Annotated in this window: 92 protein-coding genes and 2 pseudogenes (2 of these 94 cut by a window edge); 48 read left to right on the forward strand and 46 right to left on the reverse strand. The window is 72.7% G+C overall.

The genetic code is table 11. From position 1 onward, the window contains the following. Both CK485_RS10795 and CK485_RS10800 read right to left on the reverse strand, forming a co-directional pair. A protein-coding gene (locus tag CK485_RS10795) for an iron chelate uptake ABC transporter family permease subunit (RefSeq protein WP_241968274.1) crosses the window boundary here: on the reverse strand, window positions 1-1,002 show its 5' portion. The gene continues 105 nt to the left of window position 1, outside the view; the window shows 1,002 of its 1,107 coding nt (coding positions 1-1,002); its start codon is at window positions 1,000-1,002; the stop codon falls past the left edge of the window. Beyond that, entirely contained in the window at window positions 999-2,006 is a 1,008-nt protein-coding gene (locus CK485_RS10800; protein WP_241968436.1) for an iron chelate uptake ABC transporter family permease subunit, read from the reverse strand. The genes CK485_RS10795 and CK485_RS10800 overlap by 4 nt, the downstream gene beginning before the upstream one ends. Before the next feature lie 340 nt (window positions 2,007-2,346). Between CK485_RS10800 and CK485_RS10805 the strand changes: the two genes are divergently transcribed. The 5 genes from CK485_RS10805 (at window position 2,347) to CK485_RS10825 (ending at window position 13,439) form a co-directional block, all read left to right on the forward strand. Then, on the forward strand, window positions 2,347-3,243 hold the full coding sequence (locus CK485_RS10805) for an iron-siderophore ABC transporter substrate-binding protein (protein WP_158288201.1): 897 nt from the start codon (window positions 2,347-2,349) through the stop codon (window positions 3,241-3,243). Between the two features lie 282 nt (window positions 3,244-3,525). Further along, a complete protein-coding gene (locus tag CK485_RS10810; protein ID WP_109449429.1) occupies window positions 3,526-4,935 on the forward strand; it encodes a peptide synthetase in 1,410 nt (469 codons plus the stop codon). A 199-nt stretch (window positions 4,936-5,134) separates the two neighbouring features. Next, the gene (locus CK485_RS10815; protein ID WP_241968275.1) at window positions 5,135-5,947 is read left to right on the forward strand and encodes a YqcI/YcgG family protein; all 813 of its coding nucleotides are present in this window, start codon (window positions 5,135-5,137) and stop codon (window positions 5,945-5,947) included. Continuing rightward, the gene (locus tag CK485_RS10820; RefSeq protein ID WP_109449431.1) at window positions 5,944-6,219 is read left to right on the forward strand and encodes an MbtH family NRPS accessory protein; all 276 of its coding nucleotides are present in this window, start codon (window positions 5,944-5,946) and stop codon (window positions 6,217-6,219) included. Before CK485_RS10815 ends, CK485_RS10820 begins: the two co-directional genes overlap by 4 nt. Then, complete coding sequence (locus CK485_RS10825; protein WP_199239311.1) at window positions 6,216-13,439, forward strand: non-ribosomal peptide synthetase; 7,224 nt, start codon at window positions 6,216-6,218, stop codon at window positions 13,437-13,439. Before CK485_RS10820 ends, CK485_RS10825 begins: the two co-directional genes overlap by 4 nt. On the opposite strand, the gene CK485_RS10830 is transcribed toward CK485_RS10825, so the two are convergent. From CK485_RS10830 to CK485_RS10840, 3 genes are all read right to left on the reverse strand, one after another. Beyond that, on the reverse strand, window positions 13,440-13,976 hold the full coding sequence (locus CK485_RS10830; protein WP_109449433.1) for a hypothetical protein: 537 nt from the start codon (window positions 13,974-13,976) through the stop codon (window positions 13,440-13,442). A gap of 161 nt (window positions 13,977-14,137) precedes the next feature. Next, window positions 14,138-15,775, reverse strand: coding sequence for an APC family permease (locus CK485_RS10835; RefSeq protein ID WP_109449435.1), 1,638 nt, complete (start codon window positions 15,773-15,775; stop codon window positions 14,138-14,140). A 300-nt stretch (window positions 15,776-16,075) separates the two neighbouring features. Then, entirely contained in the window at window positions 16,076-17,014 is a 939-nt protein-coding gene (locus tag CK485_RS10840; RefSeq protein WP_109449437.1) for a hypothetical protein, read from the reverse strand. A 191-nt stretch (window positions 17,015-17,205) separates the two neighbouring features. Between CK485_RS10840 and CK485_RS10845 the strand changes: the two genes are divergently transcribed. After that, the gene (locus CK485_RS10845) at window positions 17,206-18,759 is read left to right on the forward strand and encodes an APC family permease (RefSeq protein WP_109449439.1); all 1,554 of its coding nucleotides are present in this window, start codon (window positions 17,206-17,208) and stop codon (window positions 18,757-18,759) included. Window positions 18,760-18,870: 111 nt separating this feature from the next. Then, entirely contained in the window at window positions 18,871-21,039 is a 2,169-nt protein-coding gene (locus CK485_RS10850) for a SpoIIE family protein phosphatase (RefSeq protein ID WP_241968276.1), read from the forward strand. Between the two features lie 24 nt (window positions 21,040-21,063). Here the strand turns inward: CK485_RS10850 and CK485_RS10855 are convergent, their stop codons facing one another. Then, a complete protein-coding gene (locus CK485_RS10855; RefSeq protein WP_241968277.1) occupies window positions 21,064-21,606 on the reverse strand; it encodes an Lrp/AsnC family transcriptional regulator in 543 nt (180 codons plus the stop codon). A gap of 96 nt (window positions 21,607-21,702) precedes the next feature. Between CK485_RS10855 and CK485_RS10860 the strand changes: the two genes are divergently transcribed. Beyond that, complete coding sequence (locus tag CK485_RS10860) at window positions 21,703-22,887, forward strand: aminotransferase class I/II-fold pyridoxal phosphate-dependent enzyme (protein ID WP_109449443.1); 1,185 nt, start codon at window positions 21,703-21,705, stop codon at window positions 22,885-22,887. On the opposite strand, the gene CK485_RS10865 is transcribed toward CK485_RS10860, so the two are convergent. Next, complete coding sequence (locus tag CK485_RS10865; RefSeq protein ID WP_109452774.1) at window positions 22,868-25,102, reverse strand: MMPL family transporter; 2,235 nt, start codon at window positions 25,100-25,102, stop codon at window positions 22,868-22,870. The genes CK485_RS10860 and CK485_RS10865 overlap by 20 nt on opposite strands. A 157-nt stretch (window positions 25,103-25,259) precedes the next feature. Beyond that, a complete protein-coding gene (locus tag CK485_RS10870) occupies window positions 25,260-25,772 on the reverse strand; it encodes a metallophosphoesterase (RefSeq protein ID WP_109449444.1) in 513 nt (170 codons plus the stop codon). A gap of 337 nt (window positions 25,773-26,109) precedes the next feature. Here CK485_RS10870 and CK485_RS10875 point away from each other — a divergent pair, with 337 nt between their 5' ends. Beyond that, complete coding sequence (locus tag CK485_RS10875) at window positions 26,110-28,308, forward strand: alpha-galactosidase (RefSeq protein ID WP_109449446.1); 2,199 nt, start codon at window positions 26,110-26,112, stop codon at window positions 28,306-28,308. Between the two features lie 12 nt (window positions 28,309-28,320). Here CK485_RS10875 and CK485_RS10880 read toward each other — a convergent pair whose 3' ends face one another. Beyond that, window positions 28,321-29,385, reverse strand: coding sequence for an alpha/beta hydrolase family protein (locus tag CK485_RS10880; protein ID WP_109449448.1), 1,065 nt, complete (start codon window positions 29,383-29,385; stop codon window positions 28,321-28,323). 284 nt (window positions 29,386-29,669) lie between these two features. Between CK485_RS10880 and CK485_RS10885 the strand changes: the two genes are divergently transcribed. The 4 genes from CK485_RS10885 (at window position 29,670) to CK485_RS10900 (ending at window position 34,471) form a co-directional block, all read left to right on the forward strand. Continuing rightward, entirely contained in the window at window positions 29,670-30,977 is a 1,308-nt protein-coding gene (locus tag CK485_RS10885) for a DUF1343 domain-containing protein (RefSeq protein ID WP_109449450.1), read from the forward strand. 98 nt (window positions 30,978-31,075) lie between these two features. Next, window positions 31,076-32,899 (forward strand): serine hydrolase, encoded by a 1,824-nt coding sequence (locus CK485_RS10890; RefSeq protein WP_109449452.1) that lies wholly within the window; start codon window positions 31,076-31,078, stop codon window positions 32,897-32,899. Window positions 32,900-33,107: 208 nt separating this feature from the next. Continuing rightward, window positions 33,108-33,707: an XRE family transcriptional regulator gene (locus tag CK485_RS10895; RefSeq protein WP_109449454.1), complete on the forward strand. Its 600-nt coding sequence runs from the start codon at window positions 33,108-33,110 to the stop codon at window positions 33,705-33,707. A 29-nt stretch (window positions 33,708-33,736) separates the two neighbouring features. Beyond that, entirely contained in the window at window positions 33,737-34,471 is a 735-nt protein-coding gene (locus tag CK485_RS10900) for a rhomboid-like protein (protein ID WP_199239312.1), read from the forward strand. Window positions 34,472-34,497: 26 nt separating this feature from the next. Here CK485_RS10900 and hypE read toward each other — a convergent pair whose 3' ends face one another. The 13 genes from hypE to CK485_RS10965 form a co-directional block, all read right to left on the reverse strand. Next, window positions 34,498-35,583, reverse strand: coding sequence for a hydrogenase expression/formation protein HypE (hypE, locus tag CK485_RS10905; protein WP_109449456.1), 1,086 nt, complete (start codon window positions 35,581-35,583; stop codon window positions 34,498-34,500). Further along, on the reverse strand, window positions 35,576-36,700 hold the full coding sequence (gene hypD / locus CK485_RS10910; RefSeq protein ID WP_109449458.1) for a hydrogenase formation protein HypD: 1,125 nt from the start codon (window positions 36,698-36,700) through the stop codon (window positions 35,576-35,578). Before hypD ends, hypE begins: the two co-directional genes overlap by 8 nt. Continuing rightward, a complete protein-coding gene (locus tag CK485_RS10915) occupies window positions 36,697-36,978 on the reverse strand; it encodes a HypC/HybG/HupF family hydrogenase formation chaperone (protein ID WP_109449460.1) in 282 nt (93 codons plus the stop codon). The genes hypD and CK485_RS10915 overlap by 4 nt, the downstream gene beginning before the upstream one ends. A gap of 41 nt (window positions 36,979-37,019) precedes the next feature. Next, window positions 37,020-39,377: a carbamoyltransferase HypF gene (gene hypF / locus CK485_RS10920; protein ID WP_109449462.1), complete on the reverse strand. Its 2,358-nt coding sequence runs from the start codon at window positions 39,375-39,377 to the stop codon at window positions 37,020-37,022. Next, window positions 39,374-40,204, reverse strand: a complete 831-nt coding sequence (gene hypB / locus CK485_RS10925) for a hydrogenase nickel incorporation protein HypB (RefSeq protein ID WP_109449464.1) — start codon at window positions 40,202-40,204, stop codon at window positions 39,374-39,376. Before hypB ends, hypF begins: the two co-directional genes overlap by 4 nt. Before the next feature lie 4 nt (window positions 40,205-40,208). Beyond that, window positions 40,209-40,592: a hydrogenase maturation nickel metallochaperone HypA gene (hypA, locus tag CK485_RS10930; RefSeq protein ID WP_109449466.1), complete on the reverse strand. Its 384-nt coding sequence runs from the start codon at window positions 40,590-40,592 to the stop codon at window positions 40,209-40,211. A gap of 334 nt (window positions 40,593-40,926) precedes the next feature. Then, on the reverse strand, window positions 40,927-41,499 hold the full coding sequence (locus tag CK485_RS10935; protein ID WP_199239313.1) for a hydrogenase maturation protease: 573 nt from the start codon (window positions 41,497-41,499) through the stop codon (window positions 40,927-40,929). Then, a complete protein-coding gene (locus tag CK485_RS10940) occupies window positions 41,496-42,941 on the reverse strand; it encodes a hypothetical protein (RefSeq protein ID WP_109449468.1) in 1,446 nt (481 codons plus the stop codon). Before CK485_RS10940 ends, CK485_RS10935 begins: the two co-directional genes overlap by 4 nt. Further along, entirely contained in the window at window positions 42,938-43,624 is a 687-nt protein-coding gene (locus tag CK485_RS10945) for a DUF6084 family protein (protein WP_241968278.1), read from the reverse strand. The genes CK485_RS10940 and CK485_RS10945 overlap by 4 nt, the downstream gene beginning before the upstream one ends. Beyond that, complete coding sequence (locus CK485_RS10950; protein WP_109449470.1) at window positions 43,621-44,265, reverse strand: DUF5947 family protein; 645 nt, start codon at window positions 44,263-44,265, stop codon at window positions 43,621-43,623. The genes CK485_RS10945 and CK485_RS10950 overlap by 4 nt, the downstream gene beginning before the upstream one ends. After that, window positions 44,262-44,795: a hypothetical protein gene (locus CK485_RS10955; RefSeq protein ID WP_109449472.1), complete on the reverse strand. Its 534-nt coding sequence runs from the start codon at window positions 44,793-44,795 to the stop codon at window positions 44,262-44,264. The genes CK485_RS10950 and CK485_RS10955 overlap by 4 nt, the downstream gene beginning before the upstream one ends. After that, on the reverse strand, window positions 44,792-46,573 hold the full coding sequence (locus CK485_RS10960) for a nickel-dependent hydrogenase large subunit (RefSeq protein WP_109449474.1): 1,782 nt from the start codon (window positions 46,571-46,573) through the stop codon (window positions 44,792-44,794). The genes CK485_RS10955 and CK485_RS10960 overlap by 4 nt, the downstream gene beginning before the upstream one ends. Before the next feature lie 70 nt (window positions 46,574-46,643). Then, a complete protein-coding gene (locus CK485_RS10965; RefSeq protein WP_109449476.1) occupies window positions 46,644-47,738 on the reverse strand; it encodes a hydrogenase expression protein HypE in 1,095 nt (364 codons plus the stop codon). A gap of 496 nt (window positions 47,739-48,234) precedes the next feature. Between CK485_RS10965 and CK485_RS10970 the strand changes: the two genes are divergently transcribed. Together CK485_RS10970 and CK485_RS10975 are read left to right on the forward strand one after the other, a co-directional pair. Then, a complete protein-coding gene (locus CK485_RS10970; protein ID WP_109449478.1) occupies window positions 48,235-49,005 on the forward strand; it encodes a G1 family glutamic endopeptidase in 771 nt (256 codons plus the stop codon). Window positions 49,006-49,284: 279 nt separating this feature from the next. Continuing rightward, window positions 49,285-50,355, forward strand: a complete 1,071-nt coding sequence (locus tag CK485_RS10975) for a glycoside hydrolase family 6 protein (protein ID WP_241968279.1) — start codon at window positions 49,285-49,287, stop codon at window positions 50,353-50,355. Here the strand turns inward: CK485_RS10975 and CK485_RS10980 are convergent. Both CK485_RS10980 and CK485_RS10985 read right to left on the reverse strand, forming a co-directional pair. Then, window positions 50,303-52,237, reverse strand: coding sequence for a galactose oxidase early set domain-containing protein (locus CK485_RS10980; RefSeq protein WP_109449479.1), 1,935 nt, complete (start codon window positions 52,235-52,237; stop codon window positions 50,303-50,305). The genes CK485_RS10975 and CK485_RS10980 overlap by 53 nt on opposite strands. Further along, window positions 52,206-54,125 (reverse strand): cellulose synthase catalytic subunit, encoded by a 1,920-nt coding sequence (locus CK485_RS10985; protein ID WP_241968280.1) that lies wholly within the window; start codon window positions 54,123-54,125, stop codon window positions 52,206-52,208. Before CK485_RS10985 ends, CK485_RS10980 begins: the two co-directional genes overlap by 32 nt. A 737-nt stretch (window positions 54,126-54,862) precedes the next feature. Between CK485_RS10985 and CK485_RS10990 the strand changes: the two genes are divergently transcribed. The 7 genes from CK485_RS10990 (at window position 54,863) to CK485_RS11020 (ending at window position 63,666) form a co-directional block, all read left to right on the forward strand. Next, window positions 54,863-57,046 (forward strand): hypothetical protein, encoded by a 2,184-nt coding sequence (locus CK485_RS10990; RefSeq protein WP_109449482.1) that lies wholly within the window; start codon window positions 54,863-54,865, stop codon window positions 57,044-57,046. Window positions 57,047-57,152: 106 nt separating this feature from the next. Continuing rightward, on the forward strand, window positions 57,153-58,694 hold the full coding sequence (pelF, locus tag CK485_RS10995) for a GT4 family glycosyltransferase PelF (RefSeq protein WP_241968281.1): 1,542 nt from the start codon (window positions 57,153-57,155) through the stop codon (window positions 58,692-58,694). After that, window positions 58,691-60,154 (forward strand): hypothetical protein, encoded by a 1,464-nt coding sequence (locus tag CK485_RS11000; RefSeq protein WP_109452780.1) that lies wholly within the window; start codon window positions 58,691-58,693, stop codon window positions 60,152-60,154. Before pelF ends, CK485_RS11000 begins: the two co-directional genes overlap by 4 nt. 120 nt (window positions 60,155-60,274) lie before the next feature. Next, a complete protein-coding gene (locus CK485_RS11005; protein ID WP_109449483.1) occupies window positions 60,275-61,276 on the forward strand; it encodes an SDR family NAD(P)-dependent oxidoreductase in 1,002 nt (333 codons plus the stop codon). Window positions 61,277-61,289: 13 nt separating this feature from the next. Next, on the forward strand, window positions 61,290-62,003 hold the full coding sequence (locus CK485_RS11010) for a nucleotidyltransferase family protein (RefSeq protein WP_109449484.1): 714 nt from the start codon (window positions 61,290-61,292) through the stop codon (window positions 62,001-62,003). Between the two features lie 9 nt (window positions 62,004-62,012). Then, the gene (locus CK485_RS11015) at window positions 62,013-62,978 is read left to right on the forward strand and encodes an NAD(P)-dependent oxidoreductase (RefSeq protein WP_109449486.1); all 966 of its coding nucleotides are present in this window, start codon (window positions 62,013-62,015) and stop codon (window positions 62,976-62,978) included. A gap of 10 nt (window positions 62,979-62,988) precedes the next feature. Continuing rightward, the gene (locus CK485_RS11020) at window positions 62,989-63,666 is read left to right on the forward strand and encodes a spherulation-specific family 4 protein (protein ID WP_109452781.1); all 678 of its coding nucleotides are present in this window, start codon (window positions 62,989-62,991) and stop codon (window positions 63,664-63,666) included. 99 nt (window positions 63,667-63,765) lie between these two features. Here CK485_RS11020 and CK485_RS11025 read toward each other — a convergent pair whose 3' ends face one another. Further along, window positions 63,766-65,055, reverse strand: coding sequence for a glycoside hydrolase family 16 protein (locus CK485_RS11025; RefSeq protein WP_241968437.1), 1,290 nt, complete (start codon window positions 65,053-65,055; stop codon window positions 63,766-63,768). A gap of 335 nt (window positions 65,056-65,390) precedes the next feature. Further along, window positions 65,391-67,439 carry a phospholipase C, phosphocholine-specific gene (locus CK485_RS11030; RefSeq protein ID WP_109452783.1) on the reverse strand — a complete coding sequence of 683 codons (2,049 nt, stop codon included), beginning with the start codon at window positions 67,437-67,439 and terminating at the stop codon, window positions 65,391-65,393. Between the two features lie 426 nt (window positions 67,440-67,865). Between CK485_RS11030 and CK485_RS11035 the strand changes: the two genes are divergently transcribed. Continuing rightward, on the forward strand, window positions 67,866-68,942 hold the full coding sequence (locus CK485_RS11035) for a hypothetical protein (RefSeq protein ID WP_241968438.1): 1,077 nt from the start codon (window positions 67,866-67,868) through the stop codon (window positions 68,940-68,942). A gap of 6 nt (window positions 68,943-68,948) precedes the next feature. Here the strand turns inward: CK485_RS11035 and CK485_RS11040 are convergent, their stop codons facing one another. Next, complete coding sequence (locus CK485_RS11040) at window positions 68,949-70,256, reverse strand: protein kinase (RefSeq protein WP_109449491.1); 1,308 nt, start codon at window positions 70,254-70,256, stop codon at window positions 68,949-68,951. 198 nt (window positions 70,257-70,454) lie between these two features. On the opposite strand from CK485_RS11040, the gene CK485_RS11045 reads away from it, so the two are divergent. Next, on the forward strand, window positions 70,455-71,300 hold the full coding sequence (locus tag CK485_RS11045; RefSeq protein WP_241968282.1) for a YhjD/YihY/BrkB family envelope integrity protein: 846 nt from the start codon (window positions 70,455-70,457) through the stop codon (window positions 71,298-71,300). 38 nt (window positions 71,301-71,338) lie between these two features. Here CK485_RS11045 and CK485_RS11050 read toward each other — a convergent pair whose 3' ends face one another. Together CK485_RS11050 and CK485_RS11055 are read right to left on the reverse strand one after the other, a co-directional pair. After that, window positions 71,339-71,707 (reverse strand): arsenate reductase family protein, encoded by a 369-nt coding sequence (locus tag CK485_RS11050; protein WP_109449493.1) that lies wholly within the window; start codon window positions 71,705-71,707, stop codon window positions 71,339-71,341. Between the two features lie 59 nt (window positions 71,708-71,766). Next, complete coding sequence (locus tag CK485_RS11055; RefSeq protein ID WP_109449495.1) at window positions 71,767-72,207, reverse strand: YchJ family metal-binding protein; 441 nt, start codon at window positions 72,205-72,207, stop codon at window positions 71,767-71,769. A gap of 212 nt (window positions 72,208-72,419) precedes the next feature. Between CK485_RS11055 and CK485_RS11060 the strand changes: the two genes are divergently transcribed. Next, on the forward strand, window positions 72,420-73,214 hold the full coding sequence (locus CK485_RS11060) for a hypothetical protein (protein ID WP_109449497.1): 795 nt from the start codon (window positions 72,420-72,422) through the stop codon (window positions 73,212-73,214). A gap of 51 nt (window positions 73,215-73,265) precedes the next feature. Here the strand turns inward: CK485_RS11060 and CK485_RS11065 are convergent, their stop codons facing one another. The 3 genes from CK485_RS11065 to CK485_RS11075 form a co-directional block, all read right to left on the reverse strand. Next, complete coding sequence (locus CK485_RS11065; RefSeq protein WP_109449498.1) at window positions 73,266-74,876, reverse strand: metallophosphoesterase family protein; 1,611 nt, start codon at window positions 74,874-74,876, stop codon at window positions 73,266-73,268. A gap of 141 nt (window positions 74,877-75,017) precedes the next feature. Then, window positions 75,018-76,682 (reverse strand): penicillin-binding transpeptidase domain-containing protein, encoded by a 1,665-nt coding sequence (locus CK485_RS11070; RefSeq protein WP_109449500.1) that lies wholly within the window; start codon window positions 76,680-76,682, stop codon window positions 75,018-75,020. A 158-nt stretch (window positions 76,683-76,840) separates the two neighbouring features. Continuing rightward, window positions 76,841-77,347 carry a DUF664 domain-containing protein gene (locus CK485_RS11075; protein WP_109449502.1) on the reverse strand — a complete coding sequence of 169 codons (507 nt, stop codon included), beginning with the start codon at window positions 77,345-77,347 and terminating at the stop codon, window positions 76,841-76,843. Between the two features lie 185 nt (window positions 77,348-77,532). Between CK485_RS11075 and CK485_RS11080 the strand changes: the two genes are divergently transcribed. Continuing rightward, window positions 77,533-78,408: a DMT family transporter gene (locus CK485_RS11080; RefSeq protein WP_109449504.1), complete on the forward strand. Its 876-nt coding sequence runs from the start codon at window positions 77,533-77,535 to the stop codon at window positions 78,406-78,408. A gap of 57 nt (window positions 78,409-78,465) precedes the next feature. Here the strand turns inward: CK485_RS11080 and CK485_RS11085 are convergent, their stop codons facing one another. Continuing rightward, window positions 78,466-78,741 (reverse strand): hypothetical protein, encoded by a 276-nt coding sequence (locus tag CK485_RS11085; protein WP_109449506.1) that lies wholly within the window; start codon window positions 78,739-78,741, stop codon window positions 78,466-78,468. Window positions 78,742-78,842: 101 nt separating this feature from the next. On the opposite strand from CK485_RS11085, the gene CK485_RS11090 reads away from it, so the two are divergent. Further along, window positions 78,843-79,403, forward strand: a complete 561-nt coding sequence (locus CK485_RS11090) for a sugar O-acetyltransferase (RefSeq protein ID WP_109449508.1) — start codon at window positions 78,843-78,845, stop codon at window positions 79,401-79,403. A gap of 89 nt (window positions 79,404-79,492) precedes the next feature. Here CK485_RS11090 and CK485_RS11095 read toward each other — a convergent pair whose 3' ends face one another. Beyond that, window positions 79,493-79,936, reverse strand: coding sequence for a VOC family protein (locus CK485_RS11095; protein ID WP_241968283.1), 444 nt, complete (start codon window positions 79,934-79,936; stop codon window positions 79,493-79,495). 299 nt (window positions 79,937-80,235) lie between these two features. On the opposite strand from CK485_RS11095, the gene CK485_RS11100 reads away from it, so the two are divergent. The 6 genes from CK485_RS11100 to CK485_RS11125 all read left to right on the forward strand — a co-directional run bounded on the left by CK485_RS11100 (window position 80,236) and on the right by CK485_RS11125 (window position 86,761). Then, window positions 80,236-80,979 (forward strand): beta-phosphoglucomutase family hydrolase, encoded by a 744-nt coding sequence (locus CK485_RS11100; protein ID WP_109449510.1) that lies wholly within the window; start codon window positions 80,236-80,238, stop codon window positions 80,977-80,979. After that, window positions 80,976-83,321, forward strand: a complete 2,346-nt coding sequence (locus CK485_RS11105; RefSeq protein WP_109449512.1) for a glycoside hydrolase family 65 protein — start codon at window positions 80,976-80,978, stop codon at window positions 83,319-83,321. Before CK485_RS11100 ends, CK485_RS11105 begins: the two co-directional genes overlap by 4 nt. A 533-nt stretch (window positions 83,322-83,854) precedes the next feature. Then, window positions 83,855-84,253, forward strand: a complete 399-nt coding sequence (locus CK485_RS11110) for a recombinase family protein (protein ID WP_146214520.1) — start codon at window positions 83,855-83,857, stop codon at window positions 84,251-84,253. A gap of 81 nt (window positions 84,254-84,334) precedes the next feature. After that, window positions 84,335-84,520, forward strand: coding sequence for a putative ATP-grasp-modified RiPP (gene tgmA / locus CK485_RS11115; RefSeq protein WP_109449516.1), 186 nt, complete (start codon window positions 84,335-84,337; stop codon window positions 84,518-84,520). Window positions 84,521-84,539: 19 nt separating this feature from the next. Next, entirely contained in the window at window positions 84,540-85,493 is a 954-nt protein-coding gene (locus CK485_RS11120) for an MvdC/MvdD family ATP grasp protein (RefSeq protein WP_109449517.1), read from the forward strand. Between the two features lie 59 nt (window positions 85,494-85,552). Continuing rightward, the gene (locus tag CK485_RS11125; protein WP_109449519.1) at window positions 85,553-86,761 is read left to right on the forward strand and encodes a saccharopine dehydrogenase NADP-binding domain-containing protein; all 1,209 of its coding nucleotides are present in this window, start codon (window positions 85,553-85,555) and stop codon (window positions 86,759-86,761) included. A 38-nt stretch (window positions 86,762-86,799) separates the two neighbouring features. Here the strand turns inward: CK485_RS11125 and CK485_RS11130 are convergent, their stop codons facing one another. From CK485_RS11130 to CK485_RS11150, 5 genes are all read right to left on the reverse strand, one after another. Beyond that, entirely contained in the window at window positions 86,800-88,329 is a 1,530-nt protein-coding gene (locus CK485_RS11130) for a glutamate synthase subunit beta (protein WP_109449521.1), read from the reverse strand. A 117-nt stretch (window positions 88,330-88,446) separates the two neighbouring features. Then, the gene (locus CK485_RS11135; protein WP_109449523.1) at window positions 88,447-89,220 is read right to left on the reverse strand and encodes a metalloregulator ArsR/SmtB family transcription factor; all 774 of its coding nucleotides are present in this window, start codon (window positions 89,218-89,220) and stop codon (window positions 88,447-88,449) included. Window positions 89,221-89,333: 113 nt separating this feature from the next. Next, entirely contained in the window at window positions 89,334-89,759 is a 426-nt protein-coding gene (locus CK485_RS11140; RefSeq protein WP_199239314.1) for a TIGR03668 family PPOX class F420-dependent oxidoreductase, read from the reverse strand. Window positions 89,760-89,810: 51 nt separating this feature from the next. Next, window positions 89,811-90,635, reverse strand: a complete 825-nt coding sequence (locus tag CK485_RS11145; protein ID WP_109449525.1) for an LLM class F420-dependent oxidoreductase — start codon at window positions 90,633-90,635, stop codon at window positions 89,811-89,813. Window positions 90,636-90,699: 64 nt separating this feature from the next. After that, window positions 90,700-91,251, reverse strand: a complete 552-nt coding sequence (locus CK485_RS11150; protein WP_109452791.1) for a type 1 glutamine amidotransferase domain-containing protein — start codon at window positions 91,249-91,251, stop codon at window positions 90,700-90,702. A 215-nt stretch (window positions 91,252-91,466) separates the two neighbouring features. On the opposite strand from CK485_RS11150, the gene CK485_RS11155 reads away from it, so the two are divergent. After that, complete coding sequence (locus CK485_RS11155; RefSeq protein ID WP_109449527.1) at window positions 91,467-93,269, forward strand: thiamine pyrophosphate-requiring protein; 1,803 nt, start codon at window positions 91,467-91,469, stop codon at window positions 93,267-93,269. Window positions 93,270-93,279: 10 nt separating this feature from the next. Beyond that, a complete protein-coding gene (locus CK485_RS11160) occupies window positions 93,280-94,239 on the forward strand; it encodes an LLM class F420-dependent oxidoreductase (protein ID WP_109449529.1) in 960 nt (319 codons plus the stop codon). An 87-nt stretch (window positions 94,240-94,326) separates the two neighbouring features. Here CK485_RS11160 and CK485_RS11165 read toward each other — a convergent pair whose 3' ends face one another. Beyond that, window positions 94,327-95,802, reverse strand: coding sequence for an ornithine decarboxylase (locus CK485_RS11165; protein WP_109449531.1), 1,476 nt, complete (start codon window positions 95,800-95,802; stop codon window positions 94,327-94,329). A gap of 150 nt (window positions 95,803-95,952) precedes the next feature. Between CK485_RS11165 and fdh the strand changes: the two are divergent. From fdh to CK485_RS11185, 4 genes and pseudogenes are all read left to right on the forward strand, one after another. Next, window positions 95,953-99,221, forward strand: a pseudogene (fdh, locus tag CK485_RS11170) (formate dehydrogenase). Between the two features lie 86 nt (window positions 99,222-99,307). Beyond that, window positions 99,308-100,150: a 4Fe-4S dicluster domain-containing protein gene (locus tag CK485_RS11175; RefSeq protein WP_241968439.1), complete on the forward strand. Its 843-nt coding sequence runs from the start codon at window positions 99,308-99,310 to the stop codon at window positions 100,148-100,150. After that, on the forward strand, window positions 100,147-101,118 hold the full coding sequence (nrfD, locus tag CK485_RS11180) for an NrfD/PsrC family molybdoenzyme membrane anchor subunit (protein WP_109449535.1): 972 nt from the start codon (window positions 100,147-100,149) through the stop codon (window positions 101,116-101,118). The genes CK485_RS11175 and nrfD overlap by 4 nt, the downstream gene beginning before the upstream one ends. Before the next feature lie 104 nt (window positions 101,119-101,222). Then, window positions 101,223-101,444 carry a hypothetical protein gene (locus CK485_RS11185; RefSeq protein ID WP_109449537.1) on the forward strand — a complete coding sequence of 74 codons (222 nt, stop codon included), beginning with the start codon at window positions 101,223-101,225 and terminating at the stop codon, window positions 101,442-101,444. A gap of 51 nt (window positions 101,445-101,495) precedes the next feature. On the opposite strand, the gene CK485_RS11190 is transcribed toward CK485_RS11185, so the two are convergent. The 3 genes from CK485_RS11190 to CK485_RS28750 all read right to left on the reverse strand — a co-directional run bounded on the left by CK485_RS11190 (window position 101,496) and on the right by CK485_RS28750 (window position 104,034). Then, complete coding sequence (locus CK485_RS11190; RefSeq protein WP_275124607.1) at window positions 101,496-103,034, reverse strand: MFS transporter; 1,539 nt, start codon at window positions 103,032-103,034, stop codon at window positions 101,496-101,498. A 121-nt stretch (window positions 103,035-103,155) separates the two neighbouring features. Beyond that, complete coding sequence (locus CK485_RS11195; RefSeq protein ID WP_109449539.1) at window positions 103,156-103,785, reverse strand: alpha-ketoglutarate-dependent dioxygenase AlkB; 630 nt, start codon at window positions 103,783-103,785, stop codon at window positions 103,156-103,158. Window positions 103,786-103,872: 87 nt separating this feature from the next. Continuing rightward, a complete protein-coding gene (locus tag CK485_RS28750; protein WP_158288202.1) occupies window positions 103,873-104,034 on the reverse strand; it encodes a hypothetical protein in 162 nt (53 codons plus the stop codon). Between the two features lie 258 nt (window positions 104,035-104,292). Here CK485_RS28750 and CK485_RS11200 point away from each other — a divergent pair, with 258 nt between their 5' ends. After that, window positions 104,293-105,276: an SDR family NAD(P)-dependent oxidoreductase gene (locus CK485_RS11200; protein ID WP_109449541.1), complete on the forward strand. Its 984-nt coding sequence runs from the start codon at window positions 104,293-104,295 to the stop codon at window positions 105,274-105,276. Window positions 105,277-105,314: 38 nt separating this feature from the next. Here CK485_RS11200 and CK485_RS11205 read toward each other — a convergent pair whose 3' ends face one another. After that, window positions 105,315-106,325: an SDR family oxidoreductase gene (locus tag CK485_RS11205; protein WP_109452801.1), complete on the reverse strand. Its 1,011-nt coding sequence runs from the start codon at window positions 106,323-106,325 to the stop codon at window positions 105,315-105,317. A gap of 152 nt (window positions 106,326-106,477) precedes the next feature. Here CK485_RS11205 and CK485_RS11210 point away from each other — a divergent pair, with 152 nt between their 5' ends. The 4 genes from CK485_RS11210 to CK485_RS11225 all read left to right on the forward strand — a co-directional run bounded on the left by CK485_RS11210 (window position 106,478) and on the right by CK485_RS11225 (window position 111,779). After that, window positions 106,478-109,573: an FAD-binding and (Fe-S)-binding domain-containing protein gene (locus CK485_RS11210; protein ID WP_109449543.1), complete on the forward strand. Its 3,096-nt coding sequence runs from the start codon at window positions 106,478-106,480 to the stop codon at window positions 109,571-109,573. Continuing rightward, on the forward strand, window positions 109,574-110,683 hold the full coding sequence (locus tag CK485_RS11215; RefSeq protein ID WP_109449545.1) for an enolase C-terminal domain-like protein: 1,110 nt from the start codon (window positions 109,574-109,576) through the stop codon (window positions 110,681-110,683). It abuts the gene before it with no gap. Between the two features lie 74 nt (window positions 110,684-110,757). Then, entirely contained in the window at window positions 110,758-111,117 is a 360-nt protein-coding gene (locus CK485_RS11220; RefSeq protein ID WP_109449547.1) for a DUF3140 domain-containing protein, read from the forward strand. Between the two features lie 2 nt (window positions 111,118-111,119). After that, window positions 111,120-111,779: an endonuclease gene (locus CK485_RS11225; protein WP_109449549.1), complete on the forward strand. Its 660-nt coding sequence runs from the start codon at window positions 111,120-111,122 to the stop codon at window positions 111,777-111,779. Between the two features lie 71 nt (window positions 111,780-111,850). Here CK485_RS11225 and CK485_RS11230 read toward each other — a convergent pair whose 3' ends face one another. After that, window positions 111,851-112,249 carry an STAS domain-containing protein gene (locus tag CK485_RS11230; RefSeq protein WP_109449550.1) on the reverse strand — a complete coding sequence of 133 codons (399 nt, stop codon included), beginning with the start codon at window positions 112,247-112,249 and terminating at the stop codon, window positions 111,851-111,853. 244 nt (window positions 112,250-112,493) lie between these two features. Continuing rightward, window positions 112,494-113,675: a zinc-dependent alcohol dehydrogenase gene (locus CK485_RS11235; RefSeq protein WP_109449552.1), complete on the reverse strand. Its 1,182-nt coding sequence runs from the start codon at window positions 113,673-113,675 to the stop codon at window positions 112,494-112,496. Window positions 113,676-113,814: 139 nt separating this feature from the next. Here CK485_RS11235 and CK485_RS11240 point away from each other — a divergent pair, with 139 nt between their 5' ends. From CK485_RS11240 to CK485_RS11255, 4 genes and pseudogenes are all read left to right on the forward strand, one after another. Continuing rightward, window positions 113,815-114,138, forward strand: coding sequence for a plasmid stabilization protein (locus tag CK485_RS11240; RefSeq protein WP_109452803.1), 324 nt, complete (start codon window positions 113,815-113,817; stop codon window positions 114,136-114,138). A gap of 206 nt (window positions 114,139-114,344) precedes the next feature. Next, window positions 114,345-114,827, forward strand: a complete 483-nt coding sequence (locus CK485_RS11245; RefSeq protein WP_109449554.1) for a Na+/H+ antiporter subunit E — start codon at window positions 114,345-114,347, stop codon at window positions 114,825-114,827. A 41-nt stretch (window positions 114,828-114,868) separates the two neighbouring features. Further along, window positions 114,869-115,063 (forward strand): annotated as a pseudogene (locus tag CK485_RS30065) (MrpF/PhaF family protein); the annotation flags it as partial. Between the two features lie 50 nt (window positions 115,064-115,113). Beyond that, window positions 115,114-115,343, forward strand: the 5' portion of a protein-coding gene (locus tag CK485_RS11255; protein WP_109449556.1) for a monovalent cation/H(+) antiporter subunit G. 79 nt of this gene lie beyond the right edge of the window; only the first 230 of its 309 coding nucleotides appear in the window; its start codon is at window positions 115,114-115,116; its stop codon lies beyond the right edge, outside the window.

The raw sequence follows: 115,343 nt of genomic DNA on the forward strand, positions 1-115,343 counted from the left end.
CGCCGCCAGGTCGCTCACCGGGACCACCAGCGCGCCCGTCGCCGCCGCCGGACCCACGCCCACCCCAGGGGTCTTCGTCAGCCGCCGGGCGATCTGCGGCACCGCCAGCGCCACGAAGGTCACCGGCCCGGCCGCCGCGGTCGCCACCGCGACCAGCGCCACCGCCGACACCACCAGCGTCAGCCGGCCGCGCTCCACCCGCAGACCCAGGGCCCGCGCGGCGTCATCCCCCATCTCCAGCAGGTCCGCCTGCCGGCTGAGCAGCGCGGTGAGCGGCAACAGCACGGCCACCGCGATCGCGAGCGGCACCGCCTGCGCCCAGCCGCGCCCGTTCAGGCTTCCGGTGAGCCAGATCTGCGCGGTCACCGCGTCGTTGATCGAGGCCCGGGTCAGCATCCACTGGTCGAACGCGGTCAGCATGCCGGTGACGCCGATGCCGACCAGGATCAGCCGGAAGCCCCGCACCGCGCCGCCCCGCAGTGCCAGCAGGTACACCGCCGCGGCGGTGGCGAGACCGCCCGCCAGCGCGCCGGCGGAGACCGCGGGCGCGTCGCCGTGCGCCAGCACGATGACGGCCACCGCGCCGCACGCCGACCCGGTGCCAAAGCCGATGACGTCGGGACTGCCCAGCGGATTGCGGGTGACGCTCTGGAAGACCGCGCCCGAGGCGCCCAGCGCGGCGCCCACCAGGACGCCGGTCACCAGACGGGGGGCGCGCAGCGAGTCCACGACGAAGTGGGTGGCCTGGTCGCCGCCGCCCAGCAGGGCGCGTACCACGTCGGGAACGGGAATCGAGTAGTCGCCGGTGGCCAGGGTGTACAGGCCGACCGCGACCACGCCCGCCAGCAGCGCGGCGCACACGACGGCGCTGCGCACCCTGACCCGGACCGAGACCGCGTCGCCGATCCGCACTACCCGGAACGGCCTGAGCGCGACGGACGCGTCGCCTTCGCCCGCGGCACGCGAAGGGGCCGGATCCCGCACGGTGGAGGTGGAGTTCACAGCTGGGAGATCCTTCCGCCACGGGCCAGCGCGATGAAGACGGGGGCGCCGAGGAAGGCCGTGACGATGCCCACCTCCACCTCGCCCGGCCGGGCCACCACCCTCCCCAGCACGTCGGAGCCCACCAGCAACGCCGGGGCCAGCACCGCCGAGTACGGCAGCACCCAGCGCTGGTCCGGGCCGGTGAGGAAGCGCGCGAGGTGCGGGACGACCAGACCGACGAAGCCGATCGGCCCGACCGCGGCGGTCGCCGCCCCGCACAGCAGCGTGACCGCCAGCGCACCCAGCGCCCGGGTGCGACCGGGGCGCACGCCCAGCGCGCGGCCCGAATCCTCGCCCAGCGCCAGCGCGTTGAGCGATCGGCCCAGCCCCAGCGCCAACACCGCACCCACCGTGACGAACGGCATGACCTGCCAGATCACCGAGGCGTCGCGGCCCACCACCGAGCCCACGTTCCAGTAGCGGAACTGGTCGAAGGCGTCCGGCTTCAGCAGCAGCACCGCCGAGGTGAACGCGGTCAGCGCGGCGGTCACCGCTGTCCCGGCCAGCGCGAGCCGGACCGGCGTCGCGGCCGTGCGCCCCGCCGAGCCGAGCGCGTAGACCACGACCGAGACCAGCGCGGCCCCCGCGAAGGCGAACCAGACATACGACAGCGTGCCGTTCAGGCCGAGGAAGCCGACGGCCACCGCGACCGCCGCCGAGGCGCCGGAGTTGACGCCGAGGATGCCGGGGTCGGCCAGGGGGTTGCGGGTCAGCGCCTGCATCAGCGCGCCGGCCAGCCCCAGCGCCACGCCGACCTCCAGTCCCAACGCCGTTCTGGGAAAGCGCTGCTGACGTACCACCAGCTCTTCGTCGCTGCCGTCGAAGTGGAAGAGCGCGTCGAAGGCGCTGTGCGGCGGGATCGACTTGGCACCGATCGCCAGGCTCAGCAGCAGGACCACGGCGAGCACCCCGAGGCAGGCGATCAGGCCGAGCGCCCGGCCGGTGGTGGAACGGCGCCACACCGGGCCGGCCGGTGCGCCGGGGGACGCAACGGGGCGGGTCTCGGATGCGGTGGACCGACGTATCTCGGATGCGGTGGACTGGGGCACGGGAAGTGAGGTTAGCCTAACCTTTGTCGTGCCAGCAATGAGCGGTCGCGCCGGCAATGAGCGCGGCGCTCTTCGTGCTGCCCGCAGTACCCCCGAAAGGATCACCACCGTCATGAACGCACCCTCGCGACCACGCCGCCGTCACGCGCCGGCCATGGGCGCCTGCCTGCTGGCCGCCGCCCTGACGCTCACCGCCTGCGGGGGCGGCGCATCGGACAGGTCGTCGGACGCTTCGCGCGGTGGCGGGCCGTCTATGAAGACCGACCCTGGCGCGTTCCCGGTGACGGTGAAGACCGCCTTCGGTTCGGCCACCGTCACGTCCGCCCCCAAGCGGGTCGTCGCCCTCGGCTGGAGCGACCAGGACGCGGCGCTCGCGCTCGGCGTCAAGCCGGTGGCGATCGTCAAGACCGAGGAGGGCTTCAAGAACGGCGTCGGGCCGTGGGCCGAGAGCGCGCTCGGCGGTTCCCGGCCGGAGGTGCTGGACACCACGGACGGCTACCCGGTCGAGAAGATCGCCGCTCTCCACCCGGACCTCATCCTCGCCGTGCAGTCCGGCATCACCGCATCCGACTACGCCAAGCTCTCGCAGATAGCCCCGACCGTGGCCTACCTGTCCGGGCGTAAGCCGTACGGCACCCCGTGGCAGGAGCAGACCGACCTGATCGGCAAGGTGCTCGGCCGCCGGAAGGAGGCCGACCAGGCCGTCGCGAACGTGGAGAAGGGGCTCAAGCGGGACGCCGCCAAGTACCCCTCGCTGAACGGCAAGAGCTTCGTCTACGCCTTCCCGCAGCCCGCCAACGGCCGCGTCGTGCTCTACACCGACGACCGCACGAAGGTGCTGGAGAAGGTCGGCCTCACGATCGACCCGGTGGTGGCCAAGGCCGCGAAGATGAACAGCTTCGCCAACTCACTCAGCATGGAACACCTCGACGAGCTGACCTCCGACGCGCTGCTGGTCTGGTACAACACCCCGCAGGACCAGAAGCGGTTGGAGTCCGACGCGGTCTTCAAGAAGCTGCCCGCGGTGCGGAGGAAGGCCTACGTGGCGGTGGACCGCACGCTCGCCCAGGCGTCCGGCGCGCCGAGCGTGCTGAGCGTCCCGTGGGAGATGGACAAGCTCCTGCCGCCGCTGGCGCAGGCGCTGAAGTAGCCCGCGCGGCCCGCCCCGCCTCCTGACGCGAGGGGATTCCGTCCGGGCCCCCCGAAGGACCGCACGCCATGCCGTGGTGACGGCGTGCGGTCCTTCGGCATGCCCGATCGCCGCCGCACGGACCGCCGTTGAAGGCCGTGCGACCGGTTTCGCGTCATTGCGAGCGCACTTGACTCAAGCTGTTAAGTAAGGGAAGGCTTACCTAACTAAGATTTTGCTACGGACCCGCGGGCGTTCCACCCGTCCATGCCCCGCGGGCCGCACCCGATTCGGAGGAACGCCATGCCGCTCGACCACGCGGAGACACTCGCCGGGCTGGACCACGAGGACGCCAACAGCATCGTCAAGGCGTTCGCCGCCAACACCGCGTTCCGGGCCGCCGAGTGGGAGGAACTCACCACCGAGGAGAACCCGTTCCGCCGCCCGGTGCGCCCCGACGACCTCGCGTGGCTCGACTACGGCAAGCCGATGCCGTCCGCCAAGGCCCTCAAGCTCAGTGCCCTGCTCGGACACCGGATGCTCCGCAACGTCTACGACAGCGGCCTGCTCTACCTGCCGCCGACCGCGGGCGACGCCGCGGCCTCGGACGGCGCCGCGTTCTACAACGACCGCAACCGCATACTGAGCGCGCTCGCCCAGCCGATCCTGGAACAGCACCTGTTCACTCTCCTCGACGGCGAGCGCAAGCCGCTCGGCAGCGCCGACCCCGAGGCGCTCAAGCGCGAGGTGCGCGAACACCACCGCCGGCGCCAGGCCGAGCCCGGCAAGGCCTTCACCACCGCGCTGTCCACCAAGGACCGCAAGGCGTCCGCCACCTTCGTCATGCTTCAGCTCAGCGCCTACCTGCCGGCCGCGAAGGCCGCCGCGGGCCGCGCCGCACTCGGCGAGTACGACGTCACCCACCCCGGGGGCCGCACCTACCTGCTGGACGAGTACCGCACCTGGGCCGGACTGCACGACAGCTACCGCTCGCTGCTGGACGGCGCGGGCCTGAAGCCCACCGCCGCCGCCTACTGGCAGCTGTACCTCGGCACCTCGCTGGCGCGCGGCAACCACCTGCACTGGCTGTCGCACCACCGCGAGAAGTACCCGGAGTTCCTCGGCGCGCTGGTGCACCACAAGATCGACGAGGCCGCGACCTCGGCGCGCTACGCCGAGGTCTTCGAGGACGGACTCGGCCTGCGCAGCGGTCTGTTCGGCCACTTCCACATCGACTCCGAGGACCATCTCGACGCACTCGTCGACCGGCTGATCGCGCCCCTGCACCGCACCTTCGGCGCCGAGGTCGTCGAGCGCTTCCACAACGGCTTCGCCGACGCCCGCTGGTTCGCGGCGCTGTGGGACGACGACCTCGCGCAGCAGCTCGCCTGGGCCGACGACATCCCGGCGCACCAGGCCAAGGCCGAGCGCATCAACACCTACATCCAGGACAACGGCGTCACCGTGGACCTGGACACCTTCGTGGAGAGTCACGAGGAGACCTCCACCACGCACGTGCACAACGAGCACCGGCTGGTGATGGTCGAGCGCGGCCAGATGCACTTCTGGAACAACGTGACCCACAAGATCGACCTCGAAGAGGGCGACAAGGTGCTGATCCCGGTCTCCCGCCTGCACGGCTCCACGGTGCTGTCCGGCGAGTGCACCTACCACCAGCCGATCATCCCCGAGGAGATGTACCAGCGGTTCTGAGCACCGCCCCGGCACCGGCCGGGCCGCCCCCGCGCGAGCGGCGCCCGGCCGGTCAGCCGTGAGACCGCCACGGCGGGCCGATACCTGCTCGTCACATGACGTCACGTCATCACCCCTGTGCAGCAGACCAGTTGAGTCACTGAGGACCGCGGGGCGCACGCCATCGCCCCGCGGCCTTCTCCGGGACGGAGTTCCAGCAGTGCCCACCCCCCAAGACCGCACCGAGCCCGACGGCAGCCCGCTGTCCGACGAGGCCCTGACCTCCTGCACCATCGGCGCGCTGCCCTCCTGGGGCCCGCCGGTGGCCCGGGACCTGATCACCACCCTGCTCAGCGGGGACAGACCCTTCCCGTGCACCTTCGCCGTGGCCGCCGCGAAGAAGCACGCGCTGCGCTTCGGCTTCGTGGACAGTCCGCACGACGACGGCGCCTGGGGTCCGCTCGTCGACATCCTCGACGGCTACCTCGACTGCTACCAGCAGCTGGGCCGGGACACCTCCCTCGTGGTGTTCTTCCCGCCCGAGGAGCAACTCCTCACGCTGGAGCAGTACTTCGCCCGCTTCTGGTCGGTGCTGCGGTTCCTGCACGAGAAGGACCCCCAGCCCTGGCCCGCCCACGTGCCCACCGATCCGAACGAACTCATGTGGGAGTTCAGCTTCGGCGGCACCGAGATCTTCGTGGTGTGCAACACCCCGGCGCACACCACCCGGCACAGCCGCAACAGCCCGGGCTTCATGATCACCTTTCAGCCGCGCTGGGTCTTCGAGGGCCTGGAACCCCGGTCCCCGCGCGGTGCCAAGGCCCGGCAGGTGATCCGCAACCGCATCCGCCGCTTCGACCGCATGGAACCGGCCGCCGAGCTGGGCGACCACGGCGAGCCGGGCAACCGCGAGTGGCGGCAGTACTTCCTGCCCGACACCAACGGCGGGAGCCTGCCCGCCTGCCCCTTCCACGCCTCCCGCGACCGGGCGACGGCGCAGGACGGCACGACGACTTCCGAGGACCCGCGATGACCAGCCCCGAGCAAGCCCCCGGCGCGGGTGCCGCGCACGCCCTCTGCGCCGAAGCCGCCCCCGCGGTCGAGCCGCCGTACGCCGCCGTCGTCAACGACGAGGGCCAGTACTCGCTATGGCCCGTCTGGCGCCCGCTGCCCGCGGGATGGCGGGACACCGGTGTGCACGGCGAGCGCGAGGAGTGCCTGGCGCACATCGAACGGGTGTGGACCGACATGCGTCCGCTCAGCGTCGTCCGCGCCACCGGAACCGGGGGAGGGCCTGCCGCGTGACCCCGCCGACCGACCCCGCACCCGCGCAGCCCACCACGAAATCGGAAGTGGCCCGCATGACCGACCGCGCCCACGCCCGGCCCCTGACCAGGCCCCAGGCCGGCATCTGGTACGCACAGCAGCGTGACCCCGGCAGCCCGGCGTACAACTGCGCCGAGTACGTCGAACTCGAAGGCCCCCTCGACGCCGACCGCTTCGAGACGGCACTGCGGCAGGCGGTCGCCGAGACGGCCGCGCTGCGGCTGCGCTGCGTGGAGCCGGACGACGCGCCGGAACCGGTCATGGTGCCGGCCGGCGCCGACGACTGGCCGCTGCACCGGGTGGACACCTCGGCGCACCTGGACCCGTACGCCTCCGCGGTGGCGTGGATGCGCGAGGACCTGCGCCGGCCGGTCGACCTGTCCGCCGGGACGCTGTTCGGGCACGCCCTGTTCAGCCTCGGCGGCGAACGGCACCTGTGGTATTTCCGGGCACATCACATCGCGCTGGACGGCTACGGCTTCACGCTGGTCCAGCAGCGCGTGGCCGAGCTGTACACCGCGGCGGCGCGCGGGGAGACGGCACCCCCGCGCTTCGGCTCGCTCGACGAACTGCGGGCGGAGGAAGCCGAGTACGGCGCGTCCGGCCGACGCTCCCGCGACCGCGAGCACTGGCTCGCCCTGCTGTCGGGGCTGCCGGAACCGGTCACCCCGGCCGCGGCCTCCGGCAGCGCGCCGCCCTCGGCGGACTGCCTGCGGTCGGCCGCCCCGCTGCCGGACACCGCCCGCACCGCGATGGCGGAGGCAGTCCGCCGGCTCGGCACCACCGCGCCGGAGTTCCAGCTCGCCGCCGTCGCCGCCTACCTGCACCGCGCCACCGGCAGACAGGACGTCGTACTCGGGCTGCCCTACGCGGGCCGCCTCGGCTCCGCGGCCGCCCGGGTCCCGGCCCACACCGTCAACGTCCTGCCGCTCGTGCTCGATCTCCGGCCTGACATGACGCCGGATCAGGTCGTACGTCAAGTGAGCGAGCGTCTGAGGGTCTTGCGGCGGCACGCCCGCTACCGAGGCGAGGACATCCGCCGCGATCTGCGGCTGCCCGCCACCGGGCGGCGGTTGACCGGCCCGCTGGTCAACGTCGGCCTGACCAGCCCCGACCTGCGTCTCGACGGGGTCACGGGCGCGGTCCGCCCGCTGTCGGCCGGAGCGGTGGACGACCTGACCGTCAGCTTCCGCGACGACGCGCGCGACGGCAGCACGACGCTCCAGGTGGACGCCAACCCCGCCCTCTACGACGAGGACGCCCCGGCTGTCCACCGCCGCCGCCTGGCGACCTTTCTGACCGCCTTCGCGTGGTCGTACGACGACCCGATAGGCATGCTCACCGTCATCGCTGACGACGAACGCGCTCGGGTGCCCGAACTGGCGTCCCGAGTAAAGGACGTGAGGGGCGATCACCCCGATGTCCCGACCATCTGCGACCTCTTCCGCGAGCAGGTACGGGCCCGCCCCGACGCCGTCGCGCTGGTCGCGGAGGAGGAGCGGGTCACCTACCGCGAGCTGGAGACACGCTCCAACCGCCTCGCGCACGAACTCCTCGCCCGCGGCGTCGGCCGTGAGGACCTCGTGGCGCTCGCGCTGCCGCGCTCGGTGGAGCTGGTCGTCGCGGTGCTCGCGGTGCTCAAGGCGGGCGGCGGGTACCTGCCGCTCGACCCCGACCAGCCCGCCGCCCGCACTGCCGCCGTGCTGCGCGCCGCACGCCCCGTGCTGCTGATCGGCGACACCACCGAGCACGACGGCCTCGTGCCCCGGCTCGGCCCCGGCGACCCGGCGCTCGACGCGCGGCCCGCCACCGCACCCGCGACCGGCCCCGTGAGCGACGGCGACGCCGCCTACGTCATCCACACCTCCGGCTCCACCGGCGAGCCCAAGGGCGTGGTGGTCCCGCACCGCAACGTCGTGCGCCTGCTGACCGCCACCGACGACTGGTTCGGCTTCGGCCCGCACGACACCTGGACGCTCTTCCACTCCCACGCCTTCGACTTCTCCGTGTGGGAGCTGTTCGGGGCACTGCTGCGCGGCGGCCGCCTCGTCGTCGTGAGTTACGAGGTCAGCCGCGAACCGGCCGCGTTCCTGCGCCTGCTGGCGGACGAGCGGGTCACCGTGCTCAACCAGACCCCGTCCGCGTTCGGACAACTCGTGCTCGCCGACCGCGACGATCCGGAGACGAGCGCCCGACTGATGTTGCGTCACCTCATTCTGGGTGGCGAACCGTTGCGGGCCGCCGTCCTCGCCGACTGGTACCGGCGGCACCCCGAGGACGCCCCGCGCGTCGTCAACATGTACGGCATCACCGAGACCACCGTGCACGTCACCCACCGCGCCCTCGGCGCCACCGACGCGCTGCCGGACGCCACCGGGCTGATCGGCGTGCCCATCCCGGACCTGCGGGTGCGGCTGCTGGACGAGGCGCTCTGCCCGGTGCCGCCCGGCGCCACCGGCGAGACGTACGTCGCGGGACCCGGCCTGGCCCGCGGCTACCTCGGCCGTCCGGGTCTGACCGCCGAGCGCTTCCTGCCCGACCCGTACGGACCGCCCGGCGCCCGCATGTACCGCAGCGGCGACCTGGCACGGCGGGACGCGGACGGACGCCTGGACCACCTCGGGCGCGCCGACGAGCAGGTCAAGGTCCGCGGCTTCCGCGTCGAGCCCGGCGAGGTCGAGGCCGCGCTGCTCACCCATCCCGCCGTCGACCGGGCCGCCGTCGTGGCCCGCGACGACGACGGCACCGGCCGCGCGCTGGCCGCCTACGTGGTGCCGCGTGCGGGAGCCGACGCCGACCCCCGGGAACTGCGCCGGCACGCCGCCGCGCTGCTGCCCGCCCACATGGTCCCGGCGGACGTCGTCCCGCTGGCCGCCCTGCCGCTGACCGTCAACGGCAAGCTGGACCGGGCCGCGCTGCCGGACCCCGGCCCGCGCGGCGCCGCGACCCCGCCGGAGGGGCGCGAGCCCACCGGTGCGCGCGAGGAAGTGCTCCGCGGGATCTTCGCCGACCTGCTGGGCGCGGAACGTGTCGGCGCGCACGACGACTTCTTCGAGCTGGGCGGCCACTCGCTGCTGGCCACCCGCCTGGTCGGCCGGGTCCGCGACGCCCTCGACGCCAGGATCGGGGTGCGCGACCTGTTCGAGGCGCCCACCCCCGCCGGACTCGCCGCCCGCCTCGACACCTCCGCGGAACTGCGGCCCCGCCTCACGAGCGCCGTGCGGCCGGAGCGGATCCCGCTGTCGTACGCCCAGCGCAGGCTGTGGTTCCTGCACCGCATGGAGGGCCCCAGCCCCACCTACAACATCCCGCTGGCGCTGCGGCTGACCGGCCCGCTGGACGTGGACGCGCTGCGCGGCGCGCTGGACGACCTGCTCGCCCGGCACGAGAGCCTGCGCACCCTCTTCCCACCGGGCGGCGACGAGCCGTACCAGCACGTGCTGCCCGCCGACGAGGCGAGCGTCGAGCTGGACGTCGTGGACGTGGCGGCCGACCGCCTGGACGCCGAGCTGGGCGCCGCCGCCCGCCACGCCTTCGACCTGTCCGCCGATCTCCCGCTGCACGCCCGCCTGTTGCGGACCGGGGCGCGCGACCACGTCCTGCTGCTGTTGCTGCACCACGCCGCGGGTGACGACTGGTCGCTGGCACCGCTGGCCGACGACCTCGCCGACGCCTACGCCGCCCGCCTCGAGGGCTCCGCCCCCACCCGGCCGCCGCTGCCCGTCCAGTACCCGGACTACGCGCTGTGGCAACGTGAACTCCTCGGCAAGAACAATGAATTGACGCAGCGTCAACTCGCGTTCTGGACCGAGCGGCTGGCCGGTCTGCCGGAGCAGCTGGACCTGCCCACCGACCGCCGCAGGCCCGCCGTCGCAGGCCACCGCGGCGCGGTCGTGCCGGTGTGCGTCGACGCCGCGCTCCACCGCGAGCTGCGCGCACTGGCCCGCCGCCACGGCGCCACCGTCTTCATGGCCCTCCAGGCCGGACTGGCCGCGGTGCTGACCCGGCTGGGCGCGGGCACCGACATCCCCCTGGGCACACCGGTGGCCGGGCGCGCCGACCGGGCGCTCGACGACCTCGTGGGCTTCTTCGCCAACACCCTCGTGCTGCGCACCGACACCTCGGGCGACCCCGGCTTCGCCACCCTGCTGGAGCGGGTGCGCGAGAGCGACCTGACCGCCTTCGACCACCACGACCTGCCGTTCGAGCGGCTGGTGGAACACCTGCGGCCGGTGCGCTCGCCCGCCCGTCACCCGTTGTTCCAGGTGATGCTCTCCTACGGCGCCGCGCGGCCGGCCCCCCGGCTGCCGGGCCTGGCGGCGCGCCCGGTGCGGGTGCACAACGGCTCGGCCAAGTTCGACCTGACGTTCTCGCTCGGCGACGCGCCCGACGGCGACGGCATCGAGGGCTTCCTCGAGTACGCCGTCGAGCTGTTCGACGCGGACAGCGCGCGGGCGCTCGCCGACCGGCTGGTGCGGCTGCTGCGCCAGGCGGTGGCCGACCCGGACGCACCCATCAGCCGCCTGGAGCTGCTGTCGCGGGCGGAGCGGCGGCGCGTCGTCGAGGAGTGGAACGACACCGCCGCTCCGGTTGACCCGCGCTCCTTCCCCGAGATGTTCGAGGACCGGGTCCGCGCGCATGGCGACCGCGAGGCGCTGATCGCGGGCCCCCATCGGCTGACGTACCGTCAACTCAACTGCCTGGCGAACCGCCTGGCACACCGGCTGATCGAACTGGGCGTCGGCGCCGAGCGCACCGTGGGCGTCCACCTGCCACGCGGTGCCGAGACGATCGTGGGCCTGCTCGCCGTCCAGAAGGCCGCGGGTGCCTTCGTCCCGCTGGAGCCGACCTGGCCGGCCCCGCGCATCGCCGGCATCGTGGCGGACGCCGCGCCTACCGTCGTGCTGACCACACCCGGCGGAGCCGGCGCCCTGCCCGGGGACGTCACCACCGTCGAACTCGACCTGTGCGCCGACTGGTTCGGCGACCAGCCGGACCACGATCCCGGGGTGGCCATCGACCCCGAGGGCCTGAGCTACGTCATCTACACCTCCGGATCGACCGGCACGCCCAAGGGCGCGATGATCCGGCACCAGGCCGTCAGCAACCGGCTGCCCTGGCAGATCGGGCTGCTGGGCCTGACCCCCGACGACCCCGTGCTGCACAAGGCCCCGCTGACGTTCGACATCTCCGTCAACGAGATCTTCCTGCCGCTCGCCGCCGGCGCGCCCCTGGTGGTCGCGGACGCCGGACGCGAGGGCGACGTCGGCCACCTGCTGGACCTCGTCGCCCGCGAACGGATCGCGTTCGTCTACCTGGTGTCCTCGATCCTCGACATCATGCTGGAACGCGACGACGTCGCCGAGGCGGCCGGGTCGCTCAGGCACGTGTGGTGCGGCGGCGAGGTGCTCACCCCCGAGTTGTTCCGGCGGTTCCGCTCGCGGTTGCCGGGCGCCACGATGTACCACGGCTACGGACCGGCCGAGGCCACCATCGGTGTGACCTGCCAGGTCTACCGGGGCGACGCGGACGGCGGCATCACCATCGGCCGGCCCAACCCCAACGCCCGGGTGCACGTGCTGGACCCGGGCATGAACCCGGTGCCGGTGGGCGTCCCCGGCGAGCTGTACCTCGGCGGGGTCCCGCTCGGCCGTGGCTACCTCGGCGACCCGGCCCGTACCGCCGCCGCCTTCGTGCCCGACCCGTTCTCCGGTGAACCGGGCGCCCGCCTGTACCGCAGCGGCGACCTGGCCCGGTACCGGGCCGACGGCCGCATCGAGTTCCTCGGCCGGATCGACAACCAGGTCAAGGTGCGCGGCATCCGCGTGGAGCTGGAAGAGATCGAATCGGTCCTGTCCGGCCACCCCGGCGTCCGCCAGGCCGTCGTGCTGGTGCGCCGCGGCGTGCCCGGCGGTGAACACCTCGTCGCCTGGTGCGTCCCCGACCCCGTGCACGGCGACGCGGACGGCGACGCGCTGCTGGAGTGGCTACGCGGACGGCTGCCCGACTATATGGTGCCCGGACGCTGCCACATCGTGCCGTCCTTCCCCCTGATGACCTCCGGCAAGGTGGACCGCAAGGCGCTCGCCACGCGGGACGAGCGGCAGCCCGCGCCCCGCGACCGCCGCGGCCACGTCGTGCCCGCCGAGGGAACACAGCGACTGGTCGCCGACGCGTGGGAGCAGGCGCTCGGCGTCGAGGGCGTCGGCGCGCACGACAACTTCTTCGATCTGGGCGGCCATTCACTGCTGCTGGCCCGGGTGCAGACCGCGCTGCGCGCACGGCTGGGCTGGGACGTTCCGGTGCTCGACCTGTTCACCCGGCCCACGGTGGCCGCGCTCGCCGCGTACCTCGAAAGCCGTGACGGCCACGCCCCCGCCTCCGCCGCGGCGCCCGGTGCCCGCGAGGCGCTCGGGGTACTGCTGCCGCTGCGCACGTCAGGGTCCAGGCCTCCGCTGTTCTGCGTGCATCCGGCGTCCGGGCTGAGCTGGCCGTTCGCCGGCCTGCGCCGGCACATCGACGCCGACCGGCCGCTGTACGGCATCCAGAGCCGCGCCCTGGGCGGTGAACTGCCCGTCCCCGGCACGCTGGAGGAGATGGCCGCCGAGTACGTCGAGCACATCCGGCGCGTGCGGCCGCACGGCCCGTACCACCTGGTGGGCTGGTCGTTCGGCGGCGTTGTCGCCCACACCATGGCGACCCGGCTGCGGGCCGCGGGGGAGCGGGTCGGGCTGCTCGGCATGCTCGACTCGTATCCCCGCTACCCGTGGGAGAAGCTCGCCGACGACCACGAACAGCAGGCGCTGCGCTCGCTGTTGTACATGTCGCACTACGACCTGTCGCAGCTTGACGGCACCCCGCTGACCCGGGACCGGGTGATGGCGGTGATCGCAGAACGCGGCGGTGTGCTGTCGGAGCTGTCACCGTCCGCGATCCAGGGCGTGATGGACACCTTCGTCTCCTCGACGGTGCTCCAGCAGGGCCTGACCCACCGGGTGTTCGACGGCGACGTGCTGTTCTTCACCGCGACCGCCAATCAGGTCGATCCCACGCTGTCGCACCGCGACTGGAAGCCGTACGTGGACGGCACCATCGAGAACCACAACGTGGCGTGCGAGCACAAGGACATGACCCGCAACGGCCCGCTCGCCGAGATCGGCCGCCACATCGAGCGCAAGCTGGGCGACTTCGACGGCTGACTAGGCGACCTCGACGACCGACTCCGCCTGTTCGCCCTGCGCCAGCAGGTCGTACAACGCCATCGGCGTCACGTAGCCGGGCCACCGGTTGTCATCGAAGAGGTGGACACCGGCGTCCTGGTAGCACTGGTCGACGAGTTGGGAGCAGATCATGTGCCGGGTGCTTGCCACGTAGCGGCGCAGGCCCGGCAGCCGGAGCCGGAAGCGGTGGGCGGCGATCGCCAGGTAGTCGAGGAAGCTGTAGGGCACGCCGGTGTACCGGCCGCAGTCCTGGACGATCGCCGTGCGCTGCTGGTCGGTGAGGTCATCCGGGCAGACGTACAGCACGCGCGCACCGTCGTACTCCGACAGCGCGCGCACCCGGGCCCCGCCGGGTTCCGCCTCCAGCAACCGCCCCTCGGGCAGCACCAGGAAGGCGTGCTCCCAGTCGGCGAAGCCGTTGCCGTTGATCCACTGGCCGAACCTGATGAACAGTCCGGCGGCGCCGGGGATCCGGGTGAGTCCGATGTCTCCTGGCAAGGGCTGGGAATGGATCACGCGTTGCCTCCCTCGCTCAGAGGGTGACCGAATTGGTTCCCTCTATCGGGAAATAGCGGCCCTTGGCGTGTCCGTCAAGCACGAACGAGCCCGACCGGGTGAATCGGTCGGGCTCGTTCGTTCAGGGGTTTGACAGGTTGTCACTCAGGTGACGCGAGAGGTCAGTGACCGCCCTCGTCGACCACCGCGACCTGCTCGATGTTGCGCTCGATCTCCTCGGCCGGGACCGAGGTGGCGCGCGCCCAGTAGTAGATGCCGAGCGAGAACACCGCGATGATCACGATGTCCCACCACAGCGGGATGTTGCCCTTGCCGCCGAAGCCGCCCTGCCACGAGATGATGCCCATGCCGATGAGGTAGACCGGCAGCCACTGCGCGGCCTTCCAGTCCAGGCGCGGGGCGTTCGGCAGGTTCTTCTTGGTGGCGTACGCGGCGTAGGCGCCGAGCAGGACGTAGCCGATGATGATCGCCCAGCCCAGGCGCTCCAGGGTGGTCCAGCCCGACCAGTAGATGATGAGGCTGGCGATCACGAAGGAGATCGGGGCGATGATCTTGCCGCCGGGGAGGCGGTACGGACGCTCGTGGTTCGGCAGCTTGTTGGTGAACACGCCGTACGCCAGCGGGGCACCGGCGTACATCAGCACGCTCGCCGAGGTGATGAAGGAGACCAGCTGCTGCCAGCTCGGGAAGGGCAGGAAGCAGATGACACCGGTCGCGAACGAGATGAGCAGGCCGAACCACGGGACGCTGCGGGCGTCGGTGCGCTCGAACAGCCGCGGCGCGTAACCGTTCTTGCTCAGGCCGTAGGAGATGCGCGAGGTGGAGGTGACGTAGATCAGGCCGGTCCCGCCGGGGGAGACGATGGCGTCGACGTACAGCACCCAGCCCAGCCAGCCCAGGCCCACCACGGTGGCCAGGCCGGCCCACGGGCCGCTGATGCCGGTGTAGTTGAGCTTGGCCCAGCCGTGCAGGATCGAGGCACCCGGCAGCGCGCCGATGTACACCACCTGGAGGAGGGTGTAGATCACCGCGCCGATCAGGACGGAGCCGATGGTGGCCCGCGGCAGGTCGCGCTTGGGGTTGCGGCTCTCACCGGCCAGCTGGATCGCCTGCTCGAAGCCGAGCAGCGCGAAGATGATGCCGCTGGTGCTGATCGCGCTCAGCACACCCTTGGCACCGAACGGCGCGAAGCCCTGCGAGGTGAAGTTGTGCCCGTGGAAGTGGGTGGCCGCGATGATGAAGATCGTGGCGAGCGGGATCGCGACCTTCCACCAGGTGGCCGCGCTGTTGGTGTGCGCGAGCACCTTGACGCCGAGGAAGTTGACGGCCACGAAGACCGCCATCAGGAACACGGCGACTATGAAGCCGCTCGTGGTCAGGGTGCCGTTGGCGTGCTGGAAGCCCTGCGCCCAGTGCCAGTGACCGGCGTAGCCGATCATGGCCTCGACCTCGATGGGGGCGACGGTCGCGGCCTGGAGCCAGGAGAACCAGCCGAAGGACATGCCCGCGAGGCCGCCGAAGGCGTAGTGCGGGTAGCGGGCGGTGCCACCCGCGACCGGGAACATGCCGCCCAGCTCGGCGTGGACCAGAGCCAGCAGCACGACGGCGACGGCGCCGATCGCCCAGGAGATGATGGCGGCCGGTCCGGCTGCCACGACGGCCTTCTCCGCTCCGTAGAGCCAGCCGGAGCCGATGATGGAGCCCACCGACGCCCACATCAGGCCGATCAGTCCGACGTCCCGGCGCAGTGTGCTGGAGCCGCGGGAGGTGTCGGGCGCCAGCTTGTCAACGCTAACCATAAGGGGCCTCTCGAATGAGGACAGGGCTTGCTGAAAGTTGCCTCAGATTAGGGAGCATTCTCAGCTCTGCAAAGAGTCGTTGTCTGAATAGTTACCTTCCGGCGGTGGTTTCTCAGATCGATCTCAGCTGGCCGCGCGGGTTTCCGACAGGTAGTCCCGACCCAGCGGTTTCCGCAGGTCGTACGGGGACCCGAACGGTTCGGTGCACACGGTATCCACTTGACCTTCACTTGACTTCCACTTGAACCCGGCTTGGGGTACTTGAGTCCAATTTGAGGTTCCGGCCCTGCCCGAGGTATTTCAGCGCTGCGTTCTGCCCTGCCAGTACGTGAATTGCCGTACCGGGTCGCCGTCCAGCCCCCACGGCCACGGAGTCACCAGCCCGCCGATCGCCTGGAAAACCTGCGCCGCGTCCAGTCCCCGGTTGGCCTGGACCAGCGCGTACGCCAGCAGGTTGAGGTCGGCGATCGCGGCGGCGTGGGTGAGGAAACCCGGCTTGAGCCAGTCGGTCAGCGCCTGGTCGAGCGCCGCCGCCACCTGCGGCTGCGCCCACTGCCGGGTCGCCATCAACGCGTTCAGGCCGCCCGAGGAGACCGTCCGCAGGTGCCGCTCCACCAGCGCGATCAGCTCGACGCCCGCGGTCGGCGCGTCCGGCGGCACCGCCGAGCGCACCGAGTCCACGAAGTCCAGCACCTGCACGTGGGACCCGCACTCCTCGGGAGAGAGGTACCCCAGCATCTGAAGGTGCGCCTCACGGTTCCACGGGTCCCGGGCGGTCGCCTCGCGCCAGATCGGCAACACCTCGTTCAGCGGCCGCGCCATGGTGCGCAGCGCCCCCAGCAGCGCCACCCACGGCCCCGGGTCGTCCGGCGCAAGGTCGGCGGCCCGGTAGCAGTCGTCGATCAGCGCCCGCGGATCGGCCAGTGCGCCCTGCCACCGCCCGCGCACCAGGTCCACCCACGCGCCGAACATCACGGGGTCCGGCTGCTGCGGATGGCGACGGCGCCAGGACTGGGCGACCGCTGGGTCGGCGGCCCTGGCCAGGACGACGAGCCGGTGCATGCGCCGGTCCCAGTCGGTGCCCGCGTCGCGCAGCACCTGCTCCACCTGGTCGACGCGGATGCTCAGCGCTCCGGGCGAGGAGGCGGCCTCCAGTTGTTTGCGGACCCGGCCCAGCGCGGCGTCGTCGAGCTCCGGAGCCAGGCGCGGGGTCCCCCTGCGGGGTCCAAATATCGGCATGCCCCCGGAGCTTAGGGCTGGCCGGGAAGGTCCGACAGATCGTGACCTGGATCGTTATCGCGGTAGTCGTTTCGCAACGCGCAGTCGTCGCCGACCTGCGCGTACAGCGGACGCCGCGTACCGGTTGTCGGGCATCCGAGGCGGGCGGATGCTGTAGCCATACCTGCCGCCGCGCGGGATCGGAGGACGTCATGAGCGACCGGAGTTCCCCCGGGCCGCCCCCGGCCACCGCGGCGCACGGCGAACCGGTGGACAAGGGGCTCAAGGGCGGCGCGCTCGGCCTGCTGTCCAGCGTCGTCATCGGCATCGCCTCGACCGCCCCCGCCTACAGCCTGGCCGCCACCCTCGGCGTCATCGTGGCCGTGGTGGGCCTGCAGTCGCCGATCGTCATCATCCTGGCGTTCATCCCGATGCTGCTGATCGCCTACGGCTACAAGGAGCTGAACGAGGCCGACCCCGACTGCGGCACCACCTTCACCTGGGCCGCCCGCGCCTTCGGTCCGCGCACCGGCTGGATGGGCGGCTGGGCCATCGTCGCCGCCGACGTGATCGTCATGGCGAACCTCGCGCAGATCGCCGGGCAGTACGGCTTCGACCTGGTCGGCGCGTACGGGGTGGCCAGCAGCACGCTGTGGACCACCGTCGCCGGAGTGGTGTGGATCGCGCTGATGACGCTGATCTGCTACATCGGCATCGAGGTGTCCGCCAACAGCCAGAAGATCCTGCTCACCGTCGAAGTGGTGATGCTGGCGGTGCTCGGTGTCGCCGCACTGGTCAAGGCCTACGGATCGAGCGCGCCCAGCGTCTCGCACCCCGTGGCCTGGTCCTGGTTCGACCCCACGAACGTCGGCTCGCTCGACGCCTTCACCAAGGGTATCCTGGCCGCCGTCTTCATCTACTGGGGCTGGGACACGGCGGTGTCGGTCAACGAGGAGACCGCCGACCGCAACCGCACCCCCGGGCGCGCCGCCGTGATCTCCACCGTCCTGCTGCTGCTGATCTACGTGCTGGTCACCACGTCCGCGGAGGCCTTCGCAGGGATCGGCACCAAGGGCATCGGCCTGGGCAACCCCGACAACTCCGACGACGTCCTGTCCAGCCTCGGCGGCGAGGTCTTCGGCAGCCACGGCTTCGGATGGTTCCTGTCCAAACTGCTGGTGCTCATGGTCCTGACCTCGGCCGCCGCCTCCACCCAGACCACCATCCTGCCGACCGCGCGCACCACCTTGTCGATGGCCGCCCACCGCGCCATCCCCAGCCACTTCGCCCGCATCCACCCGCGCTTCCTCACGCCCACCTGGTCCACGGTCGGCATGGGCCTCGCCTCGGTCGCCTTCTACGTGGTGATGGTCAAGGTCAGCAACAACCTGCTCGCCGACTCCATCGGCTCCATCGGGCTGATGATCGCGTTCTACTACGGCATGACCGGCTTCGCCTGCGTCTGGTACTACCGCAAGGTCCTCACCCGCAGTCCGCGTGACCTGTGGGTCAAGGGCGTCATGCCGGGACTCGGGGGCGTGCTGCTCCTCTACTTCTTCATCGACGCCTGCTTCGTGTACGCCAACCCCGCCTACGGCTACACCTCCTGGACCGTGCCGGGCGTCCACTGGCACCTGGGCGGCGTCTTCATCACGGGTATCGGCGCGCTGATCCTCGGCGCGATCCTCATGGTCGTATGCCGGTACACCGCCCCCGCCTTCTTCCGCCGCGAGGTGGTGCCGGTGTCCGCCGCCCGCCGTGACTAGCCGGCCGGAGCGTCCCGGTCCCGGCACGAGGAGGGGAAAAACGGGCCTGCCGGGCGTACCGTCCCTATAGAGCCCAACGTGGGTACCCGCCCATGATTGAGGGTGATCACGGTGCGCGACGCACAGGCGGCCTTCCGCGCCCTGCAGCGGCCCGGCGCCGAGCCGGCGGCCGACCCCGACCTCGGCGCGCTCCTGCGGCTGCTGCGGCGCTCGTTCGGCACCCTCGGCGTGCACGGCGCCGCGCTCTACACCTTCACCGGCGGCGACCAGGTCCTGGAACTCGTGACCGTGCTCGGGCTGCCGCTGGAGTTCGTCGCGCCCTGGGAGAGGGTGAGCGTGACGACCCCCGCCCCGGTCACCGACGCGGTGCGCCGCGCCGAACTGGTCTGGGTAAGCGGTGAGGACGAGATGGTCCGCCGCTACCCGCGGATCGCCATGACCGTCCCCTACCCCTTCTCGCTGGCCGCGCTGCCGCTGACGGCCGACGGGACCACGTACGGCGCCGTCTTCCTCACCTGGCCGGCCGCCCGCGCGCCCCTGCTGTCCCCGGTCGAGCGCGAGCGGCTGTGGAGCCTCGCCGGGCGGCTCGCCTCCGTACTGCGCCGCGCCGCCCGCGCGGGCACCCCGGTCCACGCCGGCACGCGGCCGCTCGGTGTGCTCCCCGACGGCGGCGCGGTGGGCGGCGAGGAGGCGCTGACCGCCATGGTCGCCCGGCTGCCGGAAGGCATGTGCGGCCTGGACCTGGGCGGCCGCCTGAACTACGTGACACCCGGCGCCGCCGAGCTGCTCGGCGTCCCGGCCCGGCGGCTGCTCGGCGCCCAGCCGTGGACGGTGCTGCCCTGGCTGCGCGATCCGGTCTACGAGGACCGCTACCGCGCCGCGCTGATCAGCCGGGAGCCCACCTCGTTCGTGGCCCTGCGGCCCCCGGACCACTGGCTCTCCTTCCACCTGTACCCGGACGGTACCGGGCTGACGGTCCGGATCAACGAGGCCGAGGTCACCCAGGACGACCAGGACCCCCTGCCCCGCGTCGAGCCGGCTCAGGCACCCGTCGAACCCACTCGCACCGGGGTCCTCTACCACCTGCTCCACCTCGCCAGCGCCCTGACCGAGGCCGCGGGCGTGCAGGACGTGGTCGACCTCGTCGCCGACCAGATCGTGCCCGCCTTCGGCGGCGACGGCGTGGCGATCCTGACCGCCGAGGGCGGGCGGCTGCACACCGTCGGCCACCGGGGCTACGCGCCCGGCGTCGTCGAGAGCTTCGACAACACACCGCTGGGCGCGTCCACCCCCGGCGCCCGCGCGCTCCAGACCGGCGCCCCCTCGTTCTTCGAGTCCCGCGGGGAACTGGAACGCCTCTACCCCGCCCGCTTCGAACTGCGCGACGGCATGTCGGCATGGGCGTACCTGCCGCTGGTGGCCTCGGGGCGGCTGGTCGGCACCTGCGTGCTGGCGTACGCCGAACCCCACGTCTTCGCCTTCGACGAACGCGCCATCCTCACCTCGCTCGGCGGCCTGATCGCCCAGGCGCTGGACCGGGCGCGGCTGTACGACACCAAGATGGAGCTGGCCCAGGGCCTCCAGGAGAGCCTGCTGCCGCACGCGCTGCCGCTGCTGCCGGGCCTGGAGGCGGCCGCCCGCTATCTGCCGAGCACCGAGGGCCTGGAGATCGGCGGCGACTTCTACGACCTGATCCGCACCGACCGCGACACCGCCACCGCCGTCATCGGCGATGTCGAGGGACACAACGTCGCCGCCGCCGCCCTGATGGGGCAGATCCGCACCGCCGTGCACGCCTACGCGCGCGCCGACGCCCAGCCGGACGCGGTCCTCGTCCAGATCAACCGGCTGATGGCCGACCTCGACAGCACCCTGCTCGCCAGTGCCGCCTGCCTGCGCGTCGACCTGGCCCGCGGCGAGGCGCTGCTCGCCAACGCGGGCCATCCGCCGCCGCTGCTGCGCACCCCGGAAGGGCAGGTCAGGACGCTGGACCTGCCGGGCGGCCCCGGGATGGTGCTGGGCGTCGACCCGGGCGCGCAGTACCGCACCGTACGGGTGCCGATGCCGCCCGGAACGGTGCTGGCGATGTACACCGACGGTCTGGTGGACCGCCCCGGCGTCGACATGGCCGCCGCACAGGCCGCGCTCGCCGACCGCCTCGCCCGGTTCGACGACGGCCCGCTGGACGACCAGGCCGACCCGTTCATGAGCCAGGCGCTGCCGGCCGAGGGGCGCACCGACGACGTGGCCCTGTTGCTGCTGCGGTCGACGCCGCGGTGAACGCCCGCCGCGGGCGGCGACGTGTCAGCCGCGGCGGCCCGGACGGGCCGGGCCCGCGCGCTCCGGCAGCGGGCCCCTGCCGGGGATGACCTCGAAGACCAGGTGCGTCTCGGTCTGCCGCACCGCCGGATGGACGTTGACGTGCTCCAGCACCAGGTCGCGCAGAGCCTGCGGTGACTCGACCGCGACGTGCACCAGGTAGTCGTCGGCACCGGCGATGTGGAACGCGGTGATCATGCCAGGGATGCCGGTCAGCGCCGCGTGGAAGCTGTGCACGTGGGCGCGGTTGTGACTGCCCAGCCTGACCCGGATCACAGCCTGGAGCGGCAGGCCGAGGGCGCCCAGGTCCAGCTCCGCGTGGAAGCCGCGCACCACCCCCGACTCGCGCAGCGCCCGCACCCGGTGGATGCAGGTGGACTCGGCGACGCCCACCCGGGCCGCGAGCGCGGTGTTCGTCAGCCGGCCGTCCGCCGCCAGCTCCGCCAGGATCGCCAGATCGGTGGCGTCCAGCGCCGCGGCGGGCCGCGCACCGGGCGGCGGAATCCTCGGTTCAGCGCCACTCGGCACGACGGAGACCTCCAGAAAACTCACGGCGACGGCTGGTCGGCCGAGGAATCCTCGGCGTCCATTGCCGTCACCCGATGATCCTTGCACCATCATCGCATGACTGAGCGGGTTCTTTCCCTGGATTCCCTGGCCGTCCACGCGGGCCGGGAGGATTTCGCCGAACTGGGCGTCCACGCACCCCCGTTGGACCTCTCCTCCACCAGCCCGCTGCCCGACATCGAGGCGGGCGGGCTGTCCTACGAGTCGATGGCCACCGGCGGCCACCCCGCCGAGGGCGGCGGTTTCGTCTACGCCCGGCTGTGGAACCCCACCGTGGCCCGCTTCGAGGCAGCGCTGGCACGGCTGGAACACACCGCGGAGGCCGTCGCCTACTCCTCCGGCATGGCCGCCATGGCCGCCGCCGTGCTCGCCGCCAAGCAGCGCAGCGGCGGACGCCACGTGGTCGCCGTCCGCCCGCTGTACGGCGGCACCGACCACCTGCTCGGCTCGGGCCTGCTGGACGTGGAGGTCACCTACTGCACCGCGGGCGAGGTCGCCGCGGCGGTACGCGAAGACACCTGCCTGGTCGTCGTGGAGACCCCGGCCAACCCCACGCTCGACCTGGTCGACATCCGCGCCGTCGCCGACGCCGCGGGGGACCGGCCGCTGCTGGTCGACAACACCTTCGCGACCCCCGTACTGCAGAACCCCGCCGACCATGGCGCCGCCCTCGTGCTGCACAGCGCGACCAAGTACCTCGGCGGCCACGGCGACGTGATCGCCGGAGTCATCGCCACCGACGCCGAGTGGGCCGCCGCGCTGCGCCGGGTGCGCGCGGTGACCGGCGGCCTGCTGCACCCCCTCGCCGGATACCTGCTCCACCGGGGACTGACCACGCTCCCGGTGCGGGTACGCACCCAGCAGGCGTCCGCCGAGAAGCTGGCCGGATGGCTGGCGACGCACCCCGCCGTGCGCGAGGTCTTCTTCCCCGGCACCCCGCAGGGCGACCCGGCGGGCCTGATCGGCCGTCAGATGCGGGGCCCGGGCGCCATGGTGGCCGTGCGCCTGCGCGGCGGGTACGAGCAGGCGCTGCGCGTGACGGGCGGGGTGCGGCTGTTCACCCACGCGGTCTCGCTGGGCGGGGTGGACTCCCTCATCCAGCACCCCGCCGCGCTCACCCACCGCCCCGTCCCGGCGGACGCCCGCCCGGACGCGGACATCGTGCGGCTGTCGGTGGGCCTGGAGGACCCCGACGACCTGTGCGCGGACCTGGACGCGGCGCTCACCGGGGCGCACGGCTGACGTCGGTGCCCTCCGCGTCGATGGTGGGCAGCACACGCTCCAGCCAACGCGGCGTCCACCAGGCGTGCCTGCCCAGCAGCGTCATCACCGCGGGCACCAGCAGCAGCCGCACGATGGTGGCGTCGATCAGCACGCTGACCGCCAGGCCCAGACCCAGCATCTTCACCACGATGTTGTCGCTGAGCAGGAAGGCGGCGAAGACGCTCACCATGATCAGCGCGGCGCAGGTGATCACCCGCGCGGTGATCTCCAGCGCGTGGGCCACGCTGTCCTTGGCGTCCCGGGTCCGCAGCCACGCCTCGTGGACCCGGGACAGCAGGAAGATCTCGTAGTCCATGCTCAGTCCGAAGACGATGGCGAACATCATCATCGGCACGTAACTCTCGATCGGCACCTTGCCGTTGACCCCGAGGCCCGGGCCGCCCCAGCCCCACTGGAAGACGGCGACCACCACGCCGTAGGACGCGCCGATCGACAGCAGGTTGAGCACCGCCGCCTTGAGCGCCACCAGCAGGCCGTGGAAGACCGCCAGGATGATCAGGAAGGCGAGCGCCACCACGACGCCGATGATCAGCGGCAGCCGTGCGGCGACGATGTCGATGAAGTCCACCTGCGCCGCGGTCGTACCGGTGACGTAGCCGGTGGCCGGATAGCCCTTCACCGCCTTGGGCAGCGTCTGGTCCTCGAGGTGGTTGACCAGGTCGGTGGTGTTCTTGTCCTGCGGCGCGGTGCTGGAGACCACGGTGCCCACCAGTACCTGGCCGTTGGACGTGGGCTTCAGCGGGCTGACGCTGGCCGCGCCGGGCAGCCCGGTCAGCGCCTTGGCCGCCTGGCTCGCCAGCGCGGGACGGTCGGCGGAGGCCACCTTGGTCTGGTCGATCACCACGGTCAGCGGGCCGTTGGAGCCCGGGCCGAAACCGGCCGACAGCAGGTCGAACGCCTGACGGTCGGTGAAACTCGTGGGGTCGGCGCCGTCGTCGATGTGCCCCAGCTGGATCGACAGCAACGGGATCGCCAGCACCACCACGATCACCACACCGGCCGCCAGGAACCCCCACGGCCCGCGCTCCACCCGTTTGGCGTACCGGTGCCAGGTGCCCTGTGCCATCTCGCCGGGTTCCGCGTCGGTCTCGGCGATGGGCTTGCGCACGTGGAAGCGGTCGATGTTGCGGCCGATCAGGCCCACCAGCGCGGGCACCAGGGTGAGTGCCCCGAGCACCGCCGTGATCACGGTGACCGCCGCCGCCACCCCGAGCTTGCCGATGAAGCTCACCCGCGAGACGTACAGCCCGGCCAGCGCCACGATGACCGTGCACCCGGAGACCAGCACGGCACGCCCGCTGGTGGCGACGGCCCGGCCCGCGCTCGCCACCGGGTCCACCCGGTCGATGACCTGCTGGCGGTGGCGGGTGATCAGGAAGAGCGAGTAGTCGATGCCGACGCCGAGACCGATCATCGTGGCGAGAGTGGGGGAGACGCTGGCGAAGGTGAAGGCGGCGGCCAGCAGGCTCAGGCAGGCAAGGCCCACGATCACACTGACCAGCGCGGTCACCAGGGGCAGACCAGCCGCCAGTACGCTGCCGAAACCGATCAGCAGCACCACGATGGCCACGCCGAAGCCGATCCCCTCACTGGTGAGGTCCGCGGCCTTCGGGCGGGCCAACTCGCCCAGTGGGCCGCCGTACTGCACCTCGAGACCCGCCGAACGCATCGGTTGCACCGCCGAGTCGACACCGGTGAGGTAGGCGCTGCCCAGGGAGTTGGGGTTCTCGTCGAACCGCATCGTGATGTAGGCGATCCTGCCGTCCTTGGAGACCGCGCCGGTGGTCTGTCCCGCCGAGGGCAGCGGGTTCACCGCGGACAGCACGTGCGGCAGGGTGCTCAGCGACGCGACCGACTGGTCGATCTGCGAGGTGTACGAGGTCAGCGGCTTGTCCGGACTGTGCAGCACCACCGTGGCGCTCAGGCCGCCCGCCTTGGGGTCGTTGGCCTTGAGTACGTTGATGCCGTCGGTGGACTGCGTGCCGGAGATGGTGAAGTTGTCGGAGTACGACCCGCCGATGCTGCTCTGCGCGGCGTGCAGGGCGCCGAGGGCGACCAGCCACAGCACGATGACCACGAAGTGGTGGTGTCCGCACCACCGGCCCAGGCGTTGCAGCGCGCCGCCACCCGTCTCGGGTGGGGCGGGCGGCGTCTGGTGGATGTGCGCGGGCATGCGGTCTCCCTGCCGGCAGCGGCTGCTGTGCGGGCGGGCGTGCTCGGACATGGTCCCGCTTGTGGCTTTTGTACCGTGCGCTCTCTCGTCCCGCATCCGCGCGTCACCCGCCCGGCCCGCGCCGCGTCGGTCATGGGGGAGCGGGGCGCGGTGGGCGTCAGCGGCGACCGGTGGGCGGCGGGAGGCGGCGCAGGGCCACGTCCGTCAGCGTGCCGTCCGCGACCCGGGCGGTCATGTACGTGTGATGCGGCTGGCGGCGGCGGTCGGTGGGTGATCCCGGGTTGAGCAGCCGCAGGCCGCCGGGGGCCACCGAGTCCCACGGGATGTGGCTGTGCCCGAAGACCAGCACGTCCAGATCGGGGAAGCGCTCGGCGCAGCGCTTCTCCCGGCCCGCCGAGGGGCCCGTCTCGTGCACCACGCCGAGCCGCACGCCGTCCAGCTCGACCCGCGCCACCTCCGGCAGCCTGGCCCGCAGCGCAGGGCCGTCGTTGTTGCCGTACACACCGACCAGCCGGGCCGAGCGCTCCAGCAGCAGGTCGAGGGTGGCCACGTCCACCCAGTCCCCGGCGTGCACCACCACGTCGGCGCGGGCCACCTCGTCCAGCAGCGCCGCGGGCAGCGCCTTGGCGCGCTTGGGCAGATGGGTGTCGGACATCAGAAGCAACCGCACAATGGCGAACCTACCGCCCCGGACCGATCGCGGGGGGTCGTGCCTCGGTTGAGGTGGCGGCGTGCCGGGGTGATCACGGTGTCGGCCCTGGGGGGGCGCCCGGGCGGGAGCGTGACAGCGCGTGGCCCGGAGGGGTGGCCGTGGCCGGTGGGGAATCGTTGCGGCGGACGGCCGGGGCGGCCCACGCGAGGGTGTTGTGTCCATGACCTTGACAGGCTGATGCCGCAGCGCTGTGATGTGTGGGCTCGTTTGATCTCGTTCGGTTATGCGCGACTGTGTCGAATCCACGGTGACTCATGGGCCGTTCACCGCGGCGGTCCGTCTGGAGGTCCGGCGTATGGCGTCGATCAGATCCGTCCTCACCCGCTGGCTGCTGACGTTGGGCATGGCGGCCGCCGTGCTCCCGGCGGCCGTGGGATCGGCCACCCCCGCCTCGGCCGAGGCCAACGGCGTGGCCGCCACGCCTCCGATGGGGTGGAGCAGTTGGAGCTACATCCGCTCGAACCCCACCGAGGCCGATATCGAGGCGCAGGCGAAGGCGATGTCCACCAGCGGCCTCGTGGCGCACGGCTACCGTTACGTCAACATCGACGACTTCTGGTACCTCGACCCGAAGACCACGGTGGACGCGTACGGCCGCTGGGAGACCGACCTGGCGCGCTTCCCCGACGGCATGGCGGCCGTGGCCGACTACGTGCACGGTCTGGGCGAAAAGTTCGGCATGTACCTCACCCCCGGCATCCCTGTGGCCGCCTACCAGGCCGACACGCCCATCGAGGGAACGAGCTTCCACGCCCGGGACATCGTTTCCGACACCTCCCGCTTCGAGACCAACTACAACTTCGGCAGTGGCCGGATGTACTACATCGACTACACGAAGAACCCTGCCGCCGCCCAGGCGTATCTCGACTCCTGGGCCGACCAGTTGGCGTCCTTCGGCGTGGACTACCTGAAGATGGACGGCGTCGGCGACGGGGACATGGCCGACGTCGAGCACTGGTCGCAGGCGCTGCGCCAGACCGGCCGCCCGATCCACTTCGAGCTGTCCAACAGCCTCGACGTCGCCAACGCGGCGACCTGGCGGACCTACGCCAACGGCTGGCGGGTCTCGGGCGACGTCGAGTGCTACTGCGGCAGTGGCGGCTCGTCCTTCCCGCTCACGGACTGGTCCAACGTCGCCGCACGCTTCTCCATCGCCCCGAAGTGGACCCCGTACGTGGGACCGGGCGGCTGGATGGACCTGGACTCCGTCGAGGTCGGCAACGGCGGCGACGACGGGCTGACCCCGGACGAACGCCAGTCCCAGCTGACGCTGTGGGCGATCGAGGACGCCCCGCTGCTGCTCGGCACCGACCTGACGCACCTCGACGCCGGCGACCTGAAGCTGCTGACCAACGACGAGGTGATCGGCGTCGACCAGGCCGGTCATCCGGCGCGTCCTGTCGACCAGTTGACGTCGAGTCAGGTGTGGGCGGCGCCGAACGGCGACGGGAGCTACACCGTGGCGCTGTTCAACCTCGGCTCGTCCACCGCGACGGTGACCGCGAACTGGTCCGACATCGGGTTCACCGGCTCGGCGGCCGTGCGCGACCTGTGGAGCCACACCGACCTGGGCTCCGCCAACGGCTCGTTCGGCGCCGCGCTCGCCCCGCACGCCTCCCGCCTGCTGCGCGTCACCCCCGCCACCGGATCCCACCCCGCCGCCCTGTCCTACGCGCTGGTCAACGACGCCACGGGCGAGTACCTGGACGTCGCCGGTGCGTCCGCCGCCGACGGCGCCGGGATCGTGCAGAGCGCCCCGAACGGCGCCGCCGACCAGCGGTGGCTGCTCCTGCCGGCCGGTGACGGCACGTACACCGTCGAGAACGTGGCCAGCGGCAAGGTGCTCCATGTGCCCGCGAGGGGCGGCAGCGGTGCCCAGCTGATCCAGTCCGCCGACGACCACGCGGCCGGATCCCACTGGAACGCCGTGCGCGGCGCCGACGGCACCTACCAGCTCACCGCGGGCTCCGACGGCCTGGCCGCCGACACGCAAGGCGGCGCGGTGGTCCAGGCCCCCACCTCCTCCGCGACCACCCAGCGCTGGACGCTGGTGCCGGAGCCTGATCCCGGCACCGCGTACGAACTGGTCAACGGCGCCAGCGGTGGGCGCATGGACGTCGACGGCGACTCCACCGCGGACGGTGCCAAGGTGCTCCAGTGGCAGGAGAACGGCCAGGCCGACCAGCGCTGGACGTTCGCCTCCGCGGGCGGTGGCGCGTACACCGTGACCAACGCGAACAGCGGCAAGCTGCTCAACGTCCCCGGCCCGACCACCGCCGAGGGCACCCAGCTGATCCAGTACCACGACGACGGGAACAGCAACTCCCGCTGGACACTGGTGGACGCGGGACCCGACGCGGTGCAACTGCGCAGTGTCTACGACGGTGACCTGGTCGACCTCGACAACAGCTCACTGTCCGACGGCGCGGCGGTGCTCCAGTGGCCCGCCGACTCCGGAACCAATCAGACCTGGACGCTGGTCCCGGCGAGCTGACGCAGCGTCACTTCAGTGGTCCGGTACGCCCATGGCCTTCAGCAGCATCGGCAGCGCGCGGTGCAACTCCCGCTGCCAGTAAGGCCAGGTGTGCGTACCGGGCCCGTAGAAGTCGGTGACCAGACGGTGGTCGCCCAACGCCCCCAGCCGGGAGGCGAGATGGCGGTTCTCCGCCAGGAACAGCGTCTCGTACGGACTCGTCACGCCGGGCTTGTCGTACGGCCCGGCGGTTCCGTCGCCGCAGGAGAGGAAGACCGGGACGCGCAGCAGTGCACGCGCCAGGTCATAGGGGTCGTGGGCGGCCCACACCGCCCGGTCGGCCACCGGGTCGCCCCACAGCGCGTACGGATCGGCGCCCTGGCCACGGGCGATGTCGAGCACATTGTCCGTGCCGCCCGGTGTGTGCAGCGGGTCGGCCACCCCGCTGAACGACGCCGCGGCGCGGAACATCCCCGGGTGCCGACCCGCGTACGACAGCGCTCCGAAGCCGCCCATCGACAGCCCCGCGACCGTGCGGTCCGCGCCCGCGCCGTACGAGGCCTCAAGGATCCGGCGCACCTCGGTGAGGTGGAAGGTCTCCCACCGGGGCGGCCCGGACGCCCCCGCGTTGAACCAGTCGCTGTAGAAGCCGGTGTCCCCGGCCTCCGGCATGACCACCAGCACCCGGCGCAGCGGCGCCAGCTTCGCCACGTCGGTCATCGCCGTCCAGCTCGTGTAGTCCCCGCAACAACCGTGCAGCAGCCACAACGTCGGCCAGTGGCGCCGCGTGTGCTCGCTCCAGCCGTCCGGCGTGAGCAACCGGACCTTCGCCGTCGCGCCGAGGGCGGGCGACTGGATGGTCAGGTCGAGCCGGCGCGGCGCGACCTGCTGCTCGGCCACCACCCGCGCGCCGTCGCCCGCGACACCGCGCCCGGCCGCCTGCGCCCGTGCGGGTGCCGCCGCCAGGCCCAGCAGGGCGGCGAGGGCGAGCAGGAGGGTGAGCGTGAGGCCCTGGCGCAGGCGTCTTCGCCCGGTCGCGGCGGCGGCGGCCGTCCCGGTTCCGGAAGGGGCGGGGGACGGAGCCGGGCGAGCGCGCATCTGCTGCCTCCGGAGGCGTCGGAAGGAGAGCGGGGTGCCAAGGATTGGACCGCCGGCCCGACGCCCTGTCAACGATCGCGGCGATCCGGCGCGAGGCGGTGTCACCGATCCGGCCGACAACGCTGTCCGCGCCAGGCGTCCGCGTCATTGACCCGGCGTCACCACGCGCGTAGCGTGCCGACACCGTACGGGTGGGGGAAGCGCTTACCCCCTTGTCCGGCCGGAGCACCGGTCCCGCGCGGCGACCGGTCGGCGCCTCGGCCAGAAACGGGAGGACGGCAGTGATGGCACGGCTCAGCCGACGCGGCTTCATCGCGGCCTCCGCGATCGCGGGACCCGCCTTCGCCGCCCCCACCGCGGCCGCCGCGGCTCCTCGTACGGCGGTCGCCACCTCCCCCGGGACGCCCGGCGCCTCAGGACCGCTCGCGGACGACGTGGTCCCCGCCGCCGACGTGCTGGCCGCACAGGGCTGGCGGGCGCTGGCCGGACGGAAGGCCGGGGTGCTGACCAACCCCACCGGCGTGCTGCGCGACCTCACCCACATCGTGGACTCCATGACCGCCGCCGGGGCCCGCCCGGTGGCCGCGTTCGGCCCCGAGCACGGCTTCCGCGGCACCTCCCAGGCGGGCGGCTCGGAGGGCGACTACACCGACCCCCGCACCGGCATCCCGGTCTACGACGCCTACGGCGCCTCGGCGTCGGACCTGGCCGGGATGTACCGCAAGGCGGGCGTGGACACGGTGGTCTTCGACATCGCGGGGGTGGGCGCCCGCTTCTACACCTACACCTGGACGATGTACGTGGCGATGTGGGCGGCCGTGCTCACCGGCGCGTCGTTCGTCGTGCTCGACCGGCCGAACCCCATCGGCGGCCAGGCCTGCGGGCCGGTGCTCGACCCGGCGTTCGCCACCGGCGTGGGACTCAAGCCGATCGCCCAGCAGCCCGGCATGACGGCGGGCGAACTGGCCCGGATGTTCGACGCGTTGTACCTGCCGGACGACACCGGTGGCCGCCGGCTCGCCGAACTGCGGGTGGAGCCGGTGCGCGGATACCGGCGCGACGCGCTCTACACCGACACCGGGCTGCCGTGGGTGCCGCCAAGCCCCAACATGCCCACCGGGGACACCGCGTTGCTCTACCCCGGCACCTGCATGTTCGAAGGGACCCTGCTGTCCGAGGGGCGCGGCACCACCCGCCCGTTCGAGATGATCGGCGCGCCGGGCATCGACTGGCGCTGGGCCGAGGAACTGGACTCCTGCGGCCTGCCCGGCGTCCGCTTCCGCGAGAACTACACCGTGCCGACCTTCGACAAGTTCACCGGCACCACCTGCGGCGGCGTGCAGGTCCACCTGACCGACCGGCGCCGCGTCGACGCCATCCGCACCGTCGTCGCCATGATCGTGACCGCGCGCAGGCTCTACCCGTCCGTCTTCGGCTGGCGGCCCGACCACTGGATCGACGATCTGACCGGATCCAGCCGTCTGCGCACCATGGTCGACGCGGGCGCGGACACCGACGACGTGGTCGGCGCGTGGGAGGACGAACTCGCCCGCTTCCGCGCCGCGCGCGAGCCGTTCCTGCTGTACGGCTGACCCGGTCGCGCCCACCCGCTCCGTTTTCCCCGCCCCCGCACCAGCGTCCCGCGACACGCACCGCCCCGCACCTTCCGTGAGCGAAGGAGAGCCCGCCGATGCTGAACCGCCGATCCGTCCTCGCCGCCGTGCCGTTGACCCTCACCGCCGCCATCGGCGCGGCGGCGGGCACCGCGCGGGCCGCCACCCCACGCACCCAGCGGGCCCCGGGGGCCGGCGTCCCGGCGGGCGTCCCCCGCTCGGCCCGCTTCGACCTGCCGTGGCACGACTTCGCGCCGCCCGGGACCGTGCTGCGGCACGGCTCACCGCAGGAGGCCGGCCTGGACCCGGCCCCGATCGCAGCGGCACTGGACCAGGTCGCCGCATGGACCGAGCCCGATCCCACGACCGGGCACCCGATGTACTCCGGTCAGGTCTCGCTGCTGGTCCACGACGGCGTCGTGGTGGCCCAGAACGCCGCGGGCTACGCGTTGCGCTACGCCGACCAGCAGGGCGACCTGCTGCCGGCCGCGCAGTGGATCCCGATGCGCACCGACACCATCTTCGACCTGGCCTCCCTGTCGAAGCTGTTCACCTCGATCGTCGCGGTGCGCGAGATCCAGGACGGCGGCCTCGGGCTGGACGACACGGTCGCCGGGTACCTGCCCGAGTTCGCGAGCAACGGCAAGGCGGGCATCACCATCCGCCAACTCCTCACCCATACCTCGGGGTTGCCCGCCGATCCCTCCCCCGCGCTGTGGCAGTACCCGGACATGCCGTCGCGGGTGAAGGCCATCCTGGACACCGTTCCGCAGAACCCGCCCGACACCGTCTACCTCTACTCCGACCTCAACATGCTCTCGCTCCAGCTGGTCCTGGAACACCTGACCGGCAAGGGCCTCGACGCACTGGTGCGCGAGCGGGTCACCGCGCCGCTGGGCCTGCGCGACACCCTGTACAACCCGCCCGCCTCGCTGAAGCACCGCATCGCCGCCGAGGAGTACGAGGTCGGGCCGGGCGAGCCGCAACGCGGTCTGGTGTGGGGGCAGGTGCACGACGAGAACGCCTGGGCGATGGGCGGTGTCGCCGGGCACGCGGGCGTCTTCTCCACGGTCGCCGACATCGCCGTGCTCTCCCAGGCGCTCCTGAACGGCGGCACGTACCGGGGCCACCGGATCCTCAGCGAGGAGTCGGTGCGGCAGATGATGACGAACTACAACCAGAAGTACCCCGACGACTCGCACGGCCTCGGCTTCGAGCTGGACCAGCGCTGGTACATGGGCCGCCTGGACAGCGGTGCCACCGCCGGACACACCGGCTTCACCGGGACCACCATCGTCATCGACCCCCTGTCGCGCTCCATCGCGTTGCAGTTCAGCAACCGCGTCCATCCCACCCGCAACTGGGGCTCGACCAACCCGGCCCGCCGTGCGGTGGCCGACGGCCTGGCCGACGCCATGGCGGTCCGCGCCCCCGCGGGGGGACGCAGCTGGTACTCGGGCATCACAGACGCGAGCACCGCCACCCTCGCCACCACCGTCACCCCGCGCGGCGGGCCGGTGGACGTGACCTGGACGGCCTTCGTGGACACCGAGCAGGACTGCGACCTGCTGGTCCTCGAGTGCAGCACCGACGCCGGATCGACCTGGCAGGCCGTGCCGATGACCGCCACCGGCAACGGCGCCCCCACCGCGGCGGTCGCCTCGCTCTCCGGCGGCACGCGGTCGTGGTGGCGGGTGTCGGCACGATTGGCGGGGGCTCAACTCCCCTCGCGCGGAGAGCCATTGACGATCCGGTGGCGGTACACGACCGACCCCGAGTACACCGGTCGCGGCGTCGACGTGGCCGCCGTGCGGATCACCGACGCGCGAGGAACGCTCCTGGACGGCGACCGCGCCCCCGGCGCCTTCACCCCGAACGGCTGGACGCTGACGAGGCGTTAGCGGAGGGCGGCACAGCGGGCGGACGCCAACCGAGCGGTGTCCGGGCGGTGTGCACCGGGGAGGCGTACAGGCAGAGGGCGTACGGGCGGCCAAGCATGCCGTGCTCGTCGCCTCGGGTCGGCCCCCCGCGCGCGCACCGCCCGGTCGTCGTCGGCGTTCCGGGCGTCCCGCGCTTGACAAACCGAGTTGCCGATTCTGGGATGGGCGTATGGAGACCCCGGCCGTTCGCCCCGATCCCTCCACCGACGCCGTGCTGGCCGAGGTCGGGCCGCGACTGCGCCGGATCCGTCAGCGCCGGGGCGCCACGCTGGCCGCGCTCTCCGAGGCGACCGGCATCTCCAAGAGCACCCTGTCCCGCCTGGAGGCCGGCCGGCGGCGTCCCAGCCTGGAACTGCTGCTGCCGATCGCCCGGGCCCACCAGATCCCGCTGGACGAGCTGATCGGCACCGGCGGGGTCGGCGACCCCCGCATACGCCCGGTCGCCCGGACCGTCGAAGGGATGACGATCGCGCCGCTGACCCGGCGCCCCGGAGCGCCGCAGGCCTACAAGATGGTGATCCCGCCCCAGGGCGGTCCGCCGGAGCCGCGCACCCACGAGGGCTACGAGTGGGTGTACGTGCTCTCCGGCCGCCTGCGTCTGGTGCTGGCCGAACACGACCTGGTGCTCAGGCCGGGGGAGGCGGCCGAGTTCGACACCCGGGTTCCGCACGCGTTCACCTCGGCGGGCGAAGGGCCGGTCGAGGTGTTGTCGATCTTCGGCAGCCAGGGCGAGCGGATCCACTTCCGCGCCCGGCCGAAGACGTCGTGAGCGACGGGTCGCAACTGATGGCTCATCAAATGCAACCTGAAACGGACGAGTCGACGCCGCGTCACGACAGCGACGGCCGGGTGCGCCGGGGTGCGCGGCGGGTGCGCGGCTGGGTCTGTGCTGCACCCGGCACCTATGTGTGGCTGCTCGTGCTCACGGTCTCGGCGTTGCAGTTCCAGCAGGTGCCGCCGCGCATCCGCCACGTCATCCTGCACGTCGACAGCACCAACCTCTTCCAGCTCGCCCACCACCCCCTGCACGTGCTGGTGCTCAGTGCCGTGTGGACGCAGGCGTCGACTCTGCTGACGTACGTGGTGCTCTTCCACCTCTTCCACGTGCCCGTCGAGCGCTGGCTGGGCTCGGCGCGCTGGCTCGCGGTGGTGGTGACGGCGCACGTCGGGGCCACCTTCATCAGCGAGGGCACGGTGTGGCTGGCGATCCGCTACGGCGTCGACCCGGCCCGCATGCAGTACACCCTCGACATCGGCGTCTCCTACGGCCTGGCGGGGGCGGCCGGTGTGCTCGCCTACCGCCTGGTGCCTCCCTGGCGCGAGGCGTACGTGATCGTGGCGTTGTGCTACCTGGGCACGCGGGTGGTCGTGCTGCACACCTTCACCGACATCGGCCATCTGTCCGCGTACCTCATCGGCCTGTGCTGCCACCCGCTGACCCGGGGCCGCCCTCGATGGGATCCGCGCGCGGCGCTCAAGGAGGTACGGCCGCGCACGGGCAAGGGTGCGGAGGCGGGGAAGCGCCCGCGCTAGGCGCTCCCCCTGTCCGCGTACCCCGATCAGCAGATGCGCGGCAGCTGCTCGCCCAGCGGCAGGTCGACCACCCGGGTTCCGCCCAGGCCGGTGCGGGCCACCACCATGCCGGGGTGCTCCGCCACGCACTCGCCGATCACCGCTGCCCGCGCCCCCAGCGGATGCGCCCGCATGGCGTCCAGCACGGCGTCCGCGTGCTCGGGCGGGACGAAGGCGACGAGCTTGCCCTCGTTGGCGACGTACATCGGGTCGAGGCCCAGCACCGCGCAGGCGTTGGCCACCTCGTCCGGCACCGGCACCGCGCTCTCGGTCACGGCGACACCGACGCCTGCGGCCGCCGCGATCTCACCGAGCGCCGCCGCCAGGCCGCCGCGCGTGGGGTCGCGCAGGACGTGCACGTCGGGCGTGACCGCGAGCATCGTGGCGACCAGCCCCCCCAGGGCCGCGCAGTCGCTCTCGATCCGCACGCCGAACTCCAGGCCCTCGCGGACGCTCAACACGGCCACGCCGTGCACCCCGATGTCACCGCTGACGATGACCACGTCGCCCGGGCGGGCGCGCTGCGGGCGGATGTCGACGCCCTCGGGGATCAGGCCGATGCCCGCCGTGTTGATGTAGACGCCGTCCCCGTGGCCCGCCTCCACGACCTTGGTGTCACCGGTGGCGACCTGCACCCCGGCCGTCCGCGCCGCCGCGCCCAGCGCCTCGGCGACCCGTGCGACACAGGAGACCTCGACGCCCTCCTCCAGGATGAAGGCGCACGAAAGGAACGCGGCGGCCGCCCCGCTCATCGCCAGGTCGTTGACCGTGCCGTTCACCGCCAGGTCGCCGATCGACCCGCCGGGGAAGAACAACGGCCGCACCACGAAGGAGTCGGTGGAGAACGCCAGCCGCGCTCCGCCCAGCGTGACCGCCGCCGAGTCGGCCAGATCGGCCAGCACCTCGCCGCCGAACGCGGGCGCGAAGACGTGCTGGACGAGTTCCGCCGACAACTGGCCGCCGCCCCCGTGACCCATGACGATCCGCGGGTGGTCGCGCAGCGGCGCCGGACAGGTCCAGCCGGAGAAGTCGGGGGCGGGCGGCGCCCCGGGCAGGTCGGTGATGTCAGCCAACGGGGGTCGCCTCCCGGGACGTGGTGCCGCCGCCGAGCCGGCGGTAGAGGAAGTAGGCGGCGCAGGCCCCCTCGGAGGAGACCATGGTGGCGCCCAGCGGATTGCGCGGCGTGCACGTCGTGCCGAACGCCTCGCACTCGTGCGGTTTGATCAGCCCTTGCAGCACCTCGCCGCTGCGGCACTCGGCGGGCTCACGGGTGGTGAGGTCGCTGACCGAGAAGCGGTACTCCGCGTCGTACTCCCGGTAGCGCGACGACAGGCGCCAGCCGCTGTCCGGGATCACCCCGATACCGCGCCAGGCACGGTCGGCGACCTCGAAGACATCCGCCAGCATGGCCTGCGCGGCCGGGTTGCCCTCGGGGCGCACGGCGCGCGCGTAGGCGTTGTCCACGGTGTGCTCGCCGCGCTCCAACTGCCGTACCGTGCGCCGGATTCCCTCCAGGATGTCCAGCGGCTCGAAGCCGGTCACCACGATGGGGACGCGGTGACGGTCGGCCAACTGCGGGTACTCGCCGATCCCCATCACACTGCACACGTGGCCGGCGGCCAGGAACGCCTGCACCCGGCAGTCGGGGGACCGCATGATGGCCTCGATGGCGGGTGGTACCCGCACATGGCTGACCAGCAGGCTGAAGTTGCGGATGCCCAGCCTGCGGGCCTGGTACACCGTCATGGCGTTCGGCGGGGCGGTGGTCTCGAAGCCGATGCCGAAGAACACCACCTCCTTGTCCGGGTTGTCCTGGGCGACGCGCAGCGCGTCGAGCGGCGAGTACACCACCCGCACGTCACCCCCCTCGCTGCGCACCCGGAACAGGTCCCGGTCCGAACCCGGCACCCGCAGCATGTCGCCGAACGAACAGAAGATCACGTCGGGCCGAGCGGCGATCGCCAGCGCCTTGTCGATGACCTCCAGCGGTGTCACGCACACCGGACAGCCCGGTCCGTGGATCAACTCCAGTTCATCGGGCAGCAGTTGGTCGATGCCGTGCCGGATGATGCTGTGCGTCTGCCCGCCGCAGACCTCCATCAGCGCCCACGGCCGGGTCACCGTCGCCCGGATGTCGTCCAGCAGGCGCCCGGCCAGCTGCGGGTCGCGGAACTCCTCGACGTACTTCACCGCTCCTCACCCACCTTCGCCGCCTGCTCCCAGGCGTCGCCGAACTCCTCCTCCAGCAACCCCAGGTCACCGAAGAGGTCCAGCGTGCGGCGCGCCGACTCCTCGTCCAGCCGCTGCAACGCGAATCCCACGTGCACGATGGCGTACTCGCCGACCCTGAGGTCGGGCAGGTACTCCAGGCAGACGTCCTTGACCACGCCGCCGAAGTCGACGGTCGCCATACGCGTGCCGTCCCGTTCCTCGATCTCCAACACCCTGCCGGGCACGGCCAGGCACATGGGCACCGCTCCTTGTCTCGGATCGCTCTCGTGTACGGATGTCACCCGGTCACGGCCGTGGCCTCGCGGGCCGCGACCACCAACTGGCCGAGCGCCAGCCCCCCGTCGTTGGGCGGGACGAGCCGGTGGCGCAGCACCGTGAACCCGTCGTCCCGCAGCCCTTGCGCGCAGCCCTCGGTCAGCAGCGCGTTGCAGAACACTCCGCCGCCGAGGGCCACCGTCTCCAGTCGGTGTCGCTCCCGCGCCGCCGCGCACACCGACCGCACCGCGTCGACCACGGCGGTGTGGAAGCGCGCCGCGATCACCTCCGGCGCCACTCCGCCGGCCACGTCGGCGGCCACCGCCGCGAGCACCGGCCCCGGATCGACGGCGACCGGACCGGCCCCCGCCCCCGGCAGACCGAAGCGGTAGCCGTCGACCGGCCCGTCACATCGCCGTGCGGCAGCCTCAAGCGCCACCGCGGCCTGCGCCTCGAAACCGGCGAGCTGGCAGACGCCCGCGAGCGAGGAGACCGCGTCGAACAGGCGCCCCATGCTGGAGGTCGGTACGCAGTGCAGACCCCGCTCCAACTGCCGTGCCAGCAGCGCCCGTTCGTCCGGCGGGCAGGCCGCGACGCAGGGCAGCGCCCGATCCCACGGCAGACCCGCCGCGTACAGGTGGGCCAGCGCCATCCGGTACGGGCGCCGCACGCTCACGTCGCCGCCCGGCAGCGGGACGTAGGCCAGGTGCGCGAAGCGGTCGAAGCCGTCGTAGTCGGCGAGCAGGAACTCCCCGCCCCACACCGCGCCGTCGGTGCCGTAACCGGTCCCGTCCATGGCGACACCGATGACCCGTTCGCCGCCGTCCAGCCCGTGTTCCGCCATGACGGCCGCGACGTGCGCGTGATGGTGCTGGACCCGGAGCACCGGCCGGTCGGACGCCTCCCGCTCCGCCCAGCGCGCCGAACGGTAACCGGGGTGCCGGTCGGCGACCAGCACGTCGGGCCGCACCCCGGTGATGTCCTCCAACTGCCTGGTTGCGGCGGCGAACGCGGTCAGCGTGGCCAGGTCGTCCATGTCGCCGACGTGCGCCGACAGCCAGGCGCGCCGCCCCGCTCCCACGCAGAAGACGTTCTTCAGGTCGCCCCCGACCGCCAGCGCCGGGGCCACCGGGACCGGCAACGCCACCGGCAGCGGCGCGTACCCGCGCGAGCGGCGCACCAGCAGCTCCCGGCCGTCGCAGACCCGCACCACCGAGTCGTCGCACGGCACGTGGATCGGCCGGTCGTGGGTCAGCCAGGCGTCGGCCAGCCCGGCCAGCCGCGTCAGCGCCTCGGCGTCGTCGGTCACGATCGGCTCGCCGCCGAGGTTGCCACTCGTCATCACCAGCACCTCAGGTCCCGGCGGGTCACCGGGAAGCCCGAACAGCAGGTGGTGCACGGGCGTGTACGGCAGCATCACGCCGAGATCGGGGCACCCTGGAGCCACTTCGCCGGCCACCGCGCCCGGTGCGAGGTCCTCCCGGCGGCGCATCAGCACGATCGGGCGGCGGCTGCCGGTGAGCAGTTCGCGTTCCCGCCCGCCGACGTGCGTCAGCGCCTCGGCCACCGCCAGATCCCGGGCCATCACCGCGAACGGCTTGTCACCGCGGTCCTTGCGGCGCCGCAGCGACCGCACCGCCTCGGGGTTGGCCGCGTCGCACGCCAGGTGGTAGCCGCCGAGCCCCTTGACGGCCACGACCGCGCCGTCCGCCAGCAGCCGCCGCGCCCGGGTCAGCGGCTCGGGCCGCGACCGCGTCCCCGGCACGCCGCCACCGAGCGGCACCAGCAACTCCAGCCGGGGACCGCAGTCGTGGCACGCGACGGGTTGCGCGTGGAACCTGCGGTCCGACGGGTCCTCGTACTCACGCGCGCACCGCGGACACATGGGGAACCGGGCCATCGTGGTGTTGGCGCGGTCGTACGGCAGCGCGCGCACGATGGTGAAGCGCGGCCCGCAGTGCGTGCACGTGATGAACGGATGGCGGTGACGCCGGTCGCCGGGGTCGCGCAACTCGGCGAGGCAGGCGTCACACGTGGCGGTGTCCGGAGAGACCAGCGTGCGGTCGCCGGCGCCCGGCCGGGACGGTGTGATGCTGAACCCGGTCTCACCCAGTGGCGGCAGCGGCTCGTGGCTGACGGACTCCACGACCGCGAGCGGCGGCGCCTCGCGCCCGATCCGCTCCAGGAAGTCCGCGATCCGCGCGGGATCGCCCTCGATCTCGGCCACCACGCCCTCGGTGGTGTTGGTGACGTGACCGCTGACCCCCAGCGCGGTGGCGAGCGCGTGGACGAAGGGCCGGAACCCCACGCCCTGCACCACGCCCCGTACGACGACCCGCCGCCGCTGGAGGGCGCGGGCGGTGTCCTGCTCCACGGTCATGAGGCGGCGGGGGAGGGCGCGTGCGAGTGTGGGTGGTCGGCGGGGCCGTGGGTGTGGTCGCCGAGTGTGTGCGGGTCCCCGGGGCCGTGTGAATGCCCAGGGCTGGGTGCGTGCGCGTGCGTGTGACTGTGCTGCGCCGCCTGACGGGCCATCACCGGCTGGTGCGCCGGGTCGCCGTCGCGCACCGCCAGGGCGCGGTCCAGCAGCAGGCCGACGCCTTCGCCCCGGCGTGCGGAGGTGTGCAGCACCTCGACGCCCGGGTTGACCTGGCGGACGTTGGCGAGGAAGGCGGCCTCGTCGAACCCCACGGCCTCGGCGATGTCCTGCTTGGTGACGATCACCAGCTGGGCGAGGCCGAACGCGGTCGGATACTTGAGCGGCTTGTCCTCACCCTCGGTGACCGACGCCAGCACCACCCGCAGCGACTCGCCGAGGTCGTAGGAGGCGGGGCAGACGAGGTTGCCGACGTTCTCCACGAACAGCAGCCGGGTACCGTCCGGCAGCCACGCGTCGACGTGCGAGCGGAGCATGTCCGCCTCCAGGTGGCACAGCCCGTCGGTGAGGACCTGCCGCACCGGCGCGCCGGAGCGGGCGAGCCGCCGGGCGTCGTTCTCGGTGGCCAGGTCGGCGGTGAGCGCGGCCACCGCGACCGCGCGGCGACGCGCCTCGGTCAGCTCCGCCTCCAGCAGCGCGGTCTTGCCGCTGCCCGGGCTGGAGAGCAGGTTGACCACGACCGTCCCGCGGGCGAGCAGGTCCTCGCGCAGGGCCGTCGCGCTGTCCTGGTTCTTGGCCAGCACGGCCTGCTGGAGATCGACGACGCGGCACATGGCCTCAGTCCTCCTCGTGGGCAGTCACGGAAACCGGGTGATCGGAGCAGCAGCGCACGCTCTCGATCCGCAACTCGCGCCCGGACAGCAGCTCGGCGGTGGCGGCGTCGCAGCGCGGACAGCACAGGTGCGGCGGTACGCCGGTGTCCCAGATGTGCGCGCAGGAACCACAGCGGGCGCGCGCCGCGACCGGCTCCACCACCAGATCGGCGCCGTCGAGGACGGTGCCCTGGCAGGCCAGCCCGAAGCAGAAGCGCAGCGCTTCGGGGACGACACCGGCGAGTTCGCCCACCGCCAGCCGCACCGAGTCGACCGAGCGGGTGCCGTCGCGGCGCGCCGCCTCCTCGACCTGGCCCACCACGGCCAGTGCGATGGACATCTCGTGCATCGGTCACTTCCTGACGGGTGCGGCTCCCGGCGGGGAACGCGTGCGTGCCATTACAGGGCCGGGTGCGGCGGCGGAGGCTCCGCCACGCCGCCGCACCCGGCCGCTGTACGCCGTTCGGTCCCAGCCGTCCGGCGGGCCCTCGCTTCACATGGAGTGGATGCGCAGGTAGCGCTTGAGGTCGGGCAGGTTGGCGGCCACCACGCAGCCGATGCCCGCCGCGGCAGCCGCCGCGAAGAGGTACTTCCACATCGTCGGATCCTCCCTCCGGTATGTCGTCTCGGGTGCTCGGTCCAGGGTTGTGGTGCGGCGTGCCGTGTTCGGTCGGCGAGGCGCCTCAGGGGCTGGGTGCCGCCGCGCCGGCCGGAGTGCCAATGGCCCCCCGCTCCTCGCGCAGCAGGCGCAGCACCAGCCGTACGGCCTCGTCCACGGCGGCCTCCACCGGCGCGCTCAGGCCCATCTCCTCCGCCACGCGCTCCGGTTCGCAGCCCACCACCAGCACCCGGTGCGGTCTGCTGCCGCCCGCGCTCGCCGTCAGGGTGTCGAGCAGGGCGAGGACGGCGTCCGGCGACATGTGGTGTCCGTCGACCTGGACGCCCCCCGCCCCCCTGCCCGGGGCCGTGTCGGGCTCGATGAGGTAGACGGTGCCGGGCCGGCCGCCGCGCGCGGTGGCGTCGAGGAGCACCACGGTGTCGTAGCCGTCGAGGAGCTGGTACGCCAGGTGTACGCCGCGCACCCCCACGTCGACCACCTCGACGCCCTCCGGCAGCGGCTGTCCGGCGAGCCTTCGGGCGGTCTCGACGCCGAAGCCGTCGTCGGCGAGGAAGACGTTGCCGATCCCGGCGACCAGGACGCGTCCGCGCCGCGCCGCGTCCCCCGCACCCGCCGGGTCCTGAGCGGAGGCCGTCACGACGGCTCTCCCGGCGGCGTGGTGCCGTCGAGCGGGGCCACCTCGTCGGGCTGGAAGTACAGGAACCGGCCCTGGTCGCGCCGCAGTTGCGCGCCGGGGTCGCCGTCCACGGTCACCGCGAGGTGCACCAGGCCGTCCACGTCGTGCAGGACGGCTTCCACGGTCGCCTCCCGGCCGCGCAGGAAGAGGTCCTGGGCGTCGGTGCGCCGTGCGCCCGGCCGCAGCTCCACACGGGAGCCGGCCGCGACGCGTACGCCGTCGACGACCACGTGGTCGCTGTCCGGGTCGAACCCCGCGTCGGACGCCGGATCCCACCACGGCAGGTCGGTGCCGACCGGGGCGGGGCCGAAGCCCTCCGGGGCCTCACCGGTCACCTCGCGCAGTCCGCGTACGGCACCGTGCAGCCGTTCCATCACCTCGGCCGGGAGGGACTCGGCCAGGTCGACCGCCGCGGCGGCGCGCTCGTCGGTGCCGCGGGCCTCGCGTTTCTCCTCCTCCGTCAGCGTCGCCGTGCGCAGTGCCAGGATCTCGTCGATCTCGGTGGCGTCGTAGAGCGCGCCGGGGCTCTCCGGGGCGATGTGCGGATGGTCCTCCAGGATGATCGGGGAGGAGAGCACCACGTCGTCGCGGCCGTCGTCCCCGGCCAGCACCGGCCAGGTGTGCTCGTTGCGGCACTCGGCGACCGCCGCGGCGGCCCACTGCGGCGGGTCGGTCATCGACACGAACGTGCCGGCGGTCAGCCCCAGCATCACGTGCGTGGAGATCAGCGCGTGCGGCAGCGCCGCGTCGCGGTCCGACGGGCCTTCCGGCTCCGGCGCCCAGCCGCTGGTGTTGACGACCTCCGCGGTGAGCCGCACCACGCTGTACGGGCCGGGCAACTCGACTGCGGTGAGCCGAAGTTCGCCGTCCAGCCGCTCACGTCGGCGCAACAGCCGTCCGACCTCGCGGCCCGCGTCATCGGTCAGCGACTCGGTCCCGGTCTGCGCGGCCCGGGAGAACGGCAGCGCCGCACCGCCGTCCAGCAGTTCGGCGACGTCCACACTGAGCGGCACGCGCTCCTCGACCCCCTCGTCCCAGGGCACCAGCACCCGCCGCGGCAGTTCCAGCCGCTCCACCGTCTCGAACTCCCCGTCGTCTCGCGCCTGTTGGACACTGCGGCGCTGCGCGTGCAGGAAACGCAGCTCGACGTGGAGGGTGGCGCCGCGCCGCGGCTCCATCAGGCACTCGGTGCGCTGCACGCTGTACTCGCCACTGCCGTGGTCCCACTCGGGCGGCACCAGCACGCCGAACTGCCAGCGCATCCGGTTCTTCGCGGCGGAAGCGCGGTACGGATACAGCACGTACCCCTCGAAGAGCACGGCGTCCGCCACCTTGCGGGCGGTGCCGAACCTGTCCTTCGGCGACTGCTCGGCCCCGGAGGCGGAAGGAGTGGTCGTGGTCACGGTGTCCTCTCCCTGGCGAGTGGGCGGGATGAGCCGAACAGGGTTCCGACCGGCGGCGGTTCGTGCTCCGCGAGCAACGCCTCGACCGTGGCCTCCCAGGACGGCAGCGCGTGCCGCGAGCGGTAGGCCAGCAGCGCCTCCATCGTCCGGCGCGGCAGCCGCAGCCAGCCGCAGCCGGGGAAGTGCTGCTCGACCATCTCCCGCCATACGGTGACCGGCATCCGGTACGCGGCCTCCTTGTCCCACGGCACCGGCTCCACCTGGAAGCCGCCGGGCCCGCGGAACGCGGTGCCGGAGAAGAGCAGCAGCAGCGGCACTTTGCCGTCCGCCAGCGCGTCGAAGTAACGCGTCGAGGCGATGTCCATGTCGTACGTGCACGGCACCGGCAGCTCGACCTCGGTGGCACCGGTGAAGCCCGGCACCACCACGGACGCCTGCGCGAACCGCATCGGGTGCAGTGTCGAACCCCACCGGGAGCGTTCGCCGAACAGGTCGCCGAGGCGGTCCGCCTCGGCCGGTTCGTATTCGCGCAGCGCGGGCTCGATCCGGATCTGGCAGCGCAACGCGACGGCGTGCACCCGCTCGTCCCCGGTGGCGGTGATCCGCAGCCGGAAGACCAGGGTGGGCCCGGCCGCGTACGGATCGGCTCGCACGCCCGCGCAGGAGAAGGACAGTTCGCTCACCCGGCCACGTCCTGTCCCGCCACGTCGGTCGCCCGAGCCGCCAACTCGGCGAAGAAGGCGTCCAGTTCGGCATGCGCGCGCGATCCGCCGTCGAAGCCCTGCCAGTGCAACCGCATCCGGCCCACCAGTTCGTAGGCGGTGTCGACGGGTACCAGATAGCACTCACCGCGTTCGCCGTCACGGCGCACCAGCAGCGCCTCGACGTCCGGCAGGAGCATCCCGGCGAGCGGGCTGCCGCCCAGCACGGCGTCGAGGGCGGTCGGCTCGTGGTCGCTCTCGGTGGCGCCCGCCGGACTCGGGTAGAGCACCACGAGGCGGTCCAGCCGCGAGTTGCGCAGGAAGAACGCCATGCCCACCGGGACCCGCAGCGCCTCCCAGGCGGCGGCGTCGAGCGCCACCGACGAGTCGGTGAGCCGGCGGTCGGGCACCACGCGGAACCGGCCGCCGCCCGCGCCCGGCCGGTCGAAGAGCATCGTGCAGGCGGTGCAGGAACACGCCAGCGTCCGCTGCTCGACGTCCACCATGTGCCGGTGCTCCTGCGGGAGTCGCACGGCGCACAGCTCGCAGCGCTCGACACGCGGCGGCCGGGGCCCGGTGAAGCGGCGCAGGCCCCGGCGCGCGGTGGACGGCGGCGCGCTCACCGCACCCCCGCGGAAGCGGTTCCGGCCGGGCGGGTGCCGATCTGGAGCAGCACCGGCTCCGCGTCCGCCGCCTCCGCCTCGGCCAGTTCGACGGTGACCACCTCGGGCGCGAAGCACGACAGCGCCGCCTCGACACGTTCCCGTGTGCCGTCCGCGGTGCTCCGGCAGCCGCAGCCGCCGCCCGCGGGGGCGGACAGCCGCAGGGTGCCGGTCGTCTGGTCGAACTCCTCGACCACCAGCGCTCCGGCGTCCGCCGCGTTCAGCGCGCGGTCGACGCGGGCGGCGGTGTCCTCCGGGTGCAGGTCGTGCAGGACCAGCAGCCCGGCCGCCACCTCGTCGCCCAGCAGCGGGTCCAGGCTGCCGCCGGGGGCCGACGACAGCAGCGCCACGATGCGGGCCAGCCCCGCGCCGTAGAACTCCATCAGGACCCGGACCAGTTCCTCGGCCGCCTCGCTCGCCTCCGGCCGGCCGAGCGCCGCGAGCCGGTCGAGGACCTCCTCGACGCGGCGTCCGGTCTCCTGGGCGCTCATCCGGCCATCCCGCTCAGGCCGGTGGGCACGTGCAGCTTCTCCAGCGTCTTGCCGCCGCCGACGTACATGTGCACACCGCACGGCAGACAGGGGTCGAAGCTGCGCACGGCGCGCATGATGTCGATGCCCTTGAAGTTCTCCGGGGAGTTCTCCTCGAAGATCGGGGTGTTCTGCACGGCGTCCTCGTACGGCCCCGGGGTGCCGTAGGAGTCGCGCACGCTCGCGTTCCACGGGGTGGGCGGGTACGGGTGGTAGTTGGCGATCTTGCCGTCGCGGATCACCATGTGGTGGGAGAGCACACCGCGCACCGCCTCGGTGAAACCGCAGCCGATGGACTCGTCCGGGACCTCGAACCTCTCCCAGGTCTGGGTACGGCCGGCGCGCACCTCCTCCAGCGCCTTCTCGGCGAAGTGCAGGGCGACCGCGGCGGCGTACGCCTGGAAGTAGGTGCGGGCCCGGTTGCGCTCCAGCGCGTTGCTCCACTGCGGGATCTTCCACTCGAAGGTGGTCTCCGGCTTGGTGAGCGAACGTGGCAGATTGATCACGACACTGTGCCCGGTGGCCTTGACGTAGCCGCAGTCCACCAGGCCGGACAGGGCGGTGGACCACAGCCGGGCGATCGGGCCGCCGCCGGTGTCGAGCGCGAGGTGGTCGGTGCCGTCGAACCAGCGCGGCGACATCACCCAGCTGTACTTGTCGTCGAAGTCCCGCTTCTGCGGCTGCGGGATGGTGTGCTGGTTCCACGGGTGGCGCGCGTCGACCGGGTTGCCGAGCGGGTCGTGGGTGACGAACTGCTCCTGGCCCTCCCAGTCCTGGTAGTACGAGCTGCCCAGCAGGATGCGGATGCCCAGGTTGATGCGCGTCAGGTCGTTGGTGACCAGCTTGCCGTCCACGATGACGCCCGGGGTGACGAACATCTTCCGTCCCCAGTCGGTCATGTTGCGGTACGTGAAGTCGCACGCGTCCGGGTCGTTGAGGGCGCCCCAGCAGCCCAGCAGGACGCGGCGGCGGCCGACCTCCTCGTACCCGGGCAGCGCTTCGTAGAAGAAGTCGAACAGGTCGTCGTGGAGCGGCACGACGCGCTTCATGAACTCCACGTAGCGCATCAGGCGGCTGAGGTAGTCGGTGAACAACTGCACCGACGCGACGGTGCCGACGCCGCCCGCGTAGAGCGTGGAGGGGTGCACGTGGCGGCCCTCCATCAGGCAGAACATCTCCCGGGTGTAGCGGCTGACCTGCAGCGCCTCCCGGTAGAACTCGCCCTCCAGCGGGTTGAGCGAGCGCATGATGTCGGCGATGGTGCGGTAGCCGTGGTCGCCCGCGTGCGGCGCCTCGGTGCGCTCGGCGAGCTCCAGCACCCCCGGGTTGGTCTCGCGGACCATCTTCTCGCAGTAGTCGACCCCGACCAGGTTCTCCTGGAAGATGTTGTGGTCGAACATGTACTCGGCCGACTCGCCGAGGTTGATGATCCACTCGCCGAGGTGCGGCGGCTTGACGCCGTACGCCATGTTCTGCGCGTACACCGAGCAGGTGGCGTGGTTGTCGCCGCAGATGCCGCAGATGCGGCTGGTGATGAAGTGCGCGTCGCGCGGGTCCTTGCCCCGCATGAACACGCTGTAGCCGCGGAAGACGGAGGAGGTGCTGTAGCACTCCGCGACCCGCTTCTGCTTGAAATCGATCTTCGTGTGGATGCCCAGGCTGCCCACGATCCGGGTGATCGGGTCCCAGGACATCTCCATCAGGCCGCTGCCGTCGCCGGCCTTCGTCGCGGGTGCCATCGTGTGTGCCGTTGCCCTTCGTCGTCCGTCGGGGAGGGGTCGGTCCGGCGGGTGCCGGGCCGGCCGTTGGTCACCAGGGCCTGCTGTAGCCCGTGGTCAGTTCGCGGCCGGTGTGGCGCCACTTGGGCTCCTTGTCGACCGTCTTCGCGGTGATGGAACGCAGCCTGCGCACGGCCGCGCCGTACACCCCGCTGGCGGTGCTGGAGACCCTGCCGCCGGGCGGCTCGTCCATGAACGGCATGAACTTGTCGGGGAAGCCGGGCATCGTGCACGCGATGCAGATGCCGCCGACGTTCGGGCAGCCGCCGATGCCGTCCATCCAGCCGCGCTTGGGCACGTTGCACTTGACCACCGGGCCCCAGCAGCCCAGCTTCACCAGGCACTTGGGGGAGTCGTAGGTGGTGGCGAACTGGCCCTGCTCGTAGTAGCCGGCCCGGTCGCAGCCCTCGTGGACGGTGGCGCCGAACAGCCAGGTCGGCCGTAGCTTGTCGTCCAGCGGGATCATCGGCGCCGATCCGGCCGCCTGGTAGAGCAGGTAGGTCAGCGTCTCGGCGAAGTTGTCGGGCTGGATGGGACAGCCGGGGACGCACACGATGGGAATGCCCGCCTTGGACTTCCACTCCCAGCCGAGGTAGTCCGGCACGCCCATGGCGCCGGTGGGATTGCCCTCCATCGCGTGGATGCCGCCGTACGTGGCGCAGGTGCCGATCGCCACCACGGCCAGCGCCTTGGGGGCCAGCCGGTCGATCCACTCGCTGGTGGTGATGGGCTGGCCGGTCTCCGGGTTGTCACCGAAGCCGCACCAGTAGCCCTCCGGCTTGATGGACTCGTTGGGGATCGAGCCCTCGACGACCAGGACGAACGGTTCGAGTTCGCCGCGGTCGGCCTTGAAGAACCACTCGACGAAGTTGTCCGCCCCCTGCACCGGGCCGCACTCGAAGTCGATCAGCGGCCAGTGCACGGCGATCTTGGGCAGGCCCGGGAGGGCGCTCAGGGCGATCTCCTCGATGCTGGGCTGGGTCGCCGCGGTCAGGGACACCGAGTCGCCGTCGCAGCTGAGGCCGGCGTTGATCCAGAGGATGTGGATCGGGGACTCGGCGGCGTCGCCGGGGTCCGCCGCGCCGGACGTGGACGCCGCCGTGGCGGCGGAAGGGTCAGCACCCATCGGACGTCTCCTTGGTCGGACATGCGACTTGGGTCGGACATGCGACGAAAGCCACATAACGGGCTGTCCCTGTCTTCCTACCCGGGGGCGCGCCGGAGTGTGGTGCCAGATACCGCCAATGCGGTGGATTCCGGTCGCCCGGCCGGACCCGTGCTCACGCTGCGTGATGGCATCCGGGGGGCCGACGGGCCGCTTTCGGGCCGTGGCCGGATCGCGTCCCGGTGTCCGGATCGGTGCCCTTGCGCTCGGGCGTCACTTCCGGTCCGAGTGCCCGATATCCGGATGTGTGTCACCTGTGAGGGGTCGCCAACCGACTGAAAGCCACACAACTTCCCATGTGCACAGGGGATTTGACGGATGCTTTGCTCTTCGGGCGAGGCGGTCGCGACGGTGGATGTGATTGTCTGCACGCTGTCAAAAACTGGGAGGGTTCGGCGCCGAACGCGCTCGAACCGGCCTACCTGTTCCGCGCACTACCCCGCGACGAAGGAGCAGCATGTCGGCAACGTCCCGCATCACCGTCCTGACCGCCGCTACGGCCGCCGTGGCGGCCGCCATGGGATCGGCTTTCGCGGTCGCCCCCACCGCGGTGACGGCATCGGCCCACGCCTTCCGGCTGGCCCCCATCAGTGCCCACCGGATCGTCGCCCCCGACGGCAGAATCACCCACAGCACCAGCTCCAACTGGGCCGGGTACTCGGCGACCGGCCAGAAGTTCACCAGCGTCTCCGCCAGCTGGGTCCAGCCCACGGTCAAGTGCTCCAGCCAGACCACGTACTCGTCGTTCTGGATCGGCATCGACGGCGACGGCAGCGACTCGGTCGAGCAGACCGGCACCGAGGCCGACTGCTCGGGCGGGCAGCCGCAGTACTACTCCTGGTACGAGATGTACCCGGCCTACCCGGTGAACTACAGCAACACCGTTCGCCCGGGCGACCACTTCACCTCCACGGTGAGCGTCAGCGGCTCCACCTTCACCCTCAAGCTCAGCGACACCACCGAGGGCTGGACCAAGACCACCACCAAGTCGTCGTCCACCGCCGAGGACGCCTCCGCCGAGGTCATCGCCGAGGCTCCGTCCAGTTCCAGCGTGCTGCCGCTGGCGAACTTCGGTACCGCCAACTTCACCGGCGCCACCGCCAACGGCCAGCCGATCGGCAACTTCAACCCCGACCAGATCAACATGGGTTCCGGCAGCACCACCAAGGCCTCCACCTCCGCCCTGTCCGGCGGGGAGAACTTCTCGGTCACCTGGAAGCACAGCTGACCTGACCCCACCGAATCCTCAGGCGATCCCCCCAGCGCCCCCTGAACGGCGCAGTCGCCGCCGGTCGCCCGTCCGTGTCATCGACGCGGGCGGCCGACCGGCGGCTTCGTGCCGTGCGGGGGTCCCCGTTACCGCCGACCGGCCGACCCGTACGGCGCAACGAGGCGTGTCTGATGGCCCGTCACATGTGACAGTGGGAAGCGGATCCGGGCCGCCGCAGGCCGCCGTCGCGCAGGGAGTGGTGGGTGAGTGCTCGTGTCGGTGACGAGCCGTCGGCACATGCTGTCCGCCTGTATCGCCGCCGGAATGCTGGCGGCGCAGGTGTTCCTGACCCCGGGGGCGATGGCCGCCTCCGGGCCGTTGGCGGGGCCGCCCGGCCTGAGCGACCCCGGGGACGGCTGGCCGTTCTGGGTCGACCCCGGCAACCGGGCCGAGGCACAGGCCTCGCTGTGGCAGGAACGCGGCCAGGACCAGCAGGCCGACCTGGTGCGCGACATCGCCGACGAGCCGTCCGCGACCTGGCTGACCGAGTCCGACCCGGAACCCAGAGCGCGCCAGGTCACCCTGGAGGCCCGGCTGACCGGCCGCATCCCGGTGCTGGTCGCCTACAACATCCCGCAGCGCGACTGCGGCCAGTACTCCGCGGGCGGCGCCGCGGACGCCGCCGCCTACCGGGCCTGGACCGCCCGGCTCGCCGCCGGCATCGAGGACCGCCCCGCCTGGGTGGTGCTGGAGCCCGACGCGGTCGCCCACCTGGTTACCTGCCCTCAGGTACGCGGCGACGGCGACCGCCTCGCGCTGCTGTCCGACGCGGTGCGCACCCTCAAGGCGCTGCCGCACACCTCGGTCTACGTCGACGCGGGCAACGCGGGCTGGGTGACCGACCTGCCCCGGCTGGCCGGCGCGCTGCGGCAGGCGGGGGTGGGGCGGGCCGACGGATTCGCGCTCAACGTCTCCAACTTCCAGACCACACAGGCCTCCGAGACCTACGGCGACCGGCTCTCGAAGCTGCTGGGCGGCGCCCACTTCGTCATCGACACCAGCCGCAACGGCACCGGGCCGCTGCGCGCCGCGGGGCCCGAGGCGGCGATGGGATGGTGTAACCCGCCCGACCGCGCCCTCGGCCACCCGCCCACCGTGGACACCGGAGAACGGGAGGTGGACGCCTACCTGTGGGTGAAGCGCCCCGGCGAGTCCGACGGATCGTGCCGGGGCGGTCCACCCGCGGGCCGGTGGTGGCCCGACTACGCCCTGCGTCTGGCCCGCGACGCGCGGGACTGGACCGGGTTCACGCCGCTCACGCCACGTGCACCCAGCGTGCCTGCGACGGCGTCCCTCGGGAGTCCGTGAGGAAGAGCATGTACCACCCGGACGGCACCAGGGAGGCGTCGTCGGGGATGCTCAGCCGAAGCGAACCGCCGTGCCGGGTCAGCCCCAGCGCGATCGAGCGCTGCTCCACGTCGGTGACGTGGGTGACGGCGCTCGGACGCATCAGCCGGGCGGTCTTCACCGTTCCGGCGGACGACGAGGCGAACGTCACCGTCTCGCCCCGTTCGACGTTCACCGGGCCCTCGCCCAGCTTCGGGCGCACGCGGTCGCCGTACAGGTAGGGCGGGGTGTAGATCTCGATGCGCTTCTCGAAGACCCCGTCCATGGTGTCGGCCTTGTCCGCGAACAGCGGGTTGGAACCGAACACCGCGATCCGCCCGTCCGGCAGCAGCAGCGCCTCCGAGTGGTAGTCGCGTCCCACCGTCGGTGCCGCCGCGCTCTCGAAGGTGCCGGTGGAGGGCTGGTAGAACTGCGCCTTCAGGACGTCGGAGTCGTGCTTGCCCCGGTAGTCGCGCGAGCCGCCGGTGGTGAAGACCGAGTCGTCCGGGGTGATGACCGCGTTGAGGTAGCGGGTGCCCTGCGGCAGGTCCGGGCCCGGCATGTAGTGCGGGTGCGCCTCGTCGAGGTCCACGGTGGCGGTGCGCGCGGTGGAGTCGGCCGACTCGCCGACCCCGCCGCCACCCATGATCATCACGGACTGCTTCTGCGCCGGGGGCAGCAGGACCGACGCCGAGGTCTCGGTCTCGTTCGCGTCGCGCAGTCCCGGCACCGCGGTGAAGACGTCGGTGCGCGGGTTCCAGATGCCCGGGGTGCGGCCCTGGTTCGCGGGCCCGTACCCGGCGTTGGAGCCGGAGTAGAAGAGGTCGCCGCCCTTGGTGAGGAACAGCGCCGGGTAGGTGGGGAAGTAGTGGGTCGGCCCGGGCGACCACTTGAGCGTCTTGGGGTCGAAGATCTCGTTCTTGCCGGGGATGATCTCGCCCATGTCGTCCAGGCCGGACACCGCCATCACCCGGTTGTCCGCCAGCTGCACCAGCGTGGGGTACCAGCGGGCCAGCGCCATCGAGTCGACCTGCTCGTACCGCTCGGTCCTCGGGTCGAACAGGTAGGCCTGGCGGTAGCCCTGGAAGTCCTTCTTGTCCAGGCCGAGTTTGGTGGCCATGCCGTAGAGGTTGTGCTCGTCCGCGCCCTTGAGGCCGAGGATGCGGTACTGGTCGGCGGTGTTGGTGACGCCGGAGACGCCGTCGTGCAGCGACTCGACGTAGACCCGGGCGGCGCTCGCGGTCACCGTGACCTTCTCGCCGTCCCCGCTGCCGGTGACGGTCTTGGTCGCCGCGGGGACGGTCACCGGGAACTGGGAGGCGTACTCCTTGCCGTTGGAGCCGCGGAAGATCGTGCCCTTGGGGAAGGTGCGCGGGCGGTCGGGGTCCTCGTTCTTCACCACCATCGCGCCGCCGGCCCGTTTGACGTTGCCCTTGAGCACCTCGTAGCGCGCGGTGCCGCCGGCCACCAGGAGCCTGCCGTCCGGCAGTTGGGCGTGGCCGCCGCAGAACATGTCCTTGGGCGTGTCGATCATCTTGAAGGTGTTGCGGACCGGGTCCCACAGCACGCTCTGGAAGGTGCCCGCCCGGAAGTTGCGCTCGTCGTTGCCGGAACCCGCGATCAGCAGCACCTTGCCGGTGTACAGCAGCGCCGCGTGGATGGAGTTGATGCGGTACTGCTTGGGGACGTCCACCAGGTCCCAGTGCCCGTAACGTGCTTTGTAGGCAGGCTGGTTGATCTGGTACTCATGGTACGAGTGCTTCGCGAATCCCACCGCGGCCGGGCCGTTCATCGCGGCCAGCGCGACCAGCGCGGTGGCGCCGAGCGCGGTTCTACGCGTCTGTGGGCTGGGACGGTACTTCACAGGTTGCCTGCCTTTCCGTGCCGGGTTCGGTGGGGCGTGCGGCGGCTCGGGCGAAGCCGCCGCACAGTGCGTTCCAGCGCCGCCGCAGGGCCGGGGCCTGCCAGACGGCGACCGGGGCGAGGGCGATGAGCGTGGCCATCGACGCCCAAAGGCGCATGGTGAGCGTGGTGTTGTCCAGGAAGGCCGAGGCGAGCAGCGATCCGCCGAAGACCGCGGCCCAGCCCAGGTGGGTGGTGAAGGTCGCCAGCCGGTCGGGGCTGGCGGAGTCCCCCTTGGGGGTGACGACGAATCCCGCCCTGCGCCGCAGCAGGGCGCCGACGAACGACCGCGCGTACAGCGGTGCGGACAGCGCCGACATCACCATGCCCGCCACACCGGAGGAGCCCTCCGGCTCGTGCGGGCTGACGTTGTGCCGCCGGTTCCACAGGTACAGCCCGATCTGGAGCGCGGCGGCGTCGCTGTAGAGCATCATCCAGATCTGCGACGGCACCTGGACGCCGGAGGCGCCCAGGCCCAGGAACAGGGCGCAGGAGACGCCGCCGAGGATCCAGTTGAGGGCCGACATCGGGTAGAAGGTCACCAGCAGCGAGTAGTTGAGCAGCCGTCCCGGGGAGAGGGAGAACGGCTTGCGCCAGAACTGCCGCAGCAGCGTCTCGTACGTGCCCCGGCTCCAGCGCAGCTGCTGGTTGAAGAAGTCGGTCCAGGACGAGGGACCCTCGCCGACCGCGAGCACGTCGGGGGTGTAGACCGAGCGCCACAGGTTGCCGGTCGCCGGGTTGCGGCTGCTGTGCAGTTCGAGCCCGGTCGCCATGTCCTCGGTGATCGAGTCGTACAACCCGCCGACCTGGCGCAGCGCGTCGACGCGCACGCAGTTGTTGGTGCCGACGAACATCGGTGCCCGGTAGGCGTTGCCGGCCCGCTGGATGAGCGCGTGGAAGAGGAACTGCTGGCTCTCCGAGGCCTTGGTGACGGGGCTGTCGCAGTTGCCGTAGACCTGGGGGCCGACGACGAACGCCACGTCGGGGTCGCGGAAGTAGCCGAGCATGCGCTCCAGGAACTGCGGCAGCGGCACGTGGTCGGTGTCGACGCAGGCCATGAACTCGTAGTCGTCGCCGTGCGCGTCGAGCCAGGCGTTGTAGTTGCCGTGCTTGGTCCTGGCCCGGAAGGCGCCGGTGGGCTGGTTCCACTTCTCGACGCCCTTGCGGGAGAAGTGGCGAACGCCCAGCCGTTCGCACAGTTCCCTGACCTCGTCGGCGTCGCCCTCGTCCAGCAGCCACACGTCCAGCGGCCCGTCGTGCCGCAGCCGCACGGCGCCCTGGAGGGTGGCGCGCAGCATCTCCAGGGGTTCCTTGCCGGGGACGAAGCTGGTCAGGAACGCCACCCGCGAGCCGGTCCGCGGTACCACGGGTACCGGGTCGCGGGCCACCAGCGTGGCATGGGCGTTGGAGGTGACCGTCACCAGCCGGAAGGTCTCGATGAGCCCGACGCACACCAGCATCACGACGTCCGCCGTGGTCTGCCACCACGGCACATATCGCTGGTGCGTCCAGTGCTCCGGCAGCAGCAGCCACACCAGCAGCACCAGCGAGACCACCGGCGCCGCCGCCAGCAGCAACGCGGTGCGCTTGCGGTGCGGTCCGGTCGCCAGCAGGCTGCGGTAGCGCACCCGGTGGACCCCGTCGGGACCGGGCTCGGGCTCGGTGAGCGGCCCGGCGAGGCGACTGAAGCGCTCGTAGTCGTACGGCCCCGTGACGGGCCGGGAGCCCGGTTCGGCACGGGGGGCGCGCTGGGGCGCCCGTGGCCCCGGGGTCGCGGGGCGGACCGCGGTCCGGTCGGCCGCGGTGCCGACCGCGGTGGTCTCCACGTCATTGCCCTGGGAAATCGTCACGGCGTCTCCGGGCCGATCATGGGGCCGGATGCCCGAAAAGTCGTAAAGATCATGATCGCATAGTGACAAATTCTGTGCGCTCCACCGGGCAGCGCCGTTCTTCGGCGTGGCGTGAATCGGGAGGTGTGTCATCGGATCATCGCACTATCGGATAGGTGTCACCCGGGCGAGCGGACCGTGCGGATCACCGGCGCCCCCCATTCGCCCTTCTCTCGACTTCTCCGCCGCGCCGTGGCCCACCCGGCACTCCGGGCACTCGCGCCCCGCGGGGAAAGCGGTGCGGAAAAGCTCGGAACTTCCTGTGGAATTGCTGTGCGCCGAATTCCGGTCCGCGGTTGACCGAATACGGACACCGCAAGATCGAAATGAGAAAGCGCATTCCCTCGAAGTGGCCCGCGATCCGCGCACGTCATGGCCCGAGGCCCTTCCGGGCCACCGTCCTGACCACCGGTTTCCGAACGGCAAGTGACGGAGAGTTCGCGCCAGATCCATGGTTCGGCGCCGTAAAGCACGCCGCTGCCCCCAGAATGTGACCTGCGAGTGCGGGGGAGGCCCCCGTTCGTGCCGCTCACGCCGACGTCGAATATCGCGCTATCCGGCGGGACGGGAGTACCGGACGCGAAGTCCGCGAACACCACACGGCAACACCATCCACGGGCGGCCCATACCACTGGAGTGTGGCCGCCCGCATAACTGACCGGAACGGTAGGGGAAATGCCGTTCCAGGGGGGACGCCCATGGGCTGGATAACGCGTGCCACCGCATTGTCCGCCGCCGCGGCGTTACTCGCGCTCGGCGGACCGGTGGCGGGAGCGAGCGCCGACTCGCCGGCACCGAGAATCGATCTGAACGTCCTCGTGGTGAACGACGGAGGTCCGGCCGTCGCGGCCATCACCTCCGAACTCGCCAGTGAGGGAACCCCGTACACCAAGGTCGACCTGACCAGCAGCACCAGACCCACCATCGACGCCGCCTACCTCAGCGACACCGTGGGCGGGGTGGCGCGCGCGAAGTTCCAGGCGGTCGTGCTGCCGGACGACAACCCGTTCGGCGCCAACTCGCCCGAGATGGAGGCCATCGCCACGTACGAGAAGGACTTCGGCATCCGCCAGGTCGACGCGTACAACTACGCGGACCCGGACGTCGGCCTCAACTACCCGCAGAGCGGCGGCTACATCGGCTCTCTCGACGGGGACACCGGACAGGTCACCGCCGAGGGGGAGGCCGGGCCGTTCGGCTACCTCAAGGGCAGCGTGCCGTTCGAGGACAACTCGCCGAGCGTGACCGAGAGTTACGGATACCTGTCGACGCCGCTGACCGCGATGGCGGCCGGCGACAGCTTCACGCCGCTGGTCGACATGGCGATCCCCGGCGCCGACGCGCGCGGCTCGCTGGTCGGCGAGTACGACCACGACGGCCGCAGCGAACTCGTCGTCACCTTCGCGTACAACCAGTACCAGGAGCAGTACCGGCTGCTCGCCCGCGGCATGGTCGAGTGGATGACGCAGGGCGTGCACCTGGGGACCGACCGCAACTACTTCTCCGTCAACGTCGACGACGTCTTCCTCGCCGACGACCGGTGGAACACCACCCTCAAGTGCACCCCCGGTGACGTCGACTGCCCGGTCGGCACGGACGGCAACGACCCGGACCCGATCCGGATGAGCGTCGCCGACGCGCAGTACGCCCAGCAGTGGGAGCAGAGCAACGGCCTCACCTTCGACCTGGTCTTCAACGGCGGCGGCAGCGACGACTACAAGTCGGACAACGGCGGCACCGACCCGATGGCGCAGCAGCTGATCTCCGAGAAGGACTCCTTCCGCTGGGTCGACCACACCTACGACCACGAGTTCCTCGGTTGCGTCCAGAACGTCACCGTGGTGCCGTGGACCTGCACCACCGACGCCTCCGGCAACACCGTGTGGACGCCGCAGTCCACCATCGAGTCGGAGATCACCCGGAACGAGGCGTGGGCCGCCGCGAACGGACTGACCCTCAACCCCGCGGAACTGGTCACCGGTGAGCACTCCGGGCTGGAGATCCAGCCGCAGCAGCCGCAGGACAACCCCAACCTGGCCCCCGCGCTGGCCAGGACCGGTGTCCAGTGGGTCGCCAGCGACTCCTCCCGTGAACCGGCGCAGCGCGCCGTGGGATCGGCGCTGACCGTGCCGCGCACGCCGATGAACATCTACTACAACGCCGGTCACGCCAACGAGGAGACCGACGAGTACAACTGGATCTACACCAGCAAGGCCCAGGGCGGCAGCGGCCTGTGCGACAGCGCGGGCAACTCCACCTGCCTGTCCGCGCCCCTGGACGAGACCACCGGCTACACGTCGTACATCGTGCCGACCGAGGCCAAGATCGACCTCGGGCACATCCTGAGCAACGATCCCGACCCGTTCTTCATCCACCAGTCGAACCTGTCGGAGGACCGCATCGCCTACCCGGCGCTGGACGCCATCCTCGGCCAGTACCACTCGCTCTTCGCCGACAACACCCCGTTCGTCAACCAGCGGATGGCGGACATCGGCACCGAACTGAAGCAGCAGGCCGCCTGGAACACCGCCGTGAGCGACGGCTCGGTGACCGCCTACCGGGTCGGCGACACCGTCACCGTGGACGCGCCCAGCGGGGTTGAAGTACCGCTGACCGTGCCGGCCGGCAGCCGGCAGGTCCAGGGCGACGGGACCACCACCGCCTTCGGCGGCGCCTACGCCGGAACGCTCACCGGCTGGGCGTCCCCTGCCGCCTCGCAGACCGCGGTGACGGTGAACCTGCCGGACTCCGCGACGCCTGCCGCGACGGCCCACCACCACACCACCCCGGCCGCCGCCGTCCCGGCGCTCAAGGTCCGGCCGACCGTGCCGGGCGGCGTGCGCAAGGCGGTTCCGGCGGGCCCGGGCGACATCCGCGAGTAGCAGACCGCACCACGGACGGGTCAGGACCGACGGACCCGGGCCGGGGCACCGGACGCGATCCGGTGCCCCGGCACCGCACGAGGCAAATCGGGGGAACCGAATCACCATGCGCCAGTCCGCCATGTGCCGAACCGGCGGCGCCGAAACGGGCGCCACCCGCGTGACCCTGCTCACCGAGGGCACCTATCCGCACAGCCACGGCGGCGTCAGCGTGTGGTGCGACCAACTGGTGCAGGGCATGCCTGATGTGGACTTCCGTATCGTCGCGGTGACCGGCACCGGCCAGGAGCCGGTGGCCTGGGAACTGCCGCCCCACGTGCACGAGGTGACCGCCGTGCCGCTGTGGGGTCCGCCGCCCGCCGGACGCGGCCCCCGCGGCCGACGGCGCCGCGCCTTCCTCGAGGACTACGAGCGCTTCCTGCTCGCGCTGCTCGACCCCGGCCACGAGGCGGAGTTCGGGCCGCGGTTGTACGGGCTCGCCGCCGCGGCCCAGGCCGGTACGCTCGGCGCCGCCCTGCGATCCGAGGCCGCGGTGCGCGTGCTGACCGCCGTCTGGCGCCGCCCCGGCCTGCCGACCGCGGCGGCCCGGCCCACCGTCCACGACGCGCTGACCGCCACCGACCTGCTGGAGCACGCCCTGCGCCCGCTCGCCGCGCCCGCGCCCCGGGACGGGGTGACCCACGCGGTCAGCGGGGGTCTGGCGGCGCTGCCGGGGCTGGTCGCCCGGCACCTGCACGGCACCCCGTTCCTCCTCACCGAACACGGCGTCTACCTGCGCGAGCGCTACCTCGGCTACCGCACCGGCCCCTACGCCTGGCCGGTGAAGGCGCTGGTGCTCGGGTTCTTCCGGATGCTGGCCGGGGAGAGCTACCTGCGCGCCGCGCTGGTCACCCCCGGCAACCGCTACAACCGCCGCTGGGAGGAGCACGGCGGCGCCGCCGCCGAACGCATCCGCACCGTCTACAACGGAGTGGACCCGGGAGCCTTCCCGCCCGCGGGACCCGAGCCGGACACCCCGACGCTCAGCTGGGCCGGCCGGGTCGATCCCATCAAGGACCTGGAGACCCTCATCCGCGCCTTCGCCCTGGTCCACGCCGAACTCCCGGCCGCCAGGCTGCGGTTGTTCGGCGGCACACCCCGGGGCGGCGAAGCCTACCGCGAACGCTGCCAGGCGCTCGCCGCCGAACTCGGCGTCGCCGCGTCCGTCAGCTTCGAGGGCCGGGTGGACGACATCCGCGACGCCTACGCGGCCGGGAACGTGGTGATGCTCTCCAGCATCAGCGAAGGCTTCCCCTTCACCCTCATCGAGGCGATGTCCTGCGGCCGGGCCACCGTCTCCACCGACGTCGGGGGCGTCCGCGAGGCGGTCGGCGACACCGGGCTGGTCGTCCCGCCGCGCGAGCCCGAACCGATGGCCCGCGCCGCCCTGGACCTGCTCCAGGACCCGGGCCGCAGGGCCCGCATGGGCGAGGGCGCGCGTGGGCGCGTCGTGGAACGCTTCACCCTGCGCCAGACCATCGACACCTTCCGCGCCATCTACCTCGAACTGGCCCAGTGCGAAGGCCCGTTGGTGGGCCGCGAGACGTTGTCCGGGTGGCCGCCGCCGGTGGCCGCCGCCCGTCAGGTCGCCGCCGCGGGGGCGCGATGAGTGCCCCGCTGCGGCTGCTGCCGGGCGGCGCGGACGGCTCGGTGGAGAGCGCAGACCCGCTGCCGACGCTGCCGAGGCCGCGCCGAAGACCGAAGTGGGCCGCCCCCGACCCGCTGGACGAACTGGCCGAGCGCCTCGCGCAGGTGTGCGCCGGAGCCGTCCACCCGTACGAGATCGCCGCCGTGCTGGAGTCCGACGGGATCTCCGACGAGCAGATCACCGGGGTCTACGGACGCCGTGACCTGTTCGCGATCGCCGAGGAGTTGTACGCCCGCGTCCCGCGCCGCTACCCCCAGCCGCCGCCCGCGGACGACCCGTGGCGCGCGGACGTCGTGCGGTGCCTGCTGCGCGGCCTGGTCTTCGCCCTGCCCGGCGTGGCCTACGTCCTGGCGGGACACCTGCTGTCCGGACCGCCGGACGGCTACGGTCTGCCCTCCGCTACCGTGGCGCTGGCCGCCGCCGCGCTCACCGGCTGGGCGTGGAACCAGGCGCTCGCACACCGCGCCTACCTTTGGCTCGCCGCCGAGGGCCGCCGGGGAGCCGCCCGCTGCCTGCTCGCCGGCGCACCGCCGGGCGCGGCCCTCGCCTGCGGTGCCGCCCTCGCGCTGCCGGGTGGTGCCGGGACCGCGGCGTTCGTCGCCGGACAGGCGGTCTACCTCGCGGCGGCCACCGCGCTGCTCGTGCTCGGCAGTGAACGCGATCTGCTCGCCGCCCTCGCCCCGGCCGTGGCGGATGCGATCGTCCTTCCCCTCGCACACGCGCCGCAATGGGCCCGCACCGCCGCCCTGCTCACCTCCCTCACCCTGGCCGTGGCCGCCTCGGCTCGACGCCTCACCACCGCCGCCCGCATCCCGGCCGAGTCCTGCGCTCGTCCTCGATCCCCCCTGCACTCCGTGCCGTTCGGGCTCTTCGGGCTCGCGGGCGGCGCGCTCACGCTGCTCGCCGTCTTCGGCGATGTCCTCGGTCGGGCCCCCGGCGCCTCGGTGCACGGACCGCTCGCCGTCGCCCTCACCCTCAGCATGGGACCGGCCGAATGGTCGCTGTACCGCTACCGCTCCCGTGCGCTGGCCGCCCAGCGGAGCACATCGACACCGGGCGCGTTCCGGCGCCGTGCCGCCCTCGTCCTGCTGGGTTGCCTCGGCGGCTACCTCGCGGTGCTCGCCGCCTTGCTGCTCGCCGCCGCACTGCTGTGGCCCCCGGCCGCACCGCGTGACGTGGCGTCGGCCCTCGCGCTGCCCGCGCTCGGGGCGGTGCTGTGGCTGGCCCTGCTGCTCCAGGCGTTCGGCGTCGCGTGGTGGCCCGCGTCGCTGTGCTGCTTCGCCGCCTGCGCCGAACTCGCGCTCACCGTGAGCCGGTCGGCGCCGCCCGACGCCGTTCGCGCCGTCACCGGGTGGTGTACGGCCGGGGTGCTCGCGCTGTTCGCCTGCGCCCTCCTGGGCCGCGTCACCGCCCACCGCTGAACCCGCTCCCGTACCGCCCGCACCGAGACCGGCGCGCGGCCGATCACCGCAACCCACCGTCGCGACCAGCGTCACGCGACGGCCGAGTCCGCACCCCGCCAACCACCAGGAGGCCCCGTCGTGGGACAACCAACCGCCGTCGCCGTCACCGGAGCAGAGGGATTCATCGGCTCGCACCTCGTCCACACCCTGGTCGCCACGGGACACCGGGTGCGCGCCATGGTGCAGTACAACTCCTTCTCCTCCTACGGCTGGCTGGAACTGCTGCCGCCCCCCGTGCTGGACCACGTGGAGGTCGTGCTCGGCGACGTGCGCGACGCGGCGTCCGTGGGCGACCTGGTCGCGGGCGCCGACACCGTCTACCACCTGGCCGCGCTGATCGCGATCCCGTACTCCTACCGGGCACCGCACTCGTACGTCGAGACCAACGTCACCGGCACCCTCAACGTCCTGGAAGCCGTCCGCAGGCAGGAGATCCCGCGCCTGGTGCACACCTCCACCAGCGAGACGTACGGCACCGCGCGCACGGTGCCGATCAGCGAGGACCACCCCATCCACGCGCAGTCCCCGTACGCCGCGTCCAAGGCGGGCGCCGACCGGCTCGCGGAGAGCTACCACGCGAGCTTCGGCACCCCCGTCGTGACGCTGCGGCCCTTCAACACCTACGGACCGCGGCAGTCGATGCGCGCGGTCATCCCGACCGTCATCGGCCAACTCGCCGCGGGCGAACGCACGGTGACCCTCGGCGACCTGCGCCCCACCCGGGACTTCACCTACGTCGCCGACACCGCCGCCGCGTTCGTCGCGGTCGGCACCGCGCCGCACGCGGCCATCGTGGGACGCACCTTCAACGCGGGCACCGGAGGCGAGACATCCGTCGGTGACCTGGTGGCCCTCATCGGCAAGGTGATGGACACCGAGGTGGAGGTGCGCGAGGACCACGACCGGGTCAGACCCACCGGCTCCGAGGTGATGCGGCTGGTCTGCGACGCCTCACTGCTGCGCGAGACCACCGGCTGGGCCCCCGCGCACACGCTGGAGGAGGGACTCGCCGCCACCGCGGAGTTCTTCCGCGACCCGGCCAACCTGGCCCGCTACAAGACGACCATCTACAACGTCTGACCTGGGGGAGACCGTGCACGCAGTGATCCTGGCCGGAGGCAAGGGCATCCGGCTGCGTCCCTACACCACCGCCCTGCCCAAGCCGCTGGTGCCCATCGGCGACCAGCATCCCATCCTGGAGATCGTCCTACGGCAGCTCGCCGGCGCCGGATTCACCTCCTGCACCCTGGCGATCGGCCATCTCGGGCACATCATCCGCGCCTACGTGGGCGACGGTTCGCAGTGGGGGCTGCACGTCGACTACGCCACCGAGGAGAGCCCGCTGGGCACCATGGGTCCGCTGCTGACCATGCTGGACCGGCTCCCCGAGCACTTCCTGGTGATGAACGGCGACGTGCTGACCGACCTCGACTACGGCGACGTGCTGCGCCGCCACCGCCGCACCGGGCCGCCGCTGACCATCGCCACCTACCAGCGCCAGGTCTCCATCGACTTCGGCGTGCTGACCACCGAGGGCGACCAGGTCGTGGGATTCCACGAGAAACCCAGCATGGCCTACCGCGTCTCGATGGGCGTCTACGGGCTGTCGCGCTCGGCGCTGACCCGCTACGCCCCCGGCCTGCCGCTGGGCTTCGACGACCTGGTGCTCGACCTGCTGGCGGCCGGAACCCCGCCCGCCTCCTACGACTTCGACGGATACTGGCTGGACATCGGGCGCCCCGATGACTACGACCGGGCCAACGCGGAGTTCACCACCCGCCGCGGACTGCTGCTCAAGGGAGCGTGAACCCACACGTTGCGCATTCTCGTTCTCGGCGCCTCGGGCTTCCTGGGCGGCCACGTCGCCGGGTACCTCGCCACCCTCCCCGGGGTGCGGGTGCTCGGCGGCGGCCGCGGCCCCGGCGCCGACCTGACAGCGGACCTCGCCACCGTGCGGCCGGACGACCTGACGCGGCTGCTGGCCGACGCGGATGTGGGTGCCGTGGTCAACTGCGCCGGTGCGGTGGGCGGTGACGCGGTCCGGCTCGCCGAGGTCAACGCCCGCGGCCCCGCCGTCCTGGCCGACGCCCTGCACCGCGCCGCGCCCACCGCCCGCCTGGTCCACCTCGGCTCGGCCGCCGAGTACGGGGCGGGTCCCGAAGGCGTGGCGGTGCGCGAGACCACGCCCGCCGCGCCGCTCGGCCCGTACGGCGCGACCAAGCTCGCCGGCACCCTCGCGGTGACCGGCTCGCCGCTGGACGCGGTCGTACTGCGGCTCTTCAACGTCCTGGGCCCCGGCGCGCCCGACTCGGGCCTGCCCGGGCGGCTCGCGGGGCAACTGCGCCGTCTCGCGCCTGGCGGGGTGGACGAGGGGGCCGGCGCGGTGCGGGTCGGGGACCTGTCCGCCCACCGGGACTTCGTGGACGCCCGCGACGTGGCCAGGGCGGCGGCGCTCGCCGTCACCGTGCCCGGGCCGCTGCCCCGGGTCGTCAACGTCGGCTCCGGGCGCGCGGTGCGCATGCGCGAGGTCGCGCACGGGCTGGTGGCGGCGGCCGGATTCCGCGGGAGCGTCGAGGAGACGGCTGCGCACGGGTCCGCCCGTTCGGCCGCCGTCCCCTGGCAGTGCGCGGACGTGCGGACCGCGCGCCGTGCGCTGGGCTGGACGCCGCGGATCACGCTGGCCGACTCGCTGCGCGACATGTGGGCCCACGTCGCCTCAACGCCCTTGCCGGACACCGGCGTTGCCGACACGAGTGCGCGTGCGGTCCCCGGCGCGGGCTGAGCCGACGACGGTGACCGCCCGTCCCCGGCTGCTGGTCCCGCTCTACGTCCATCCCGCGGCGGACCCCAGGGCCTGGCGGGCGGTCACCCGGCACGCGGCGCTGGTCCACGCCGTCGTGCTCAACGTCGCCGACGGTCCCGGTGAGCACGCCGACCCGGTCTTCGCCGACGCCGCCGCGGGGCTGCGGGCCGCGGGGGTGCGGCTGCTCGGCTACGCCGACATCGGGTACGGGCGCCGTGCGCTGCGCGAGGTGCTGCGCGACGTCCTGCGGCACCGCGCCTGGTACGGGGTGGACGGTGTCTTCCTCGACCAGGCCCCGGCGGGCGCCGCGGGGCTGAGGGGGGTGCGCTTGCTGGCGAGGGCGGCGCGGCTGCTGGGCGCGCAGTGCGTCGTGCTCAACCACGGCACCCATCCGGACCCCCGGTACGCGCGCCTGGCCGATCTGCTCGTCACCTTCGAGGGCGGCTGGGACGCCTATCGCGAGGCCGTGGTGCCGGAGTGGACGGCGCTTCATCCGCCGGACCGCTTCTGCCACTTGGTGTACGACGTGCCGCCCGCCGCCCGGGACAGCGCGGCACGGATCGCCCTGGCGCGGGGCGCCGCCGTGCACTGCGCGGTGCCGGGACGCGGGCCCAATCCGTGGAGTTCGCTGCCGGTGCTGTTCGACGACCCGGCGGGAGGGGACTGAGAGCCGCGCCAAAGGGGTTCGCACCGGCAGCGCTTGGAGCCGGATGCCCGGCGGCGTCCCCGTTGGGGGGCGCCGTCAGGCACCGGACGTCCCGGCCGGTCAGGAGGTGAAGGTGAACCAGTTGACGTTCACGAAGTCGGCGCTCTGCCCGCTGGAGAAGGTGAGGTAGACGTTGTGGGTGCCGGTCACCCGCGAGATGTTCGCCGGGATCGTCCTCCAGTTCTGCCAACCGCCGGTGCTGCCGACCGAGAAGCTGCCGACCGGTGTGGCCGTGGGACTGTCGAGTCTGACCTGGACCAGGCCGCTCACCCCCGCCGCGGCCCCGGACGCCACTCTGGCGTCGAACTGCGTGGCGCCACCGGAGCCGAAGTCCACCCCGTTGTACTCCAGCCAGTCGCCGTTCGCGATCCAGCCCACGTCCTGGCCGCCACCGGAGTCGGAGCAGGCCTCGTCCTGCGTGCCCGACTGGGAGTTGTAGCTCTCCGCCTGGATCGTGCTGTACGCGCTCGGGCCGCCGGAGGGCGGCGGTGAACTGCCGCCGCCACCGCTGCTGAGCACCGACACGTAGTCGATCAGCATCGGGGAGCCGGACTGCGTACCGGAGTTGGGCGTCGTGGTGCCCGCGACGCCGTTCGGGAAGCCGCCGCCCATCGCCAGGTCGTAGATGATGAAGACGCCGTGGGCGGTGGCGTTCGCCCAGGTGGCCGGGTCGACCTGGTTGGCGTTGACCGACCAGTACGGCTGGCCGTCCACGGACCAGGTGAGGGTCTCGGGGCTGACGCTGCGGTCCCAGTCGAGGGAGTAGGTGTGCCAGTTGCCGGGGCACGGGCTGCCGGGGCAGGTGGTCTTGCCGCCCAGACCGCTGGTCTCGTTGCACGGGCCGCCCGGGTCCACACCGCAGTGCAGGGTGCCGTACGCGAGGTTCTGCCCGTTGACGTCCTCCAGGATGTCGAACTCGCCGACGCTCGGCCACGTACCGCCGTTGCGCAGCGGCGTGCCCAGGGTCCAGAACGCCGGCCAGTACCCGGCCGCGGCGGCGCCGGTCACGCTGGGCAGCTCGATGCGGCTCTCGATGCGCAGCTTGCCGCCGGCCGGGGGCTGGAAGTCGTCGCGCAGCGACTCGATGCGGCCCGAGGTCCAGTTGCCGTTGGCGTCGCGGACGGGGGTGATCTTCAGGTCGCCGTTGCCGTCGAGGGCCACGTTGCTGGTGCTGTTGGTCATCGTCTCTATCTCGCCGGTCCCGAAGTTCGAACCGGGTCCGGTGTCGAACTTCCAGTTGGCGGACGACGGCGAGGTGCCCGCGGCGCCGTTGAAGTCGTCCGACCAGACCTGCGTCCAGCCCGAGGGCGGTGGCGGGACGTCCGCCTGGGCGGAACCGGGAGCGGTCATGAAGGCGCCGACGAGCGCGGCGGCACCGGCGAGGGCCGCGACCGCCACGCGGCGGGGACGTCTGCTGCGGGCGCGGTGCCGGGTCGCGGGTCCGGGCGCGGGGGAGTGCGGCGCGGGCGGTGACGCCATGGGTGAGGGAGGCATGCGGTTCCTCCAGTCGTGGTGGGGGATCGACCGCTCGCACCATCTGCCATGTACCTGCCAGCGTCAAGAGGTTACGCGAGAGAGCGCTCCATTTCTTTCGTTCCTTCGGGAGTTGAACGAGAGCGTTCCGGAGGCAGCGGCCGAACCGCTGCCTCCGGAACGGAGGTTGACGCCTCGTCAGGACACAGGCCTCAGGAGGTGTGGATCGCCGGGTCGCTGGTACCGGCGCGGCCGGTCTCCACGTGCCCGGCCAGCCGCCGCACGAACGCGGGGTCCTGGTCACTGGCCACCGACAGGTCGTACCACCCGTTGCTGCGGCGCGGGCGCGCGGTGTGTGTGACGTGGGCGCCGGGACGCAGGTGGTAGTGGGCAGGGTGCTCGTGGCCGTAGGCGTCGGTCACCGTCAGGCGCACCGCCTTCGTGCCCCCGTTGGACAGGGTGAGCCGCACCTCCTGCGGACCGGCCTCGTGCCGCGCGGCGACCTCGGGGCCCGGGGCGGCGGACCCGGCGGCGAACGTGCGCAGGAAGCCGTTGGGGCCGTGCACCGTCAGGTCGTAGGCGCCGGACGGGTCCCACTCGCCGGTCAACTCCCGCCCCGCGCCCACCGTGTAGGTCCACGGGCCGCCCGGCACCGCCGCCGACGTCACCAGGAACTGCGCGCCGACCCGGCCGTGGCTGGCGAACCGCACCGACAGCCTGCCGCCGCGCAGCGAGGCGTCGGCGGCCAGATCGTACGGCAGCGGCCTGGCGTGCCGCAGCCCCGGCTCCTGCACCGGCAGCGCGGGATCGGCCGGAAGCGTCGGCACGTAGTCGCCGTGGCGGTCGTGGTCCGGCGGCACGTAGGCCGCGGTCGAGGGGAGCGCGGGCACCTTCGTGTCGCTGCCGGAGAAGTCGAACGCGGTGGTCAGATCGCCGCAGATCGCCCTGCGCCAGGGCGAGATGTTGGGCTCGCGGACACCGAACCTGCGCTCGATGAACCGGATGATCGAGGTGTGGTCGAACACCTCCGAGCAGACCCAGCCACCCTTGCTCCACGGCGAGACCACCAGCATCGGCACGCGCTGGCCGAGCCCGTAGGGACCGGAGACGTACCCGTTGCCGTTCGCCGAGTACAGGTCGGCGCTCACGTCCACCGTCGAGGCGCCCTGCGCGGCCGAGGAGGGCGGGAAGGGCGGCACCACGTGGTCGAAGAAGCCGTCGTTCTCGTCGTAGGTGATCAGCAGCGCGGTCCTGCTCCACACGTCCGGATCGGCCGTGAGCGCGTCCAGCACCTGCGAGACGTACCAGGCGCCGTAGTTCGCGGGCCAGTTGGGGTGCTCGGTGAACGCCTCGGGCGCGACCACCCACGAGACCTGCGGCAGCTTCCCGCCCAGCACGTCCGCCCTGAGCTGGTCGAAGAACCCGTCGCCCGCCTTGGCGTCGGTGCCGGTGCGCGCCTTGTCGTAGAGCGGGTCGCCGGGGGAGGCGTTGCGGTACTGGTCGAAGTAGAGCAGGGAGTTGTCGCCGTAGTTGCCGCGATACGCGTCGTTGATCCAGCCCCAGCCGCCGGCCGCGTCGAGTCCGTCGCCGACGTCCTGGTAGATCTTCCAGGACACCCCGGCCTGCTCCAGCCGCTCCGGGTAGGTGGTCCAGGAGTAGCCCGCCTCGGCGTTGTCGATGACCGGGCCGCCGCCCTTGCCGTCGTTGCCGACGTAACCCGTCCACATGTAGTAGCGGTTGGGGTCGGTCGGGCCGAGCAGCGAGCAGTGGTAGGAGTCGCAGATGGTGAAGGCGTCGGCCAGCGCGTAGTGGAACGGGATGTCGTCGCGGGTCAGGTGGGCCATCGTCGTCGCCGTCTTGGCCGGAACCCAGCTGTCGTACTTCCCCTGATCGAACGCGGCGTGCCCGCTGTTCCAGTCGTGGTCGAGGTCCTGGAGGAACTGCAGGCCCAGCTCCTTCGCGTCCGGGTGGAACGGCAGCACGTCCTTCGTGCCGTCCGACTGGTACCACACCGGCTTGCCGCTCGGCTGCGTCACGGGGCGCGGGTCACCGAAGCCGCGCACGCCGCGCAGCGTGCCGAAATAGTGGTCGAAGGAACGGTTCTCCTGCATCAGGACCACGATGTGCTCGACGTCCTTGAGGGAACCGGTCCGGCGGTTCGCCGGGATCTCGGCCGCCCGGGCGATGCTGGTGGACAGGGCGGAGGCGGCCACGGTGCCTCCGGTCAGCTGCATGAAGCGGCGGCGGTTGATGGCGGTCATGAACGGCATGTCTCCTGGCTGGTCCGGGGGCGTCCCGGGAGTCTCGTCGGACCGGGGGGAACACCCCGTGCTGGGTGGATGAATGCGCCGGGAAGCCTGGGTTAACCTCCTTGCCCACTGACCCGAATCGGCCTGAAATCGCCCACCGCGCAGGCCGGTTGCGCCCGGGACGACGACCGTCCACGGACCGCGTCCCGGGCGCGGGGTGGGCAGATCGTACGACGGACGCCTGGCACCGGGGACCGGCGTGCCGGTACCTGATCCACTTCGGGCGCCGCCAACGACGACATCCGGCCACCCGCGCACGCAAGGTCGCGCCGGGTGCGGGATGATCGACGCGAGCGGGGCCCGCCGGACGCGGCCCCGCCACCGCCCGCACGCAGGAGGGCGGGGACCGCGCGGGAAGGGAGCGTTCGATTGCGTGCCGTGCTCGGCCTGCTGGGCGCCGTGGTGGTGCTCGGCGTCCTGTCCTCCGTGGTGCGCACCCTGGTGCTGCCGCGCCCGGCCAGGTCCGGCTTCACCCGGGCCGTGCGCGCCACCCTCTACCTTCCCTTCCAGGCGGTCGCCGACCGCTGCCGCACCGCCGCCGCCAAGGACCGCGTGCTGGCCCCTGTCGCGCCGATGTCGCTGCTCGTCACCCTGGTGCTGTGGCTGGCCAGCTTCATGGTCGGCTACGCGCTGCTGGAGGCGGCCGTCAGCGACCTGGGCCCCAAGGCCGCGCTGATGGAGGCAGGCTCCTCACTGTTCACCCTCGGCTTCGCCAGCAGCAGCCGCAGCGCCTTGACCGCCGTCGACTTCTGCGCGGCGGCCACGGGACCGATCGTGATCGCGCTGCAGATCGGCTACCTGCCAGCGCTCTACGGCGCCTACGCGCGCCGCGAGACCGCGGTCACTCTGCTCCAGTCCCGGGCCGGCAGCCCGCCCTGGGGTCCGGAGATCCTCGCCCGGCACGCGCAGGCCGACCTGCTCGACTCGCTCCAGGAACTCTTCGGCGACTGGGAGCGCTGGAGCGCCGAGGTGGCCGAGAGCCACACCACCTACCCGGTGCTCATCCACTTCCGCTCGGCCCGCGACACCCGCAACTGGCTCGTCTCCCTGCTGGCCGTGATGGACGCCGCCGCACTCCACCTGGCCTTCAACCCGACCCTGCCGCAGACCCAGGTGCGGCTGGCGCTGCGCGCGGGCTTCGTCTGCCTGCGCGACCTCGCGGACGTACGCGGCATCCCCTACGACCCCGACCCGTCGCCGGGCGACGCCATCGAGCTGGACCAGGCCACCTTCCTCCAGGGCGTCGAGCGGATGCGGGAGCAGGGCTTCCCGATGGAACGCACGCCCGAGCGGGCCTGGCCGCACTTCAAGGGCTGGCGGGTCAACTACGAGGCGCTGGCCTACCGGCTCGCCCGCGACATCGACGCGGTGCCCGCGCCCTGGTCGGGACCGCGCCGGACGACCTCCGCCATCATGGCGCCGGTCACCCCGGTGGACCGGCGGCCGGTGGGCTGACGCCGGTCAGCCGCGCCGGGGCAGCAGTGGCGATACCTGGAGGCTGACGGCCGTGCCAGGGGTCACCCTGCTTCCCGGGGCGGGCTGTTGTGCGCAGACGGTGCGCTGCGTGGTGCCGCCCGCGCACGCCCCGGCCCGTACGCCGCCGACCCGCAGGCGGTCCGCCCGGGCGCTGCGGCGGGCCTGCGCCAGGCTCTGCCCGCGCAGATCGGGCGCGACGACGGTGCCGGCCGCCGCGCCCGTACCGCTCGCGTCGGCCGACCCGTCACCGGAGGCGCCGCGCATGGCGTGCGCCCCGATCGCACCGGCCACCGCGACGGCCGCCACGACCACGGCGGACGAGACCAGCAGGGCGCGCCGGGCACCGCCGCGCCGGGGAGAGGACGGGGCGAGCGGCACCGGGGCGACCGGCGCCGAGGCCGTCGCCACCGGGATCATCGCCGTCGGCGCGTGGTGCGGCTCCGCGAGCGCCTCCAGCACCGCCCGCCGCATCGTCGCCGCGTCCGGGAAGCGTTCCTCGCGGTCCTTGCGCAGCGCCCGCAGCACCAGCGCGTCGCACGCCGGAGTGATCCCCGGCGCGTACCGCGACGGCGGGACCGGCTCCTCCTCGACGTGCTTCCACGCCACCGCCAGCGGCGAGTCACCGGTGAACGGCGGCCTGCCGGTGAGCAGTTCGAACAGCAGGCACCCCGTGGAGTACAGGTCGGTCCGCGCGTCCAGCTCCGCGCCCCTGGCCTGCTCGGGCGAGAGGTACTCGGCGGTCCCCACCACCATCGACGCGGCCGTGATCGTCACCCCCCGGGCGCCCAGCGGCCGGGCGATGCCGAAGTCCATCACCTTGACCACGTCGGGGGCCGTGCCGTCCACCACCATCACGTTGGCCGGTTTGACGTCGCGGTGCACGATGCCGGCCTCGTGCGCGTGCTCCAGCGCGTCCAGCACCGAGGCCGTCAGCCGCAGAGCCCGCTCCGGCGACGGACGTGACCCGTCCGGCCCACCCCGCGCCAGCCGGTCCAGCGTGCTGCCCCGGACGTACTCCATCACGATGAACGGCACCAGCTCGCCGTCCACCTCGGCCTCGCCGGCGTCGAAGACCGACACCACCGCCGGGTGGTTGAGCGCGGCGGCCGACAGCGCCTCTCTGCGGAACCGGGCCCGGAACGCACCGTCGGCCGCGAGCCCGGTCCGCAGTACCTTGACCGCGACGTCACGACCGAGCCGCAGGTCCCGGGCGCGCAGCACCTCCGCCATCCCCCCGCGGCCCAGGTGCCCGCACACCTCGTACCGCTCCGCCAGCACCAGCCGCTGGTCCATCGTCCGGGCTCCCCTCTCGCCGATCCCACCGGCCCTGGGGACCCACCGGATCCGCCGACGCCGTGGCGCCCGGCACCGTAACGGCGAATCGTGTGGAAACCTTGTGAGCCCCGGTGCGGGACGGTTCCACGACGTCGACCCCGCGCGGCGGCGCGCCGCGGCACCGGATAAGCGGACACCACTGGGTAGGAGACCGCCATGGAGTCGGTGCCGGCCCCCGGACCCCCCGGCCCGGGGCACGACGACCACGGCGCGCCGGACGAGCCGCCGCGCGAGCGCACGTGGGTCGTGTGGATGACGCTGCGGCTGTGGCGGGTGGGCAGGGACATCGAGTTGATGCACCGGGCCCTGGGGTTCTCCGCGCTCGGGCTGGTGACGCTCGTTCCGCTGCTCATCGTGGTCGCCGCCGCCTCGGCGCGCGGACGGCAGGGGTTCGTGGCCTGGCTCAGGGCCGGGCTCGGCGTCTCCGGCCGTTCCGCGCAGGCGGTCGACCAGCTCTTCAGCGCGCCGAGCACCGTGCTGAGCACCGCCACCGTCCTGGGCCTGGCCGCCCTCGCGGTCTTCGGCGTGACCTTCGTCGGCTCCATCCAGGTGGGCTACGAGCGCATCTGGGGCGTGAAGTCGGCGCCCTGGCACGCCACCTGGCGGCAGGCCATCGCGCTCGGCGTGCTGATCGGCTACGTGCTGGTCGCGGCCAACAGCCGCCACCTGTTCGCCGGGACGATCATCGAGCCGGGGCTGCACATCTCGGTCACCGTCGTCGGCGGGGTGGCGTTCTTCTGGTGGTTCCAGTACTTCCTGCTGTGCGAACGGGTGCCCGCGTCCCGGCTGCTGCCCGGCGCGCTGGCCACCGTCGCCGGTCTGGTGGGCCTGCGCTTCTTCTCCACCTGGTTCTTCGCCCCGTGGATCGTCTCCAGCGCGGTCTCCTACGGGCAGATCGGCACCGTGCTCGTGGTGCAGTCCTGGCTGATCGGCACCGGCTTCGTCATCTACGCGGGCGCGCTGTTCGGCTGGGCGCTGCGCGAGCGGGAGGCCTCACGCTGACCCGGACGGCGGTACGCGCCCGCCGTCCGCCCGTGCCCCTACCCTTGGCCGCGGCCCAGTGCCTCGCGGACCGCCTCGTCGGTGCGGCCGACCACCGCCGTGCCGTCGTCCGCCGTGATGATCGGGCGCTGGATGAGCCGGGGGTGCGCGGCGAGCGCGTCGATCCAGCGGTCGCGGTGCGCGCTGCCGCGCGGCCACTCCTTCAGGCCCAGCTCCCTGGCCTCGGGTTCCGCGGTGCGGGTGATGTCCCACGGCTCCAGCGACAACCGCTCCAGGACCGCCCGCAGTTCGGCGGCGGTCGGCGGGTCGTCGAGGTAGCGGCGGACGGTGTAGTTCGCGCCTTCCCCGTCCAGCAGCTTCGTCGCCGCCCGGCACTTGGAGCACGCGGGGTTGATCCAGATCTCCATGACCCCACCCTAGTGAGACGGGCCCCGGCCGGTGCGCGCGCGTGCGGCCTGCCCGGCCGTCAGCAGTCGATCACACCGTCCACGTAGACCCACGCGCCGTCCTGGCGGGTGAAGCGGCTGGTCTCGTGCAGCGCGCCCGCGTGTCCGGCGTCGGTGTAGTGGGCCCGGAACTCCACCGTGCCCTCGGTGTGGAAGGCGGTACCGTCCTTCGTGGCCAGGATCTCCAGCCGTTCCCAGCGGATGCCGGGGTCGAACGACACGGACGGCGGCCGGGTGCCCGGATGCCAGCTGCGCAGCAGGTACGCCTCGTCGCGCCGGGCGAACGCCGCGAAGCGCGACCGCATCAGCTGCTCGGCGGTGGCCGCCGCGGCCTCGCCCCGGTGCAGCCGCCCGCAGCAGTCGTCGTAGGCGGCCGGCAGACCGCAGGGGCAGCCCGGGGCGGCGGGGCGGCTCGTGGCGGGCCTGGCGGTGTGCGAGCGGCGTGTGGTGCGTCGTGCCATGCCCCCATTGTGACGGCGGTCGGCAGCGGCGAGGGCGCGGGCCCCGCCCCCGCCCCCGCCCCCGCGGTTCCGTCGGCAGCCTCCTTTGAGCCAATCCCCGCCGAACCCGCGGAAGTCGGGGCGCGCCCCCGGGGGCGCCCGGCAGGATGTGGCTGCCCGTTCCGCCGTCCGGCCTCCACTCCACCGAGGCATCCTCACCGAGGGGCGATCCCATGCGTACGAGCACCAGGCGCGCCGTGCTGTCGGCCGCCGTCACCGTGTCACTCGCCGCCGTCACCGCTCTCGTCCCGTCCACCGCGCGGGCCGCCGCACCGCGACCGCCGCACCCGGCCGCGAGCTCGCCCGGCACCCAGGTCGAATCGGTGTCCGTGGCCAGACGCGACGGCGGCACCGCGCAGTTCGGCGTCTTCACCGACACCACCGGCGCCGACCACCTGTGGTATCGCACCCAGATCGCGCCGGGCGGCGCCTACCGCTCCTGGCGGCAGGTCGGCACGGCCCGCCTCAACAGCCAGTACCCGGTCCTTTCGGCCGCCGAGGACGCGGACGGCAGGCTGGAGGCGTTCACCATGGAGTACCAGAGCACCGACATCGTGCGCGTCGCGCAGACCAGGCCCGGCGGCCCCTGGTCGGCCCCGGCCGCCTTCGGCCCGTCCTCGGGCGCGTCGGTGCCGTTCTACTTCGGCTACCCGTATCTCTACCGCATGGCGGACGGACGGCTGGCGTACTTCGCGGTCTACAGCGACGCCACCGACAACGAACTGTTCGCCACGGTCCAGGACGCCCACGGCGCCTGGGGTCCGTGGACCGACCTGGGCACGGGACCCGAGCCGGAGCCGGTCGGCACGCCGACCTCGGTGACCGAGAGCCCGGACGGCAGGCTCACGGTCGTCGCCCACCTGTGGGACGCCTCGTCCGGCTACTACTGCGAGATCACCCAGCTCGCCGCGGGCGGCCCCTGGGGGCCTTGGCGGACCTGCGCGACCGACGGCTGCACCGGCGCCTAGCGTCGCGGTGCGGCGATCCGGCGGTGCCGCGCGGGTCCGCCTGCCCGCGGGTCAGCGCGGTCCGTCGGTGCGCTTGCGGTGCAGCGTGAACTGCTCGAAGACCGACAGCTCGCCGTGCGGCTTGTTCACGTTGTAGTACGTCACGTGCATCCGCGTGGTGTCGCCGGGGAACCGGCCGGGGTCCACGGTGAACGCGGCGAAGCCGTACGGGTGCTCCAGGTCCCGCACGCCGGTCCACACCGCCTGCTCCTTGACGTAGGTCGGCGTGCGCTTGCCGTTCGCGCCCGCGGTCGGGGAGACGGCGGTGAGCACCTTGGCGGAGCCGTCCTTGAAGAAGTTCTGGTTGGTGGTGCCGGAAACCCCACCGCCGCCCAGGATCATGTGCACGGTGCCGAGCGAGGTGTCGATGGAGTCGGTGGCCGTCGAGACCGGGTTGGGCGTCAGCGTCTCGCTGCCGGATATCGTGCCGCGCACCGCGAGCGACCGCTCGTAGTTGTGCTCGTGGCCGCAGACCACCAGGTCCACACCGTACTTGTCGAAGAGCGGACCGTACTTCAGGCGCAGGCCAAGGTCGGCACCGTTGGCGTCGGAGGAGCTGATCATCACCTGGTGCATGGCGACCACCACCCAGTCGATCGCCCGCGAGGACCTTGCCGCCTTCAACTCCCGCTCCAGGAAGGCCAGCTGGCGCCCACCGGAGTAGCCGCTGATGTAGAGGTCGCCGCCGTCCTGGAGGCAGTTGTCGTCGTTCTGCAGCACGATGACCCGCACCGAGCCGGCGGTGAACGCGTACCACAGGCCGCGCAGTTCCGGGTCGGTCTCGGTGGAGGGCAGGTCGAAGTAGGTCTGGTAGGCGTCCAGGCCGATGGCGCCGTTGGACTTCTCGATCTCGTGGTTGCCCGCGGCGGGCATCCACGGCCGGAAGCGGGCGGAGCGGGTGTTGTTGGTGAAGAAGTTGTTCCAGGTGCGCACCCGGTCGACGTCCAGGTTGGCGTAGCACAGGTCGCCGTTGAGCAGGTGGAACAGCGGCGCGACCTGCTCGACACCGGTCACGATGTCCTTGGTGGCGGGCGTGGAGTTGGCGTCCATGCCCGGGGTGCCGTCGGCGTTCCAGGTCACCTGCGGCGCCGACTGGTCGCCGAAGCTGGTGAAGGTGAACGGCGCCCGCCCGCGCGGCGCGGTGCGGAAACTGCCGCCGTCCGGCGTGGCGCCGTCGTGCCACGCGGTGTAGACGTACGCGGTGTCCGGCGCGAGCCGCCGCAGCGCCGCGTGGTGCACGTACACCGTGCGCCCCGAGGTGCCGTCGACGTAGGTGCGGGAGACGGCCGGGGCCGTCGAGCCGAAGCCGTGCTCCAGCGTGCCGTAGCGCACCCGGGGCGCGCTGACCGGCGAGTCGGTGAGCCAGGAGACGGTGACCTCGGCGGACGGGTCGGTCCCGAAGGTCAGGTGCAGCCCCTGCACCGGGGACGCGCCGACCGAGCCGGGCCTGGCGCTGAACGCGGGAGCGGCACCGGCCGCCGGGGAGGCGGCGGGAGCCGCCGCGTCCGCCTGCCCCGCGCCCAGCAGCGGGGCCGCCACCGCGCCCGCGCCGATCAACCCGAGGGCGCCGCGGCGGCTGAGTCCGGTCTGCGAGCCCTCGGGTGTACCCGTCTGTTCGGCCATCGTCTTCGTTCCTCCAAGTCGGCGCGGCGGACGGGCCGAAGACTGCCGTCCGCCGGCGACGCCGAGGTGAACGCCGGGTGGCGTGCGGTGGTCAGGCGCCCGCTCTCGCCAACGCGAGCCGGACAAGCGCGACTTCACGGGCTAACGCTCCGTCAGGACCGCGCGCACGACGTAGCCGGCGGAGTCCACGCCCGAACTGCCGCCCTCCACCAGCGAGGCCACCGCGGTGTCGTCGTCGTACGCGGTCAGCCACCCGTTGGTGCCGTCGCCCACCTCCGCCGTACCCGTCTTGGCACCCACGTCCGGCAGGTCGCCCAGGCGCGGCGCGGCCGTGCCACCGGTGACGACCGCCCGCATCATCTGCCGCAGGTAGCCCGCCGTGCGCGCGGAGATCTGCTGCGGCGCGGCGCTCTGGGCCTGGCCGGGCAGGATGACCGGCTGGTGGAACGCGCCGTCGCGTACCGTCGCCGCGAGCGAGGCGAGCACCAGCGGGCTCATCGTCACCTGCGCCTGGCCGATGAACTGGGCCGCCTTGTCGCTGCCCTGGGGATCGGCGGGAACGCTGGGGTCGGCGGTCTGGACGCCGCCGCCGATGGACCAGCTGCCGAGCCCGAAGACGCCTGCCGCCTCGTCGTGCAGCACGGACGCGTCGTCACCGTGCACCAGGTAGTGGAAGCCGTCGTAGATGAAGGCGGTGTTGCACGACTCGGCGAAGGCCTGCTCGATGGTGGCGTTCGGGTTCGCCGGTACGTCCGCCTCGTTGTGGAAGGTCTGCCCTGCGGCGAGCTGTGTCGCGTTGCACGGCGCGGGGCTTTCCGGGCTCATGCCCATGCGGTCGAAGAGCGCGGCGGAGGTGATGATCTTCATCGCGGAGCCGGGGGCCAGTTCGGCGTTGATCGCGGTGTCGCCGTCCGGCCCGTGGAAGGCGATGGCCAGGATGTGCCCGGTGCGCCGGTCGAGGGCGACGACCGAGGCGGGCTTGCCCGCCAGATGCGGGTCCAGCACGGCGCGTTCGGCCGCCGCCTGGAGCGCCGGGTCGATGGTGGTGGTCACGGTGGCGGCCTTGGGCGCCGTGAAGACCTTGACGGCGGACTGCGGATCGCCCGACGCGTCGGCGACCGACACCCCGCTGCCCGAGGCGCCGGTGGACTTGCCCGACGCGTTCTGCGCGATGGTCGTGGCGATGGCGCCGAGCGAGGGGTAGCGGGCGGCGGTCAGTTGCGTCCTCCCGTCCGAGGCGACCACCGACACGGACGACGACGCCGGCGGGACGGGGCCCGCCACCAGTGTCTGGCCGTCGTGCAGGCCCGGGTAGAGCACCGACGCGCTCCAGTGCACCGCGTCCTGCCCGGAGCCGCTGCCGACCACGTCGAGCGAGCCCGGGTAACTCCAGGTCCCGCCGGTGACCTTGGCGGTCACGGTGAACGCCACCTTCGCGCCACCGGTGACCGAGGGGTCGGCCCCGGCCGCGTGGAGCCCGGTGAACGACAGCGATGTCAGGCCGAGGCCGTCGTGGTATCTGCGGAGCGCGGCCCGCGTCGCCTCGGGGGCGTCGGTGTCGCCGGCGGCGCCCGCGTAGCGCGCCGGGCCCGCGGCCCAACTGCCCAGGAACGACCGGGCGAACGACACCGCCTCGGCGGGGTCCGGCGGAGTGCTGGAGACGGCGTCCGGATCGAAGGACCGGCTCGCCGAGGACGAGTCGTCACCACCGCTGAGCGCGTGCACGAAGTTGTACGCGCCCACCCCTCCCAGACCCAGCAGCGCGACGGTGCCCACGGCGAAAGCCGACTTGACGGCTGTTCTCATCTTCGTTTGTTCCCCCCTCCGCGGCGTGCCGCCGCGGTTCCCGCGCCGATCCTAGCCACGGGGGCGGGCGCGCGGGGGAGGGGGTACGGGTCGTCTTCGTCACTGCGGGAGCCGGGCGGCGGGCCGGCTCGCGCCGGCACCGCGCGGGGCGGTCCGCGTCAGCCGCTCAGCAGCGATCCGCGAACGAAGGCCGCCTGGCCGACGTGCTGGGTGGCGTCGTTGATCACGCTGACCAGCCGCACGCCGAGGGTCACCGGCGGGTCCCACGCCTCGTCCACGATCCGGTCGAGGTCGTGCCCCGACAGCCCGCCCACGTAATGGAGCGTGCGCTCGTGCACGGCGTCGTGGTATCCGGTCAGCAGTGTCGCCGACGCCCGCACCGCGGCCACCTCGTCGCCCGAGTGCCCGTAGCCGGTGGCGGAGGGGGGGAAGGGCAGGTCGAAGCGGTCCGCCCAGCCCTGCGCGGTCCACGTCTGCTCCACGCCCGCGGCGTCGCTGACGTGGTCGTCCTGGACCCGGGTCAGGTGCCACACCAGCCAGGCGATCGAGTTGGCCGACCCCTCGGACCGGGTCGCCAGCCGGTCGGCCGACAGTCCCTCGACCGCGTCGTGCACCGACTCGTGGACACGCTCGAAGGCGTCGGTCAGCAGGTCCGCCACGTTCATCCGCACTCCAGGCCGTCGCACGGGTGCCGCCCGGCCGGCGGCGCCCTGGCCTTCCGATTGTTGCTCCGGTGCCGTCATGGCGCGCGGTCCGCGCGGGAAGTCGACCACAATGGTGATCCGGGGCGCCCCGCCGGGGCCGCCGGTCCGACCGAGGCCGCCTCGGGGAAGGAGAGCCGCCGGTGGGGATGGCCGTGGCCGTCGTCTGCGCGCTGCTGGCAGCCGTGAGCAACGCCCTCGCCACGGTGCTCCAGCGCCGTGCCGCGTCGAGCGTGCCGCTGTCGAAGGGCTTCAGCGGCTCGCTGATCACCAGCCTGGCCAGGCGCCCGGTGTGGCTGGGCGGAATGGCCGCGGTGATGGCCGCCGCCTGCTTCCAGGCGCTCGCCCTCTACAACGGGGCGCTGTCGGTGGTCCAGCCGATCTTCGTACTGGAACTGCCGACCGCGCTGCTCATCGCGGGCCTGGTCTTCCGGCGCCCACTGCCGAGGCAGGGGTGGGCCGGGGTGGCGTGCATCGTGGTGGGCGTCGGCACCGCGCTCGGCGCCGCCTCGCCCACCGCCGGAGGCAGCCAGGCGGGGATGGTCCGCTGGATCCCGGTGCTGGTGCTGTGCGTGGCGGCCACCGTGCTGCTCGTCGGCGCCGCGCTGCGCAGGCCCGCGGGCAAGGCGCGGGCCGCCGCCTTCGCGCTCGGCGCCGCCATCGGCTACGCGCTCACCGCCGCCTTGATGAAGTCCGCCGCGTACACCTGGGACACCCGCGGGCCCGCCGGGTTCTTCACCGCCTGGCAGACCTACGGCTTCGCGCTGGCCGGCGTGACGGCGCTGTTCCTGCTGGAGAACGCGTTGCAGTCGGGGCCCATCGCCGCCTCCCAGCCCGTGCTGACCATGGGAGACGCGGTGCTCAGCATCAGCCTCGGCGTGGTGCTGTACGGAGAGCGGATCAGGACCGGCTGGTGGCTGGCGCCCGAGCTGGCGGGCGCCGCGGTCACGCTGGCCGGGGCGCTGCTGCTGACCACGACGCCGATGGCCAAGTCGCTGCTGGCACCGCTGCCCGACCAGGCCTGAGCGACTCGGCGCGGGCGACGGGACCCGACCGGGCCCGAGCGGGCCCGCGCGGGCGGCTCACGCCCCGCCGTCGCCCTCCGCCTCGCGTTCACTCTCCTCCCGGCGGGCCCGCAGGATCGCCGCCTGCCACATCATCAGCGTCTGCTCCGGCGTGGCGCCCGCGTCGGCCGCCCACTCGGTGAGCGCCTCCGCGGTACGGGCCGCCAGCCGCACCGCGAGCTTGCGCAGCTGCAAGGCGTCCATGTCGGTGACGAGCGACGCCATGCCGTCGGCGTCGGAGCGCAGGGCGCAGGCGATCGCCGCGTCGGCGGTGCGGTCGAGGTCGTTGGCCATGTCCTCATGGTGCCCCGGCGGGACCGGTACGACGCGCGACGCTCCGGCGCGCCGGGTATAGCGTGCCGGACGGCGACCGCACCGGCGACGTGAGGAGACCCGTGGGCGAGAACAAACGGCTGATGCTGGCCGGCGAGTGGTACCTGCCGGACGATCCCGAACTCGCCGCGGACACCGAGCGCAGGATCGGCCTGTGCGCCGCCTACAACGCCCCGGTGCCGCCGGACGCGCCCCGGCGGCGGGAGATCCTGGAGCTGCTGCTCGGATCGGTCGGGGAGGGGGTGCGCATCCGCCCGCCGTTCCACTGCGACTTCGGCTACAACATCCGGATCGGCGCGCGCACCTTCGTCAACTTCAACGCGGTCGTCCTCGACACCGGCGCCGTCACGATCGGCGCCGACGTCCAGATCGGGCCCAACGTCCAGCTGCTCACCGCCACTCACGAACTCGGCGCCGCCCGCCGCAGGGCCGGATGGGAGAAGGCGGTGCCGGTCACCATCGGTGACAACGTCTGGCTCGGCGGTGGGGTGGTCGTCTGCCCCGGGGTGACGATCGGCGCCGACACCGTGGTCGGGGCCGGAGCGGTCGTCGTGCACGACCTGCCCGCGGGCGTACTCGCGGTCGGCAATCCGGCCAGGGTCGTGCGCCGACTGGAACCGTAGACGGGCGTACGCCGGATCATGCCGGGCCACCGCGCGCCACGGGCTCATCGGGCGCCGGCCGGGCGGTCACCGCGTGTACGCCGACGCCCTCACCAGGCGTAGACGCGGGCCATGATCTCGTCGCGGGCAGCCTGGTCCGGACCGGGGTGGGTGACCATGAACGCCAGACCGTTGGGGTCGCGTCCCTCGACCAGCGTCAGACCCGAGGCCGTCGTCGTCGCCACGTGCGCGGAGCGCTCCTTGAGCAGCTGCTCGCAGCGCTCCAGGTCCCGCTGGTCTGCCGCGGTCCAGATGGCGTACTGCGTCCCGACGCTGCCGAACGGGTGCTCGCCGCGCGCCCCGATCGCCCGCAGGTAGACCTGGTCGCCGCCCGCGTTGGCCAGCAGCGCCGCCGAGGTGGAACGCGTGGCCAGCTCCATCAGCAGCAGGTCACGGTAGAACGCGGTGGACTCCTCCAGGTCGTGCACGAAGATCACGATCGAGGTGAGCCGCGGCGAGCCGCCCGCCGGGCGCGGTGTCGCATCTGACGTCATCCTGGGATACCCCTTCCCGCCTCGGCCCGGTACGGCAGCACAGGCCTCGCCCGGCGCGGGTGGCTCACGCGGTCGCGCGGGCCGCGCCGCACGGGAGGCCGCCCCTCACGCTACAGCGCGACACGCCCGCGCGCCGGGGCCGCGGCCAGGGCCCGCCACCGCCCCCGCGACGCCGCCGGGAGCCCGCCCGCACCGCGGCCCGCCGGCCGTTGCGCCGAACGGGTGGCATCGCCGAGCCGCCCCCGTGGCACGCCGGGACGGCAGGCATGGGGCGCGGGCCTCGCGGGGAGACGCAGCGCATGACGACCATCGGCCTGCCGAACGACATCCGTGCCTGTCTGTTCGACCTCGACGGGGTGCTGACCAAGACCGCCGTCGTCCACGCCGCCGCCTGGAAGTCGATGTTCGACGACTTCCTGCGCTCCCGCGAGGGCGCCGGCTTCACCCCCTTCGACCCGGTGGCCGACTACGACGAGTACGTGGACGGCCGGCCACGCGCCGACGGGGTGCGTGCCTTCCTCGCCTCCCGGGGCATCGAACTGCCCGAGGGTGCGGACGACGACCCGCCGGACCGCGAGACGGTGCACGGCCTGGGCAACCGCAAGAACGAACTGCTGCTGCGCAAGATCCGCGAGGACGGCGTGGAGGCGTATCCGGGCTCCGTGCGCTATCTGGCCGCCGCCCGCCGGGCGGGGATGCGCACCGCCGTGGTGTCCTCCAGCGCCAACTGCAAGGACGTGCTGGCCTCGGTCGGCCTGCTGGACCAGTTCGACGTGCGCATCGACGGCGTCGTCGCCCAGCAGCGCGCCCTGCCGGGCAAGCCGCATCCCGACACCTTTCTGGCCGCCGCCCACGACCTGGGCATCGAGCCCGCGGCCGCCGCCGTCTACGAGGACGCCCTGGCAGGCATGGACGCGGGACGCTCCGGCCACTTCGGCTATGTCGTCGGCGTCGACCGGGTCGGCCAGGCCGGCGCGCTGCGCGAGCACGGTGCGGACACCGTGGTGCAGGACCTGTCCCAGCTGCTGGGGGAGGGCTCATGATCATTCATCCGTCGTTCCAGGTGGACCCCTGGTCGGTGCGGCAGACCGGCCTCAACATCGAGGTGCTGCCGCAGAGCGAGTCGGTCTTCGCCCTGTCCAACGGCCACATCGGCTGGCGGGGCAACCTCGACGAGGGCGAACCGCACGGTCTGCCCGGCAGCTACCTCAACGGGGTCCACGAACTGCGGCCGCTGCCGTACGCGGAGGCCGGATACGGCTACCCGGAGTCCGGCCAGACCGTCATCAACGTCACCAACGGCAAGGTGATCCGGCTGCTGGTGGACGACGAGCCGTTCGACCTGCGCTACGGGCGGCTGCGCTCCCAGACCCGCGAACTCGACCTGCGCGGCGGGCTGTTGCACCGCACCGTCGAGTGGACCTCCCCGGCCGGCAGTACCGTCCGGGTGCGCTCCACCCGGATGGTCTCGCTGTCCCAGCGGGCCATCGCCGGGGTGCGCTACGAGGTCGAGCCGCTGGACGCCGAGGTGCGCCTGGTGATCCAGTCCGAGCTGGTCGCCAACGAGCAGCTCCCGAAGGCCACCGGGGACCCCCGGGTGTCGGCGGCGCTGGAGTCTCCCCTGGTGCCGGAGGACCACTTCGCGCAGGGCAACCGGCTGCGCCTGGTGCACTGCACCCAGTCCAGCGGGCTGCGGGTCGCGGCGGCCGCCGACCACGTGGTGGACGGCCCGGAAGGCACGCGCGCCTCCAGTGAGAGCGGGGACAACGTCAGTCGCCTGACGGTCACTTCGCGGCTGTCGCCCGGCCAGACGCTGCGGCTGGACAAACTCGTCGCGTACGGCTGGTCGGCCGTGCGCTCCCTGCCCGCGGTGGTCGACCAGGTCGACGCGGCCCTCGCCGGGGCCGCCAGCACCGGGTGGCAGGGCCTGGTGGATGAGCAGCGCGCCTGCCTCGACGAGTTCTGGGACTGCTCGGACGTCGAGATCGACGGCGACGCGGAGATCCAGCAGGCGGTGCGCTTCGCCCTCTTCCACGTGTTTCAGGCCGGCGCCCGCGCCGAGCAGCGCGCGATCCCCTCCAAGGGCCTGACCGGCTCAGGCTACGACGGGCACTCCTTCTGGGACACCGAGAGCTTCGTGCTGCCGCTGCTGACCTACACCGCACCGGACGCGGTGGCCGAGGCGCTGCGCTGGCGCCAGTCGACGCTGCCCGCCGCACGCGACCGCGCGCGTCAACTCGGCCTGCGCGGCGCCGCCTTCCCCTGGCGGACCATCGACGGCTCGGAGTGCTCCGCCTACTGGCCCGCCGGCACGGCGGCGTTCCACGTGAACGCCGACATCGCCGAGGCGGTCGTGCGGTACGTCTCCGTCACCGGCGACACCGGCTTCGAGCGGGACGCCGGGGTGGAACTGCTGGTGGAGACCGCCCGGTTGTGGCACTCCCTGGGCCATCACGACCCGCACGGCCGCTTCCACATCGACGGCGTCACCGGCCCGGACGAGTACAGCGCGGTCGGCTACGACAACACGTACACCAACCTCATGGCCCAGGCGAACCTGCGGGCCGCCGCCGACGCGGTGGAGCGGCACCCCGAGCGCGGCGCGGACTTCGGGGTGGGGGAGGAGGAGACCGCCGCGTGGCGGGACGCCGCCGAGGCGATGACCGTCCCGTACAACGAGGACCTGGGGGTGCACGAGCAGTCGGCGGGATTCACCCGGCGCCAGCCGTGGGACTTCGCGAACACCGGTCCCGACCAGTACCCGCTGATGCTGCACTTCCCCTACTTCGACCTGTACCGCAAGCAGGTGGTCAAGCAGGCGGACCTGGTGCTGGCGATGTTCACGCGCGGCGACGCCTTCACCGACGAGGAGAAGGCCCGCAACTTCGACTACTACGAACCGCTGACGGTGCGTGACTCCTCGCTGTCCGCCTGCTGCCAGGCGGTCATGGCCGCCGAGGTGGGCCACCTGCGGCTCGCCTACGACTACGCGGGCGAGGCGGCGCTGATGGACCTGGACGACCTGGAGCGCAACACCCGCGACGGCCTGCACATCGCCTCGCTCGCCGGTACCTGGCTCGCGCTGGTCGCGGGCTTCGGCGGCATGCGGCACGTCGACGGCCGGATCTCGTTCCGCCCCCGCCTGCCGGAGATGATCGGCCGCCTCGCCTTCAGCGTGCAGGTGCGCGGGGCGCGGCTGCGGGTGGAGATCGACGGCTCCAAGACCACGTACACTCTCGTCGCGGGCGATCCGCTGGAAATCGGCCACTGCGGCGAGAAGTTGACGGTGGCGACCGGTGAACCGCAATCGCGGCCGGTGCCTCCGGTGCCGGCCCGACCGGAACCCGGGCAACCGCCCGGCCGACGTCCCGAGCGCCGGCAATGACCGCCCGGCATAAGCGCCTTTCATGTTCGCCGGGCATTTCGCTCCGTCAAACTCCCTGCCGCGCAAGGGGGTTCGTCACGCTCAGCCGTCGCCGCAGCGCAATGCGTTCACTTCCCGGGAGTTATCCATGAGCCGCCCGGGAATTCCCGGTGCGGGGCGCGTCCGGACAAAGGGCGTCGCCCCTCCTTCCGGTGTGTGACCTCCCCGAACCGTTCCGTGGTCTCGCAACCGCGAACCCCGAAAGCACGTCATTGTTGTCGTGTCAGCCCCGAGACCCGGCCGGCCCGGGCCGCGTGCCCGCCAGCGACCATTACGGTCAACAGTGCCAAATGGATCGTTATGGCGTCGCACCGCCCGGCGGTGTTTACTCGCCGTGTGCCCGGCACCACCCCACAGACACCAAAGAAGAGAAAACCGCGGCCACTTGCGCATACCGCGAACCTCTCGCCCCTCTTCTTCGTATGAGCCATTGACACCCCGCGACCGGTGGTTCCCGGCGACGACACACAAGGAAACGTGGAGACAGACACCTGATGGCAACCACTGGCTACTCATCCCCCACCGACGCCCCCGACAGGCACGGGCCGATACCCACCATGGTCTACGTCTGTGAGCCGGACGCCGTGGTGGCCGGGCGGCGGGCGGAGGTCTGCCGGACCCACGCGGCACACCGCACCTGGTGGGTGGTGGACACCGTCATCGAGGAGCAGCCCGGCCTGCCCCTTCAGGAGCGCCCCGGCTGGCAGCGGGTGCGGACCGCGCTCGCGCAGGGCGAGGTCGGCATCGTCATCACCTGGGACCCGGCCACCGTCGCCGCCGGCCTGGAGGACTTCCAGGCGCTCCAGGCGTCGTTCCGGTCCCGCGGGGCGGTCCTGGTCGCCGCCACCGGCACCCCCGAGGCGCCCCCGCCGAGGCACGACACCACGGCCTGACGCACCACCGAGCACGTCCGTATCCCCCGGAGCCCCGCGTTCCCCACGACGCGGGTTCCGCCGACAGCATTGGGACTAGCCATGCCGTTCGCACTCACCTACGCTCGCAGCCCCATACCCGAGCCGGTCACCTCCTACGCCTACGATCCGGATCAACAACTGAACGTCCTGGCGGACGGCAGCCCCGCGGTGCTCGACACCGCCATGCTGCTGGCCGCCGGCTCCACCACCTCGACCGCCGGGTCCAAGACGCACTTCGACGACTGAGACGCGACGCGACGAGACGATGACCGTACTGATCCTGACCTGCGCCGAGGACGTGACGGCCGACATGGTCGTCCGGCGGCTCAACGCCACCGGCGTCCCCGTGCTGCGGGTCGACCCGGCCGACTTCCCGCGCACCGTCGACCTCGCGGCGGTCCACACGGCGGGCGGCCCGGCCGGGCGGATCACCACCGACCGCCGCACCACGGACCTGCGCGAGATCCGCTCGATCTGGGTGCGGCGGCCCGGGCGACCCGGGCTCGGCGCGGCGGACCAACCCGCCTGGACCGCGCTGGAGTCGGACCACGCGTGGTACGGCACGCTGCGGGCGCTGCCGGCCGTGCGGTGGATGAACCACCCGGACGCGCACACCGCGTGCCGTTACAAGATGTGGCAGTTGTCGGTCGCCGAGTCGGTCGGGCTCACCGTGCCCACCACGCTGCTGACCACTCAACCGTCCGCCGCGGGGCGCTTCGCCGCGGACCACGGGCCGCTGGTGTGCAAGTCGGTCTCCGGCCGGGCGCCCGACGACCCGCCGCTGGCGCTGCCCACCACCGCGGTGCCCGCCGACGCGGACTTCGCCGGTGTCGCCGGGTCGGCCACCTGCCTGCAACACCGGGTGGAAAAGGTCTACGACGTGCGGCTGACGGTCGTCGGCGACCGGATGTTCTGCGCCCGCACCGAGGAGACGCCCGCGGGTCGGGACGACCTCGACTGGCGCTACGCCGACCCCGATGCGGTCCGCTGGCGGGCCGGTGAGGTGCCGCGGGACATCGCGGCGAAGACCGCCGCGTTCATGGACCGGGCCCGACTCGCCTACGGGGCCTTCGACTTCGCGGTGACCGGGGACGGCACCTGGTACTTCCTGGAATGCAACGCCTCCGGGCAGTTCGGCTTCTTCGAACTCGTCGCCGGACTGCCCGTATCGGAGGCGATCGCCGACTGGCTCGGCGCGCCGGGGGAGCGGGGCCGTTGACGCGGGGGCCGCACGCTGCCTAGCGTGGCCCCTGTTGTCTACTCGTCAGTAGGGTCGATATGGGGTCCTCCCGTCCGTACGACGTCGTGCTGTTCGGCGCGACCGGTTTCACCGGCGGGCTCACCGCCGAGTACCTGGCCCGGCACGCGCCCCACGGATGCCGCTGGGCGCTCGCCGGACGCGATCCGGCCAAACTGGAGCGGGTGAGGCAGCGACTGGCCGCCCTCGACCCGGCGTGCGCGTCCCTGCCGTTGCTGACCGCCGACGCCGCTCGCCCCGACACGCTGAGCGACCTCGCCGGACGGACCCGGGTGGTCATCTCCACCGTGGGCCCGTACCTGCGTCACGGTGAACCGCTGGTGGCGGCGTGCGCCGAGGCGGGCACCGACTACGTCGACCTCACCGGCGAGCCGGAGTTCGTGGACCTGATGTACCTGCGGCACCATCGTGCGGCGGTGGCCAGCGGTGCCCGGATCGTGCACTCGTGCGGCTTCGACTCCCTTCCGCATGATCTGGGCGTGTTGCTGACCGTACGTCAACTCCCGTCCGACGCCCCTGTGTTCATTGAGGGGTTCGTCAGGGCGGCCGGAACGGTGTCCGGCGGGACCGTCGCCTCCGCGCTGATGGCGGTCTCCCGGCCGCTGGCGACGCTCCGGGCCGCCCGCCGTCGTCGCGCCGCCGAGCCCGCCCCCGCCGGGCGCCGCAGCCGTGCGGTGGTACGGGCCCCGCGCTGGTCCGCGGACGCGCGGGCCTGGACCCTGCCGATGCCCACGATCGACCCCATGGTGGTGACCCGCTCCGCCGCCGCGCTCGCCGACTACGGGCCCGACTTCCGCTACGCGCACAACGCGGCCGTCAAATGGCTGCCGCTCGCCCTGGCGGGCGCGGCGGGCGTCGTAGGTGCCTTGGCAGCCGCTCAACTCCCGCCGGTGCGCCGGGCCTTGGAGCGCGCTCGCAAGCCCGGTGAGGGCCCGGACGAGCGCCGGCGGGCCAAGGGCTGGTTCACGGTGCGCTTCGCGGGACGCTGCGGCACCGAACGGGTGTGGACCGAAGTGTCCGGCGGCGACCCCGGATACGGGGCGACGTCGCTGATGCTCGCCGAGTCCGCGCTGTCCCTGGCCTTCGACGACCTTCCGGTCACCGCGGGCCAGCTCACCCCCGCCGTCGCGATGGGCACGGCGCTGATCGACCGGCTGACGGCGGCCGGCATGCGCTTCGCCGTCCTGCAGGCACCGCCCAGGTCGGCGCCCGGACGCTGGAAGGGCTGACGGCGTCCCGTCCCGTCCCGGCCCGCCGGGCCAGGCCGTCACACCGCGATCGGCCGGTCGGTCGCGCTGACCGGGGCCGGCAGGTCCGTCGTCCCCATGAGGTAGCGGTCGACGGCCGCCGCGGCGGAGCGTCCCTCGGCGATCGCCCACACGATCAGCGACTGGCCGCGCCCGGCGTCGCCCGCGACGAACACCTCGGGCCGGGCGGTGCCGAAGCCGGGATCCCGCGCGATGGTGCCGCGCGCGTCCAGCCGCAGCCCCAACTGCCCCAGCAGCTCCGCGTCGGGTGGTGGGCCGGTGAACCCCAGGGCCAGCAGCACCAGTTGGGCCGGGATGGACCGCTCGGTGCCGGGCAGCGGCAGCCGTGACGCGGGCTCGCTGTCAGCCACCCGCAGCGCCCGTACGTGCCCCGAGGCGTCGCCCTCGAACCGCACCGTGGAGGCGGAGAAGACCCGCACGTCCTCGTCCGTGGCGGGCAGCGGCAGGCCACCGGTCGCGGCGTCGTCCCGGGTGCGGACCGCGCGGGCCACCGACTGGCCCTCCTCGTGCGCCGGGGAGGCGCGGTAGACGTGCGCGACGGTGGGCCACGGCTCGTCGGGGGAGCGGCGGTGGCCCGGGTGCGGGCGGATGTCGAGCTGGACGACGGAGGCCGCCCGCTGGCGCAGTGCGGTGCCCAGGCAGTCGGCCGCGGTGTCGCCGCCCCCGACGATGACCACGTGCTTGCCCCGGGCGGTGACGGGCGGCGACGACCACTCGCCCCGGCTGACCCGGTTGGCCTGCGGCAGGTACTCCATCGCCTGGTGCACGCCCGCCAACTCCCGGCCCGGGACGGGTAGTTCGCGCCAGGCGGTGGCGCCGATCGCGACCACGACGGCGTCGTGACCGGCGGCCACCTCGTCGGCGGTCGGACGTGCCCCCACCTCGGCGCCGGTGTGGAAGCGCACCCCCTCGGCGGTCAACTGGCTCAGGCGGCGGTCGAGATGGCGCTTTTCCATCTTGAAGTCGGGGATGCCGTAGCGCAGCAGGCCTCCGGCGCGGTCGTCGCGCTCGTAGACGTCCACCGCGTGCCCGGCGCGTACCAGCTGCTGGGCGGCGGCCAGCCCCGCCGGGCCGGAACCGATGACCGCGACGCTCCGGCCGCTCGTCCTGCGCGGGCGGACGGGCCGCACCCGGTCCTCGCGCCAGGCCTGGTCGGCGATGGCCACCTCGACGTCCTTGATCGTCACCGGGTCGGCGTCGATGGCGAGCACGCAGCCGTCCTCGCAGGGAGCCGGGCAGAGCCTGCCGGTGAACTCGGGGAAGTTGTTGGTGGCGTGCAGCCGCTCACTCGCCGCCGCCCAGTCGTCCGCCTCGACCAGCAGGTTCCACTCGGGGATCAGGTTGCCCAGCGGGCAGGCGGCGTGGCAGAACGGGATGCCGCAGTCCATGCACCGCCCCGCCTGGGCGCTGACGACCGGCAGCAGCGGGCGGCCGTCGTGGACCTCCCGCCAGTCCGCGAGCCGCTCAGCGACCGGGCGGCGCGGGCGGCTGACGCGAGGGGTGGTGAGGAAGCCCCAACGACCGGCCATGACGGCCTCCACTGCGACGGTGCGGGGTGCGGGTTACGGGATGGCGGGGACGGGCGCCGGCGCGCGGCGCCTTTTCGCCAGCGTACGTCCACCCGGGTGAGGCTGCCGTCCGCCGGTTCACCCGTAGCGCAGTGACCCGGGGGTGGTGAGCTTCTCGCCGGTCTCCAGCCAGGTCTTCAGGCCGGAGAGGATCATCGGCCAGCCGCCGTACAGCTCCGGGTTGGCGCCCTGGCGCAGCCGGTCGTGGGTGACGGTGAGGCGGCAGGAGTCCTCGGCGATCGGCTCGATCTCCCAGGTGATCCGGCTGGCGCCCTCGGCCTTCACCTCGTCGCTCCACAGCGCCGTCATCGTCTGCACGAGCCGCCGCGGGGGATCGGCCTCCAGCGTCTCGCCCTCGCCGATGAGGGTGCCGGAGGCGGTGTGCCGCATCTCGAAGCGGGAGCCGGGCGTCCAGTCGCTCAGCGCCGCGACGCCGAAGCTGTAGGCGGCGCGCGCCTCGGGGTCGGTGATCGCCTCCCACAGCCGGTGCGGGGTGGTGCGGATGTAGATCTCGAAGACCTGTTCCATGGAAGTCTCCAGTTGCCTCTTGAGCCCGCTGAGCGTCGCCGCCCAAGGCTCGGCGTACCTGCTCACCCACCGGTCGTGGACGAGCCGGATGGGAACGGGATTGAGGAAGTGGAGCTTCTCCCGGCCCTGCCGTCTGGTGACCACCAGGCCGGCCTCCTCCAGTGTCCGCAGATGCTTCATCACCGCGAACCGGGTGGTCTCGAACCCGGCCTGGAGCGAGCCGAGCGACTGGCCGTCCCGCTCCCGCAGCGCGTCGAGCAGCGCCCGACGGGTGGGATCGGCCAGCGCCTTGAACACCGCGCCCTCGTCGACGTCCTCGTCCATGCGTCCATGATAGGTGACCCAAAAGACACGTGTCAATTGGGTCACCTATCGAGCCTGGGTAGGCAGGACGCGTGCCGCAGTGGGGATCCCGCTGACGCATCGCTCCCAGGCGTTCAGCCGGCGGCGGTCCAGCCCGACCACCGGGCGACGGCGACCTCGATCACGGGTCCTCGCGGCGGCCGATCGCCGTACTGCGCCGGGTACTTGGCCAGCAGCGCCGCGATCGCCGGGTCGCCGTGGCCGTCGGCCGCTCGTACGCGGGCGGTGCCGTCGGCGCGCGCCCACCACAACGCGTCCCAGTCCTCCTGGTAGCCGTCCGCCAGCAGGCAGACCGCCGGGTTGGCGGCGATGTTGTCCAGGCGCTTGAGAGCGCGCGACCGCTTGGGCTTGTGGTCGACGGCCATCAGTACGGCCTCACCGCGTACCGCGAACACCACCGGCACGACGTGCGGGCGGCCGTCCTCGTCGGCGGTGGCCAGCCGCGCCACCCGCGCGCCGGCGAACCGCTCGCGCGCCCGTTCGGGCGTCATCGAGGCCATCGCGCCCCCGCCTTCCGTGGCACGCCGGGCCCGCTCGCGGAACATCCCGGTTCAGTGGAACGCCGCCGCGAGCCCCGCGAACTCGTCGAGCCGCGCGTACGTCCGGTCTTCCGGCTCGGTCGCCAGGTGGAACAGCAACCGCTCGACGCCCAGCCGCACGTAGCCCTCGATGACCTCGGGGTCGCTGGGAATGGCGTACACCGTGACCGGCACGTCCCGGCCCGCCCGCTCCCGCAGCCGCTCCATCAGCGGGCCGAGCCGGTCGGGCGGAAGGCTGTTGGCGAGCCAGGCGTCGCCGAACTCCGCCACCCGCCCGAACGCGGCCTCGCCGCCGCCGACGTAGATCGGCGGATGGGGCTTGCTCAGCGGCTTGGGCCAGCAGAACGCAGGCCCGAAGTCCACGAACTCCCCGTGGAACTCGGCCTGCTCCTCGGTCCACAACTCCCTTATGGCACGCAGGCGTTCGTCGACCAGTCGCCCGCGCGTTGCGGGATCGGTGCCGTGGTCGCGCATCTCCTCCTTGTTCCAGCCCACCCCCACCCCGAAGACCGCCCGGCCCCTCGAGACCAGGTCCAGGGAGGCCATCTGCTTCGCGGTGTGGATGGGGTCGCGCTGCGACACCAGCGCGATGCCGGTGCCGACCAGCAGACGTTCGGTGACCGTCGCGGCGGCGGTCAGCGCCACGAAGGGGTCGAGCGTGCGGTAGTAGACGCGCGGCAGGTCACCGCCGCCCGGGTACGGCGAGGTGCGCTCGGCGGGGATGTGACTGTGCTCGGCGACGAACAGCGAGTCGAACCCGCGCTCCTCGATTGCGCGTCCCAGCGGCGCGGGGGCGATCCCCTCGTCGGTGGGGAACGTGGCGATCCCGAACTTCACACCGCCCACCTTCCTTCGCTCCTCCCGGCAGCCGCGTCGCTGTTCGCCGCCACGCCGGGCCGCCTCACTTCCCGCCGGAGCCGGCCGACTCCAGTGCCTGGGTCAGCGCCTGGCCGAAGGCCTTGAGATCGTCCGGCTTGCGGCTGGTGATCAGGGTGTTCGGGCCCGCGTCGCAGACCTTGACCTCCTGGTCGACCCAAGTGCCGCCCGCGTTGCGGATGTCGGTCTTCAGACTCGGCCACGACGTGAGGGTGCGGCCCCTCACGACGTCCGCCTCGACCAGCGTCCACGGGCCGTGGCAGATCGCGGCGACCGGCTTGCCCGCGGTGAAGAACCCCTTCGTGAACGCCACCGCCTTCGCGTCGGTGCGCAGGAAGTCGGGGTTCGCCACACCGCCGGGCAGCACCAGCGCGTCGTAGTCGTCGGGGGAGACGGAGTCCACCGTGCGGTCCACCGGGAAGGTGTCGCCCTTGTCGAGGTGGTTGAACCCCTGGACCGTTCCGGAGTCCGTCGAGACCAGTTCCGGGGTGGCCCCGAAGTCCTTCACCTTCTGCCAGGGATCCGTCAGCTCGACCTGCTCGACCCCTTCGGGCGCCACGAGGAACGCGACCTTCATGGTGTTCACGACCTTCCGGATAGGAGCTTGTGGTCCGCGCCACGCGTACCCGGGCATACCGCGCCGAAACCGGTGCTCACCCGTCCGCCCGGGCCGGTCCCCGCGCCGTGCCGTCGGCTCCCCCAGATGCCGCCGGGCGCTGTTTCGAACGCCGCCACGCGGTTACCCGCAACGCAGGAGCGGCACAAACGTGACGACGGGCGGAACGGAGAGCCATGGCTGGCAAGGTTTCGGACTACATCCTGGAACGTCTGCGGGACTGGGGTGTCGACCACGTCTTCGCCTATCCCGGCGACGGCATCAACGGGCTGCTGGCCGCCTGGGGCCGAGCCGACGACAAACCGCGCTTCGTCCAGGCCCGGCACGAGGAGATGGCCGCCTTCGAAGCGGTCGGCTACGCAAAGTTCTCCGGTCGGCTCGGTGTGTGCGCCGCGACCTCGGGGCCGGGCGCGATCCACCTGCTCAACGGGCTGTACGACGCCAAGCTCGACCACGTGCCGGTGGTCGCCATCGTCGGGCAGACCAACCGCAGCGCGATGGGCGGCTCGTACCAGCAGGAGGTCGACCTCGCGTCGCTGTACAAGGACGTCGCGGGCGAGTTCTGCGAGACGGTCAACGTGCCCGAGCAGCTGCCCAACGTCCTCGACCGCGCCATCCGCACCGCGTACACACGGCGCACCGTCACCGCGGTCATCGTTCCGGCGGACGTGCAGGAACTGGATTACTCCCCGCCCACCCACGCCTTCAAGATGGTGCCCTCCAGCCTCGGCGTCTCCGAGTCGCTGCCGGTGCCGCGGGACGGCGACATCGACCGCGCCGCCGAGGTGCTCAACGCCGGGGAGAAGACGGCCATCCTGATCGGCCAGGGCGCCAAGGCCGCCGCCGCCGAGGTCCAGGAGGTCGCCGACCTGCTCGGCGCCGGCGTCGCCAAGGCCCTGCTGGGCAAGGACGTGCTGACCGACGACCTGCCGTACGTGACCGGTTCGATCGGACTGCTCGGCACCCGCCCGTCGTACGAGATGATGCGCGACTGCGACACCCTGCTGGTCATCGGGTCCAGCTTCCCCTACACGCAGTTCCTGCCGGAGTTCGGGCAGGCGCGCGCCGTGCAGATCGACGTCGACCCCGGCATGGTCGGCCTGCGCTACCCGTTCGAGGTCAACCTCGTCGGCGACTCCCGCGAGACGCTGCGCAAGCTGCTGCCGAGGCTGAAGAAGAACAAGAACCACAAGTGGCGCAAGACCATCGAGTCCAACGTCGCGCGCTGGCGCGAGGTGATGGAGCGCAGGGCCGCCGTCGAGGCCGACCCCCTCAACCCGGAGTACGTCGTGGCGGCTCTCGACGAGCAGGTGCCGCACGACGCCATCGTGAGCGCGGACTCCGGCTCCGCCGCCAACTGGTACGCCCGCCACCTGCGGATGCGCGGCAGCATGCGCGGTTCGCTGTCGGGGACGCTGGCCACGATGGGGCCCGGCGTGCCGTACGCCATCGGCGCCAAGTTCGCGCACCCCGACCGCCCGGCGATCGCCCTGGTCGGTGACGGCGCGATGCAGATGAACGGGCTGGCCGAACTGATCACCGCGGCCAAGTACTGGCGCGACTGGAGCGATCCGCGCCTGGTGGTCGCCGTCTTCAACAACCAGGACCTCAACCAGGTGACCTGGGAGATGCGGGCGATGTCCGGCGCACCGCAGTTCGTCGAGTCGCAGGCCATCCCCGACGTGCGCTACGCCGACGTCGCGGTCTCCTTCGGCCTGCTGGGCAGCCGGGTGGAGGAGCGCGGCCGGGTCGCGGACGCCTGGCGGGCCGCGCTCGCCGCCGACCGGCCGTACGTCATCGACTTCCGCACCGACCCGGCCGTGCCCCCCATCCCGCCGCACGCCACCCTGGACCAGATCGAGGCAGCGACCGCCGCCATCGTGCAGGGCGACCCGGACCGCGCCTCCATGATCCGGCAGGGCTTCAAGGCGAAGGTCCAGGAGTTCCTGCCCGGCGGCTCGAAGTCCGAGAAGGAATGAGAGGGCCCGCATGACGGCGTACGGATACTTCCTGTCCTGCGAGGAGTTCACCCCCGCCCAACTCCTGGACCAGGCACGGATGGCGGAGCAGGCCGGCTTCGAGGCGCTGGCCATCTCCGACCACTACCACCCGTGGAACGGCGAGCAGGGCCAGAGCGCTTTCGTGTGGTCGATGATCGGCGCCCTGTCGCAGGTCAGCTCCCTTCCGGTGACCACGTTCGTCACCTGCCCCACGGTGCGCACCCACCCGGCGGTGGTCGCGCAGGCCGTCGCGACCTCCGGGGTGATCGCCGGCGGCCGCTTCCGCTTCGGTGTCGGCACCGGAGAGGCGCTCAACGAGCACATCCTGGGCGGTCCGTGGCCCGAGGCGACCGTGCGCACCGAGATGCTGGAGGAGGCGCTCGGGGTGATCCGGCGGCTGCTGACCGGTGAGGAGGTCTCGCACCACGGCACCCACTACACGGTGCAGAACGCCCGCCTGTACACGTTGCCCGACGAACCGGTGCCCATCTACGTGTCCGGCTTCGGGCCGCAGGCCGCCGCACTCGCCGGGCGCATCGGCGACGGCTTCGTGACGATGATGCCCGACGAGTCGCTGGTGGAGCAGTACCGCAAGTCCGGCGGCGCGGGCAACCCGGTCCTCGGCGGCGTCAAGGTGTGCTGGGGCACCGACCGCGCCGAGGCGGTCCGCACCGCGCACCGGCTGTGGCCCAACGAGCAACTGCCCGGGGAACTGGCCCAGATCCTGCCCACGCCACGCCACTTCGAGCAGGCGAGCACGCTGGTCACCGAGGAGATGGTCGCGGACGCCGTCACGTGCGGCGACGACGTGGACGCCCACGTGGCCACCGTGCGGGCGTACGCCGAAGCGGGCTTCGACGAGGTGTACGTCAACCAGATCGGACCGCGGCAGCAGGGCTTCTTCGACTTCTACCGCACCCGGGTGCTGCCGGCCCTGCGCGAGGGCTGACCGACGGCAGCCGTGGTCACCCGACCGACCCCATGAGGCGGCCCCGCGAGCGAGACGCTCGCGGGGCCGCCTCATGGGGTCGCCTTCCTATCCCGGTTCCGTGCCCTCCACGAAGACCCGCACGCTCTCCAGCTTCGGGTCGGTCGCGTCCGGCACCACCATCCCGGCCTCCACACCGCCGCGCAGGTAGTCCACCACCGCCGCGTTCAGCCGCTCACCGGGCAGGGCGGCGGGGATGCCCGGCGGGTACGGGGTCAGCATCTCGGCGACGACGCGTCCGGCCGCCTCCTTCACCGGCACCTGCTCGGTCCGGCCGAAGAACGCGTCGCGCGGCAGCACCACCTGCTCCAGCCGCAGCTCCCGCGGCGAGGGGACGTCGACACGCACGGACGGCTCCAGATGGTGGGCCTGGCTGGAGACGTCGTCCAGGGCGACCAGCAGCAGGTCCGCGGTGTGCGGGTCGTCGGCATGGGTGAACTGGGCGCTGACCCGGCGGTGGTCCGACAAGTGGGTGTTGACGTGCCGGTGCTCACGCAGCCAGTCCGCGACCCGGTAGCCGGTGGTGCCGAGCCCGGAGACGTCGATGACCACCTGGAGCGGGTCCAGCTGCGCCGCGCGGTCCGGGCCGAGGAACTCGGGGCCGTTGACGTGCAGCCCCTCCAGCTCCTCCACCCGCTCCCGCACCGACCCCGCCAGCCGGATCGCCGCGTCCAGCAGCTCGTGGCCCTGCTCGACCATCTGGCGGCGCCAGCCGTCCATCCCCGCGTACAGCAGCACCGACGGGCTCGTGGTGCCCAGCAGGTCCTCCCGCGACTCGAGCACCGCGGGATCCACCAGGTCGCCCTGGAGGTGGAAGACCGAGCCCTGCTCCAGGCCCGAGCCCATCTTGTGCACCGACGTCACGCACACGTCCGCGCCGACGCTCATCGCCCACGCGGGCAGGTCGGGGTGGAACGGCAGGTGGGCGCCCCAGGCCTCGTCCACGATCAGCGGGCGCCCGCGCCGGTGACAGACCTCGGCGATCGCCGCCATGTCCGCGCACGTTCCGTACGGGGTGGGACTCGTCACCAGCGCGCCCCGGGCGTCCGGGTGCTCGGCGAAGGCCGCCTCGTACGCCTCGGGGCCGGGCGGATGGCTCAGGCCCCGTTCCTCGTCGAACCTCGGTTCCACCCAGATGGGCCTCACCCCCGAGAGGATCAGACCGGACACCACCGACTTGTGGGCATCCCGGCTGACCAGCAGCTTCTCATGCGGACCCGCCACCGCCAGCATGGCGCTCTTGACCGACAGAGAGCTGCCGCAGGTGGAGAAGAACGTGTGCCGCGCGCCCACCGCGTCCGCCATCAGCTCCTGGGCGCGCTCCAGCACCCCCGCGGAGGACATCCGGTCGTCCAGCCCGGCGATGGCCAGCACGTCCGAGGCGAACACGCCCTCGCCCAGCACCGCCCGCACCCGCGGATCGGCACCGCGGCCCTGCTTGTGCCCCGGCGGCGTGAACGGTGTCTGACCCTCCCGGCGGTAGGCGTCGAGTGCTTCCAGTACGGGCGCTTGCGAGTGGTCCATGGTGCGCGGCTGCCCGCACCGCCGGGGCGGGAAACGGCACCCCGCGCCCGTGGCCCGCCCGCCCGACCTGCGCCGCGCGGGCGGCAGGGGTAAGCAGGACGGTGGCGGGTAGCCGCCGTGCGGCCGATGTCGCGAGCCAGGAGGGTCGGCATGGACATACGGAAACGGATCGAGTCGTGGCCGGTCTACCGCCAGCTCACCGGCGAGGACCGGCTCGGGCGCGGCGCCGCCGCCAAGTCACCGGTGAGCGCGCGGCTGACCCCCACACCCGTACCGCCGAGCGCGTCGTGCGCTCCATCTGCCCGTACTGCGCGGTCGGCTGCGGGCAGCAGGTCTACGTCAAGGACGAGCGGGTCGTGCAGATCGAGGGCGACCCGGACTCACCGGTCAGCAGGGGGAGGCTGTGCCCGAAGGGGTCGGCGACGCTGCAACTGACCACCGGCTCCTCCCGGCTGCACGAGGTGCTCTACCGGGCGCCGTACGCCACCGACTGGCAGCGGCTCGACCTGGAGACGGCCATGGACATGGTCGCCGACCGGGTCGTCGCCACCCGCCGGGAGACCTGGCACTGGGAGCACGAGGGCCTGCGCACCGCGCGCACCCTCGGCATCGCCAGCCTCGGCGGCGCCACGCTGGACAACGAGGAGAACTACCTCATCAAGAAGCTGCTGACCGGCCTCGGCGTCGTCCAGGTGGAGAACCAGGCGCGGGTCTGCCACAGCTCCACCGTCGCCGGACTCGGCACGTCGTTCGGGCGGGGCGGCGCCACCACGTTCATGCAGGACCTCCAGCACTCCGACTGCCTGGTCATCCAGGGCTCAAACTACGCCGAGGCGCACCCGGTGGGCTTCCAGTGGGTGATGGAGGCCAAGGCGCGCGGCGAGACCGTCATCCACGTCGACCCGCGCTTCACCCGCACCAGCGCGCTCGCCGACCTGCACGTGCCGATCCGCGCCGGCACCGACATCGCCTTCCTCGGCGGGATCATCAACCACGTCCTGACCGAGGGCAAGGACTTCCGCGAGTACGTGCTCGCGTACACCAACGCCGCCACGCTGGTGTCCGAGGACTTCGAGGACACCGAGGACCTGGACGGCGTCTTCTCCGGGCTCGACGAGTCGGAACGCCACTACGACACCAAGACCTGGCAGTACCAGGGCTCCGAGGTCCAGGCCGCCTCAGGCGAACGCGACCAGCTCTACGACGAGTTGAGCGATCGCGGCTCGATGGGAGCGGTGCGCTCGGCGGGTGGGGGCGAGGCGCACGGTTCGGGTGGTGCCTCCGCCAACCCCGCCCCGGACCGCGACGAGACGCTCACCCACCCGCGCTGCGTCTACCAGGTCCTCAAACGCCACTACGCCCGCTACACACCCGAGATGGTCGAGCGGATCTGCGGCGTGCCGAAGGAGACGCTCCTGCGGGTCTGCGACGAACTGACGAGCAACTCCGGGCGCGAGCGCACCTCGGCGTTCGTCTACGCGGTCGGCTGGACGCAGCACACCGTGGGCTCGCAGTACATCCGCGCCGCCGGCGTGCTGCAACTGCTGCTCGGCAACATCGGCCGCCCCGGAGGCGGCATGCAGGCGCTGCGCGGTCACGCGAGCATCCAGGGCTCCAGCGACATCCCCACGCTGTTCAACCTGCTGCCCGGCTACATTCCCATGCCGCACGCCCACGCCCACGAGGACCTGGACGCGTTCATCGACGCCAGCCGCACCGCCAAGGGCTACTGGGGCGACATGCGCCGCTACGTCGTGAGCCTGCTGAAGGCCTACTACGGCGACGCGGCGACGGCGGACAACGACTACTGCTTCGGCCACCTGCCCCGGCTCACCGGCTCGCACAGCACCTACGACACCGTCCTCGCCCAGCTCGACGGCGTCTGCAAGGGCTACTTCCTGATGGGGGAGAACCCCGCGGTCGGCTCGGCCAACACCCGGCTGCAACGGCTGGGCATGGCCCACCTCGACTGGCTGGTCGTCCGCGACTTCTCCCTCATCGAGTCGGCGACCTGGTGGAAGGACGGCCCCGAGATCGAGTCGGGCGAACTGCGCACCGAGGACATCGGCACCGAGGTGTTCTTCTTCCCGGCCGCCTCCCACACCGAGAAGAACGGCTCGTTCACCAACACCAACCGCTGGCTCCAGTGGCACTACGCGGCCGTGGAGCCGGACGGCGACGCACGCAGCGACCTGTGGTTCATGTACCACCTCGGGCGCAGGATCAAGGAGCGGCTGGCAGGGTCCACCGACCCGATGGACCGGCCGGTGCTCGACCTCACCTGGGACTACCCGGTGGAAGGACCGCTGCGGGAGCCGGTGGCCGAGGCGGTGCTCGCCGGGGTCAACGGCCGCGGCCCGGACGGTGCTCCGCTGAGCGCCTACACCGAACTGAGGGACGACGGCTCGACCTCCTGCGGCTGCTGGATCTACTGCGGCGTCTACGCGGACGGCGTCAACCAGGCGGCGCGCAGGAAGCCGCACACCGAACAGGACTGGGTGGCCGCCGAATGGGCCTGGGCCTGGCCCGCCAACCGCCGCGTCCTGTACAACCGCGCCTCCGCCGCGCCGGACGGCACCCCGTGGAGCGAACGCAAGGCCTACCTGCGCTGGGACGCCGAGGCGGGCCGCTGGACGGGACCCGACGTGCCCGACTTCGTGCCCGACCGCCCGCCCGGCTACGTGCCGCCAAAGGACGCGGAAGGACCCGACGCGCTGCGCGGCGACGACCCGTTCATCATGCAGGCCGACGGCAAGGGCTGGCTGTACGCGCCGGCCGGACTGGCCGACGGCCCCATGCCGACGCACTACGAACCGCAGGACTCCCCGTTCCCCAACGCCCTCTACCCCGGGCAGAACCGCTCCCCGGTGCGGCAGCTGCACCCGAGGTCCGGCAACGCCCACCACCCCAGCGGCGACGAGGCGGGCGCGGGCGTCTACCCGTACGTCGTCACCACCCACCGGTTCACCGAGCACTTCACGGCGGGCGGCATGACTCGCTGGCAGCCGTACCTGGCCGAGCTGCAACCGGAGATGTTCTGCGAGGTCTCGCCCCAACTCGCCGCGGAACGCGGCCTGGAGCACACCGGCTGGGCGACCGTCATCACCGCCCGCAACGCGATCGAGGCCCGGGTGCTGGTCACCGACCGCATCACCCCGCTGACCGTGCACGGCCGCACCGTCCACCAGATCGGCCTGCCGTTCCACTGGGGGCCCAACGGCACCACCACCGGCGACGCCGCCAACGAACTGGTCGCCATCGCGCAGGACCCCGACTCCCGCATCCAGGAGGACAAGGCGTTCACCGCGGACATCCGCCCGGGCCGCCGCCCCAGGGGACCGGACCTGCCCCGGCTCGTCGCCGAGTACCGCCGCAGGGCGGGCATCACCGAACACACCGGAACGGAGGTCCGCCCGTGACCCACGACGACGTCCTCGGCCGCCTGCTGTCCGGGCCCGAGCCCGACCCCGCGGGCGACGCCGGCTACGGCGAACACCCGCCGCGCATGGGGTTCTTCACCGACACCTCGGTGTGCATCGGGTGCAAGGCGTGCGAGGTGGCCTGCAAGGAGTGGAACGCCGTGCCCGAGGACGGCCAGGCGCTCACCGGCATGTCCTACGACAACACCGGGGCGCTCGGCGCCTCCACCTGGCGGCACGTGGCCTTCATCGAGCAGTCCGCACCCCGCCCGGTGCCGCACCCGCAGGGCGAGGCGCCCACCGCCGAGGGCGGTTCGCCGCCCGCACCGGACGGGCGCACCGAACTGCGGTGGCTGATGTCATCGGACGTCTGCGAGCACTGCACCCACGCCGCGTGCCTGGACGTGTGCCCGACCGGCTCCCTCTTCCGCACCGAGTTCGGCACGGTCGTGGTCCAGGAGGACATCTGCAACGGCTGCGGCTACTGCGTACCCGCCTGCCCGTACGGCGTGATCGAGAAGCGCGAGAGCGACGGGCGCGTCTTCAAGTGCACGCTGTGCTACGACCGGTTGGGTGCCGGGCAGGAACCGGCGTGCGCCAAGGCGTGCCCCACCGACTCCATCCAGTTCGGGCCGCTGGACGAACTGCGGGAGCGGGCGGCGCTGCGCGTCGACCAGTTGCACGAGGCGGGCGTGGCGGACGCCAGGCTCTACGGGCACGATCCCGAGGACGGTGTGGGCGGCGACGGGGCGTTCTTCCTGCTGCTGGACGAGCCCGAGGTCTACGGGCTGCCGCCGGACCCGGTGGTGACGACGCGGGACCTGCCCGCGATGTGGAAGCACGCGGGCGGCGCGGCGCTGTCGCTGCTCGGCGGGTTCGCGCTCGCCTTCGCCGCCTGCGCCGGGCCGTGGCGGAAGGCGGGACGATGAGCGAGCGCGACGGGACGAGGGAAGAACGGCCGCGCCGCGGGCGGCGAGGCGGCCGCCGGGGCGAGCGATCCATGGTCCCGGAGGCGGAGTTCACCTCGTACTACGGGCGGCCGGTGATCAAACCGCCGTCCTGGCAACCCCGCGACATCGCGGGGTACTTCTTCCTCGGCGGTCTCGCGGGCGCCGGTTCGGTGCTGGCCGCCGGAGCCGACCTGACGGGACGCCGGGTAACCGCCCGGGCGATGAAGGTCTCCTCGCTCGCCTCCATCTCCCTGTCCACCGCCGCGCTCATCCACGACCTGGGACGGCCCGGCCGGTTCGCCAACATGCTGCGGGTCTTCAAGCCCACCTCGCCGATGAGCATGGGCTCGTGGCTGCTGGCCTGCTACGGGCCGGCCGCCGGAGCGGCGGCGGTGCTGGCGACCACGGGACGGCTGCCCCGGGTGAACGCCGCGGCGACCGCGGGCGCGGCGCTGCTGGGGCCTGGCGTGGCCGCGTACACCGCCGTGCTCGCCGCCGACACCGCCGTGCCCGCCTGGCACGACGCCTACCGCGAACTGCCCTACCTGTTCACCGCGTCGGCGACCGCGGCCGCCGCCGGGATGGCGCTGCTGGTGGGCCCGGTCGCGGAGAACGGCCCGGCGCGCGCCGCTGCGGCGCTCGGGGCGGGCGCGGAGTTCGCGGTGACCCGGGCGATGGAACGCCGGTTGGGCATGGTCGCCCCGGTCTACAAGGAAGGACGGGCGGGACGGCTGATGAAGGCGGCGAGCCTGCTGACGGTGGGCGGCGCGCTGGGCGCCGTGACGCTCGGTCGCCGCGGGCGGGTGGCCGCCGGGGTCAGCGGGCTGGCGCTGCTCGCGGGGTCGGCCTGCACCCGCTTCGGCGTCTTCCACGCCGGCGACGCCTCGGCCCGCGACCCCAAGTACACGGTGGTCCCGCAGCGCGGACGGCTCGCCGCGCGCGCCTGATCCGCGTTCGCCGTGCCCAACGGGCTGCGCCCGCATGCCCGTTGGCGGCCGGGGTAGGCGAAGCCGCGTGACCGAAGCCCCAACCACCTACGGAGGCGACCACGATGGGCATCGGAGGATGCATCGGCCTGATCGGTCTGGGGGCGATACTGACATTCGCCGTCGACCTGCACGTCAAGGGTGTCAACGTGGCCCTGGCGGGCCTGATCATGATCGCGGTGGGCATCATCGGCCTCGCGGTCTACGTCAGCATCTTCAAGCGTCGCAGGATGCAGCCGCCCAGCCCGGCGGCCCCGGTCGTCGACGTCGAGGAGCACCGCTACTGAGCCATCGCCACTGAGCGACCGCAGGAACGACGAAAGGCGCGAGGGGCACCGCTACCGGTCGGCGCGGCTGCCCCGCCCCGAGAACCGCCCGCCGAGCACGTCGGCCATGGCGACCAGCAGCGCCACCACCACGAACGCGGTGGCCACCAGCACACCGAGCTGGAAGGCGCCCGACCAGTCCGTGGGATGCGCCGAGACCCGGGCGAAGAACACCGAGCCGACCGCCGCGATCCCCACCGCCGACCCGATCCGCTGCGCCGTCTGGAGCATCCCGCCGGCGCTGCCCGCCCGTCGCACGGGGACCTCGCCCAAAGTGAGCGTCTGGTTGGGAGAGATCACCAGACCGCTGCCGAGCCCGGCGAACAGCAGGGGCGCGGCCGTCTCCCATCCCACGTTCCGCCCAGACGCCACGTGCACCGCGACCGTCGCGCCGACCAGGCCGACGACCACCATCAGCAGCCCGGCGGCCACCAGCGGCCTGCCGAACCGGTGCACCACCCGGCCGCCGACCGCCGCCGCCGCGCCCGACCCCAGGGCGAACGGCGTGATCGCCAGTCCCGCGTCGAGCGCGGTGTAGCGCAGTCCGCTCTGCAGGTAGAGCGTGAAGATGAAGAAGATGGCGGTGAACCCGGCGAAGTACAGCAGCGACAGCAGCGTTCCCAGCGAGAACGAGCGGGCCCGGAACAGGCTCATGTTGACCACCGGTTCCCCGCGCCGGGCGTAGCGCAGCTCCCAGCCCACGAACGCGGCCAGCAGCACCACCGCCACCAGCACCAGCCACCACTTGGCGGGGCTGTGCCACTGCTGCTCCTGGACGAAGGGCAACAGCAACGACACGGTGCCCGCGCCCAGCAGGCAGACGCCCAGCGGGTCGAACCGGCCGCGCCGCGAGCCCCTGCCCTTCTCAGGGGTCCCGCTCCGCTCCGCGTTCCCCGGCGCGCTCCCGTCCGGTGCCGCCGGTGCGGGCAGCAGCCGGTAGGCCACCGGCAGCGCGACCGCACCGATCGGCAGGTTGACGTAGAAGACCCAGCGCCAGCCCTCCGTGACGCCGAACGCCTGGATCAGCAGGCCGCCCAGCAGCGGGCCGACGGCGGTCGATATGCCGATCGTCGCGCCGAGTAGCCCGAAGGCCTTGCCGCGCTCCGCGCCCCGGAACAGCTGCTGGATGAAGCCGGAGACCTGCGGGACCAGGATGCCGCCCGCCATGCCCTGCGCCAGCCGGGCCAGCACCAGCCACTCCTGGCTTTGCGCGGCGCCCGCGAGCGCGCTGGTCGCCGTGAACAGCGCCAGTCCGGCCATGAAGACCGCGCGGCGGCTGCGGGCGTCCCCGAGGCGTCCGGCCGGTACCAGGGCGAGACCGAAGGTGAGAGCGTACCCGGACAGCACCCATTGCAGCGCGCTGTCCGAGGTGTGCAGCCCGACCTTGATCGTGGGCAGGGCGACGTTGACGATGCTCACGTCCAGGAGCGTCATGAACCCCGCGACCAGGCAGACCGCCAGCGCGGACCAGCGATGGTCGCGTCCTGGCGCCTCGCGGCCGGAGCCGGTGGCGGGTGCGGTGGTACCGGGTGCGGTGTCGCGTGCTGTCACGTTGCGGGCCCTTCGGCGTCGTGCGTGCCGCCCGCCTGCGCGGCGGCCCGCGCCCTTCTCGCGCGGTCACCTCACGGGTGCCCCGCCGGGCGGTGGTGATTCACGGCGCCGGACGCCGGGGTCAGGCCACCCCGCGTGGCCGGAACTGGATGCTGACGCGCGGTCCCACCGACTGCGCGGTCTTGGGCACCGCGTGGTCCCAGGTGCGCTGGCAGGAGCCGCCCATGACGATCAGGTCGCCGTGGCCCAGCCGCTGCCTGACGGTGGCGGCGCCGCCGTCCCTGGGCCGCAGCGCCAGGGTGCGCGGCTCGCCCACCGACACGATGGCGACCATGGTGTCGTGCCGGGCGCCGCGCCCGATGCGGTCGCCGTGCCAGGCGACGCTGTCGCGGCCGTCCCGGTAGTAGCACAGGCCGGCCGTGCGGAAGGGTTCGCCCAGCTCGTCCGCGTAGTGCTCACTGAGCGCCCGGCGGGCCTCGTCGAGCACGGGGTGCGGCAGCGCGTCGTCCTCGCCGTAGTGCGCCAGCAGCCGGGGGACGTCGACCCGCCGCTCGTACATCTGCCGTCGTTCGGCGTGCCAGGGCACAGCCGATGCCAGCACCTCGAAAAGCTGGTCCGCGCCGGTCAGCCAGCCGGGCAGCAGGTCGATCCAGGCGCCGTGCGACAGCGGCGTGCGGGCCAGGCCGTCCAGCGGACGCAGGCCGATCTCCTCGGTGGCGCCGAAGAGCGAGCCTTGGAACGGGACGGACATGCGGCCAGTCTAAGTTGAGTCGAACGCATGAGCGAACATATCCGGGATCGGCGTGTGCGCCCGGTCCCCGTCAAGGGCCGCGTGCGGTCAGTCCTCGCCGAGGATGATGTGCGACTCGCGGTCGTCGTCGGCCTCGGACAGCCGGGACCAGTCGACGGCCGGGATCCCGGCGATCTTCGTGCGCGACCGGTGCGCCTGGTCCGGCTCCGCGTCGTCGGTGTCCCGGTGTCCCGCCGGATTCCTCTGCATCGCGTTCTCCTTCGTCGTCCGCGCCCGTCGCCCGGCATGCCGCCGTGGAAGTGAGCACCCCTCACCATGGCACCGCACGCGCGTGGACGCTCGCGAAACGGGCCACCCGGGCGAAGTGGCACTCAATGCCCTAACAGGACACTCGATGCCGCAGGAGGACATGCCGGGGTTGGAGCGCGCGGCGCGGGTACCCGGGTCGCAGCAGCACGCCGGGCGGTTCCGGAACGGCCGGGCCCCAAGGACGTCAGGAGGCCACCGATGACACCGTTCGGATCCAACGGGGACGGCTCGCCGCTGCGCGGGCACACCGCGCTGGTCACCGGCTCCTCCCGGGGTCTCGGCCTGCTCGTCGCCCGCGAACTGGCCGACCGGGGCTGCCGGGTGATGCTCTGCGCCCGGGGCGAGCGGCAACTCGCCGCGGCGGAGGCGGCCCTGCGGGCCCGGGGCTCGGACGTCGCCTCGCTCGCCTGCGACGTGACCGCCCCCGAGACCCCGCGGCGGCTGCTGGACGCGGTGGCCGAGCGCTTCGGCGACCTCGACGTGCTGGTCAACAACGCGGGCGTGATCCAGGTCGGCGCGATGGAGGCGATGGGGGAGCGGCAGTACCGGGAGGCCATGGAGACCATGTTCTTCGCACCGCTGCGGCTGACCCTGGCCGCGCTGCCGGGGCTGCGCACGCGCCCTGGCGCCCGCGTCGTCAACATCGGCTCCATCGGCGGTCGGATCGCCCCGCCGCACCTGCTGCCGTACGCCGCCGCCAAGTTCGCCGTCACCGGGTGGTCGGAGGGGCTGCGCGCGGAACTGGCGGCGCAGGGGATCAGCGTGACCACCGTCCTGCCGGGACTGATGCGCACCGGTTCGCACACCGCCGCGCTCTTCCACGGTGACGCCGCGCACGAGTACGCGTGGTTCGCGCCGGGCGCGTCGCTGCCGCTGGTGTCGATGAACGCCGAACGCGCCGCGCGCGCCATCGTCCGCGCCGCCGAGCGCCGCAGGACCGAGCTGGTGCTGACCCCGCTGGCCAAGACCGCCGTACGGGCGCACGGGATCGCCCCGGCGACGACGACGCGGCTGATGTCGGTCGCGGCACGGATGCTGCCGGGGGCCGGGACGGACGCGGAACGCGAAGGGGTGACCGGCGCCGGGGCGCGTCAACGGCTCGGCTCCAGGGTCGTCGACAGGCTGACCACCCTGGGTGACCGGGCGGCTGACCACTTCAACCAGCGCTCCCACCCGGGATGACGGCCCGCGCCCGGCGGACCGCCCCGCCGTCGGCCGCCTCAGCCGCGCCCGCGGCGCCGCACGAGCCCGGTGACCAGCCCTGCCACCCCCGCCGCGGCGGACGCCACGACCGCTCCGCGGTGGTGGGAGAACCACAGCTGCGGCGCCCTGCCGTGCGCGCGGTCGTCGAAGGTGCCGTGCGCGCCGTGGTCGGAGCCCGGCTCGTCGTCCACCGGGCGCCACAGGTTGGCAGGGCGCGAGGCCGGCTGCTCGTCCCCGGTCTGCTGGGAGCTGAAGCCGGTGCGCGCCAGGTAGCGGTCGAGCAGCGCCGGGGCCACCTTGTTGCCCAGGATGGTGGCCGCCGTGGACGCGCCGACCCAGTACTCCTTGCGGCGCGGGTGGCAGGCCGCGTACACCACGCCGCGCGCCGCCACCTCGGGCTCGTAGATCGGCGGCACCGGCTGCGGGTGGCGGCGCAGCCGGGACAGCACCCAGGAGAACTGCGGTGTGTTGACGGCGGGCATCTGCACCACCGTGATGCTGACCCGGCTGCCGGAGTGCAGCAGCTCGGTGCGCACCGACTCGGTGAAGCCGTTCACCGCGTGCTTGGCGCCGCAGTACGCCGACTGGAGCGGGATCGAGCGGTAGCCCAGCGCGGAGCCCACCTGGACGATCGTGCCGCGATTGCGCGGCAGCATCCTGGCCAGCGCGGTCCGCGTGCCGTTGACGAAACCCAGATAGGTGACCTCGGTGACTCGCCGGAACTCCTCAGGACCGATCTGGTCGAACGGCGCGAAGACGGAGGTGAAGGCCACGTTGACCCACACGTCGATCGGCCCGAACGCCCCCTCGACCCGGCGCGCCGCCTCCTCGACCTGCCCGGGGTCCGACACGTCCGTGGGGACCGCGAGCGCCTTCCCCCCGTTCGACTCGACGTCGGCCGCCGCCGCGTCCAGCCCGGCCCGCCCCCGGGCCAGCAGCCCGACGTTGGCGCCCCTGGCCGCGAACAGGCGCGCGCAGGCCCGGCCGATCCCCGCGCTCGCCCCGGTGATGACGACGGTCTCGTTCACGATCCACCTCCGGTCCCGGTCCACCACCGCGTGCGGCGTCCGAACAGCCGCGTACCCCTGAACCGGACGGTCAATCGGGCCGCCACCCGAAGGACGACCGGTGTAGGGCGGCGCCTCGCGGGCACTCGGGCCGGTGAGGAACGGAGGCGAGGATGGGCGAGGGCGTACGGGCGACCCGCCGGGACGCGTGGGACTCGCGCCGCAGGTCAGGGCGGCTCGAGGCGGCACTACGGGCCCGGGTGGACGGCGAGGTGCGGTTCGACGCGGGCAGCAGGGGCGCGTACTCCACCGACGGTTCCAACTACCGGCAGGTGCCGATCGCGGTGGTCGTCCCCCGCACGGTGGACGCCGGAGCCGAGGCGCTGGCGGTGTGCGCGGAACACGGCGCGCCGGTGCTCTCGCGGGGCGGCGGCACCAGCCTGGGTGGCCAGTGCACCAACCGGGCCGTGGTCGTCGACTGGACGAAATACTGCAACCGGCTGGTGAGCGTGGACCCCGACGCGCGCACCTGCGTGGTCGAGCCCGGCATCGCGCTGGACGACCTCAACCGCCAACTGGCGCCGTACGGGCTGAAGTTCGGGCCGAAGCCGTCCACCCACAGCCACTGCGCGCTGGGCGGCATGATCGGCAACAACTCCTGCGGCGCGTCCGCTCAGGCGTACGGCAAGACCGCCGACAACGTCGCACGGCTGGAGGTCGTCACCTACGACGGCACGCGCTGCTGGGCCGGCCCCACCAGCGACGAGGAGTACCGCGCGATCCTCGCCGAGGGCGGGCGCCGCGCCGAGCTGTACCGGGGTATGAAGGACATCGTCGACCGCCACCTGGCCGACATCCGTACGGGCTACCCGCGCATCCCGCGCCGGGTCTCCGGCTACAACCTCGACTCGCTGCTGCCGGAGAACGGCTTCGACGTGGCCGCCGCCCTCACCGGCAGCGAAGGCACCCTGGTGGCCGTACTGCACGCCGAGCTGAAGCTGGTGCCGGTCCCGGCCGCCGAGTCACTGGTCGTGCTGGGTTACCCCGACATCTGCGCCGCCGCCGACGACGTGCCACGCCTGCTGGAGCACTCCAGCCCCACCCAGCTGGAGGCGATCGACGGCCGGATGGCGCAGCTGATGCGCGAGGAGCACGCCTACCTGGAGTCGCTGGAGCGCTTCCCGGCGGGCGACAGCTGGCTGCTGGTGCAGTTCACCGGCGACTCCACCGAGGAGGCCGACGCGCATGCCACCGCGCTGCTGAAGGCCATCGGCCGCTCGACGGACGACGACTCCGTGGCGCTTTCCGACGACCCCGGGCGCGAGCAGGAGATGCTCAAGGCCCGCGAGGCCGGACTCGGCGTCACGGCGCGGCCCCCGGACGGGCGCGAGACCTGGGAGGGCTGGGAGGACTCCGCTGTCCCGCCGGAGCGGCTCGGCGACTACCTGCGCGACCTCAAGGACCTCTTCACCGAGTTCGGCTACGACCTCGCCTCCCTCTACGGGCACTTCGGCCAGGGCTGTGTCCACACCCGCATTCCCTTCGACCTGCGCACCGCCGACGGCGTCGCCAACTTCCGCCGCTTCCTGGAACGCGCGGCCGACCTCGTCGCGTCCTACGGCGGCTCGCTGTCCGGCGAGCACGGCGACGGGCAGGCCAGGGGGGCGCTGCTGGAGCGCATGCTCGGCCGCCCGCTGGTCGAGGCGTTCGGCGAACTGAAGGCCCTGTTCGACCCGGACAACCGGATGAACCCCGGCAAGGTCGTGCACCCGCACGGCGTCACGGACGACCTGCGGCTGGGCGCGCGGTGGCGCCCCAAGTCCCTTGCCACGCGCTTCGGTTACCCCGACGACGAGCACAGCTTCACCCGCGCGGTGATGCGCTGCGTGGGCATCGGCAACTGCCGCTCCCAGGAGGGCGGCGTGATGTGCCCGTCCTACCGCGCCACCCGCGAGGAGGAGCACTCCACCCGGGGCCGCTCCCGGCTGCTGTTCGAGATGCTGGACGGCCACCCGGACTCCGCGATCGACGACGGCTGGCGCTCCACCGAGGTGCGCGACGCGCTCGATCTGTGCCTGGCCTGCAAGGGCTGCAAGTCCGACTGCCCGGTCGGGGTCGACATGGCCACCTACAAGGCCGAGTTCCTCTCGCACCACTACGCGGGCCGGCTGCGTCCCGCCGCGCACTACGCGCTGGGCTGGCTGCCGCTGTGGGCCCGGCTCTCGCGCGCCGCGCCCCGGCTGGTCAACGCGGCGCTGCGGGCGCCGGGCGTCGCGGCCGTCGGCAAACGACTGGCCGGGGTGGCGGCCGAACGCGAGGCGCCGCTGTTCGCCGAACGCTCCTTCCTCCAGTGGTGGCGGGACGAGGGCCGCGACCAGGGATTGGTCGGGCAGCCCGGCGACCCGCGCGCCGTCGTGCTGTGGCCCGACACCTTCAGCACCTACTTCCACCCGGACGTCGCGCGGGCGGCCGTACGCGTCCTGCGGGACGCGGGATTCCACGTCGCGGTGCCGGACGAGCCGGTGTGCTGCGGCCTGACCTGGATCTCCACCGGCCAACTCGGCACCGCCGAGCGGACGTTGCGCAAGACGATGGACGTGCTGCGGCCATGGCTGGAGGCGGGCGTGCCCATCGTCGGCCTGGAGCCGTCGTGCACCGCCGTCTTCCGGGCCGACGCGCCCGAGCTGATGCCCGAGGACCAGGACGTCGCCCGCGCCGCGGAGCAGTTCATGACGCTCTCCGAAGTCCTGCTCAACCACGCGCCCGACGACTGGACGCCGCCGCGGCTGACCCGCGCCGCCACCGTGCAGACCCACTGCCACCAGCACGCCGTGCTGAAGTTCGACGCCGACGCGGAGCTGATGCGGCGCGCCGGACTGGACGCCACCGTGCTCGACGAGGGCTGCTGCGGTCTCGCCGGCAACTTCGGGTTCGAACGCGGGCACCACGAACTGTCCATGGACATCGGGGAGTTGGGGGTACTGCCTGCGGTGCGCGAGACCGCGCCGTCCGCCCTGGTGATCGCCGACGGCTTCAGCTGCCGCACCCAGATCGAGCAGGGCGACACCGGCCGGCGTGCCGTCCACCTCGCCGAGGCGCTCGCCATGGGCCTCGACCAGGACCCCGCACCCGCCGACCATCCCGAGAAGCTGACCGGGCGCCCGCAGGCCAGGCCGCTCGACGCCCGGCTGGTCACCGCCGCCACGGCCGTGGCGCTCGCCGCCGGATCGCTGGCGCTGGCCAGGGCCGCCCGCCGAGGGAGGCGCTAGATGGCCCGCGACAGCACGCCCCAGGTCACCGGGCTCGATGTCCGCGTCACCACCGTCCCCACCGACACGCCCGAGGCGGACGGCACGCTCGCCTGGGACTCCACGACCGTCGTCCTGGTGCGGGCCCACGGCGGCGGGCTGACCGGCATCGGCTGGACCTACGCCCCCGAGGCCGCCGCGGCCGTCGTGCGGGACCTGCTGGCAGGGGAGGTCGTGGGGCGCAGCGCGTGGGACGTACCGGGCGGCAACGAGGCGATGTGCCGTGCGGTGCGCAACGCGGGCCGCCCCGGCATCGCCTCCTGCGCGATCTCCGCGGTGGACATCGCGCTGTGGGACCTCAAGGCCAGGCTGCTCGACCTGCCGCTGACCGCGTTGCTGGGCGCCACGCGCGACGAGGTGCCGGTATACGGCAGCGGGGGCTTCACCACGTACCACGAGACCCGGATGGCGGCGCAGCTCGGCGACTGGGTGCACGGGCTGGGCATCGGCCGCGTCAAGATCAAGGTGGGGGAGGCCTGGGGCACCGCCGCCGACCGCGACCTGCGCCGCGTCCGCGAGGCCCGCGACGTGATCGGCCCGCACGCCGAGCTGTACGTGGACGCCAACGGCGCCTACAGCCGCAAGCAGGCCGTCCGCCTCGGGCACGCCTTCACCGAGAGCGGAGTGAGCTGGTTCGAGGAGCCGGTCTCCTCGGACGACCTGACGGGGCTGCGGGTGGTGCGCGACGCCCTGGCGTGCGACGTGGCGGCCGGCGAATACGGCTACGACCTGCCGTATTTCGCCCGCATGGCGGCATCCGGCGCGGTGGACTGCCTCCAGGCCGACGTCACCCGCTGCGGCGGCGTCACCCAGTGGCTGCGCGCCGCGGCGCTGGCCGCCGCGCACGGGCTGGAGATCTCCGGCCACTGCGCCCCGCACGCGCACGCCCATGTCGCCGCGAGCGTGCCGAACTTCCGCCACCTGGAGTGGTTCCACGACCACGTCCGCATCGAGTCGCTCCTTTTCGAGGGGGTGCTCGACCCGGGCGGCGGCGCGGTACGCCCCGGGGCGGACGGCGCCGCGGGCCACGGACTGACGCTGCGTCCCGACCTGACGCGCGCGTTTCCCTGAGCCCGCCGCGGGCACGCGAACCGTCCGGGCCGAGGCACGACGTGACCGGAAGACCGACACCGAGGAGGCAATCGATGACCGGCATTCCCGCCCTCGAAATGGACGCCCTGTGGGACGAGTTCCACACTGTGGTCAACATGACCTCCGCCGAACTGAGCGCCTGGCTGCGCACCGACACCTCCGGGGAGCGGACCGAACCGCTCCCCGAGGACCTGCGGTCCGAGCTGGGCGAGCGGGTCGTGGAGATCCTCGGCAAGCGCCGCACGGACCTGACCGACGCCGACGTGGCCACCATGTACGAGGTGGTGGACACCGTCCGGAGCGAGCGTGGCGACGGCGCCGAGCTGGAACCGCGCGCGGGCGACACGGCCTGGCGGCACCGGCTGATGAGCGTCGGCCACGACCCGCTGGCCTCCGAGCGGAAGGTGACCTGATCATGGCCAAGGCGACAGGGAGCGACCGGAAGACCGCGAAGGCGCTGCTGTCCGCCGAGGGCCGCACCTACGCCCAGGACGCCGGCATACGGCTGCGCGACACGCCCCAGCCGCTCTACCAGGTCCTCGTCATGGCGTGCCTGCTGAGCGCCCGCATCAAGGCCTCGGTCGCCATCGACTCGGCCCGCGCGCTGTTCGAGCACGGCATGCGCAGCCCGCGCGGAATGCGCGACGCGACGTGGCAGCAGCGGGTGGACGCCCTCGGTGAGGGCCACTACCGGCGCTACGACGAGCGCACCGCGACCCAGCTGGGCGAAGGCGCGCAGCTCGTCCTCGACGCGTGGGGCGGCGACCTGAGGCGGGTCCGCGAGGAAGCCGACGGAGACCCGGACCGCCTGCGCGAGGAACTGCGCCGGGTTCCCGGCCTCGGGCCGGTCGGCGCCGACATCTTCCTGCGTGAGGTGCAGTCCCTGTGGCCGGAGGTCGGGCCGCTCTTCGACGGCAAGGCGGTCCAGGGCGCCAAGCGGCTCGGCCTGCCGGAGCAGCCGGAGAAGCTGGCCGGGCTCGTCGCGCGCGACGAGCGGGCGGTGTTCGCGGCGGCGCTGGTACGGGCCGCGTTGGACAAGGGTGTCGTGGACGAGGTGCGTGAGGTCGCGGCGTAGTCACGCCGCGACCAGAGCCGCGGGGCGCCCGCACGAGCGTCCTGCCCAGACCGGTGCCGGCCGTGCGCGCGTCAGGCGGAATGGGCGAGGCCGGGCCCGCCCGGCGGGCGCCGGCCGGGCCTGGCCGCAAGCGCGCGCACGCGGGAGGCCGGCTCCGGGTCCACGGTGAAGACCGACCGCAGCCGGGTGAACCGCAGGACCCTCTCCACCGACGGCGACAGCCCGCGCAGTCGCAGACCCACGCCCGCCAGCGCCGCCCTGCGCCGCGCCGCCATCAGCACGCGCAACCCCGAGCAGTCGAAGAAGGTCACCGCGGACAGGTCCACCACGAGGTCGCGCCGGTGCGCCAGCACCTGGGCCAGGCGCCGGTGGAGCAGTTCGCCGGTCGCCACGTCGACCTCGCCGGAAACGGCGAGCACGGTCTCGCCGCCGGCGTCGCACACCGAGGTGATGTCGAACTCGTCGTCCATCGCGCGCGCCTCCTTCCCGCCCGGCCCCGCCGACCGGCCCGATGGGCCCGTCCGCCGGGAGCGGTGTGGGAAGAACAGGAAAACCCCACGCCGCCCGCCCTGTCCACCGGGTGCGGTGAACGAGTTGGAACCAGCCGGTAACCAGCGCGCCGGTGAGGGGAGTTGCCGCGGGCCGCCGGGAAATCGGCACCGGGTGCCAAAAGAGCCGGACGGCCGGTCGCCTCCGGTCGTCCGGCCCGTCGGCTCACGGTTGCAGCAGGAACTTGATCGCGCCGTCCTCCTTGCGCTGGAAGGTCCGGTACGCCTCCGCCGCGTTCTCCAGCGGCACCCGGTGCGTCGCGAACTCGTCAACGCCCAGCGGGTCGGCCTCGGTCAGCAGCGGCAGGATGTCGTCCACCCAGCGCCGTACGTTGGCCTGACCCATGCGGAACTGGATCTGCTTGTCGAACATCACCAGCATCGGCATCGGGTCGGACATGCCCCCGTAGACGCCGCTGATCGAGACGGTGCCGCCGCGGCGCACCATGGCGATGGCCAGTTGCAGTGCCTGGAGCCGGTCGACGCCCGCCTTGCCCATCAGCTTCGACGCCCACTCGCGCGGCAGCAGCCCGGCCGCCTGCTGGACGTACTTGGCGGTGGGGGAACCATGCGCCTCGGTGCCCACCGCGTCGATCACCGCGTCCGCGCCCCGGCCGCCGGTCAGGTCCCGCACGGCGCCCACCACGTCGTCGTGCTCGCGCAGGTCCAGCGTCGTGACTCCGCGCGCGGAGCACCGGGCGAGCCGCTCGGTCACCAGGTCGACGCCGATGACCGTCTCCACGCCCTGGTGCAGTGCGACCCGGCACGCCATGTCGCCGATCGGGCCGAGCCCCAGCACCACCAGCGAGCCGCCTCGCGGCACGCCGGCGTAGGCCACCGCCTGCCACGCGGTCGGCAGCACGTCGGACAGGTACACGAACCGGTCGTCCGGCGGCCCCTCGGGGACCTTGATCGGCCCGAACTGCGCCTGTGGGACCCGCAGATACTGCGCCTGCGCGCCCGGCACCGCGCCGTACAGCTTGGTGTAACCGAACAGCGCCGCGCCCATGCCGTATTCGGTGACCTGCGTCGTCTCGCACTGCGTCGGCAGCCCGCGCTCGCACATGAAGCAGGCCCCGCACGCGATCTGGAACGGGATCACCACCCGGTCCCCCGGCTTGAGGTCGCCCGCCTGCGGGCCGACCTCCTCCACGATGCCCATCGGCTCGTGGCCGAGGATGTCGCCCGGCGTCATGAACGGAGCCAGCACCTCGTACAGGTGCAGGTCGGAACCGCACAGCCCGGAGGACGTCATCCGCACGACGGCGTCGGTCGGTTCCTTGATCACCGGATCGGGCACGTCCTCGACCCGTACGTCCCGCTTTCCGTGCCACACGACCGCTCGCATCGTCGGCCTCCTCCTGCCGTTGGTCAGTGTCCACCGGCGCCACGGGTACCCCTCATGAGACCCCCAAACGGCCCACGCATAGGTGAACGGGAGACGGGCAGACGCGACGCGTACCCCGGAAAGCGAAGAGGTGAGCGACATGCCGGCCGGATCGAACCGCAAGCGGGAACGGCAGTACGAGCACATCAAGGACAGCGCGAAGGACCGCGGGGAGAGCGAGGGCAGGGCCAAGGAGATCGCGGCCCGCACGGTCAACAAGGAACGGGCCCGCTCCGGCGAGTCGCGCACGGCCAGCCGCCAGTCGCTCAAGGACAAGTCGTCCGGCGAGCGCGGCGGTCAGCGCTCGGGCCACGGCTCGGGCGGCCAGACCAAGGACCAGCTCTACGCGGAGGCGCAGCGGCGCAACGTGGAGGGCCGCTCCTCGATGAACAAGGACGAGCTGAAGAAGGCGCTCGGCTACTGATCGCTTCCTGGCGCGGGGGACCGCACCGGAACTCGCCGATTGAGCCGTCCGGGTGACGGTCGGACGGCCTGGGGGAGCGCACCGGCGTGCGCCCGGGCACACGCACCGGGTTGGCGGTAGACGTTGCTCCCGGCGAATGCCCGGGGCCGCGCCCCGGTCGCGGAGGCAGGGCCGCAGGGGCGGGACCACACCGTTGAGGAGGGGCGATGGCACGTGCCGGGACGGCGGCGGTCCGCCAGGTGCTGGCGTGGTGGGCGGCACTCGTCGTGCTGTACCTGATGTTCATCAGCACCATCTCGGTGCTGGAATGCCTGGTGGGGATGGCCGGTGCCGCGCTCGTCGCGCTCGCCGCCCGGCAGGTCGCGCTCGCCGCCGGAGGCCGCCCGGGCCCCAAGGGGCGGCTCGGGCCCGCCGTGCGCGCGTTTCCCGCCGCCGTGTGCGCGGACACCGGACAACTGGTCTCGGCCGTCGTACGATCCCTGCTGCGCCGTCCCGACGAGGGCGCCTTCCACACCCTGACGCTGCGCGACGACGCGGGCGCGGCCTGGGCCTGCGCTGTGCTGTCGGCGACGCCCGGCTCGTACGTGGTCGACGTGCGCCGCGAGTCGGGTGAGCGCCTGATCCAGGTCCACACGCTGGGCGACCCCAACCGCCTGGAGCGCACTCTGACCCGCGGGGGCCGCCGGTGAACGCCTGGCTGGTGGCGACGGCGGTCCTTGTGACGTTCGCGATGCCGCCGTGCGTGTGGGTGGCCTGCCGCGACTCGCCCCAGGAACGGCTGGCCGGGCTCAACCTCGCCACCACCGTGGCCGCGGTCGCCTTCCTGCTCATCGCCCAGGGCTTCAACCGCTCCTCCTACGGCGACCTGGGCCTGGTGCTCGCCGTACTCGGCCCGGCGGGCACCCTGGTCTTCGCCCGCCTGCTCGGCGGCTCCGCGCACGACGTGCCCGTCCGCCGGACGGGGGAGGAGCAGCGGTGACGCCCCGTCATGTCTGCGCGCTGGTGCTGCTGGTGGCCGGGATCGCCGTCCTGCTGCTGGCCGCACTGGGCCTGGTGGTCCTGCGCCGGCCGTACGGAAGGCTGCACGCGCTCACCCCGGCGACGACCCTGGGCGCGCCCCTGGTCTGCCTGGCACTGGCCGTGCAGACCGGTCCCGGCCGCTCGGCGGTCAAACTCCTCATCATCGGGGTGCTGATCGCCGCGGG

This window comes from Streptomyces sp. ICBB 8177 (genome assembly GCF_003144095.1).
Lineage (GTDB): Bacteria > Actinomycetota > Actinomycetes > Streptomycetales > Streptomycetaceae > Streptantibioticus_D.

What these genes read in the sequence shown, in the direction of transcription:
- CK485_RS10805 (WP_158288201.1), top strand. Translation starts at nt 2,347, where the DNA reads ATGAAGACCGACCCTGGCGCGTTCCCGGTGACGGTGAAGACCGCCTTC.
- CK485_RS10810 (WP_109449429.1), top strand. Translation starts at nt 3,526, where the DNA reads ATGCCGCTCGACCACGCGGAGACACTCGCCGGGCTGGACCACGAGGAC.
- CK485_RS10820 (WP_109449431.1), top strand. Translation starts at nt 5,944, where the DNA reads ATGACCAGCCCCGAGCAAGCCCCCGGCGCGGGTGCCGCGCACGCCCTC.
- CK485_RS10835 (WP_109449435.1), bottom strand. Translation starts at nt 15,775, where the DNA reads ATGGTTAGCGTTGACAAGCTGGCGCCCGACACCTCCCGCGGCTCCAGC.
- CK485_RS10840 (WP_109449437.1), bottom strand. Translation starts at nt 17,014, where the DNA reads ATGCCGATATTTGGACCCCGCAGGGGGACCCCGCGCCTGGCTCCGGAG.
- CK485_RS10845 (WP_109449439.1), top strand. Translation starts at nt 17,206, where the DNA reads ATGAGCGACCGGAGTTCCCCCGGGCCGCCCCCGGCCACCGCGGCGCAC.
- CK485_RS10860 (WP_109449443.1), top strand. Translation starts at nt 21,703, where the DNA reads ATGACTGAGCGGGTTCTTTCCCTGGATTCCCTGGCCGTCCACGCGGGC.
- CK485_RS10865 (WP_109452774.1), bottom strand. Translation starts at nt 25,102, where the DNA reads ATGCCCGCGCACATCCACCAGACGCCGCCCGCCCCACCCGAGACGGGT.
- CK485_RS10875 (WP_109449446.1), top strand. Translation starts at nt 26,110, where the DNA reads ATGGCGTCGATCAGATCCGTCCTCACCCGCTGGCTGCTGACGTTGGGC.
- CK485_RS10880 (WP_109449448.1), bottom strand. Translation starts at nt 29,385, where the DNA reads ATGCGCGCTCGCCCGGCTCCGTCCCCCGCCCCTTCCGGAACCGGGACG.
- CK485_RS10885 (WP_109449450.1), top strand. Translation starts at nt 29,670, where the DNA reads ATGGCACGGCTCAGCCGACGCGGCTTCATCGCGGCCTCCGCGATCGCG.
- CK485_RS10890 (WP_109449452.1), top strand. Translation starts at nt 31,076, where the DNA reads ATGCTGAACCGCCGATCCGTCCTCGCCGCCGTGCCGTTGACCCTCACC.
- CK485_RS10895 (WP_109449454.1), top strand. Translation starts at nt 33,108, where the DNA reads ATGGAGACCCCGGCCGTTCGCCCCGATCCCTCCACCGACGCCGTGCTG.
- CK485_RS10900 (WP_199239312.1), top strand. Translation starts at nt 33,737, where the DNA reads ATGCAACCTGAAACGGACGAGTCGACGCCGCGTCACGACAGCGACGGC.
- CK485_RS10915 (WP_109449460.1), bottom strand. Translation starts at nt 36,978, where the DNA reads ATGTGCCTGGCCGTGCCCGGCAGGGTGTTGGAGATCGAGGAACGGGAC.
- hypF (WP_109449462.1), bottom strand. Translation starts at nt 39,377, where the DNA reads ATGACCGTGGAGCAGGACACCGCCCGCGCCCTCCAGCGGCGGCGGGTC.
- hypB (WP_109449464.1), bottom strand. Translation starts at nt 40,204, where the DNA reads ATGTGCCGCGTCGTCGATCTCCAGCAGGCCGTGCTGGCCAAGAACCAG.
- hypA (WP_109449466.1), bottom strand. Translation starts at nt 40,592, where the DNA reads ATGCACGAGATGTCCATCGCACTGGCCGTGGTGGGCCAGGTCGAGGAG.
- CK485_RS10955 (WP_109449472.1), bottom strand. Translation starts at nt 44,795, where the DNA reads ATGAGCGCCCAGGAGACCGGACGCCGCGTCGAGGAGGTCCTCGACCGG.
- CK485_RS10960 (WP_109449474.1), bottom strand. Translation starts at nt 46,573, where the DNA reads ATGGCACCCGCGACGAAGGCCGGCGACGGCAGCGGCCTGATGGAGATG.
- CK485_RS10965 (WP_109449476.1), bottom strand. Translation starts at nt 47,738, where the DNA reads ATGGGTGCTGACCCTTCCGCCGCCACGGCGGCGTCCACGTCCGGCGCG.
- CK485_RS10970 (WP_109449478.1), top strand. Translation starts at nt 48,235, where the DNA reads ATGTCGGCAACGTCCCGCATCACCGTCCTGACCGCCGCTACGGCCGCC.
- CK485_RS10975 (WP_241968279.1), top strand. Translation starts at nt 49,285, where the DNA reads ATGCTGTCCGCCTGTATCGCCGCCGGAATGCTGGCGGCGCAGGTGTTC.
- CK485_RS10990 (WP_109449482.1), top strand. Translation starts at nt 54,863, where the DNA reads ATGGGCTGGATAACGCGTGCCACCGCATTGTCCGCCGCCGCGGCGTTA.
- pelF (WP_241968281.1), top strand. Translation starts at nt 57,153, where the DNA reads ATGCGCCAGTCCGCCATGTGCCGAACCGGCGGCGCCGAAACGGGCGCC.
- CK485_RS11000 (WP_109452780.1), top strand. Translation starts at nt 58,691, where the DNA reads ATGAGTGCCCCGCTGCGGCTGCTGCCGGGCGGCGCGGACGGCTCGGTG.
- CK485_RS11025 (WP_241968437.1), bottom strand. Translation starts at nt 65,055, where the DNA reads ATGACCGCTCCCGGTTCCGCCCAGGCGGACGTCCCGCCACCGCCCTCG.
- CK485_RS11030 (WP_109452783.1), bottom strand. Translation starts at nt 67,439, where the DNA reads ATGACCGCCATCAACCGCCGCCGCTTCATGCAGCTGACCGGAGGCACC.
- CK485_RS11040 (WP_109449491.1), bottom strand. Translation starts at nt 70,256, where the DNA reads ATGGACCAGCGGCTGGTGCTGGCGGAGCGGTACGAGGTGTGCGGGCAC.
- CK485_RS11045 (WP_241968282.1), top strand. Translation starts at nt 70,455, where the DNA reads ATGGAGTCGGTGCCGGCCCCCGGACCCCCCGGCCCGGGGCACGACGAC.
- CK485_RS11050 (WP_109449493.1), bottom strand. Translation starts at nt 71,707, where the DNA reads ATGGAGATCTGGATCAACCCCGCGTGCTCCAAGTGCCGGGCGGCGACG.
- CK485_RS11055 (WP_109449495.1), bottom strand. Translation starts at nt 72,207, where the DNA reads ATGGCACGACGCACCACACGCCGCTCGCACACCGCCAGGCCCGCCACG.
- CK485_RS11060 (WP_109449497.1), top strand. Translation starts at nt 72,420, where the DNA reads ATGCGTACGAGCACCAGGCGCGCCGTGCTGTCGGCCGCCGTCACCGTG.
- CK485_RS11065 (WP_109449498.1), bottom strand. Translation starts at nt 74,876, where the DNA reads ATGGCCGAACAGACGGGTACACCCGAGGGCTCGCAGACCGGACTCAGC.
- CK485_RS11070 (WP_109449500.1), bottom strand. Translation starts at nt 76,682, where the DNA reads ATGAGAACAGCCGTCAAGTCGGCTTTCGCCGTGGGCACCGTCGCGCTG.
- CK485_RS11075 (WP_109449502.1), bottom strand. Translation starts at nt 77,347, where the DNA reads ATGAACGTGGCGGACCTGCTGACCGACGCCTTCGAGCGTGTCCACGAG.
- CK485_RS11080 (WP_109449504.1), top strand. Translation starts at nt 77,533, where the DNA reads ATGGCCGTGGCCGTCGTCTGCGCGCTGCTGGCAGCCGTGAGCAACGCC.
- CK485_RS11085 (WP_109449506.1), bottom strand. Translation starts at nt 78,741, where the DNA reads ATGGCCAACGACCTCGACCGCACCGCCGACGCGGCGATCGCCTGCGCC.
- CK485_RS11095 (WP_241968283.1), bottom strand. Translation starts at nt 79,936, where the DNA reads ATGACGTCAGATGCGACACCGCGCCCGGCGGGCGGCTCGCCGCGGCTC.
- CK485_RS11100 (WP_109449510.1), top strand. Translation starts at nt 80,236, where the DNA reads ATGACGACCATCGGCCTGCCGAACGACATCCGTGCCTGTCTGTTCGAC.
- CK485_RS11105 (WP_109449512.1), top strand. Translation starts at nt 80,976, where the DNA reads ATGATCATTCATCCGTCGTTCCAGGTGGACCCCTGGTCGGTGCGGCAG.
- CK485_RS11110 (WP_146214520.1), top strand. Translation starts at nt 83,855, where the DNA reads ATGGCAACCACTGGCTACTCATCCCCCACCGACGCCCCCGACAGGCAC.
- tgmA (WP_109449516.1), top strand. Translation starts at nt 84,335, where the DNA reads ATGCCGTTCGCACTCACCTACGCTCGCAGCCCCATACCCGAGCCGGTC.
- CK485_RS11120 (WP_109449517.1), top strand. Translation starts at nt 84,540, where the DNA reads ATGACCGTACTGATCCTGACCTGCGCCGAGGACGTGACGGCCGACATG.
- CK485_RS11125 (WP_109449519.1), top strand. Translation starts at nt 85,553, where the DNA reads ATGGGGTCCTCCCGTCCGTACGACGTCGTGCTGTTCGGCGCGACCGGT.
- CK485_RS11130 (WP_109449521.1), bottom strand. Translation starts at nt 88,329, where the DNA reads ATGGCCGGTCGTTGGGGCTTCCTCACCACCCCTCGCGTCAGCCGCCCG.
- CK485_RS11135 (WP_109449523.1), bottom strand. Translation starts at nt 89,220, where the DNA reads ATGGACGAGGACGTCGACGAGGGCGCGGTGTTCAAGGCGCTGGCCGAT.
- CK485_RS11140 (WP_199239314.1), bottom strand. Translation starts at nt 89,759, where the DNA reads ATGGCCTCGATGACGCCCGAACGGGCGCGCGAGCGGTTCGCCGGCGCG.
- CK485_RS11150 (WP_109452791.1), bottom strand. Translation starts at nt 91,251, where the DNA reads ATGAAGGTCGCGTTCCTCGTGGCGCCCGAAGGGGTCGAGCAGGTCGAG.
- CK485_RS11155 (WP_109449527.1), top strand. Translation starts at nt 91,467, where the DNA reads ATGGCTGGCAAGGTTTCGGACTACATCCTGGAACGTCTGCGGGACTGG.
- CK485_RS11160 (WP_109449529.1), top strand. Translation starts at nt 93,280, where the DNA reads ATGACGGCGTACGGATACTTCCTGTCCTGCGAGGAGTTCACCCCCGCC.
- CK485_RS11165 (WP_109449531.1), bottom strand. Translation starts at nt 95,802, where the DNA reads ATGGACCACTCGCAAGCGCCCGTACTGGAAGCACTCGACGCCTACCGC.
- CK485_RS11175 (WP_241968439.1), top strand. Translation starts at nt 99,308, where the DNA reads ATGGGGTTCTTCACCGACACCTCGGTGTGCATCGGGTGCAAGGCGTGC.
- nrfD (WP_109449535.1), top strand. Translation starts at nt 100,147, where the DNA reads ATGAGCGAGCGCGACGGGACGAGGGAAGAACGGCCGCGCCGCGGGCGG.
- CK485_RS11185 (WP_109449537.1), top strand. Translation starts at nt 101,223, where the DNA reads ATGGGCATCGGAGGATGCATCGGCCTGATCGGTCTGGGGGCGATACTG.
- CK485_RS11195 (WP_109449539.1), bottom strand. Translation starts at nt 103,785, where the DNA reads ATGTCCGTCCCGTTCCAAGGCTCGCTCTTCGGCGCCACCGAGGAGATC.
- CK485_RS28750 (WP_158288202.1), bottom strand. Translation starts at nt 104,034, where the DNA reads ATGCAGAGGAATCCGGCGGGACACCGGGACACCGACGACGCGGAGCCG.
- CK485_RS11200 (WP_109449541.1), top strand. Translation starts at nt 104,293, where the DNA reads ATGACACCGTTCGGATCCAACGGGGACGGCTCGCCGCTGCGCGGGCAC.
- CK485_RS11210 (WP_109449543.1), top strand. Translation starts at nt 106,478, where the DNA reads ATGGGCGAGGGCGTACGGGCGACCCGCCGGGACGCGTGGGACTCGCGC.
- CK485_RS11215 (WP_109449545.1), top strand. Translation starts at nt 109,574, where the DNA reads ATGGCCCGCGACAGCACGCCCCAGGTCACCGGGCTCGATGTCCGCGTC.
- CK485_RS11220 (WP_109449547.1), top strand. Translation starts at nt 110,758, where the DNA reads ATGACCGGCATTCCCGCCCTCGAAATGGACGCCCTGTGGGACGAGTTC.
- CK485_RS11225 (WP_109449549.1), top strand. Translation starts at nt 111,120, where the DNA reads ATGGCCAAGGCGACAGGGAGCGACCGGAAGACCGCGAAGGCGCTGCTG.
- CK485_RS11230 (WP_109449550.1), bottom strand. Translation starts at nt 112,249, where the DNA reads ATGGACGACGAGTTCGACATCACCTCGGTGTGCGACGCCGGCGGCGAG.
- CK485_RS11235 (WP_109449552.1), bottom strand. Translation starts at nt 113,675, where the DNA reads ATGCGAGCGGTCGTGTGGCACGGAAAGCGGGACGTACGGGTCGAGGAC.
- CK485_RS11240 (WP_109452803.1), top strand. Translation starts at nt 113,815, where the DNA reads ATGCCGGCCGGATCGAACCGCAAGCGGGAACGGCAGTACGAGCACATC.
- CK485_RS11245 (WP_109449554.1), top strand. Translation starts at nt 114,345, where the DNA reads ATGGCACGTGCCGGGACGGCGGCGGTCCGCCAGGTGCTGGCGTGGTGG.